At 60.0% G+C, this 115,343-nt stretch carries 86 protein-coding genes, 2 tRNA genes, 3 rRNA genes and 1 other RNA gene (2 of these 92 only partly in view); 57 read left to right on the top strand and 35 right to left on the bottom strand.

Features of this window, described 5'->3' with window-relative positions; genetic code table 11:
* Both lpdA and lipA read left to right on the top strand, forming a co-directional pair.
* Nucleotides 1-143, top strand: the 3' end of a protein-coding gene (lpdA, locus tag SFUM_RS13720; RefSeq protein WP_011699490.1) for a dihydrolipoyl dehydrogenase. 1,282 nt of this gene lie to the left of the window's left edge; only the last 143 of its 1,425 coding nucleotides appear in the window; its start codon lies beyond the left edge, outside the window; the stop codon is at nucleotides 141-143.
* 178 nt (nucleotides 144-321) lie between these two features.
* Nucleotides 322-1,224, top strand: coding sequence for a lipoyl synthase (gene lipA / locus SFUM_RS13715; protein WP_353743169.1), 903 nt, complete (start codon nucleotides 322-324; stop codon nucleotides 1,222-1,224).
* Between the two features lie 18 nt (nucleotides 1,225-1,242).
* On the opposite strand, the gene SFUM_RS13710 is transcribed toward lipA, so the two are convergent.
* From SFUM_RS13710 to SFUM_RS13700, 3 genes are all read right to left on the bottom strand, one after another.
* Nucleotides 1,243-2,844: a DEAD/DEAH box helicase gene (locus SFUM_RS13710; protein ID WP_011699488.1), complete on the bottom strand. Its 1,602-nt coding sequence runs from the start codon at nucleotides 2,842-2,844 to the stop codon at nucleotides 1,243-1,245.
* Between the two features lie 229 nt (nucleotides 2,845-3,073).
* On the bottom strand, nucleotides 3,074-4,660 hold the full coding sequence (locus tag SFUM_RS13705; protein ID WP_011699487.1) for a peptide chain release factor 3: 1,587 nt from the start codon (nucleotides 4,658-4,660) through the stop codon (nucleotides 3,074-3,076).
* Between the two features lie 360 nt (nucleotides 4,661-5,020).
* Nucleotides 5,021-5,608, bottom strand: a complete 588-nt coding sequence (locus SFUM_RS13700; protein ID WP_011699486.1) for a cysteine hydrolase family protein — start codon at nucleotides 5,606-5,608, stop codon at nucleotides 5,021-5,023.
* A 408-nt stretch (nucleotides 5,609-6,016) separates the two neighbouring features.
* Between SFUM_RS13700 and SFUM_RS13695 the strand changes: the two genes are divergently transcribed.
* Nucleotides 6,017-7,204 (top strand): hypothetical protein, encoded by a 1,188-nt coding sequence (locus SFUM_RS13695; protein ID WP_011699485.1) that lies wholly within the window; start codon nucleotides 6,017-6,019, stop codon nucleotides 7,202-7,204.
* Between the two features lie 25 nt (nucleotides 7,205-7,229).
* Here the strand turns inward: SFUM_RS13695 and SFUM_RS21885 are convergent, their stop codons facing one another.
* From SFUM_RS21885 to SFUM_RS13680, 3 genes are all read right to left on the bottom strand, one after another.
* Nucleotides 7,230-9,683 (bottom strand): response regulator, encoded by a 2,454-nt coding sequence (locus SFUM_RS21885; protein ID WP_011699484.1) that lies wholly within the window; start codon nucleotides 9,681-9,683, stop codon nucleotides 7,230-7,232.
* On the bottom strand, nucleotides 9,670-13,410 hold the full coding sequence (locus SFUM_RS13685) for a PAS domain S-box protein (RefSeq protein WP_011699483.1): 3,741 nt from the start codon (nucleotides 13,408-13,410) through the stop codon (nucleotides 9,670-9,672). Before SFUM_RS13685 ends, SFUM_RS21885 begins: the two co-directional genes overlap by 14 nt.
* Before the next feature lie 432 nt (nucleotides 13,411-13,842).
* Nucleotides 13,843-15,369, bottom strand: coding sequence for a YifB family Mg chelatase-like AAA ATPase (locus SFUM_RS13680; protein ID WP_011699482.1), 1,527 nt, complete (start codon nucleotides 15,367-15,369; stop codon nucleotides 13,843-13,845).
* A 1,367-nt stretch (nucleotides 15,370-16,736) separates the two neighbouring features.
* On the opposite strand from SFUM_RS13680, the gene SFUM_RS13665 reads away from it, so the two are divergent.
* The 3 genes from SFUM_RS13665 to SFUM_RS13655 all read left to right on the top strand — a co-directional run bounded on the left by SFUM_RS13665 (nucleotide 16,737) and on the right by SFUM_RS13655 (nucleotide 20,722).
* Nucleotides 16,737-17,570, top strand: coding sequence for a hypothetical protein (locus SFUM_RS13665; protein ID WP_011699480.1), 834 nt, complete (start codon nucleotides 16,737-16,739; stop codon nucleotides 17,568-17,570).
* Between the two features lie 546 nt (nucleotides 17,571-18,116).
* Complete coding sequence (locus tag SFUM_RS13660; protein WP_011699479.1) at nucleotides 18,117-19,184, top strand: hypothetical protein; 1,068 nt, start codon at nucleotides 18,117-18,119, stop codon at nucleotides 19,182-19,184.
* Nucleotides 19,185-19,228: 44 nt separating this feature from the next.
* On the top strand, nucleotides 19,229-20,722 hold the full coding sequence (locus SFUM_RS13655) for a benzoate-CoA ligase family protein (protein WP_041442696.1): 1,494 nt from the start codon (nucleotides 19,229-19,231) through the stop codon (nucleotides 20,720-20,722).
* A gap of 149 nt (nucleotides 20,723-20,871) precedes the next feature.
* Here SFUM_RS13655 and SFUM_RS13650 read toward each other — a convergent pair whose 3' ends face one another.
* The 6 genes from SFUM_RS13650 to SFUM_RS13625 form a co-directional block, all read right to left on the bottom strand.
* Nucleotides 20,872-21,114: a phosphopantetheine-binding protein gene (locus SFUM_RS13650; protein ID WP_011699477.1), complete on the bottom strand. Its 243-nt coding sequence runs from the start codon at nucleotides 21,112-21,114 to the stop codon at nucleotides 20,872-20,874.
* A gap of 340 nt (nucleotides 21,115-21,454) precedes the next feature.
* Nucleotides 21,455-22,738 (bottom strand): beta-ketoacyl-[acyl-carrier-protein] synthase family protein, encoded by a 1,284-nt coding sequence (locus SFUM_RS13645; protein WP_011699476.1) that lies wholly within the window; start codon nucleotides 22,736-22,738, stop codon nucleotides 21,455-21,457.
* Nucleotides 22,731-23,261, bottom strand: coding sequence for a 3-hydroxyacyl-ACP dehydratase FabZ family protein (locus tag SFUM_RS13640; RefSeq protein ID WP_011699475.1), 531 nt, complete (start codon nucleotides 23,259-23,261; stop codon nucleotides 22,731-22,733). The genes SFUM_RS13645 and SFUM_RS13640 overlap by 8 nt, the downstream gene beginning before the upstream one ends.
* A 121-nt stretch (nucleotides 23,262-23,382) precedes the next feature.
* Nucleotides 23,383-25,578, bottom strand: coding sequence for a sensor histidine kinase (locus tag SFUM_RS21880; RefSeq protein WP_167321352.1), 2,196 nt, complete (start codon nucleotides 25,576-25,578; stop codon nucleotides 23,383-23,385).
* 313 nt (nucleotides 25,579-25,891) lie between these two features.
* Nucleotides 25,892-26,896 (bottom strand): ABC transporter substrate-binding protein, encoded by a 1,005-nt coding sequence (locus tag SFUM_RS13630; protein ID WP_167321351.1) that lies wholly within the window; start codon nucleotides 26,894-26,896, stop codon nucleotides 25,892-25,894.
* A 335-nt stretch (nucleotides 26,897-27,231) separates the two neighbouring features.
* On the bottom strand, nucleotides 27,232-27,831 hold the full coding sequence (locus tag SFUM_RS13625; protein WP_011699472.1) for a DUF2087 domain-containing protein: 600 nt from the start codon (nucleotides 27,829-27,831) through the stop codon (nucleotides 27,232-27,234).
* Nucleotides 27,832-28,262: 431 nt separating this feature from the next.
* On the opposite strand from SFUM_RS13625, the gene SFUM_RS13620 reads away from it, so the two are divergent.
* Together SFUM_RS13620 and SFUM_RS13615 are read left to right on the top strand one after the other, a co-directional pair.
* Nucleotides 28,263-28,796: a PH domain-containing protein gene (locus tag SFUM_RS13620; RefSeq protein ID WP_011699471.1), complete on the top strand. Its 534-nt coding sequence runs from the start codon at nucleotides 28,263-28,265 to the stop codon at nucleotides 28,794-28,796.
* 414 nt (nucleotides 28,797-29,210) lie between these two features.
* A complete protein-coding gene (locus SFUM_RS13615; protein WP_011699470.1) occupies nucleotides 29,211-29,750 on the top strand; it encodes a C-GCAxxG-C-C family protein in 540 nt (179 codons plus the stop codon).
* A gap of 85 nt (nucleotides 29,751-29,835) precedes the next feature.
* Here SFUM_RS13615 and SFUM_RS13610 read toward each other — a convergent pair whose 3' ends face one another.
* Both SFUM_RS13610 and SFUM_RS13605 read right to left on the bottom strand, forming a co-directional pair.
* Nucleotides 29,836-30,684 (bottom strand): FkbM family methyltransferase, encoded by an 849-nt coding sequence (locus SFUM_RS13610; protein ID WP_011699469.1) that lies wholly within the window; start codon nucleotides 30,682-30,684, stop codon nucleotides 29,836-29,838.
* A 130-nt stretch (nucleotides 30,685-30,814) separates the two neighbouring features.
* Entirely contained in the window at nucleotides 30,815-31,543 is a 729-nt protein-coding gene (locus SFUM_RS13605; protein WP_011699468.1) for a DJ-1/PfpI family protein, read from the bottom strand.
* Between the two features lie 789 nt (nucleotides 31,544-32,332).
* On the opposite strand from SFUM_RS13605, the gene SFUM_RS13600 reads away from it, so the two are divergent.
* The 7 genes from SFUM_RS13600 (at nucleotide 32,333) to SFUM_RS13575 (ending at nucleotide 42,437) form a co-directional block, all read left to right on the top strand.
* Nucleotides 32,333-33,691: a sigma-54-dependent transcriptional regulator gene (locus tag SFUM_RS13600; protein ID WP_011699467.1), complete on the top strand. Its 1,359-nt coding sequence runs from the start codon at nucleotides 32,333-32,335 to the stop codon at nucleotides 33,689-33,691.
* Between the two features lie 177 nt (nucleotides 33,692-33,868).
* Nucleotides 33,869-35,701 carry a sensor histidine kinase gene (locus SFUM_RS13595; protein WP_011699466.1) on the top strand — a complete coding sequence of 611 codons (1,833 nt, stop codon included), beginning with the start codon at nucleotides 33,869-33,871 and terminating at the stop codon, nucleotides 35,699-35,701.
* 114 nt (nucleotides 35,702-35,815) lie between these two features.
* On the top strand, nucleotides 35,816-35,929 hold the full coding sequence (gene kdpF, locus SFUM_RS22580) for a K(+)-transporting ATPase subunit F (protein ID WP_208597064.1): 114 nt from the start codon (nucleotides 35,816-35,818) through the stop codon (nucleotides 35,927-35,929).
* A 45-nt stretch (nucleotides 35,930-35,974) separates the two neighbouring features.
* Complete coding sequence (kdpA, locus tag SFUM_RS13590) at nucleotides 35,975-37,804, top strand: potassium-transporting ATPase subunit KdpA (protein ID WP_011699465.1); 1,830 nt, start codon at nucleotides 35,975-35,977, stop codon at nucleotides 37,802-37,804.
* A gap of 88 nt (nucleotides 37,805-37,892) precedes the next feature.
* A complete protein-coding gene (kdpB, locus tag SFUM_RS13585; RefSeq protein ID WP_011699464.1) occupies nucleotides 37,893-40,055 on the top strand; it encodes a potassium-transporting ATPase subunit KdpB in 2,163 nt (720 codons plus the stop codon).
* 28 nt (nucleotides 40,056-40,083) lie between these two features.
* A complete protein-coding gene (locus tag SFUM_RS22575) occupies nucleotides 40,084-41,097 on the top strand; it encodes a potassium-transporting ATPase subunit C (protein WP_011699463.1) in 1,014 nt (337 codons plus the stop codon).
* Nucleotides 41,098-41,270: 173 nt separating this feature from the next.
* Nucleotides 41,271-42,437 (top strand): histidine kinase, encoded by a 1,167-nt coding sequence (locus tag SFUM_RS13575; RefSeq protein ID WP_011699462.1) that lies wholly within the window; start codon nucleotides 41,271-41,273, stop codon nucleotides 42,435-42,437.
* Between the two features lie 8 nt (nucleotides 42,438-42,445).
* On the opposite strand, the gene msbA is transcribed toward SFUM_RS13575, so the two are convergent.
* Nucleotides 42,446-44,179 carry a lipid A export permease/ATP-binding protein MsbA gene (msbA, locus tag SFUM_RS13570; protein ID WP_011699461.1) on the bottom strand — a complete coding sequence of 578 codons (1,734 nt, stop codon included), beginning with the start codon at nucleotides 44,177-44,179 and terminating at the stop codon, nucleotides 42,446-42,448.
* Nucleotides 44,180-44,679: 500 nt separating this feature from the next.
* Here msbA and SFUM_RS13565 point away from each other — a divergent pair, with 500 nt between their 5' ends.
* The 5 genes from SFUM_RS13565 to dksA all read left to right on the top strand — a co-directional run bounded on the left by SFUM_RS13565 (nucleotide 44,680) and on the right by dksA (nucleotide 50,031).
* On the top strand, nucleotides 44,680-46,221 hold the full coding sequence (locus SFUM_RS13565; RefSeq protein ID WP_011699460.1) for an SBBP repeat-containing protein: 1,542 nt from the start codon (nucleotides 44,680-44,682) through the stop codon (nucleotides 46,219-46,221).
* 95 nt (nucleotides 46,222-46,316) lie between these two features.
* On the top strand, nucleotides 46,317-47,759 hold the full coding sequence (locus SFUM_RS13560; RefSeq protein WP_011699459.1) for an NHL repeat-containing protein: 1,443 nt from the start codon (nucleotides 46,317-46,319) through the stop codon (nucleotides 47,757-47,759).
* A gap of 369 nt (nucleotides 47,760-48,128) precedes the next feature.
* A complete protein-coding gene (locus SFUM_RS13555) occupies nucleotides 48,129-48,785 on the top strand; it encodes a DnaJ domain-containing protein (RefSeq protein ID WP_011699458.1) in 657 nt (218 codons plus the stop codon).
* Nucleotides 48,786-49,092: 307 nt separating this feature from the next.
* Nucleotides 49,093-49,593 carry a cyclic pyranopterin monophosphate synthase MoaC gene (moaC, locus tag SFUM_RS13545; protein ID WP_011699457.1) on the top strand — a complete coding sequence of 167 codons (501 nt, stop codon included), beginning with the start codon at nucleotides 49,093-49,095 and terminating at the stop codon, nucleotides 49,591-49,593.
* Nucleotides 49,594-49,668: 75 nt separating this feature from the next.
* Nucleotides 49,669-50,031, top strand: a complete 363-nt coding sequence (gene dksA, locus SFUM_RS13540) for an RNA polymerase-binding protein DksA (RefSeq protein ID WP_011699456.1) — start codon at nucleotides 49,669-49,671, stop codon at nucleotides 50,029-50,031.
* Nucleotides 50,032-50,055: 24 nt separating this feature from the next.
* Here dksA and SFUM_RS13535 read toward each other — a convergent pair whose 3' ends face one another.
* The 7 genes from SFUM_RS13535 to SFUM_RS13505 all read right to left on the bottom strand — a co-directional run bounded on the left by SFUM_RS13535 (nucleotide 50,056) and on the right by SFUM_RS13505 (nucleotide 54,890).
* Entirely contained in the window at nucleotides 50,056-51,063 is a 1,008-nt protein-coding gene (locus SFUM_RS13535; RefSeq protein ID WP_011699455.1) for a biotin--[acetyl-CoA-carboxylase] ligase, read from the bottom strand.
* Between the two features lie 63 nt (nucleotides 51,064-51,126).
* Entirely contained in the window at nucleotides 51,127-51,873 is a 747-nt protein-coding gene (gene cobS / locus SFUM_RS13530) for an adenosylcobinamide-GDP ribazoletransferase (protein WP_011699454.1), read from the bottom strand.
* A gap of 7 nt (nucleotides 51,874-51,880) precedes the next feature.
* Complete coding sequence (gene cobU, locus SFUM_RS13525) at nucleotides 51,881-52,417, bottom strand: bifunctional adenosylcobinamide kinase/adenosylcobinamide-phosphate guanylyltransferase (protein ID WP_011699453.1); 537 nt, start codon at nucleotides 52,415-52,417, stop codon at nucleotides 51,881-51,883.
* Entirely contained in the window at nucleotides 52,414-52,848 is a 435-nt protein-coding gene (locus tag SFUM_RS13520) for a DUF3842 family protein (RefSeq protein WP_011699452.1), read from the bottom strand. Before SFUM_RS13520 ends, cobU begins: the two co-directional genes overlap by 4 nt.
* 21 nt (nucleotides 52,849-52,869) lie before the next feature.
* A complete protein-coding gene (locus SFUM_RS13515; RefSeq protein ID WP_011699451.1) occupies nucleotides 52,870-53,727 on the bottom strand; it encodes a ParB/RepB/Spo0J family partition protein in 858 nt (285 codons plus the stop codon).
* Between the two features lie 3 nt (nucleotides 53,728-53,730).
* A complete protein-coding gene (locus tag SFUM_RS13510; RefSeq protein WP_011699450.1) occupies nucleotides 53,731-54,501 on the bottom strand; it encodes a ParA family protein in 771 nt (256 codons plus the stop codon).
* 134 nt (nucleotides 54,502-54,635) lie between these two features.
* On the bottom strand, nucleotides 54,636-54,890 hold the full coding sequence (locus SFUM_RS13505) for a DUF6504 family protein (protein WP_011699449.1): 255 nt from the start codon (nucleotides 54,888-54,890) through the stop codon (nucleotides 54,636-54,638).
* A gap of 250 nt (nucleotides 54,891-55,140) precedes the next feature.
* On the opposite strand from SFUM_RS13505, the gene SFUM_RS13500 reads away from it, so the two are divergent.
* Entirely contained in the window at nucleotides 55,141-55,722 is a 582-nt protein-coding gene (locus SFUM_RS13500; RefSeq protein WP_011699448.1) for a cysteine hydrolase family protein, read from the top strand.
* A complete protein-coding gene (locus SFUM_RS13495; RefSeq protein WP_011699447.1) occupies nucleotides 55,719-57,104 on the top strand; it encodes a nicotinate phosphoribosyltransferase in 1,386 nt (461 codons plus the stop codon). The genes SFUM_RS13500 and SFUM_RS13495 overlap by 4 nt, the downstream gene beginning before the upstream one ends.
* Here SFUM_RS13495 and rsmG read toward each other — a convergent pair.
* A complete protein-coding gene (gene rsmG / locus SFUM_RS21870) occupies nucleotides 57,080-57,742 on the bottom strand; it encodes a 16S rRNA (guanine(527)-N(7))-methyltransferase RsmG (protein ID WP_011699446.1) in 663 nt (220 codons plus the stop codon). The two genes, SFUM_RS13495 and rsmG, sit on opposite strands and share 25 nt — an antisense overlap.
* A 318-nt stretch (nucleotides 57,743-58,060) precedes the next feature.
* Between rsmG and SFUM_RS13485 the strand changes: the two genes are divergently transcribed.
* A complete protein-coding gene (locus SFUM_RS13485; RefSeq protein ID WP_011697153.1) occupies nucleotides 58,061-59,143 on the top strand; it encodes an IS110 family RNA-guided transposase in 1,083 nt (360 codons plus the stop codon).
* Nucleotides 59,144-59,623: 480 nt separating this feature from the next.
* Here SFUM_RS13485 and mnmE read toward each other — a convergent pair whose 3' ends face one another.
* The 6 genes from mnmE to rpmH form a co-directional block, all read right to left on the bottom strand.
* The gene (mnmE, locus tag SFUM_RS13480) at nucleotides 59,624-61,036 is read right to left on the bottom strand and encodes a tRNA uridine-5-carboxymethylaminomethyl(34) synthesis GTPase MnmE (RefSeq protein ID WP_011699445.1); all 1,413 of its coding nucleotides are present in this window, start codon (nucleotides 61,034-61,036) and stop codon (nucleotides 59,624-59,626) included.
* Nucleotides 61,037-61,086: 50 nt separating this feature from the next.
* Nucleotides 61,087-61,767 carry an RNA-binding cell elongation regulator Jag/EloR gene (gene jag / locus SFUM_RS13475; RefSeq protein WP_011699444.1) on the bottom strand — a complete coding sequence of 227 codons (681 nt, stop codon included), beginning with the start codon at nucleotides 61,765-61,767 and terminating at the stop codon, nucleotides 61,087-61,089.
* 65 nt (nucleotides 61,768-61,832) lie between these two features.
* Entirely contained in the window at nucleotides 61,833-63,494 is a 1,662-nt protein-coding gene (gene yidC / locus SFUM_RS13470) for a membrane protein insertase YidC (protein WP_011699443.1), read from the bottom strand.
* Nucleotides 63,495-63,510: 16 nt separating this feature from the next.
* Nucleotides 63,511-63,753, bottom strand: coding sequence for a membrane protein insertion efficiency factor YidD (gene yidD, locus SFUM_RS13465; protein ID WP_011699442.1), 243 nt, complete (start codon nucleotides 63,751-63,753; stop codon nucleotides 63,511-63,513).
* Nucleotides 63,750-64,109: a ribonuclease P protein component gene (rnpA, locus tag SFUM_RS13460; RefSeq protein WP_011699441.1), complete on the bottom strand. Its 360-nt coding sequence runs from the start codon at nucleotides 64,107-64,109 to the stop codon at nucleotides 63,750-63,752. Before rnpA ends, yidD begins: the two co-directional genes overlap by 4 nt.
* A gap of 53 nt (nucleotides 64,110-64,162) precedes the next feature.
* Nucleotides 64,163-64,300 carry a 50S ribosomal protein L34 gene (rpmH, locus tag SFUM_RS13455; RefSeq protein WP_011699440.1) on the bottom strand — a complete coding sequence of 46 codons (138 nt, stop codon included), beginning with the start codon at nucleotides 64,298-64,300 and terminating at the stop codon, nucleotides 64,163-64,165.
* Between the two features lie 194 nt (nucleotides 64,301-64,494).
* Here rpmH and SFUM_RS13450 point away from each other — a divergent pair, with 194 nt between their 5' ends.
* From SFUM_RS13450 to SFUM_RS13335, 24 genes are all read left to right on the top strand, one after another.
* Nucleotides 64,495-64,809: a hypothetical protein gene (locus tag SFUM_RS13450; RefSeq protein ID WP_041440543.1), complete on the top strand. Its 315-nt coding sequence runs from the start codon at nucleotides 64,495-64,497 to the stop codon at nucleotides 64,807-64,809.
* 71 nt (nucleotides 64,810-64,880) lie between these two features.
* Entirely contained in the window at nucleotides 64,881-65,912 is a 1,032-nt protein-coding gene (locus SFUM_RS13445; RefSeq protein WP_011699438.1) for a rod shape-determining protein, read from the top strand.
* 127 nt (nucleotides 65,913-66,039) lie between these two features.
* On the top strand, nucleotides 66,040-66,885 hold the full coding sequence (gene mreC / locus SFUM_RS13440; RefSeq protein WP_011699437.1) for a rod shape-determining protein MreC: 846 nt from the start codon (nucleotides 66,040-66,042) through the stop codon (nucleotides 66,883-66,885).
* 223 nt (nucleotides 66,886-67,108) lie between these two features.
* Nucleotides 67,109-67,630, top strand: coding sequence for a hypothetical protein (locus SFUM_RS13435; protein ID WP_011699436.1), 522 nt, complete (start codon nucleotides 67,109-67,111; stop codon nucleotides 67,628-67,630).
* A 16-nt stretch (nucleotides 67,631-67,646) separates the two neighbouring features.
* A complete protein-coding gene (gene mrdA, locus SFUM_RS13430; protein WP_011699435.1) occupies nucleotides 67,647-69,587 on the top strand; it encodes a penicillin-binding protein 2 in 1,941 nt (646 codons plus the stop codon).
* Between the two features lie 52 nt (nucleotides 69,588-69,639).
* Entirely contained in the window at nucleotides 69,640-70,755 is a 1,116-nt protein-coding gene (rodA, locus tag SFUM_RS13425; RefSeq protein ID WP_011699434.1) for a rod shape-determining protein RodA, read from the top strand.
* A gap of 235 nt (nucleotides 70,756-70,990) precedes the next feature.
* A complete protein-coding gene (locus tag SFUM_RS13420) occupies nucleotides 70,991-71,416 on the top strand; it encodes a F0F1 ATP synthase subunit B (protein WP_011699433.1) in 426 nt (141 codons plus the stop codon).
* Entirely contained in the window at nucleotides 71,417-72,028 is a 612-nt protein-coding gene (locus SFUM_RS13415; protein ID WP_011699432.1) for a F0F1 ATP synthase subunit B, read from the top strand.
* Nucleotides 72,025-72,576, top strand: a complete 552-nt coding sequence (gene atpH / locus SFUM_RS13410; protein ID WP_011699431.1) for an ATP synthase F1 subunit delta — start codon at nucleotides 72,025-72,027, stop codon at nucleotides 72,574-72,576. Before SFUM_RS13415 ends, atpH begins: the two co-directional genes overlap by 4 nt.
* Complete coding sequence (gene atpA, locus SFUM_RS13405) at nucleotides 72,576-74,093, top strand: F0F1 ATP synthase subunit alpha (protein ID WP_011699430.1); 1,518 nt, start codon at nucleotides 72,576-72,578, stop codon at nucleotides 74,091-74,093. Before atpH ends, atpA begins: the two co-directional genes overlap by 1 nt.
* A 39-nt stretch (nucleotides 74,094-74,132) precedes the next feature.
* Entirely contained in the window at nucleotides 74,133-75,011 is an 879-nt protein-coding gene (gene atpG, locus SFUM_RS13400) for an ATP synthase F1 subunit gamma (RefSeq protein WP_011699429.1), read from the top strand.
* A gap of 43 nt (nucleotides 75,012-75,054) precedes the next feature.
* The gene (gene atpD, locus SFUM_RS13395; protein ID WP_011699428.1) at nucleotides 75,055-76,464 is read left to right on the top strand and encodes a F0F1 ATP synthase subunit beta; all 1,410 of its coding nucleotides are present in this window, start codon (nucleotides 75,055-75,057) and stop codon (nucleotides 76,462-76,464) included.
* Between the two features lie 20 nt (nucleotides 76,465-76,484).
* On the top strand, nucleotides 76,485-76,889 hold the full coding sequence (locus tag SFUM_RS13390) for a F0F1 ATP synthase subunit epsilon (RefSeq protein WP_011699427.1): 405 nt from the start codon (nucleotides 76,485-76,487) through the stop codon (nucleotides 76,887-76,889).
* A gap of 276 nt (nucleotides 76,890-77,165) precedes the next feature.
* Complete coding sequence (gene glmS, locus SFUM_RS13385; protein WP_011699426.1) at nucleotides 77,166-78,998, top strand: glutamine--fructose-6-phosphate transaminase (isomerizing); 1,833 nt, start codon at nucleotides 77,166-77,168, stop codon at nucleotides 78,996-78,998.
* Nucleotides 78,999-79,464: 466 nt separating this feature from the next.
* A non-coding RNA gene (ssrS, locus tag SFUM_RS22565) (6S RNA) lies at nucleotides 79,465-79,642 on the top strand.
* 290 nt (nucleotides 79,643-79,932) lie between these two features.
* Entirely contained in the window at nucleotides 79,933-81,495 is a 1,563-nt protein-coding gene (rny, locus tag SFUM_RS13375) for a ribonuclease Y (RefSeq protein ID WP_011699424.1), read from the top strand.
* A gap of 291 nt (nucleotides 81,496-81,786) precedes the next feature.
* Entirely contained in the window at nucleotides 81,787-83,064 is a 1,278-nt protein-coding gene (gene tyrS / locus SFUM_RS13370) for a tyrosine--tRNA ligase (protein ID WP_041440539.1), read from the top strand.
* Between the two features lie 377 nt (nucleotides 83,065-83,441).
* A 16S ribosomal RNA gene (locus SFUM_RS13365) occupies nucleotides 83,442-85,003 on the top strand.
* 58 nt (nucleotides 85,004-85,061) lie between these two features.
* Nucleotides 85,062-85,140, top strand: a tRNA-Ile gene (locus tag SFUM_RS13360).
* A 33-nt stretch (nucleotides 85,141-85,173) separates the two neighbouring features.
* Nucleotides 85,174-85,249 (top strand) — tRNA-Ala (locus SFUM_RS13355).
* 156 nt (nucleotides 85,250-85,405) lie between these two features.
* Nucleotides 85,406-88,408 (top strand): 23S ribosomal RNA (locus SFUM_RS13350).
* An 81-nt stretch (nucleotides 88,409-88,489) separates the two neighbouring features.
* A 5S ribosomal RNA gene (gene rrf, locus SFUM_RS13345) occupies nucleotides 88,490-88,606 on the top strand.
* The 16S, 23S and 5S rRNA genes sit together here with 2 tRNA genes alongside, the layout of an rRNA operon.
* Nucleotides 88,607-88,923: 317 nt before the next feature.
* A complete protein-coding gene (locus SFUM_RS23570; RefSeq protein WP_041440538.1) occupies nucleotides 88,924-89,172 on the top strand; it encodes an AbrB/MazE/SpoVT family DNA-binding domain-containing protein in 249 nt (82 codons plus the stop codon).
* Nucleotides 89,153-89,551, top strand: a complete 399-nt coding sequence (locus tag SFUM_RS13335; protein WP_041440536.1) for a type II toxin-antitoxin system VapC family toxin — start codon at nucleotides 89,153-89,155, stop codon at nucleotides 89,549-89,551. Before SFUM_RS23570 ends, SFUM_RS13335 begins: the two co-directional genes overlap by 20 nt.
* 352 nt (nucleotides 89,552-89,903) lie before the next feature.
* Here SFUM_RS13335 and SFUM_RS13330 read toward each other — a convergent pair whose 3' ends face one another.
* The 4 genes from SFUM_RS13330 to nhaA form a co-directional block, all read right to left on the bottom strand.
* Nucleotides 89,904-90,836 carry a cation diffusion facilitator family transporter gene (locus tag SFUM_RS13330; protein WP_011699420.1) on the bottom strand — a complete coding sequence of 311 codons (933 nt, stop codon included), beginning with the start codon at nucleotides 90,834-90,836 and terminating at the stop codon, nucleotides 89,904-89,906.
* A gap of 479 nt (nucleotides 90,837-91,315) precedes the next feature.
* Nucleotides 91,316-91,987, bottom strand: a complete 672-nt coding sequence (msrA, locus tag SFUM_RS13320; protein WP_011699418.1) for a peptide-methionine (S)-S-oxide reductase MsrA — start codon at nucleotides 91,985-91,987, stop codon at nucleotides 91,316-91,318.
* Nucleotides 91,988-92,131: 144 nt separating this feature from the next.
* A complete protein-coding gene (gene msrB / locus SFUM_RS13315) occupies nucleotides 92,132-92,683 on the bottom strand; it encodes a peptide-methionine (R)-S-oxide reductase MsrB (RefSeq protein ID WP_011699417.1) in 552 nt (183 codons plus the stop codon).
* A gap of 380 nt (nucleotides 92,684-93,063) precedes the next feature.
* Nucleotides 93,064-94,434 carry a Na+/H+ antiporter NhaA gene (nhaA, locus tag SFUM_RS13310; RefSeq protein WP_244148059.1) on the bottom strand — a complete coding sequence of 457 codons (1,371 nt, stop codon included), beginning with the start codon at nucleotides 94,432-94,434 and terminating at the stop codon, nucleotides 93,064-93,066.
* A gap of 210 nt (nucleotides 94,435-94,644) precedes the next feature.
* Between nhaA and SFUM_RS21865 the strand changes: the two genes are divergently transcribed.
* The 10 genes from SFUM_RS21865 to SFUM_RS13250 all read left to right on the top strand — a co-directional run bounded on the left by SFUM_RS21865 (nucleotide 94,645) and on the right by SFUM_RS13250 (nucleotide 111,789).
* Nucleotides 94,645-95,427: a tetratricopeptide repeat protein gene (locus SFUM_RS21865; protein ID WP_011699415.1), complete on the top strand. Its 783-nt coding sequence runs from the start codon at nucleotides 94,645-94,647 to the stop codon at nucleotides 95,425-95,427.
* Nucleotides 95,428-96,004: 577 nt separating this feature from the next.
* On the top strand, nucleotides 96,005-96,949 hold the full coding sequence (locus tag SFUM_RS13295) for an acetyl-CoA decarbonylase/synthase complex subunit delta (protein ID WP_011699413.1): 945 nt from the start codon (nucleotides 96,005-96,007) through the stop codon (nucleotides 96,947-96,949).
* Nucleotides 96,950-97,148: 199 nt separating this feature from the next.
* Nucleotides 97,149-99,140, top strand: coding sequence for an anaerobic carbon-monoxide dehydrogenase catalytic subunit (gene cooS, locus SFUM_RS13290; RefSeq protein WP_011699412.1), 1,992 nt, complete (start codon nucleotides 97,149-97,151; stop codon nucleotides 99,138-99,140).
* A gap of 90 nt (nucleotides 99,141-99,230) precedes the next feature.
* Nucleotides 99,231-101,444, top strand: a complete 2,214-nt coding sequence (acsB, locus tag SFUM_RS13285; protein ID WP_011699411.1) for an acetyl-CoA decarbonylase/synthase complex subunit alpha/beta — start codon at nucleotides 99,231-99,233, stop codon at nucleotides 101,442-101,444.
* Between the two features lie 142 nt (nucleotides 101,445-101,586).
* Complete coding sequence (gene acsC, locus SFUM_RS13280; protein WP_011699410.1) at nucleotides 101,587-102,939, top strand: acetyl-CoA decarbonylase/synthase complex subunit gamma; 1,353 nt, start codon at nucleotides 101,587-101,589, stop codon at nucleotides 102,937-102,939.
* 330 nt (nucleotides 102,940-103,269) lie between these two features.
* A complete protein-coding gene (locus SFUM_RS13270; RefSeq protein ID WP_011699409.1) occupies nucleotides 103,270-104,154 on the top strand; it encodes a dihydropteroate synthase in 885 nt (294 codons plus the stop codon).
* A gap of 967 nt (nucleotides 104,155-105,121) precedes the next feature.
* Entirely contained in the window at nucleotides 105,122-107,941 is a 2,820-nt protein-coding gene (ppdK, locus tag SFUM_RS13265) for a pyruvate, phosphate dikinase (RefSeq protein WP_011699408.1), read from the top strand.
* 113 nt (nucleotides 107,942-108,054) lie between these two features.
* Complete coding sequence (locus SFUM_RS13260) at nucleotides 108,055-108,990, top strand: HpcH/HpaI aldolase/citrate lyase family protein (protein ID WP_041440527.1); 936 nt, start codon at nucleotides 108,055-108,057, stop codon at nucleotides 108,988-108,990.
* Between the two features lie 276 nt (nucleotides 108,991-109,266).
* Complete coding sequence (locus tag SFUM_RS13255) at nucleotides 109,267-110,946, top strand: sensor histidine kinase (protein WP_150109519.1); 1,680 nt, start codon at nucleotides 109,267-109,269, stop codon at nucleotides 110,944-110,946.
* Between the two features lie 192 nt (nucleotides 110,947-111,138).
* Entirely contained in the window at nucleotides 111,139-111,789 is a 651-nt protein-coding gene (locus tag SFUM_RS13250) for an MORN repeat-containing protein (RefSeq protein ID WP_011699405.1), read from the top strand.
* 176 nt (nucleotides 111,790-111,965) lie between these two features.
* On the opposite strand, the gene SFUM_RS23955 is transcribed toward SFUM_RS13250, so the two are convergent.
* Together SFUM_RS23955 and SFUM_RS21855 are read right to left on the bottom strand one after the other, a co-directional pair.
* Nucleotides 111,966-112,400, bottom strand: coding sequence for a type IV pilin protein (locus SFUM_RS23955; RefSeq protein WP_153307217.1), 435 nt, complete (start codon nucleotides 112,398-112,400; stop codon nucleotides 111,966-111,968).
* A gap of 149 nt (nucleotides 112,401-112,549) precedes the next feature.
* A protein-coding gene (locus SFUM_RS21855) for a PA14 domain-containing protein (protein ID WP_011699403.1) crosses the window boundary here: on the bottom strand, nucleotides 112,550-115,343 show its end. 3,047 nt of this gene lie beyond the right edge of the window; 2,794 of the gene's 5,841 nt are visible here — the last part of the coding sequence; the start codon falls outside the window, past its right edge; its stop codon occupies nucleotides 112,550-112,552.

Genomic DNA, 115,343 nt, shown 5'->3' with positions numbered 1-115,343 from the left:
CGGTTCTTGCCCTGGAAATGGGAGCCCTTGCCGAAGACCTTGCCCTGAGCATGCATCCTCATCCGACGCTTTCGGAAAGCGAAGAGGAGGCAGCGGAGGCTTTCCTCGGGACCTCGACTCACATTCTGCCGCAGCGCAGATGATGGCGGCGGCTCGTTGCGGTCCGCGGAAACGAGGGCGGCAGCTTTCGCGCTTCGTTGTGAGCGTCCTGCTCACGTCCGTTTGCCGGAATAAAACATCGCGGCTTTCATTTTTTCAATGACCCGTTGGCCTATGCTTGGTCAAGGAGTGAACGTGAACGATCGGGACAGGGGCATTCCAATCCGGAAAACCGGATGCGCGCCGAACGGGCGGCCGGCGAAGCCCCCCCGCCCCTCCTGGCTGAGGGTCAGGATGCCGCACGGAAAGGCCTTCGAGGACCTCAAACGACTGATGCGCCTGAAAGCCCTCCACACCGTGTGCGAGGAGGCCGTTTGCCCGAACATGGCGGAGTGCTGGGGCGGCGGCACGGCCACGTTCCTGATACTGGGCAAAATCTGCACGCGAAGCTGCCGGTTCTGTGCGGTCCGGACGGGAAATCCGGCCCCTCTCTCCATGGATGACCGTGAACCCTTTGAAGTGGCGGAAGCGGCCGCTGCGATGCATTTGCGCCACGTGGTGATCACCTCGGTCTCCCGGGACGACCTCGATGACGGGGGCGCCGCCCGGTTCGCCGAAACCATCCGGAGTGTCCACGGGCGGGTTCGAGGGTGTACGGTCGAGGTGCTCGTTCCCGATTTCGGAGGAGACGTCGAAGCGTTGCGCAAGGTGGTCGACGCCCGCCCGGAAATCCTCGGGCACAACATCGAGACGGTTGAACGGCTGTACGGTTCGGTGCGGCCGCAGGCCGTGTACGGGAGATCCCTCGCGCTGCTGCGGAATGTGAAAAAGCTGTCTATGGAAGTGCTCACCAAGTCCGGGCTCATGGCGGGACTTGGCGAGACGCGGGACGAGCTCCTGGAGGCGATGGCGGACCTGCGCGAGGTCGGATGCGACATCCTGACCGTCGGCCAGTACCTGAGCCCATCCGCACGCCACTTTCCGGTGATTCGCTATTACACTCCCCGGGAGTTCCAGGAGCTCAAGGAATCCGCGCAAGCCATGGGGTTTGCCTGGGTGGAAAGCGGTCCCCTGGTGCGCAGCTCATACCATGCCGAACGGCAGGCGCGCACGCTGTGCCGCTGAACCGCAGGGCCGAGGGGCTCAGCCGGTTTTTCTCCGGCCGGTGCTTCTGGGGTTCCTGCCCCGGTAAGGCCCGGACCGCCTGGGGCGCTCCGCGGCAACGGGGGTGTGCGTCGGTTCGGGCAGAGTCTCCAGCATGTCCTCGTCCGGGTGTTCGCAGTGGATTTCGTGTCCGAGGTACTTCTCCAGGGCCGGGATCAGAAAAGAGTCGTCCTCGCTGGCGAAGCTCACGGATATACCGCTTGTTCCCGCGCGCCCGGTTCGACCGATCCTGTGCACGTAGTCCTCGGGATCCATGGGCATGTTGTAGTTGAACACGTGGCTCACGGCTTCCACGTGGAGCCCCCGGGCGGCCACGTCGGTCGCCACGAGCACCCGGATCTTTCCGTTCCGGAATTCCTCCAGGGTCTTGACCCGCTTTTTCTGGTCCACTTCCCCCGAGAGCAGGGCGCAGCTGATGCCGTAGCTCCCCAGGCGTTCCGTCAGCCTCCTGGCCTGGTCGCGACGGTTGGTGAAAACGATGACCCTGTCGAGATTCTGTCGCGTGATCATATTGAAGAGCAGGGTGAATTTCTCATCGATAGTGGTGATGAGCACGCGCTGGTTGACCGTGTCCACTGCGACTTGCTCGGGCTCGATCTCGACCGTCACGGGGTTCCGGGTCCACTGGGAGGCGAACCGGGTGACCTCGGCGGTCAGCGTGGCGCTGAACAGCATAGTCTGACGTTGCGCCTTGGGCGGCGTGTAGTGAATGATCCGCTGGACATCCGGGATGAAACCCATGTCGAGCATCCGGTCGGCCTCATCGATCACCAGGATTTCCACCTTACTGAGATGAAGATCGCCCTGCCGTTTGAAATCCAGCAACCGTCCGGGGGTAGCCACCACAATATCGATGACCTCACCGGTGAGGCGGCGCTTTTGCTTCTCGTAATCCATGCCGCCGAATATAGCCACGCTCTTGAACGGCGTGTGGCGGGACAGAAGGTGCGTTTCCTTCTCGATCTGCAGGGCAAGCTCTCGCGTCGGCGCCAGGACAAGGGCGCGGGGAGTTCCTTTCCGACGGCCTTCGGGCGCCGGGTTGCGCAGGAATTGGGTGAGCATGGTGATGATGAAGACCGCGGTTTTCCCGGTGCCCGTCTGAGCGCGGCCTGCCGCATCCAGCCCGTTGAGGGTGTGCGGCAGCAGGGCCGCCTGGATGGGCGTGCAGTAACGGAACTCGGCGTCGGCGATGCCGCGCAGGATCGGCGCGGGCAGATCGAGGTCGTGAAAGCGGGTCTTCCCTTCCTCGGGATCCACCTGAAATTGATCGATGTCCCAGGGCTCGGCCGCCTCCGGTTCGCGGCTTTCTTCAGGAGTTTCAACAGGGCCTGCTTCCAGTGGCGTTTCGGGAAGGGGTTTTCTCCCGGAGCGGCGGCCTTGCCTCCGGCGCGGGCGCCGCTTCTTCGGGCGCTCACCGGGTGCGGTGTCGTCGGCGACCGGTGCGGTTGCCGCAGTGTCGGATGAGGCGGCCGGTTCAGGCTCCGACACGGTCGGCGCGGTTTCCTCGCGTTCTTTGCGTTCTTCCTTGCTCCGCAGCCTGCGGGTGCAACCGAAGAGATTCGTAACCAGGGTGTATGCCAATAGCCGTTCCTTTTCCAGAAGATGTTTACCCCGCGAATATTTGCATCCGCGGGACTTTCGGAAGCGAACCAAAACCCACGATGAATTCTGGAACTAACTCCTATCTTTTACTAAATATATCTAATACTCGGTTTCGCCAACTTTTTTTATTATTCGTTTTGAGGGGCAGCATCCATGCGTCGGCACGAAAATCGGCCCGGGGAAAGAAACGCCGCGCCCTCACCCGGGGTCAATTGCATTCCATGCTTTTCCGGAATCTGATTCGGGGCCAGTCTTCCATGACGAATCCGAGCCGCCATTCGTTCGGCGCGAGGTAGGTCAGACGGTCCTCCCCATCCAAGGCCAGGCTGCCCCGGTTCTCCTTTTCAAATTCCTCCATGACGTTTCTGGAGTCAGATTCGACCCAGCGCGCCGCCGCGTATCCCGCCGGCTCATAGTCCGCATCGACGCCGTACTCGGTTCTCAGGCGGGCGACCGTGACATCGAACTGCAGAACGCCGACGGCGCCCAGGATGTAGTCCCTGGCCGCAAGAGGCCGGAACACCTGGACCGCACCTTCCTCCGTCAACTGAGCGAGTCCTTTCCGCAGTTGCTTGACCTTGAGGGGGTTCTTCAGAATGACCCGCCGGAAATGTTCCGGCGCGAAGCTGGGTATGCCCGTGAACCGCAGCGGCTCTTTTTCGGTGAAGGTATCGCCGATCTTGATGGTGCCGTGATTGTGGATGCCGATGATGTCACCGGGGTACGCCTCATCGATATTGGTGCGGTCCTGGGCGAGAAAGATGGTGGCGTTGGCGATGTTCATCTCCCTGCCGGCGCGATGGTGGATCACCTTCATCCCGCGCGTGTACTTTCCCGAGCAGATGCGCAGGAAGGCGATCCGGTCCCGGTGGGCGGGGTCCATGTTGGCTTGAATCTTGAACACGAATCCCGAAAACTGGTCTTCATAGGGGGACACTTCCCGGGAGACCGTCGGGCGGGCGTGAGGCGGGGGAGCCATCTGCACGAAAGCGTCCAGCAACTCGCGAACGCCGAAATTGTTGAGCGCGCTGCCGAAGAAAACCGGAGTCTGGTTGCCCCGCAGGTAATGCTCCTGTTCCAGGGGGTTCGCCGCTCCTTCGAGCAGCTCCACATCTTCCCTCAACTGGACGGCCTGGCGGCCGAGGAGCTCGTCCAGCGCCGCATCGGAGAGGTCGTCGAAGACCATGCCCCCATTGGTGCGGGTTTCCTGCCCGGGGGCGAAAAGATGGAGCTTCTTTCCGAGAAGATCGTAGACTCCTTTGAAGCTCTTCCCGGAACCGATCGGCCAGGACAGGGGAGTGCATTCGATCTGGAGCTTGTCCTCGATTTCTCCGAGCAGGGCGAGCGGCGATTGTCCTTCCCTGTCGAGCTTGTTGATGAAGGTGATGATGGGAGTGTTGCGCATGCGGCAGACTTCCATCAGTTTTTCGGTCTGAGGCTCCACGCCCTTGGCGCTGTCGATGACCATGAGGGCGCTGTCCACGGCGGTGAGCACCCGGTAGGTGTCTTCCGAAAAATCCTGGTGGCCGGGGGTGTCGAGCAAATTGATCTCGAAGTCCCGGTAATTGAACTTCATTACGGAAGTCGTCACGGATATGCCGCGCTCGCGTTCGATGGCCATCCAGTCGCTGGTGGCATGCCTGGAGGCCTTGCGCGCTTTGACCGCCCCCGCCAGTTGGATGGCTCCTCCGAACAGGAGCAGTTTTTCCGTAAGGGTCGTCTTTCCGGCATCGGGGTGGCTGATGATGCCGAAAGTCCGCCGCCGGTCGATTTCCTGTCTGTGCCGGTGATTCACTTCATAGACCTCGAATGGTCGCGATTGCGCCTGGTGCGCAATCGCATGTTCCCGGAAAGGGCACAATGAAAAGCCGGAATAACTGACCCTGGGAAGACGGGGATCAGCCGATTCCGGCTATTCCGAGCGACTGGGCTTCTTTCAAACCTGATAATATACTTTTTTCCTTCCATGGAATCAATAAATGCTTTTGAGGAAAACGCTCCACCAGGAAGAGACGCACGGGCAAAGCGCACGACCCCGCAATTCCCGCCCCCGCTTCCACCGGGATAAGGGTGCAAGGCAGTGTTCGATATCAACCGTGATGGCCCCGCACCCGCTCACGCCGGCATACCGGCACCGGGAATGTCCGGGAGCCGTCTAGCGCGGCGCCTGCGCTTTCACGAATTCCTCCACGGTGATGCACTCGACGTCGATGTTGCGCATGTCGGTGATGTTGGCGGCGGCGATTTCCGGCGTCCTGGCCGAAGTCGCATCGGTCAGCACGGTCACTGCGTAACCGTAGGCGACTCCATCGAACACCGTGGTTCGAATGCAGTTCGGGTACTGCGTTCCGCAGACCGCGATGCGGTCTAAGCCAAGCCTCCTCAACATGAAGTCCAGCTCGGTCAGCATGAACGCGCTGAACCGGTTCTTCACGATCCGATATTCGCCCGGCAGGGGGGTCAACTCGGCCACGATCTCGCATCCCCGGGTGCCGGGAACGCCGCACTTGTATTGTTCCATGAACCTCCCGTAGCGGAACGATTCGATGTCGCTGCCGTCTTCGCGGTATTCGCGCACGACGTGAAAGACGGGCCACTTGCGCTCTCTGAAGAACTCGAGCGCCCGAACGATTTCGGGGATGGTCGCGTAGGCTCCGTCGAGCGCGGTGGGGGAACCGGGCAGGACGAAGTCGTTTTGCATATCGACGATGATGAGTCCGAAACGCTGCGAATCCTTGTTCACGATGAGCTCCTTTCGGTGTGCCGATCATCCCGGCGTTCGGCGCGAACGGCGCCGGTGCTGCGGCGGCCGCGCTCGGGCACGATGAAGTGACGTCCTTGCACGCCACCGTATATCCTATCCGGCTGTCGGCTTCAATGCGTGATTGCGTGGCGACGGGACTCCCCGCAACGGGCCGGAATAAGGGAATATTGAGGCTGCCGGGCCAAAAGTGTGTTACACTCTAATCGGTGCTGAACAAGGTGACCGTTCCGGGCGGCGCTTGTCCTGCCTGCCCGCGGCATCCATGTCCGTGCGGGATGACCGCCCCGGGGAGATTTCCGGCGCAGGCGCGGATTCCTCTGCCGCCGAGTGCGACGGACGCGCGGGCGATGGTCGCCCCCGATTCCTGAAACCGCGGGGCCGTATTCCATGTACCTGACATCTTTCATTCACCGCCGAAACCTGCTCGACATCGCCGAGCGGTGGTTTTGCGGCAGGCCCGAGAAGACGGACGGCCTGGCCCTCACGGAAATCCTCATCTGCGACGGGTACGTTGCCGGGGTGACCCTGGAGGAACTGGCCCGGCGACTGATTGGAAAGATTTACCCCGAGCCGTTTGAAGCGAGGCGCATCCACCTCAAGGGGGAGCTCCGGGACGCCATTCTGAGGTGCCCGCGCGAGATGGGGCCGCGGGTGCAGGAGCTTTGCCGCGCGTACCGGAGCAATCCCGATTTCTACTATACCGATGCTCCCATCAACGGAGTCATGTGCCTGGACGGCAGTGGGCAGTTGGTGGGACTGTACCGGCTGAAACGACCCAAGAGAATCGCCGAGAAGGCCAACCGCCGGCTGGCCAACTGGATTTTCGAGTCGGTGCAGACCCGGGCGCGGCGGATGGCCGAGGAGCGGGCCGGAGAATATGGGATTCCCCTCGATCGTCTGCTCACGCCCGAGAGGGAAATGGTGCAGGAGTTCGTCCAGGCGGAGAGGGGCATTGCCAGGAGTTTCCAGGCAGGGGAAATCAAGTTCGACATGGACGCCCTGACCATCAACGACGTGGCCGGCATGAAGATCATTTGCGACGAGGAACGGTTGTCTCGCCTGCAGGCGGCCATTGCCGCGGAGAAGGACATCGAGGTTGTGGAGAGGGAGTATTTTCGAGGCAACTACAGGGCGGACAGCCTTATTCTGCGCGTCGGGTGGGACCGGGAACAGGTGGAGCGCCGATATCGGGATTCTCGCGCCTGGGAGAAATACCTGAACCGCGGGGTGCCCGAGGAAAGGCTGCGAGCCGGGATTGAACCCTTGTTCGAGGGCGGGGATCCGAGAATCAACGTGGAGCTGATTCTGACCACTTTTCCGGAAATGGTGGAATCGGAGCTCGGGCGCAGCATTCACGAGGAACGCATCATCGCGCAGAGGGACAACAAGGTGTACAAGGGATACATTCCCCTCAACGTCGAATTTTTGCTCGAGTATCTCTTTTCGGTGGGATTTTCGCCCGAAGTGAACATCGACCCGCCACCCATCAAGATGTGGGGAAGATACCTGCCGGATACGCTCACTTCTTACATTCGGCGGCTCTACCGCCTTCCCGAATACGATTTCTTCTTTTGATACCGGTCGCTCGAAGCCCGGGGCATCAGCCGTCGAGGATTTCTCTGAGCTTGCGGGACAATTCCGTCACGTTGAACGGCTTCTGAATAAACCCGTTGCAGCCGCGCGCCAGTATTGTCTCCGCCTGCCCGTTCAGGCTGTACCCGCTTGAAAGGACCACCTTCACGCCGGGCGACATCGCGCGCAGCTCGTCATAGGTGTCGCTTCCGCTCAATTCCGGCATGATCATGTCAAGAATCACCAGGTCGATGCAGCGGGCGGATTCCCGGAAGATGTCGAGCGCCTCCTCTCCGCTCATGGCGGTGAAAACCGTGTAGCCGAGCGTCTCGAGCATGCACTTGGTGGGCTCCAGGACGATATCCTGGTCGTCGACGAGGAGGATGGTCTCCGAGCCTTTCAGGGGGGCCTGCGCGGGTTGTGTCGTGCCCACGGGGGGCTTGGACGAAGCGGGGAGAAAGATCTTGAACGTCGTTCCGATGCCCGGTTCGCTGTGCACTTCCATGAAACCGCCGTGGTTCTTGATGATGGCATATGCGGAGGCGAGACCGAGACCGGTTCCCCTGCCCATTTCCTTCGTAGTGAAGAAGGGTTCGAAAACCCTTTCCCTGGTTTTAGGATCCATCCCGATCCCGGTGTCGGTCACCTCGATTTCCACGTACTCGCCCCGTTCCACGGCGTGAAGAGCCGCCGTGTCTTCATCGAGCTCCACGTTCCGGGATGCCGCGCGCAGCTCCCCTCCGCCGGGCATGGCGTGCCAGGCGTTCACATAGAGATTGAGCAGCACCTGTTCGATCTGCCCCCGGTCCACCTCCACCGCACGAAGATCCGCATCGAGATCCATGAGGATCGTGATTTCCTGCTTGGCCCGACCGAAGATGGTGGCGGTCGTTTCGAGGAGATCGTTCGCGTTGATGGGCTTGGTTTCATATTTCCCGCTGTAAGCGAAGCCGAGGAGTTGGCGGGTGAGCTCCGCGCCGCTTCGGACCTGGCTCTCTATGGCTTTGAGCTTGTCGTGGTAGGGATGGTTGCGGTCCATTTCAAAGAGCATGATGGAGGTGTAACCCTGGATGCCCATGAGGAGGTTGTTGAAGTCATGGGCGATTCCGCCCGCCAGCGTGCCGATGGCCTCCATCTTCTGGGATTGTCGCAGCCGTTCTTCAAGGGCCGCCCGCTCCTGCTCCTCCTGTTTGCGTTGCGAGACGTCGCGCGAGGACGAATGGAATTCGACCACGGCGCCTGTGGTTTGGTCGACGATCGGGCGGCCCCTGGCCTCAAGCCATGTGTACGCTCCGTCCTTGCGCCGGACTCGATACTCGACGTGGAAGGGCCGAAGGCTGGAAGCGGCGGCCTGAAATTCCCGCAAGACCCGGTCCAGATCCTCGGGATGAACGAAATCGAACGCGGAGAGTTCCTGCAGCTCCGCCGGTTCGTAACCCATCACGGAGCGGCAGGCTGGAGACACGTAAAGGGTGCGCCCGTCCGGCAAACGGCGGGAGATAATGTCCGTGGAGTTCTCGGCGAGCAGGCGGAAGCGGGCTTCGCTTTCGCGCAGGGCGTCTTCGGCGCGCTTGCGTTCCTCTTCTTCCTCGATGCTCCGCATCCCCAGGGCGAGGTCCCCTGCCACTTCGCGCAGGAGATCCAGCTCTTCGTCCGAAAAAGCGCCGGGGCAGTTGGCGTAGACGTTGAGCATTCCATAGAGTCGATCGCTGTTGATCATGGGCACCATGGCAAACGAAGCGTAGCCGCGGCGCAGGGCGTCGGCGCGGTAGGCGCCGCAGGCCGGATCCCGGGCGACGTCCTGGCACACCAGCGTCGGGCAGGTGCCGGGTGGGTGTGCCTTCGCCTTTTCCGGGGCACCCTCGGGGCTCCAGCCCATCGTGACCTGCTCAAGAGTGCCGGCTCCCTGTCCGGCATGGGCCACCGGAACCAGACTCAACCCGTCTTCCCCGGTCCGTCCGATCCAGACCATGACGTAACCTCGCGTTCGGACCAGGATTTGGCATGCTTCTTCCAAAAGCCGTTCTCGGTTGCGCTCCCGTGTGATGAGTTGATCCACGTCCCGGATCGCCCGCAGGACCTGGTTGATGTGCCGTATTTTCCGGTCGGTTTCATGTTTGTAGAGCGCCATTTCCAGGCCGGCGCACAACTCACGGTCCCGCACCGGCTTGGTAAGGTAGGCGTATGGCTGCGTGGCCCTGGCCTGCCGCAGGAGCTCATGGTCGGTGTAGGCGGTCAGGTAGATAACGGGGATGTCGAGCCTGGAGCGTATCTTGTCCGCGGCTTCGATGCCGTTCATATCGCCCATCAGCCGGATGTCCATGAGCACGATGGCGGGGCTGAGCACGGGGGCCCTTTCCACGGCGTCTTCACCGGTTGCGACCATTCCCACCACCGAGTAGCCCGACTGCACCAGGATCCGTTCCAAATGAGACGCCACAATGGCATCATCCTCGACGATCATTACCTTAGCCGCGTCCATTCAGAAACTCCCTCCTCTTCCTTTCCGTGAAGGTAACGGTAAAGGTCGTTCCCGGCGGGCCTTCCACTGAGATGGTTCCGCCGAGCTGGTGGGTGGCCCAGAGGTTGACGAGCCGCAGACCCAGGGAGCGGGCTTCGCGCCAGCGCAATTCCGGGGGGAGGCCCACGCCGTTGTCGCTGACCCTGAGCGTGTACCGGCCGTCTTCTTTATGGAGTGCGACACGAACTTCGCCTCGTTCGTGTTTTTCCGGCGGGAACGCATGTTTCAGGGCGTTCGTCACGAGCTCGTTCACGATCAGCCCGCACGGCATCCCGATCTCCACGTCGAGCCATATCTTCCCCGGCTCCACGGCGACCGGGATGTCGCGTCCGGCTCCGAAGGCCTGCACCAGGTTCGAACCGAGATCGCTCAGGTACTGCACCATCTCGATGTGAGCCAGGTTGTCCGACTGGTACAACTGTTCGTAGACGAGAGCCATGGTGCGCGCGCGTTCTTCCAGTTCTTTCAGAAACTGATAGACCTGCGGGTCCCGGGTCTGGTCGGTCTCGCTGTCGATGAGGTAGATGATGGCCTGCAGGTTGTTCTTGACCCGGTGATGCACCTCGCGAAGGAGAACCTCCTTCTCCTCCAGCGCGGCCTTGATCTGCTGTTCCGCCTGCTTGCTTTCGGTGATGTCGATGCCGGTTCCGAGGGTCGCGGGCCTTCCGCGGTATTCGATCAGGGTGGCGCTCACATCGACCCATTTTGCTTTACCGTCCTTCGTCAGGATGACGGCTTCGTAACGAGTGGGTTCGTTCTCCCCGCGCCAGCGGGCATAGCCCCGGTCTCTGATCGTCTGGCGCAGATCCGGATGGGCGATTTCCCAGAATTTCAGTCGGGTCAGATCTTCCTTGTCGTATCCGGACAGCCTTTGGAATGTCGCATTGGCGTAAACGAACAAATCGTCCTGGGTAATGAAAACGGCCGCGGCGGAATTTTCGCTGAGGGTCCTGAACTTGGTTTCCGACTCGAGGAGAGCCGCTTCCGCCTCCCGCCTCGCGGTCACGTCGCGGGTCGCGATCACGGCGAACAGCGGGTTCCCCTCCGAATCGTACACGAAATTGGCGGTGCTCCGGAGCCACAGGTACTGCCCGTTTGCATGTCTACTGCGGTATTCGGTTTCCCGCGCTTGGCCCATCTGGAAACCTTTCCTGAATCGTTCCATGATTTCCCGGCGGTCGTCGGGGTGGATCTGTTCGAACACGGACGTTCCGAGCAGGGCGTTCCCATCGTAGCCCAGGATGCGCTGGAACGACGGGCTGGTATAAAGGTACCTGCCCATGGGATCGGCCTGGCAGACGAGATCCCCCATGTTCTCGGTGATGAGGCGAAATCGTTCCTCGCTGCTGCGCAACGCTTCCTCGGCAGTTTTGTAGGCCGTCATGTCCCGCGAGGCGGACAGCCGCAGGCGGCGGCCCCCGATCAGGGTCGACCTGGCTCGAACCTCGACCGGGAAGGTGGAACCGTCCTTTCGCAACGCATTGAACTCGTAGGGTCCCGTTTCGTCCAATGCCTGCGCGCGCGCCACCCGATCCCGGGATTCCGGCGAGACGAATTCCAGGACATTTCTGCCGAGAAGCTCGTTGCGATCGCATGCGTGCATGTTCGCGAACTGCTCGGTGAGGTCCACAAGGATGCCGTTATCGGTCAGCGCGATCCCTTCGAAAGAGGCTTCGGCGAGGGTCTTGAACCGCTGTTCGCTCTCATGAAGCGCGGCTTCCGCGCGCTTGCGCTCGGTCGTGTCCTTGAAAACCGCCAGGATCGCGTCTTCCAGCAGCGTGTTCATGATCTCGACCGTTCGGACGGACCCGTCCTTGCAGGTCACGTTGCATTCAGTGGGGCGCATCTTAGTCCCATCGGACCTGGCGGCCGCGATCCGCGCTCTCCACCGCGCCTCCGCTTCCTTCCGGAAAGGTTCGTCGGGGTAGGCGCGGCGGAACCACTCCTCCGCAGTGGGGATATCTTCCATCCGGTAGCCGAAGAGATCGATGAACGCCTGGTTCACAAACTCCACGCGGCACTCTTTGTCCGCCCAGCATATGGGGATGGGCGAATCCTCGATGATCCTTTTCAGCTTGTTCTCGCTGCGGGCCAGCGCGGCTTCCGCTCTTTTGCGTTCCGTGATGTCGCGGGCGCTTCCCACCGTGCCCATCACTCGCCCCGATTTGTCGAAAACCGGGGTCTTGATCGTGTCGAACCACCTGGTCTCTCCGCCCGGCATTTCAAAGCTTTCTTCAAGGTGCCCGCGGACGCGGGATGCAATGACGTCCTCGTCGTTTGTCCTTATTCTGTCCGCAATGTTCGCCGGGAACAGGTCGTAGCCGGTCTTCCCCAAAACCGCTCCGGGTTCCCAGCGGAAGGCCAGGCGAAAGGACTCGTTATAGGCGAGAACCCGCCCTTGCAGGTCCTTCATCCAGACGAAGTCGGTGATGTTGTCGAAGAGGGCTTTTTGCCATCGCTGTCCTTCGATGAGGGATTTCTCCGCCTTCTTGCGGGCTGCGATGTTGACCGCGAGAAGCACGACGATACAAGCCAGGAGGAGAAACGCCGCGATTCCCGTGCGGAGGAAGGTCTTGTCGACCATGTAGAAGGGACTCGGCTTGTTGGTGATGACGCGGTCCAAGGGGAGCCTGTCCTCGGAGATCCGGAAGCGGGAGAGCTCGTTCAGATCGAAGATGTATTGATTGGCCGATGTGGAATGTACGACGGGAATCTTATCCGGGTCCTCGCCTTTCAGTATTCGCGCGGCCAAGCCTCCGGCAAGCCTGCCTTGCATGCGTCCCGTCACCATTTTGCCCCCGAGGGTCCCATGGTGGTATACGTCCCAGAGGGTGTAAAGGGGGACGGACGAACGGGCGTGGATGAAGCCGGTCGTTTCCCCAAATCCAAGCATTCGGCCGTCCGGTTCGGCGATGATCCCGTTGATGACCACGATGGTGTCCGGACCCAAAAGAGGCAGGCGCTTCGCCAGTTCGTCGGTGTCAACGGCGTCCCAGAAATCGAATTCCAACCGTTCGTAGCCGGTGCGGACCTGCTCGACGAAAGCTTCCCGGTTGGCCCTGTCCGCCGTTATGGTGGTGAGCCCGATGACGACGATCCGCTTCAGGCCGGGATGCAGTTCAAGGGCTATGTCGAGGGTCTCGCCAACCGAAACGTCCTCGGCGATTCCGGTCATCCCGGTGACACCGGCGAGCATGGACTGGGTGAAATTGTTGACGCCGCAGAAAACCACGGGCACGGTCGGGAAGAGCTGCGTTCTGTTTGCCCGGACAAAAGCGAAGGCATCGTTGTCCGACGTGAGCACGATGTCGAAACTCCGCCCCCGCAGCTTATAGGTGAGAAGGCTCTTCAACCTGTCGTGATAGTCGGCCCCGGAATAGTGTCTTGTGTCCATGAATTCCAGTTGGAAGCTGACGGGGCCGTACTGCTCGCTCAAGGCCTCCCTCATCCCTTTCTCGATTTCAGAGGTCCAGTTGGTGTTCGAATTGTAGGAATGGATCACCAGGATCCTGGGGGTGTCCACGGCGGCGAAGGCTGAAAAAAGCGGGACGGAGAAGGAAAGAAGCAGGGCGAACGCAATCCCGGCCGAAAAGGAGACGGCCCCTTGACCGACGGTGGACTTCGAGCGGGCTCTCAACGTACCAGAGTAAGGACGTCCACCAGGATGCAGGCAGCCAATCCAACTCAACAAAAAACCCCAATGTTGTGGTCGGTTAGGTCATTATAAAGTAGATTGTGAAGGTAAGAGCAATTCTTAAGCAATCCTGATGCTTTTGCAAGAAAAAAATTGAGTGTCACTAAAAGGCTCGAAGGGGAACAGGACGAGATTTCTCCTATGACGATGCCGGGGCGTCACCGCTCCCCGGCGATCCTGCCGGCGGTTGCGTCGCGCGGGTTGGCGTGCTTTCCGGCATCCGCGAGGGAACACCCGGTTTCCCGGGCCGCCTTTTCCCGACTGCGGCACGAGACATGAAAACCGCGTTGGAACCGGAAGCATCAGGCCGGAGGGCACGGAGCCCCGCTCCTGAAAATGTGCGGATCCGAGACGGGGCAGAGTTTACCCGGCCCGTCGCATCTTCCGCTGGTCCCTTCATCGGGCGGTCTTGAATCCGGATCGACATCAAATGAGCCTGCGGTCCAGCGACCGGTACTGGATGGCTTCAAGCAGGTGGGGCGAGGCGATCTCCGCCTGGCGCTCCAGGTCGGCGATGGTGCGGGCGACTTTCAGGATGCGATGGTAGGCGCGGGCCGAGAGCCCCAGCCGATGCACCGCCTGCTCGAGCAGCCTGTGTCCCGAGGCGTCGATCCGGCAGTACTTCTTGACGTGCTTTGGCTTCATCAGCGCATTGGAATAGATCGAATCCCCCGAGAAGCGCTCGACCTGGAGTGTCCTGGCCTCGGTCACGCGCCTGCGGATGCTCGACGACGCTTCGGCTTTCTGAGTGGAGCTCAGGTCCCGGTAACGCACCGCGGGAACTTCGATGTGCAGGTCGATCCGGTCAAGAATCGGGCCGGAGATCCTTCCCCGATAACGCTGCACGACCTGGGTCGAGCAAGTGCACGGGCGCGTCGAATCCCCGCTGTAGCCGCAGGGACATGGGTTCATGGCGGCGATCAGCATGAACCGGGCCGGATAGGTGAGCGAGATTGCGGCGCGGGCGATGGTGACGCGCCCGTCTTCGATGGGCTGCCGCAGGAGGTCCAGGATGTTGCGCCGAAATTCCGGGAATTCATCCAGGAACAGGACCCCGTTGTGAGCGAGGCTCACCTCGCCCGGCCGCGGAATGTGGCCGCCGCCGACCAGGCCGGCGTCGGAGATGCTGTGGTGAGGTGCCCGGAAAGGCCGCCGCACCATGAGCGGCTGATTCTCCAGCAAACCCGCCACGCTGAAAATCTTCGACGTTTCCAGGGCTTCCTCGAAGCCGAGCGGCGGGAGGATTCCCGAAACGCGCTGGGCGAGCATCGTCTTGCCCGATCCCGGAGGACCGATCAGCAGAACGTTGTGCCCGCCCGCCGCGGCGACTTCGAGGCCGCGCTTGGCGTGCTCCTGTCCCTTGACGTCCTCGAAGTCCGGCTCCTCGACGTCCTGAACGCCCAAGAGGTGTTCCCGGTCCACCCTGGTCGGCTCGATATCGTGCCTGCCGTTGAGATACTCCACCACTTCGGAAAGATGATTCACCGGCACAACGTGAAGCTCGTCCGTGACCGCGGCTTCAGGCGCGCTGTCCGAAGGCAGGATCAACTCGGTGTAGCCGCTCGCCCGCGCCTGGATCGCCATGGAAAGACCCCCCGCCACCGGCTTCACCCTGCCGTCCAGGGACAGTTCCCCGACCAGAACGGCTTTCTCGGCCCGGGACGGCGCGATGGCCCCCGTTGCGGCCAGGATGCCGACGGCAATGGGCAGATCGAATCCCGCCCCTTCCTTTTTGAGGTGGGCGGGAGCCAGGTTCACCGTGATCCGCTCGCGAGGGAACGAGTAACCGCTGTTCTGCAGGGCCGTCTTGACCCGGTCCTTGCTCTCGCGGACGATGTTGTCGGGAAGGCCCACGGTGGAGAAGCAGGGCAGTCCCGAGGACAAATCCACCTCCACCTCCACCAGGATCGCATCGATGCCCAGAAGACTGCACGTGTAGGTTTTCGCGATCATGGCCGGGAGCGGTTCCCTCCGTAGCGGGGTGCAAAGGGTGAATGCATGCCTGAAACCGGCCGGAAACGATAAATGGCCGGTTTCCGGCAAACGATGGGATCCCGTCGCCGCCCGCCTGGAAACGAAAAAGGACGGCAGGCGGACATGTTCTACGAGCTGGTAGCGGTAATTAGCGATATACACGCTGCCGTAATTGGATGCGCACCATCGAGAGCGGAAACGAGTCATCTGAGCCGATTTAGATCATCGATACACTCTCAATGCGAAAATGTCTACGACGCTATATATAATGACAACCCTTTCAAGTGCATCTATAAATCCAATGCTTCTTCGGAATCCTGTGCTTAATCGTGGAATAGGTTATGTAAAAACTTTGAAATTCGTACCTTTATATCTGTTGAGGATGGGCTTGGCCACCGAACCAAGCCCGCCCAGGCAAATCGTAAGTAAAGACCAATTCGTTCGTCTGGTGTTAACCCGGACAGCGAACAAAAGCGTATAGTCTTGGATGTGGAATTGCCTAGCCATCTTTGCGCCCACCATCCGGCAATCTTTTGTCAAAACCATGCTCGATGGAGCACTCCTGCAAAGCATTGCCGCCCACTTACAAGCGCACTCCCAAAATGTGTTTCAAGATGAACATTTCATTTCACCTCCTCGATGGACATTTTGGAGCGAATAAGATGATATATGAAATTTCCGTGGGCGCAAGTTCATTTCTTTCTTCAAAAGGATGAGATTTCAAGGATGCGAGGAGCCCGGACAACGAGCGAATTGTGCAGGTCTGAAAACAGTGGGGCAGCCTGGCCTGTCCCATCTCCTCCCGGTCTGCCGGGCTGTTCCGAGCTGGTTCTCGCCGTCGTGAGAAATACTGTCGGGAGGTCCTCGCCGCCTGTTGTTTCCCTTGCATTTTTTTTCGGGGTGTCGGAGAATTCGATGGGCGATGAGAGCGCCCCAACTCCCTTTTTGGACGGGATCCCGCCCCGGAAAGGGCCTCGGGATTCATCGGCAGTCCGGTCGGGACATCCGGCGGGCCTGCTGGAATCCTTCTGCTTGGCCGAGAATGCATTCAGAAACCCTATCCGGTCCCACGATCAATCGGTTTTTGAGCGAGCGGTCTGCAAATTCCGAACCTCGAGGCGGGCGGGGGACCTGAACATTCCTTCGTTTTCCAACACCGTGTGATTTCATACCGGCGGAGTTCCGTTATCCGCTGCCAGACGGGAAACAAGCCGTCTTTGAATGCGTCTGCGTTTTTATGATGCGGCACCGCCTGTCGCTGTCGAAGGCGGCCGCGTTCAATGGATGGAGAAGGTGTTGTCCGGGGTTGAAAGGGGAAGGCACTTGAAACGAAAGGAGAGGTCATCATGGTCGGGAGAAGATGGAGCCTGCTGCTGTCACTCGTGTTTGTTTTCAGTTTTGTCGATCAATCAATGGCGGCCTATACACTCGATTACTTTTTTGTTCAACACAGGGTCTACGAAGACGGAAGAAACCTTAACAGAATAGCGTTTGGCATAAAGAACGCAAGAGGTCAATACGTCGCGACGGATCAGCTCAAGTCGATTACACTCACCGATCCCCTGGGACATGCGGTGCCCTTGACAAAAGCTGATCTCAAGTTTGCCAAATACGGTGAGCTGGACGGCGAGTATGACGGAAAGAACGGCGTGTTCCTGTATGGAAAGTTGTATACGGCGAGCAACTATTGGGGCGAGGTGCCCGGAAAGCTCATCATCGGCACCTATCATCTGTCGGTAAGGTATGCGACCAGCGTGTGCAATATGGACTTCAATTTTGAAGGCGCGGTGAAATTGCCCGTTACTGAGGCATCTTCCATCAAGTCTTCGGTGGACGGGTACGGCAATCTGACCGCCACATGGGATGTTCCCATGGTCCTGTGCAGAACAAAGCCCACCCTGCAGACTTCCGTTCGAGCCTACATTGACGTCTATCAAGACGCCGCATGGAAGGGAGAGCTTTACGTCCGCATCCCCACCCACATGGGGCGTTTATTTGTTCCCAAAGCCCTGGTGGACCGGTTGAGGAGCACCGGCAACACGTACTACATGGCCATTCAATTGCGCACCAACAACAACTGCAATCGAACCTATTCCCTCTCGAAAAGGATTTCCCTGGCCGTTGGAGGGGAAGATTCGGGCATAGCCGGCGAGGAATTCGCGGAAGGGGGGGAAAGGTAAGGAACACGCATTTTGTGCCGTGCTTTCCGTGATACAATTTTGCGTGCAAGATGAGTGCATTGGGGGGAGGGCATAAAGCCTTCCCCTTGCTGTGTCTGACGGGCACATCGGTGCGTACAAGGAGGCGGGCTTTATCCCGCCCGCGTCACCTCCCGACGGGCAGGTGTTGCGTCATCTCGAACGCACCTCGTTATTATGATGTCCCGGGCCGGTTCCTTCCTCGGCGATCCTGTTCTCCGTTTATGACCAAGATCGCCGTGCCTTTCGGTGCCGTCCAAGGAAACGGGCGTCCTTGGAGAGCGCATTTGCCGGCGGCTCATCCTGCCCTTTTCTTTCATTCCGCCGTTCCCGCGGTGGTGCGCAACATCATTTCATGACCCACGGCCCGGCCGTGGCCCGCTCGACGATGAGGCCCGGCCTCCAATGATCCGAAGGCGGAGAATTGGCTTTATGACATAAGGCACTTCAAGTAATATGGCCTCCTGCACTTGCATGCATGCATGGAGGATCGACAACCCTTCTCCACCTGCAGGACGGCGGAGCCCGATGAACAAACAGGAAGCCATCTCGAAGCTGAAGTCGGAACCCCTGGCGGTGGAACCCGATCAGGAATTCGAAGTGCGCCGCATGCTACCGGAGGACGCCTGGGGGGTTGCCCGCTGTTTTTATGCCGTATACGGCGAGCACTATCCCTTCGATACCTACTACATTCCGGACAAGCTGATCCGGGAAAACGAGAACGGCAACGTCATCAGCGTCGTGGCTCGAGTGGGGGGCGGCGCCGTCATCGGCTACGGGGCGCTGTACAGGAGCTCGGCGTATTTCCCCGGGACTTATGAAATAGGTCAGGCCCTGGTCCTGCCCGAGTATCGACATACGTTCGCGGCCCTCTGCATGCAGGATCACCTCCTGGAACTTCTCGATTCGATAGAGGATGTCCACGAGCTTTTCGGAGAAGCCGTCTGCAACCACGTCATTTCCCAAAAGCTGATGGTCCTGGCCGGCCTGGAGGAAACGGGCCTGGAGCTCGGCCTGATGCCTGCGGAAGCTTTTAATGACCTCGAATTTCCGGGCTCTCGCGTCTCGACGCTGCTGGGTTTCAGGACCGTGCGCGACCGCGCGCATGACATTTACGTTCCAGGGGAGTATGCCGGTGCACTGGAGTTCATCGTGTCCGGGCTGGATGTGTCACGCAACCTGCTGGAATCGCGGGGATACATTCATGATTCGTCCACGGAGCTCGTGCCTCAGTATATCGATCACGCGCACGTGGCGCGGTTCAATCTCAACCGCGCCGGGGAGGATCTTCCACAGGTTCATGCGGGCACGGAAGAAGAAGCTCGAAACCGCAAGGCCCGGGTGATGCAGGTATTCGTGAACCTGGGCGATCCGGGGTCGGGCCGGGCCGTGGAGCTGCTGCGCGGCAGGGGATATTTCTTCGGCGGATTTCTTCCCCGCTGGTTCGACACGGACGGTCTGCTCATGCAGAAGCTGGACACGCTTCCGCATTTCGAATCCATCAAACTCACATCCGACCGCGCGCGCCGGATACTCGACCTCGTTCGGGAAGACATCGAGCGCAATCCTGCCTGCCGGTACCTGCTGGGGAAATGACGCGGTTCGTTCGGGATGCCGCCGCGCCGGGGAGAAACAACGCCGTGAAGAGCTTCTACAACGTCGCCTGCGAGCTGATTGACGGTCATGCCGATGCAAGGCCCGACAAGACGGCCATTTACCATGGAGCCGAGACCATATCCTACAGGCAGCTTCGGGTGCGCATCAACCGGTTCGGGAACGTGCTGCGGGGACTTGGCGTCTCACCGGGGGAAAGGATTCTGATAGCGCTTCCGGACTGTCCCGAATGCGTCATCGCTTTCCTGGGCGGCATCAAGTGCGGAGCGTGGCCCGTGCTGTTGAGCCCGCAGCTCTCCAGGGACGCCTACGAGTACATTCTGCACGATTCGCTGGCGGTGGCGGTTTTCTCGGCGGGGACTTCCGAAGCCTTGCGGGCCGACGCTCGAAACCTTCTGCACCGGGTTCGCGCCGACGATGATGACTTCGCCCGGATGCTTGAGGAGGCGTCTCCCGAGCTCGAGCCTCATCCGTCCCGAAAGGATGACATCGCCTTCATGCTCTATAGCTCCGGAAGCACCGGCAAACCCAAGGGGATTCCCCACAGGCACCGCGACATGGTTTACACGGCGCAGGCTTACGGCGGAGGAGTCCTGGGCCTGTCCGAAAACGACGTCTGCTATTCGGCGAGCAAGCTCTTTTTCGCCTACGGGCTTGGAAACAGCCTCTCATTTCCGCTGTTTCACGGAGCGAGCGTGGTGCTTTACCCGGATGCGGTCATGCCCGGCGATGTCATCGACATCTTCTCGCGATATGGTCCCACGATCTTTTTCGGCGTGCCCGCGCTCTACAACGTCTTGCTGCAGAGCCTGGACCAACCGGTCCGCTTTCCTTCCCTGCGCCTTTGCGTTTCGGCCGGAGAGGCGCTGCCCGCGACGGTCTGCTCGCGGTGGCGGGAGTTTACGGGCCTCGACGTACTCGACGGCATAGGGACCACGGAGGTCCTCCACATCTTTATCTCCAACCGGCCGGGCGAGGTGCGCCCGGGGACTTCCGGCTTCGTCGTGCCTCCCTACGAGGCGAGGATCGTCGATGACGGCGGAAACGACCTTGCCGCCGGTCAACCTGGGCGTCTGCTGATTCGAGGGCTGAGCACGGCGCCTTTCTACTGGAATCAGCCCGAAAAGACTTCGGAGACGATGCTCCGGGACGGGTGGCTCCACACCGGGGATATTTTCGTCGAGGAGGCGGGATGCTACACCTACCAGGGGCGGGCCGACGACATGTTCAAGGTTGGGGGAAACTGGGTGTCGACGTCCAGGGTGGAACAGGTGATTCGGGAACATCCGGCGGTGTCGGAGTGCGCCGTAACGTGGCGGGAATTCGAAGGGTTCGCCAGGCCGGTTGCCTTCGTGGCGCTCGCCCCCGGTGTTTCGGAGGAATCGAGATTGTCGGGGGAGATTCGTTCCCACGTCATGGAACGGCTGCCCGGGTACATGTGTCCCGCGCAGATCGAATTTCGCGCCACGCTGCCCAAGACGGAAACGGGAAAGATCCAGAGGTACAGGTTGAGGCGCTGATGGGAGCGCATGGCGGGCACACGCCGCGTGCCCGCCGATCGCGGTGACGGGATGAACGGGCGGATCAGCCGCCCCCCGGGGACCCTGTGATGAACGGGTCCCCCGGCATGCCCCAGTCGGACGTGCCCTCGGATGGGAGGCGGGCTTTTCTAACCGGACGCCTTGACGAACAAGTCCGCCAATCCGTTGAGAGTAGTGACCTCCGACAGCTGTGCGGTCGGAATCTTGGTCTTCAGCTCCTTCATGGCCACGGTCAGGATTTGCATCAGGTCCAGGCTGTTGATGCCCAGTTCCCGGTAGGTCTTGTTCGGGTCGATTTCACCGTTTCCCAGTTCGGGCACGGCCTCTTTGCAGATTTTCAACAGTCTGGGCAGGATTTCCTTTCGCGTCATTCTCTCCTCCTTCGCATTGCAGGGGTCTGCGTCGAGCGGGCTCGCGCGATCCGGTATCGAGCAGGCCGCTCCCGCTCGCTTCATACCGGCTTACCAAAGAATCGGACTCCGGGGTGAATCCGTTCACATTCTTCTCATGCCGAGGTGCGTTCAAGATGACGCAACACCTGCCCGTCGGGAGGTTACGCGGGCGGGGATAAACCCGCCCCTTGCTACGACCGATTTGCCCGTCAACATACAAAAGTGAGGAGGCGCCGAGTCCGGGCATTCTCATGCAAAGCGCGACCGGGCGGCGACCAGCCGCGTACCCTCGCCATCCAATGCGGATCGCCGGTCCGGATCAACCCGCATATCGGCGTATCAGGCTTGCCGAATTGACTCCCGCAAATCCGAAAGCATTGTTCAACATCAGGTTGATGGAATGCTTCACCTTACGGTTGGCGCAAACGTCGAGATCGATCTCAGGGTCGAGCCGGTCTATGTTTATCGAAGGATGAAGCCATCCGGCATGCATCTGGAGAACCGAGGCGACTGTTTCGACGACCGCCGCCGACCAGGTTGTATGCCCGAGCATCGACTTGGGCGCGTTGATCTTGAGGTTTGCGGCGTGCTTCCCGAAAACCCGCCGGATAGCCCGGATTTCGGCCAAATCCCCGAGCACGGTGGATGTGGCGTGCGCCGACACAAAGTCGATCTCCCGGAGATCGGTCCCCGTTTGATGGACCAGGCGCTCCATCACTCTTGCTTCGTGCTCTTCGGAGGGGGTGGGGGTCCGCGAACTCGCCGAACCGACCTCGACCCCCACCATCTCGGCGTAAATCCGAGCTCCCCGCGCAAGGGCGTGTTCCAATCCTTCCAACACAAGCCCGGCCCCGCCATGGGAAAAAACGAACCCGTCGCGGTCGGCATCGAAGGGACGGCTCGCCCTGGCCGGGTCATCCCGGTAGCGGTGGAAGGAGATGGCTCCCATTCGCACAAGAGAGTGCAGTGTGAAAGGCGTGTAGTCAAAGACGGGTCCCACCACCAGGGCCACATCGATGTCGTGGTGACGGATTTCGTCCAGGACGCACCGCAAGCCGACGTTTCCGGAGGCGCAGGCGCCTCCGACGAGGTAAACGGGTCCGCGGATGCCGATGACTTCAGAAACGCAACCCGCGTGGTCCGAATCCCACTTCTTGACAAACACCGTCAGGTCGATGCCCGCGTCCTCGGGATCGCGGGCAAACATCTCCCAGTTATGGTGTACATACAACTGGTTGATGTTGTGACCCGTGACGACGGATGCAATCCGCTCAGGATCGACGGAACCGGGGACAAGGCCGGCGTCCAGGAATGCGTCAAGCGCGAGCAGCACACTGAGCTTCGTCGACCAGGCGGAGTATCTGACCAGCTTGAGCAACCGGTTTGCCGCATCTGCGGGGATACGGTCCCGCAGCGCGGATGCCTTTGAAAGCGGGTCGTAGGGGGACAGGCTGCCCGCAACCCCGGCGACGAGCCCCGGCGCTTCGTAGAGTCCGATTGCCGAGCGCCCCTGGAGAAGGCCTTCAAGAAAGCCGTCCAGGGTGTCCCCCAAAGGCGTGTTGACGGACATTCCGGTGATCACGACTCTTTTCCTCTCAGGCATGACACAGCTCCATGACGGAAAGGGCGCAGTGGACATCGCCACGGGAGACCTGCCCGGCAAGAACATGGGTGAGTCCGTTGTCTTCCAGGCAAATGGATCGTATCGTCACCTCGTCGTCCCGCATTACCGGCGCCAGAAAAACCGCCGAATGTATCCGGATGAGGCGCGGCTCCGTTTGAGGAAGGCCGTCTTGCCTTGCCTGCCTCGCCTCGAGTCCGATCATGCAGAGGCCGAGCTGTCCCATCATCTCCAACAACAGCACCCCCGGATAGATTGGATTGGCGGGAAAATGGCCGGCGAGCACCGGGTCTTCGGGATCGATCCGGCGCACTCCTTCCGCGGCCCGCTGTTCATAATCCACCGCTGTAATGCCGTCAAGGAGAAGAAAGGGCCGGCGGTGAGGGATCAGCCGTTCGATTTCCGGTTGCCCCATGCTCACTTTCCGCGTGGAGAGGCCGTGGCGCCAGAGTGCCGTGCGGGCCGACCGGCGCAGGAATTGTTCCCTTGCTTCGGGATGCGGCATCGAAAAGCTCCTTGCCGGCGCCGGGGCTGCGACCGGGGGCCGGTCCTTTGGTGCGCGCGAAGCGTCAAGACCGATTCAGCCGGGAATCCACTTTCAAGGCAAGTCGGCCTGAGGTGCGGCGCTAGCAAGGGCCATTTTGGCCCGCCCGGCCCCTCCTCGCCGGGAAGGTGACGACAAAGGCGGTTCCCGGCGGGCCCTCCACGGCGATGGTCCCTCCCAGCTGGTGCGTCGCCCAGAGGTTCACGAGCCGGAGGCCGAGGGACCGGGCTTCGCGCCAGGGCAGCCCCGGAGGAAGACCCACCCCGTTGTCGCTCACCCTGAGGACGTACCGTTCGTGTTCCTTGCGGAGCGCCACGCTTATCCTGCCCCGTTCCTGTGCGCCCGGCGGGAAGGCATGCTTCAGCGCGTTCGTCACGAGCTCGTTCACAATCAGCCCGCAGGGCATTCCGATTTCCACGTCGAGCCAGATTTTCCCGGGCTCGACCGCGATCGGGATATCCCGATCGGCCCCGAATGCCTGCGCCAGGTTGGCGGCCAAGTCGCTCAGGTACTGCACCATTTCGATGCGGGCCAGATTTTCCGACTGGTACAACTGTTCGTAGACGAGCGCCATGGTCCGCGCGCGCTCTTCCAGCTCTCCCAGGAATCGGGAGCCCCGCTTGTCCTCGCACTGGTCGGCCTCGGATCTGATCAGGTAGATGATGGCCTGGAGGTTGTTCTTGACCCTGTGATGGACCTCTCGAAGCAGCACTTCCTTTTCCTCGAGAGCGGCCCTGGTTTGCTGCTCCGCCAGCTTGCGCTCCGTTATGTCACTGTGAAAGCCGGCCATGCGGGTTGTGTTCCCGTCGGCGTCCCATCCGGCGGCTTTGCCGCGGCCGCAAACCCATCGCCATTCTCCGTTCTTTGTCTTGAACCTGAACTCGATGACGAAGGATGAGCTTTCCGCAATCGCCCGTTGCGCAAGCCTGACGGCCTCCTCCACGTCGTCGGGGTGGACGCGTTGCAGCCAGTTTTGGTAGTTGGCGGGAAATTCGTCCGGTTCATATCCCACCATGGTGTAATAGCTCGGGCTGAAATAAGTTTGTCCCGTCCGGACATCCCAGTCCCAGATGCCGTCCGAAGTTCCCTCCACGGCCAGGCGAAGTCGTTCTTCACTGCGACGGTAGGCATCCTCCGTCCGCTTGAGCTCATCGAATTGTTTCTGCAGATCCTGCAGGCTCTGTCGCAGCTGCGCGGTCATGCTGTTGAAAGCCGTGGCCAGGTGCGCCACCTCCCGGGGACCGGCGACCTCCGCCTGCAAATCCCTTTCTCCCCCGGCGATGCGGGAGGCGGTTTCAGTCAGGTCAATCAATGGAGAAGCAAACCGCCTGGCTGCAAAAACCCCGAAAAAGCCGGCGAGAACGGCCATCGCCAATGTGATCCCCATGGAGGTGACAATGCCGAGAAGCAGTTCCCGGTATGCTTCTTCCCATGGCAGTTCGGCAATGACCGCCCAGTCCGGAGTCGTCAGCGGTGCGTAGGTCCCCACTACGGTGGAACCCAGAATGCCGCGGTAGGTGGTGGCCAAAACCGGCCCGGCGGACGTTCCCTTGCGAATGAACTCGGCAACCGCCTCGAGCTGTTCCACGCTCTCGCCTTTCAATACCCTGCCGGAGTCACTGAAAGCGAGCAGATTGCCCTTTCTGTCGGCAACGTAGACGTAGCCGGTCTCACCCACTTTCAGCCGATCGACGATATCCCACATGAATTTCAGGTTGAGCTCGACGATCAAAGTCCCTTGGACGTCTCCCAGGACGTTTTTGACCGGAAGAGCCATGATCGCCATGGGTTCGCTCGTCGCGGGATTCACATGCACCGGACCGATCGTCCGCTCCACCGGGGGATTCTTTCCGGGCAGACTCTCCTTGAGCCTGTCGATGAATGCTTTCGATGCATACGAGGAAAGCCGGGAGGCCTGAGCGACGACTTCGTTTCGATCATCGAACAGCACCAGGTGCCTGAAGGCGGGCCGGAGCCCGACCAGGGTCTGCAGGACCTGCTTTTGCTCAGTGCCGGACATCCTGTCGAAGGGGCTCAACCCTATCGCTGTTTCCAGTACGCTGAAGTTCTCGTTGATGAAGTTGCTCACCGTCTTGGCCGCATTCTGTGCCGCAAGCTGTTGCTTGTTGAAAATGTCCGACTCCTGGGCTCTGAAATCACGCACAGCGTCCAATCCGCTGTAGAGAAGAAGCACCGCCACGCTCAGCGAAAAAAAGGCCAGCGCCATGGCCATGCTCAATCCAAGTGTCGTCACCGCGGATTTCCTCGGACTTGTCATTGCCTCTTCCCCAGTTTGCAGCGCCCTCGAGCAGGCTCCTGACGGTGTCGAAACGTTTGATGCCACGGTGAAAGCCCGGACCTGCAAATCCCCATGGAATCCCGATTCCTGCTCACACGGATAAGAGGTTCGGGCAGTCTTGATGCACACAGCCGCCGGGCCGGTCTTCATCGTTAAGTGGTGACCCCGGGGAGGGACGGATTGCGAAAGAACGCCCCGGCCCGGCACATTTTCATTATTCTTTGCGCTTCCTGCTCACGGCGATTCGTCGGAACGGATTCTCCGCGAATTCCGGTCCTTCTTCAGTAAACGGCTAGCGAAGGATCTCGTCCGCCTGCTTCAACAACCCTTCGGGAACGTCTAGTCCGAGCTCCCGGGCGACTTTGTAGTTCAGCTGGAAGAAACTTTCGGCCGAGATGACCGGGATGCTGCCGGCCGGCATTCCTTTCAGGATCTTGTGCGCCTGCACTGCCGCCAGTCTCCCCGAGACAAGGCTTTTTGCGGCCACACCGAACAAGGTCGAGTGCTCTTTTGAGGAAATGATCGTCCCTCCTATGGGTATGTGATGATCGAAAGCAAACTTCCCCATGGCTTCGAAAACCGCGGGTATGCGTGTCAAAGGCTCGGATATCAACAACACGGCGTCAATGCCGATATCCCCCGCTTTGTCCCGTTCCTCCATGAACTGAAAGAGATCCTCAGGGCTTTCGAAGGGAGATTCAACCAGGGTGATGCCTGCTTGCTCGGCAACGGGGCGAAGCACCGCCAGCTGGGGTGGGACGATCGGGACATCCCTGGCATAGGGCACCCAGAAGACCTTGGCTTGCGGCAGCAGCTCGTGAAGGATCTCGAAACGCTTGAGAGCGAGGTCCGGTCCGGGGAACCGTACCCCCGTGATGTTCCCCCCCGGTTCCGGCACGCTCTTGATCAAATTGGTCCCCTCCGTATAGGTCTGGCAGAACACGACGGGAATTGGCGTGCCTTGGGTGACTTCCTTTGCCGTGATGGCCGGTTCGGAGGGAAAGACGAGTATCATGTCGACCCGGTCCGCAACAAATCTGCGAAGGATGCGTTCTTCAGTCTCCGGGTCGAAATTTGTCCTCTTCACGTCGTAGGCGATGTCGACCCCTTCGACATACCCCATTTCCTGCATCCCTCCCTTGAAGCCTTCCACGGTGGGGAAAAGGACATCGAGGCCGCAAAGGATCCCCACGCGCTTCATTCCGGGCTTCCGATCGGCGCAGCCGCTGAAGAGCAGCCCGACCGCAATGGCCAGGAAGCAGACCCACAAGCTCAGGGATCGGCGAGCCGTACTCATGCATCCCCGCCGGCCGGCGTGCCGGTCCGCCGGCCGGTTTCCCCGTCCCGGGCTTGGCGGTCTTTCGGAAATCCTTTCCATGCCGGTCTTCGAGGGTAAGGGACACCTGCGCGGAAAGCCCGCCCTATCGAGGTTTTCCATCCGGACCTCCTGACCTCTCGCTGGATGTCGTTTCGCCTGGCGCGACCTCCAGTTCGGCAATTGCTCCGTGATATTCGAGCGTTGTCTCTCCCTGGCGGTTCTGCGGACATTCGATCGACGAATGCCGGCTTGTCTTGCGATTTGCGCGAAGAAACGGCCGCGCCCCGCATGCCCTTTCTTCAAGACCGCGACGTCTACCTTTTCGTCGTTCCGTGCAGCGCAGGACCTTGCCCGCCGGAATGCTTTCCGGCTTGAACACGGCCGAGTCGACGGATCAACTCGATCGCTTCGGCGGGTGGAACCTTTTCGACCCGACGGTATTCACGGCCGTCCCTGGTCCTGGTCATCATGCCGTAATCGCAGAGCCACCTCCTCAACAGGGCATGGTCTCCGAAAAGGTGACAGTCGTTCAGCAGCAGGTTGATCTCTTTTTCAGCGAAAACCTGCCGGGCAGGCAATTTAGACCATATGACCCAAAGACACAGCTCCTGGCGACTGCGTTTTGAAGGCCAGTGAGCGAGCTTGCCTCCCGGGTCGAACATCCGAAGCAGGAGCCTTATCCGGGCGAGGTCCACGGGCTCCGGCTCCGGAGCGGGCGGGTGACCCTCGAGGAGAGCCTCGGCGGGGAGACTGGCCCGATAATGTTGAAAATTCCGGTAGCCGTTCGCCCGCGCCAGCATGTTCAAAAGTTCCAGATGGCTCGGCTGAGACTCGCAATTGGCGAGTTGGCCCTTTAGAGACCGTGCCAGGGCGGAAATGTCATCCGAATGAAAGGGCAATAGTGTTCTGGACATCGCCTATCCTCGTAGAGCGTGCCGATCCGGGCGGAATGATGTCGGTGGTCGCCGTCTTCCGACCCGGCACGGGATAAGGTGTCCGGTCGAATGGGATATAGAGGCAGGTTTAGCACCCCTTAAGGGGGCGGCGACGCCTGGGTGAACTGGCGACCGGCGTTGACTATAGTACACGCTTCGCGAAGCTGTCAATGCGCGGAATCAGGGTCCGGCCCCGCAACGGAACCCTTCAATTCCGTGTTCACGGTCACCGCCGTCGATTTTTTCTGATCATGGAAATAGAGTCTTTCGTTTTTCGGCAAGTTCCCCTAACATTGCAGGATATTCCCCCCCCAGCATCATATGCACGGTTGCCGATGCCGGAAGGCGCTGGGGCTGATGCGCCGCCGTCCGGCGCAAATGCAGGGCCTCGTTGAAAGAGGTATGGAACCATGCAAAGATTTGCGACCGCCCCGTGGCCCGTGTCCTTGAAGCTGACTTCCTTCTTTGGATCGCTGTTGATCGCGGGAGTGGCGTACGGTGCATGGAGCGGGATTCCACCGACCGGGTTCGCGCACCTGTTCGGGTACGTGATCGCCTGTGTGATTCTGGCGATTCCGTTGGGGGCGGCCTTGTTCGTCGTCGCGGGCTACGAAGTCGATGGTTCACGGCTTTATGTCCAGCGTCTTTTTTGGGCGACGGAGATCGGACTGGATGGGTTGAGCCGGATTCGGCGGGATCCGGGCGCGATCAGACGCTGCCTGAGGGTCTTCGGCAACGGCGGCCTGTATTCATTCACGGGAATCTATCAAAACCGTGAGTTGGGCCGTTTCCGGATGTACGCCACCGATCCCAAACGCCCCGTGATCTTGAGTCTCCCCGATCGGGTGGTGGTTGTGACGCCGGCCGATCCCGAGGCATTCATCCGGCACCTTCTGATGTACTTCCCGGGCGTCGAAGTGGACGCCGACAAAGATGGCCCCTGATATCCGGGCCTTCAAAACGCGGGGGGGCCGCGGCGCGCATCCGGGCACGGGAATGACCGCCGTCGTGTCGGCGGATGCCGGAACCCGGGGAAACGTCCGGCACGTCGGCCTCCTTTGAACGACCACGGCTGGAAGGATGCGACGCCGCGGCCGCTGCCGATCCGCATGCGTTTTTCGCCCGGGAGCCCGATGTGAGAGGATTGTGGAATCGCCTCTTGAAATCCCCCCTCGAAAAATCTCATAATATTCGTGTACGAGGGCGTATCGGCTTCCTGCTCTTCCAACCGTGAATCTCGGGTCTGTCGTGCCCGCGCGCAGTATCATGCCTTTGGCGAACGTCGCGAGGCGGACGGAAAGACGGAGGGGTTTGACCGTGCCGTGGTTTGAAAGTTCTATCACCGGGAGGCATTGTAAATGACCAGAGAAGAAAAGATTGAAGCCATAAGACAGCGTGCCAGGAAGAACTTTTCCCTCGGGTACAATTGCGCCGAATGCGTCGCCGAGGCAGTATTGTCGCTCGTGGACACCGGGTTGCCCCCCGAGGTCAAGAAGCTTGCCACCGGATTCGGCGGAGGTGTCGGGCTTTACGGGGACACGTGCGGAGCGCTTGTGGGAGCCGTTATGGCGGTGAGCGCGGTTCACGGGAGAAGCACGCTTCCCGAGGGCGAAGGCAAGGAAGGGCTGATGAAATCCAAAGAGCAGCTCTACGGCAAACCCGGTCTCTACAGGTTGTTCAACCAGCTCCCGAACCAGGTCAAGGCGAAGTACGGCCAGACCCTGTGCCGGGAACTGGCGGCCAAATGGCGGGACAATTGGCTTTGCCGCGATCACGCCCTGTTTTGCCGGGATCTCATCACCGACGTGGCCGGCATGGCGGCTGAAATGATTTTTTCCGACAGGGACGAGGCGGCGTCGCGGCCGTTGGGTGAAAACGTGGAGAATCTCAAGGAGTAACCCGCCGAGGGAAAAGAGCCGACAGTGCGCCTCCGCTCGCCGGTGTGCAAACCGGATGGCGGGTGGAGGAGGACGCGGCGGGAATTCAGAGCGGCCTGAGAAGCAGATCGACGCTGCCGCCGCCCGGGCACATGGCTTCGACGCTTTCAGGGATCAAGGGGACGTCGCGTCCCTCCCTCTTCGTTTCCGCCCGGTAGCCTAGATCGCGCAACAGGCCCAGGAGCGCGGGGAAACCGTCCGTGCCGTGCCGGTGGTGGAGGTGGGGGCAGAACTCCATGATGATGGTCGGACGAAAGCGAGCCAGGGTCTCCCGTGCCCCCTCGAGCACCATCGACTCGTTCCCGTCGACGTCCAGTTTGATGAAGTCCAGGCGCCGCAATTGAGCGACTTGCACCACGTGTTCCAGGGTGGCGGCCGCGGCGCCCTCCGTGCTCATCAGTCGGCCGCGGAGAACGGGATGAACATCGACCGTGTCGGTCAGCGGCCAACTGGAGTAGATGGGCTGCAGAGGAGCTGTGGGCGGTTTGTCGACCAGCACGGTCTGGTGGCAGTCGATGCGCTCGGCCAACGCGGCATTGAGTGAAATGTTCGTCCTCAGCTTTTCGAAGGCATAACTTGTCGGCTCGAATGCCAGGACCCGCCCGCCCGGACCGATCCGGTCGGCGATGGGCAGAGTGTGCGCGCCGATATTCGCTCCGATGTCCAGCACGACCCAGCCCTCACGAATTTCCCTTGCGATGGTTTGAGCGGTCTCGTTTTCATAGACTCCAAGGTAGAGGGCAAGATCGATTCCCTCCCGGAGATCGAGGCGCCATTTCACGCCTCTGCGGACGGCCTGGACATCGGGGCCTTTTCCGGCAAGCCTGCGAACGGCCAGGAGGCCCCTCGCGAGCTGGGCCGCGATAAAAACTTTCTGACGGGTCGACAAACGCAAGCGGTTTCTCCTCTTTGCATGAGGTTCATGGCTGATTCCCCGCCATGAAACCCGGTATACGCTTTCGGCCTGGGGGCCGATGATAACGCGGCGATGCCGCCGCGGCTCACGGAGCCATGCCTCCCGGGGCTCAGCGGCGCTGGGGGGACAGGCTTTTCAAGTCCAGTGTCTGAGCGATGCGCTTGGCCGTCTCGAGCCGTGTTTCGGTGATTTCCCGGGCCCCCGCGAGAACGGTCTGCAGCACTTTTGGGGGAGCGGTCGAAGGCGTGCCGCTGTTGAACGGAGGATCTGGAGCATACTGGATCTTCAGTTGAACCTCCTGGGCGAGGCGCTCCCCGCGCAGCAGCGCCAGGACCCGAAACGCACCGTCGATTCCCGCGGACACCCCCGCGGTGGAAATGAACCTCCCGTCGACGACAACCCGCGCATCGACGGGAATCGCTCCAAAATACTGAAGCAGGTGGAATGAAGCCCAGTGCGTGGTGGCCCGGACTCCTTTGAGCAATCCGGCGGCCCCGCAGGTCAGCGCTCCCGTGCACACGGAGAGAACGAATTTCGCTTCGGCCGCGCTCCCGCGAATGAAAGAGAGAACCGCATCATCGTCCATCAGGGCCTCCTGACCGTATCCGCCCGGCACCACGAGCACGTCCAGCCGCGGTGCTTCCGCAAACGTCATGTCGGGCGTCAGAACCAATCCCCGTACGTCCCTTACCGGAGTTCGCTCTTTCCAGAGAACATGGAACGAGGAATCGGGCATGCGCGAGAGCACTTCGAACGGACCCGTGAAATCGAGCTGATCGATGTGCGGGAAGATGATGGCTCCAACGTGCAGATGCCTGTCTTCGTGGAATTTCGGCATGAGCGTCCTCCTGTGTCTGCCGGTGTTCGGGAGGGCTTGGGCGCGGACCCTCACCCGGGCGGACGGGTCCGCGCGGGTTCCCCCCGGTTTCTTCGACCCAATGGTAACCTTGAGGAGCTTTTCGGGCAATGGAGCGTATTCGTAGGGCATTCGAGGCTACTCAGCCTGATGCACTCGAAACCGCGGCCACGGTCGTGAAGGCGATAAGCCCTCGCCCGGATTCGTTTCGCGGCCTGGGGCGAAATTCGTCCCTCTCCGCCCCGCCGCACACGAAGATGCCGTTTTGCCTGTTTGCACGCGGTAGTTTTCTTCGGGCCGTTTTCCCCTTGTGGCTTCCGGTCGCTCGCACGGCTCACGGGATAGATCGGCCTCCCGTGCGCCGCACTTCAATACACTCAATCGGATATTCCTCCATGAAATGTTACCGTAAGAGTCCGCAATCGAGATAATTTAATAATCGAACTCAACCGATGAACAAAGGGACGAACAGCCGTCGGTGATGAACGAGGCATTGCTTTTACCATGGATTATGACGATCATAGTCTCCGCAAGTATGGCGGAAGGGAAGTGTGCTTCCTCGCACCGGCTTGCGTTCAAGACGGCAAGGTATGACGCGAAGGTACAAGACCCCGCCTCACAATCGCCCGGGTCTTCGGGGCGCGATTCATCCCGCCCGCCTCACCTTCCGCTGATTCCTCAACCCGCGATCTCCAACGCGAATCGGCATCAGGACTGCTGTCGGAAGTGCACTGATCTGGCCTGAGCTCGACGCAGTGACCGGAGGCATAAATGGACGAAACCGGAAGCGAGCAAACGAGTCTTTTGATCCTGGTCGTCGATGACGAACCAAACATTCGCAAGACGCTGACCATCTCACTGGAGGCGGAAGGGCACCGGGTCGCGGCCGTGAGCAATTCCAGGGATGCTTTGATGGAAGCTCGCCGCCGCCATTTCGACCTGGCCCTCATCGATCTTCGTCTCGGCGCCGAGTCCGGGATGGAGTTGATCACGGCATTGCATGCCTCCTGCCCGTGGATGAAGTCGGCGGTCATCACCGCTTATGCGTCCATCGACAGCGCCGTCGAGGCGATGCGTCGCGGGGCCTTCGATTATCTGCCCAAGCCGTTCACGCACGACCAGGTTGCGCTCCTGGTCCGCAAGGTTGTTGAAGTCCGGACACTGGAGCAGAAAATCGAAGCGCTGCAGGAGGTGTTGAGGCAGGCGGCTCCGGAGGCGGATTTCACCAGCGGCAGCCCTTCCATGCAGCACACGCTCGCCATGGCCCGGCAAGTGGCGGCGAGCGAGGCCACGATCCTCTTGCGCGGAGAGAGCGGCACGGGAAAAACCATACTCGCCCGCGCCATCCACACCTGGAGTCCCCGCGCCTCCAAACCCTTCGGCACCGTGTCCTGTCCTTCCCTGTCCGCGGAGTTGCTCGAGAGCGAGCTCTTCGGACACGTGAAGGGCGCCTTCACCGGGGCGGTACGCGACACTCCCGGGCGCATCGCCGCCTGCGAGGGCGGCACGCTGTTGCTGGACGAAATCGGCGACCTGCCCCTTTCGGTTCAGGCAAAACTCTTGCGGGTCCTTCAGGAGAAGACCTACGAGCGAGTCGGGGGCCTCGAAACCCGCAAGGCCGACCTGCGGATCATCGCCGCGACAAACATGGACCTGGAGAGTGCCATGAAGGCCGGACGATTTCGCGAAGACCTCTTCTACCGGCTGGACGTGGTGGAGATCAACATTCCCCCGTTACGCGAGCGTCGCGAGGATATCCTTCCCCTTGCGGAACGACTGCTCGCCTTCTTCGCCGGCCAGAATCACCGGCGCGTCCTGGGGTTCACGGAGGAGGCCGGCGAGGTCCTGCTCCGCTATCGCTGGCCCGGAAACGTGCGGGAACTGCGCAATGCCGTCGAGCGGGCGGTCCTGCTCTGCAACGGAGAGCGCGTCGGCGTGGAATGCCTTCAGCTCAGGCTCGGGCCGGGCGAGCCATCCCTGAGCCTGGGAGATCTGGTCTCTCTGGAACGGATCGAAGAAGCCCACATCCGCCGGGTACTGGCGGTCACCAAATCCATCGAGGAAGCCTGCCGGGTGCTGGACATGGACTCCGTCACGCTGTGGCGGAGGCGGAAGAAATACGGTATCTGAGGTCCGTTTCATTTTGAAATGTCGAAGAACGACTTTCCTGCAATTTGAAATCCCCTGTCCCGCACCCTTCAGTGTATCACTGCCCAAGTATCCGTGATCAAATGAAATAATTTCTTCCCTCGCCGAACGTGCCGGGCACGACAATTGCTCCTTCAGATGGCTGAAGGAGATTCCGTGATGAGCCTCAAGCTGAAACTGGCCATTGCCTTTTGCGGTCCGCTGGTGATCCTGGTCATCGTAGGGGTGATGAGCGTTCGGACGGTCACGCAGTCCAGCAGGGCCGTGGAGCGGATTTTTCGCGAGAACTACGATTCGGTCGATGCCAGTCTGAAAATGAAAGGGGCCGTCGAACGCCTGGACCGGGCCGCCGAGTTCTCCCTGTGGGGGGAAGGGGCTGAAGCCGGGCACGAAAGCGGGGCTCTAACGGCCGAATTCGAGCGGAACCTTCGATTCCAGCAGGGGAACATCACCCTGGCCGGGGAACACGAGCTCACCGAGCGCCTGACCCGGCTCTGGGAGACGTATCGCAAGGATTACGAGGACTTTCGACGGCTGCCGGAAACCGACGGGGAGCGGCGGGACTTCTACCGCAACCGGCTTGTGCCCGGGTCCCGGGAAATCCGCGACACGGTGCAGCGCATCGCCGACATCAATCTTGAAAACATGCTTTCCGTGGATGGCCAGGCACGCCGACAAGCCGATGAAGCCAACCGCACCATGTTCGCCCTGGTGGTTTCGGGGGTGGGCTTGGCGTTGCTCTTCATCGCATTGATCGCCCCTTTTGTCGTGCGCCCCATTACCGGTCTCACCCGCTCGGTTCGAGAAATCCAGCGGGGCAATCTCGATCTGCTCGTCAAGCCCCGCTCCAAGGACGAAATCGGGCGCCTGGCCGCCGCTTTCAACGAGATGGCTTCGAGCCTTCGAGAATACAGAAGGACGGACCGTGCCCGGCTTCTGCGCACGCAGCGGGCCACGCAGTCGGCGCTCGATACGCTCTCGGACGCCGTTGCCGTCTGCAGTCCGGCCGGCGAGGTGGAACTCGCCAACGATACGGCCCGGCGGGTGTTCAACCTGAGTCCGGAATCCACCATCGAATCGGCGGGCAACGAGAAAATCGGGGAACTCTTCGCCCGGGTTCGCAGGGAGATGAGAGCCGTCCGGCACCAGGGCTACGATTCGGCGATCCAGGTTTTCAGGGAGGGCGAGGAGCGGTTTTACCTGCCCGGGGGCATCCCCATCCTCGACGAAGACCACCAACTGGCCGGCATCACCCTGGTGCTGACCGACGTCACGGGAGTGCGCCGGCTCGACGAGGTCAAGAGCGGGCTCATCTCCACCGTTTCGCACGAGCTCAAAACCCCGCTCACCTCCGTTCGGCTCGCGGCCCACGTGCTCCTCAGCGAGAAGCTCGGCCCGCTGAACCCCAAACAGGTGGAGATCCTTGTCGCGGCGCGTGAGGACAGCGACCGGTTGTACCAGATCATAGAGAATCTGCTCGATATCAGCCGCATTGAAACGGACCGTTCCAAAATCAGGCTTTCCCCGGTGGACACTGAACAAATGGTTTTGCAGGCAACGGATGAGATGCGCTCGGCCTACATGGACCGGAAGGTCACCCTCGTGCTCGATCTGCCGGAGGACGTTCCCCCCGTTTTGGCCGAAGCGTTTTACCTCGAGAGCGTTTTTGCGAATCTCTTGAGCAATGCCCTCCGGCACACTCCCGCCGGCGGGCGGGTGACGGTATCGGCACGGCGCAAAGGCGACGCCGTGCAGTTCTCCGTAGAGGACACCGGCTCGGGAATACCCGCGGAGAGCCTTCCGCACGTGTTCGAGAAGTTTTACCGGGGGCCGGGCAGGGAAGAACGCAGGGACTCCGGGTTGGGGCTTGCCATCGCCAGGGAAATCGTCGAGGCGCACGGCGGGACCATCGGCGTCGTGAGTGAACCGGGGAAAGGGGCCAGGTTCACATTTACGCTGAGCGTGGCGGATTCTCCCACGCAAGGCATTTGAGTTGAGGTTCGAACCATCGGGAGGATTCATCGATGGAACTTGCAGTCGAATTGCCCGCAATGCTTTTCCTGGGCCTGGCGATGATGGCGTTGTGCGCCCTGTTCATGAAGGCCTGTGAAAAGATCTGAAAGTCGAGGTGCGCCGATGATTGTCTATTTTGCGGCGGTTGTGGCCGTTTTCCTGGCGATCTACCTTTTCGTGGCCCTGATCCGGCCGGAATGGTTTTGAACGGGCGGAACGGCAGGCATTGAAAAACTGAAAGGACCCAAAACGATGTTTCTGCAAACGTGGTCGCTTCCCTTCCTGCTCCTGGCGACGGCGACCCTGGCGGCGTTTCCGTTGAGCCGTTACCTGGCGTGGATCATGGACGGAAAATACCGGCCCGCCCCGTTCTTTCGCTGGTTCGAAGAACGTTTGGACAGCGGTCCGCAGAACTGGAAGCAGTATGCAGGTTCGCTGCTCGCGTTCAACACCCTGCTGTTCGCGTTCGGATTCCTTGTGCTGGCGCTTCAACCGTGGATGCCGTTGAATCCTGACGGCAAGGGCATGCTCGCCCCGAGCACCATCTTTCACAGCGTGGCGTCGTTCATGACGAACACGGACCTGCAGCACTACGCCGGCGAGCGGCATCTCTCGAATTTCAGCCAGATCTTTTTCGGCATGATCAATCTCTTCCTCTCCGCGGCCATCGGGTTGTGCGCCCTCACTGCGATCATCCGGGCATTGCGCGGCGACCCCTCGCTGGGCAACTTCTTTGTGGACATGTGGCGGGTGGTGGTCTACCTGTTCGTTCCGGCGGCCTTCCTGGTCGGTTTCATTTTTCTGACCCAGGGGAGTCCGATGACCTTCCGATCCTCGTATCAGGTCTCGATCCTCGAGACTGCGGACATGGGGATCGCCGACCGGAGTGAGGCGAAGCCGCAGACGATTGTGGTCGGCCCCGTGGCGGCGTTCGAATCCATCAAGATGCTCGGCACCAACGGCGGCGGATTTTACGGCATGAACTCCGCCCATCCCTTCGAAAACCCCAACGCGCTCACGAATTTCCTGGCCACCCTGTCCATGATGCTTTTTCCATTCTCGCTCGTGCTCGTGTACGGCCGGATGCTCCAACGCGTGCGCCACTCGATTGTCATCTTTTCGGTCCTGCTGTTGATGATGGCAGGTACCATCGCGTGGACCGTCGTTTTCGACACGCTGCGGCCGAACCCGGGATTGACCGCTTCTCCCGTTCCTCGAACTTACGAAATTCCGAGCGCGACGGCGCCGGGCGGAAAGTGGACCGTTACCGTGCCGGCAATCCCGGGTCTGCCGGTGGACCAGCACCTGGGCAACCTCGAAGGCAAGGAGTTGAGGTTCGGGACCGCCGCAGGCGCCACCTTTGCGGCGATCACGACGGACGTCACGTGCGGGGCCGTGAACGCCGAAGCCGACAGTCTCAACCCGCTGGCCGCGCTCTCGCCCATGATCGGTATGTGGCTGAATTGCATCTTCGGCGGCAAAGGGGTGGGGATGATCAACGTGCTGCTCTACATAATTGTCGCGATATTCATCGCCGGCATGATGGTGGGGCGGACGCCCGAATACCTCGGCAAGAAGATCGGGGCGCGCGAAATGAAGCTCGCGACGCTCGCCCTGCTCGTTCATCCCCTGATGATTCTTCTGCCCACCGGGCTTTTCGCGGCGACCGACTGGGGACTCCTGGCCGTCAGCAATCCCGGGGCGCATGGTTTCTCCCAGATGCTCTACCAGTTCTCTTCGGCGTCTGCCAATAACGGCTCGGCGTTCGACGGTCTGGGCGTCGTCTACGGTTTCCACCACAATCCCACTCCTGCTCCCACCGCCGTCGCATGGGACATCGCGACGGCCCTGGTGATTATTGTCGGCCGCTTTCTGCCGATCCTTGCCCCGATGGCCATGGCGGCGTCCCTGGGAGCGAAGCGATCGAGTCCGTTCGGTCTGGGGACCTTGCGCGATGACGGCATCACCTTCGGGGTCCTTCTCCTCGGGACTGTTCTCATCATCGGGGCGCTGCTCTTTCTGCCGGTAGCCGCCCTGGGGCCCTTTGCGGAACATCTGGGACCCGTCCCGTTCGGCGGGTGACCGGAAACCTTCGACGCTCGCCGGCGGCAATGCGATGAAGTCACGGCGGGAATCAACGATGTGAATGAAGCAGTCAAGGGAGCGTAAAATGAACGGAGTATCCGATCCCTCCGAGACCGTTCGGGAGTTGCGTTCGCTTTCGGAACAGTCGCGGCCGCTGCGTCGCGTGAAACCCAAGCGGCTGCTCGAAAAGCAGACTGCCTTTGCGGCCCTGAGACAGGCCTTTGTGATGCTTCGGCCCGACATCCAGTGGAATAATCCGGTGATGTTCGTGGTCGAGGTCGGCGCCATCCTGACTTTGTTGTTCATCATCGATGCGTGGTGGGGCGGCCGGGCCGGCGAGGTGCCCATCGGCTACTTTGTCGCGGTGGACGCATGGCTTTTCCTGACGGTGCTCTTCGCCAACTTCGCCACGGCTCTGGCCGAGGCCCGCGGCAAGGCCCAGGCCGAATCGCTCCGACGGGCGCGTCACGACACGGTGGCCTTCCGCCTGAACGCGGCGGGGGAGGTCGAGGAGGTTTCGTCGGCGGATCTGAAGCCGGGGGACAGGGTCGTGGTGCGGTCGGGGCAGACGATCCCGGGCGACGGGGAGATCATCGAGGGAGTGGCTTCCGTCGACGAGTCGGCGATCACGGGCGAATCGGCTCCCGTCATTCGCGCCGCGGGCGGCGACCGGTCCGGCGTGACGGGAGGCACCGTGGTGCTCTCCGACCGGATCGTGGTCCGAATCACCAGCGGGTCCGGCGAATCGTTCCTGGACAGGATGATCGGCCTGGTGGAAGGGGCCATACGGCAGCGAAGCCCCAACGAGATCGCGCTCACCCTCGTGCTCTCGGCATTCACGCTCGTCTTCCTGATCGTGGTGATCCCGCTCTGGCCCATGTCCCGGAACGCCGAAATGTACATGGCGGCCTACCTGGGAGTCAAAGAACCCGTCAAAGGTCTCGGCACCGATATCCCGACCCTCATCGCGCTCCTGGTCTGCCTGATTCCCACCACCATCGGCGCCTTGCTCGCCGCAATCGGCATCGCGGGGATGGACCGCGCCCTGCAGGCCAACATCGTCGCCAAGAGCGGCAAGGCCGTGGAACTGGCTGGTGATGTCGACGTCGTGCTGCTCGACAAAACCGGCACGATCACCATCGGAAACCGGAACGCGACCACCTTTCTGCCGCTCGACGCGTACTCCGCCGCTGACGTCGGCAGGCTGGCCGCCCTGGCATCCGCCGCCGACGAGACACCCGAGGGGAGGAGCATCGTAAAGCTCTTCGAGACCCGATTCAACACGCCGGTCGGCGTTCCGGAGGGCGCCCGGTTCGTGCCTTTTACGGCACAAACGCGCATGAGCGGCGTCGATCTCCCCGGAGGAAGGCGAATACGCAAGGGGGCGCCGGACGCCGTCGTCAGGTTCGTCGAAGGCAACCGGCTCGAGGTTCCCGGCGAGCTCGGGCCGCTGGTGGATGGCGTTGCGACCAAGGGCGCCACGCCGCTGGTCGTTGCCGATGAAACCGGCGTCGCGGGCGTGGTGGTGCTCGAAGACATTCTGAAGCCGCACATGCAGGAGCGCTTCGAGCGCCTGAGAAAGATGGGGTTGAGGACCGTCATGATCACCGGAGACAATCCTCTGACCGCCGCCGCCATCGCCAGGCAGGCAGGTGTGGACGATTTTCTCGCCCAGGCCACGCCCGAGGTCAAGCTTGCCTATATCCGAAAAGAGCAGGCTGCCGGAAAGCTGGTGGCAATGATGGGCGACGGCACCAACGACGCCCCGGCGCTGGCCCAGGCCGACGTGGCCCTGGCCATGAACGCGGGCACCCAGGCCGCCAGGGAAGCGGCCAACATGGTGGATCTGGACAGCGACCCCACCAAGCTGATCGAAGTCGTGGAGGTCGGAAAACAGCTCCTGATCACACGAGGCTCCCTGACGACCTTCTCCATTGCCAACGACATGGCCAAATACTTCGCCATCATCCCGGCGCTTTTCGCGGGGACTCTCCCGTGGCTGAAAGCGCTCGACGTCATGCATCTGCATTCGCCGACTTCGGCGATCCTCTCGGCCGTGATTTTCAACGCGCTCATCATCCCCGCGCTCATTCCGATCGCGCTCAAGGGAGTCCGGTACCGGGCGCTCGGCGCCGACGCCCTGCTGCGAAGGAACCTCTTGATCTGGGGCCTGGGGGGCCTCATTTTGCCCTTTCTAGGCATCAAGCTCATCGATCTCGCCATGGTGGGCCTCCACCTGGTGGGTTGATCGAAGAGCGCATCGAGGAGCTGCCAACATGTCGCCATATCTTTCGAAAAGCCTGTTGCTCCTGTCCCTTGCACTGGTCATCTGCGGCCTCGTCTACCCGCTGTCCCTCTGGGTAGTCGGGCAGGCCTTCTTTCCATTCCAGGCCAATGGCAGCCTGCTGACGGGACCGGACGGCAACCCGGTGGGCTCGCGGCTGATCGCCCAGCCTTTTAGCAGGGAAGAATACTTTCAGCCCCGTCCTTCCGCGGCGTCATATGATGCTTCCGCGTCAGCTTCTTCAAGCCTGGCCGCTTCCAACTATGCGCTGCGCGACCGTGTCGCCCGGATGCTCGGTCCCATGGCGAAATATCGAACGGGTCCCCGGGCCGGACAGCTCGCGGCTCCGGATATCGAACGCTGGTTCCGGCAGGATGCGTTCCAGGGCAAGCCGCATATCGTGGCTCAATGGGCCGGCCTTCATAACTCCCCGGCAATAGCCTGGGTCAGGGCCGACCCGGCTCACGAAGTGTACGTCGAGGTCTGGGCGAAGTCTCATCCCGCCGTGGTGGCCCGGTTCATCGAGGACAATCCCGACATCCCCGAGCCGAAGGCGGCCGATCTCGCCGTTGTGTTCTTCGAGACGTTCTCCAGGGAGAACCCCGGGAGGTTTCCTGCCGCGGTGCGCGGCGTGGGAGCCGACGGCCGGTCCGAAACCCGAATCGAGCCTGTGGGGGAAGGGCCGGAAGTTCGGTCGATCTTCTTCGACATGTGGCTCCAGGACCATCCCGGGGCGGATCTTGAAGGCGTTCCGGGCGACATGGTCACCGCTTCGGCATCCGGGCTGGATCCCGACATCACGCTCCGCAACGCCGAGTTCCAACTCGACCGGGTTGCGGCCGAATGGGCCGCAGGCCTGAAACGCGATCCAGCGGCGGTTCGAAAAGAAATCGGGCAGCTTTTGGAGGAAAAGGCCCGGGCGCCGGCCAGAGGACTTTTCGGGGAGAAAATGCTAAACGTTCTCGAGCTCAATCTCGAACTCCGGCGACGGTACGGCGCTTTGTAGCCGTGCCGGTGTGGACGCTCCCGGGGGGCGCCGGCTGCCGGACGGGCGGGCGCAAAGAGACGTTGGTCAGGTCTTCGCTGTACCAGAGGGGTAAGCGGGCATGCGGTGCGCGGCGTGCCGGTGAAATGGTCCGCGGCTCGAGCCGGCGCACGTTGTGCTGAAAGGCAAAAACCATGTCCACCGACAAGGCGCTCAGCTTTTTGCATCTCATCCGCCGTTCGCAACGGGGAAGGCTGAAGGTCTATCTCGGCTACGGACCGGGTGTCGGCAAGACTTGGCAGATGCTCCTGGAGGGCCATCGCCTCAAACAGGAGGGGATCGACGTGGTGGCCGGTCTCGTGGAAACCCACGGGCGCGCCGACACGGCCAGGCTCGCCGAAGGCCTGGAAATCATTCCCCGCAGGCAGGTCCGTTATCATGGCATCGCCATCGAGGAAATGGACCTCGAAGCCCTGCTGGCGCGCAAACCCGGAGTGGCTCTGGTGGACGAGCTCGCTCACAGCAACGTTCCCGGGAGCCCCAACGCCAAGCGCTACCAGGATGTGCTGGATATTCTCGCGGCAGGCATCCACGTGATCACCACCCTCAACGTCCAGCACCTGGAAAGCCTCTACAACACGGTTGAAACGCTGGTGGGCGTCAAGGTACACGAGCGTCTGCCCGATTCGATGCTGGCGGAAGCCGATGAAATCGTCAACGTGGACCTGGCGCCGGAAGACCTCCAGCAGCGGCTCCGGGAAGGCAAGGTCTATCCGACAGAGCGTATGGCGGTTGCCCTGGAGAATTTCTTCAGGCGCTCGAACCTGGATGAACTTCGGGAGCTGACGCTTCGCGAACTCGCTTCCCAGATCGACCTCAAACGCCGCAGCGCGCCTGATGAACCGTGCACCACGGCCCCTGATCAGGTGATGGTGTGCCTGAGTTCCCGGGGGCCCAACAGCCCGGCCCTGCTGCGCTACGGGTCGAGGCTCGCCGGGCGTCTCAATCGCAATTGGTATGCCGTCTACGTTCAGACCCCGCGGGAAGCGCCGGCGATCATCGATTCGGCCACCCAGCGCCTCGTCTCCGATACCCTCACTCTGGCGAACGTGCTGGGAGCCATCGTCTTCACCTACAAGGGCGAAGACATCGTGGACACCATTCTTCATTTTGCCCGGGAATACCGCGTCGGCCACATCGTCATAGGGCGTCCCGGCCCCTTGCCCCTCTGGAAGCGTCTGCTGGGCGGGAAAACCCTTGCCGAACGCCTGATTGTCAAGGCCCGGGGCCTGACCGTGGTGGTGGTGGACGCCAAGGCCGAGGCTCGGGAAGATGATCGGGAATCGATTTCTCCCGCATAGCGGCAGGTCTATTTCTGAAACTGGATGTCGTACAACCGTCGGTATTCGCCCGATCGGGCCATGAGGTCAGCGTGCGTGCCCTCTTCCACGATCTTCCCGTCCGCGACGACCAGGATGCGGTCGGCCGACTGGATGGTCGAAAACCGGTGGGCGATGACGAAGGTCGTGCGCCCCCGCAGCAGGTTGTCGAGAGCCTGCTGCACTTCGAGCTCCGACTCGCTGTCGAGCGATGAGGTGGCTTCATCCAGGATGAGAATGGGGGCATTCTTGAGGAGCGCTCGGGCGATGCAGATGCGCTGACGCTGCCCCCCCGAGAGCATGACTCCCTGTTCCCCGATGATCGTGTCGAAGCCTTGGGGCAGTTCCCGGATGAAATCGTAGGCATGGGCCGCCCGGGCCGCATCGACGATGTCCCGCTCGGGCCTGCCGATGTCCCCGTAAGCGATGTTGTTGCGCACGGTGTCGTTGAACAGAAAGCTCTGCTGCGTGACGATGGCGATCTGGCCGCGCAGGGACCTGATGCGCACGTCGCGAATATCCATGCCGTCAACCAGTATCGCCCCCGCGGACACGTCGTAGAAGCGGGGCACAAGATTTGCCAGCGTGGTCTTTCCCCCGCCGCTGCTGCCCACCAGGGCGATGACTTCTCCGGCCCGAACCTTCAAATCGATGTCATGGAGCACCGGTTTTTCGTCATAGGCGAAAGAGACGCGGCGAAATTCGATTTCCCGGCTGATGGGAGGGAGGTCCGGGGCGTCCGGCTTTTCCACCAGGGAATTGCGCTCGTTGAGGATGGCATAAACCCTCGTGGTCGATGCCACGCCCCGTTGCAGCACGCTGTTGATCCTGCTCAAATCCTTGATCGGGCGGTAGAGCATCAGCACAGCGGCCATGAAGGAAAAAAAGGTGCCCGGCGTCGAGAGCCCCTGCACCACCTGGTACCCGCCGTAGGCGATCACCGCGGCCACGCCGATGGACCCGATGAACTCCATGAGGGGAGTGGAGAGCGCGTCGATCCATTCCGACTTCAGTTGATAGTGCAGGAACCTGCGGTTCTGTTCGGCGAATCGCTTCTTCTCATGATTCTCCATGCCGAACGCCTTCACGATGCGCGCTCCACTGAAGCTTTCGTGGAGAACGACGTTGAGACTGCCCATGGTCTCCTGCCGCCTGACGGCGAACCTGCGGAGCCGGGAGCCGAACAGGAAAACGGGATAGAATGCCACGGGCAAAACCAGGATGGCGATCAGGGCCAGTTTCCAGTCCTGGTAAAAGACCACGCAGGCGAGCGCGATCACGCTGCAGCCGTCCAGGATGAGCCCCGTGAAAACCGTGGTGACGGTATGCTCGATCTCGTTGACGTCGCTGGTGATGCGGCTCATGAGAACGCCCGTCGAGGCTCGGTCGAAAAAGGAAAGGGGCAGTTCCTGGATGTGATTGTAGAGCTTCTCGCGCAGGTTTGCGATGACCGAAAGTCCCACGGACTTGAGGAAATAGTCGTTGCCCCACTTCGACAGTGCGTTCACCAGGGATACCGCCAGGAATGCCGGGGGGATGATCCAGAGCATGGCGATGTCCTTGCGCACGAAGATCTCGTCCATGGCCGGCTTGATCAGGTAGGCGGTCAGAGCCGTGGAACCCGAACACACGATCATGCACAGCACGGCAAAGACCAGTTTTCGCCGATGCGGTCGGATCAAAGGAAGAAGATTCTTGAGGACCTGTCTGTCCTGCAGATTCATCAGATTGTCTCTCACAAGAAAGAATGCGCCGCCCGTTTCCCTTGCATGCAAAAAAGACGGGTCGAGTCGACCCGTTACTCTATTCAAATTCGGACGTCTTGTAAACCGGCAAGTCCGCGGGACACAGCCTCGCCGGCGACGAGGCCGCCCCGTTCCCGAAAGGCGCCGTGAGCCGGCAGTCCGTTAGCAGCATGAGCGCGTCGTTTGCAGGAAACAGGCGCGTAAGGATTGGTCGATCCTATTCGTGCCTCTGTGCCTGGTTTGCCATGATAAGATTAAAGAGCGTTTAAGGTTTTCTTTGCGAACCACTCTTATACAGTAATACTGGAAAATCAAAGGGTTCAAATATATGTTCAAAGCGAATCAGGAAATTATTCTTGTGCTATTCTTAAAGAGATGGTAGTTTTTATCGCTAAATGTGGCAGTCAGTAGTTGCAATCGCTTCCGACAATAGAGTCGCAAGGCGCATTTTTCTTATCCAAAGCCGAAAGGAAAGCTGAATGAAAGCAAAGACGCTCCTGTCGCTTTTCGCACTGCTCCTGAGTTGGATGCCGGCGTCCGCTTTCGCCGAACTGGCCGGCTGGACGCGGGGGAACGTCGCGATCGCCGATGGTCGGGGGATGGGGGGTGCGGGCACCGATCGCCTTTCGGCCGAGACGTTCTCGGGCGCGCCTGTGGCCGGCGTGATGGCCGATCCGTCGATGGAAAGTGAGGGCGTCGGTGCCGATCCGGTCCTGTCCGCTGAGGGATCGACTGTGCCGCAGGCCGCCGACCCCGGCGGCTGGGTGAGAAAATATCCTCCCCAACCACGGGATGTTTCCGCCGGGGCGAGCGACGTTGCCGTGGACGGGGCGGGAAACGTTTACATCACGGGGTGGATCGGGACCGGCGTCCTGACCGTCAAGTACGACAACGCCGGCAAACTCCAGTGGGCGAGAAGGTTCGCGGGGGAAGGGGGCGCGGCGGGTCGCTGCATCGCCGTGGACGCATCGGGGAACGTCTATGTCGCGGGATGCATTGGATCGACTCCCGCAGTCGATATCGTCGCGATCAAGTACAGCCCGGATGGAGTCCATCAATGGGCCAGATACTACAACGGCCCGACGAACCAGGTCGACTGGGCCGCCGCCATGGCGGTGGACGGGTCGGGCAACGTCTATGTCACGGGGGTTGCCGACCAGGTCGCGCCGGGCAACAGTTACGTCGTGACCCTCAAGTACTCCGGGAACGGCGAGCTGTACTGGGCCAGTCGCCACAAGGGATATATAAGCGGTGGTGATGCAAGCCGTCGCAGCATGGCGTTGGACGCGGCGGGGAACGTGTACGTGGTGGCCGGACATACCTTGGGTGAAAATCCCTCCTTTTTTCTTCTCAAATACGGCACCGACGGCCGGCTCCGGTGGAAGAGACGTTACGGCGGCGTGCCTGAAATCAAGTGGTGCGTTGGTTTTGCCGTGGCCGTGGACGACGCGGGAAATGCCTATGTATGCGGACTGACCGTCAGATGGGACGACGAAACCAAGTATCTCATTCACAAGTATCGTGCCAACGGCACAAGGCAATGGGAGAGGACACCTCGTTTTGAACCGTGCACCGGCACTTGTTGGGCCTCCATTGCCGTCGACGGTTCCGGGAATGTCTATGTTGTCGATATTTCGAGGGGGAATGACTTACTCTGTGGCTTCTCGACTTCGAAATACGATTCGAACGGCGACAGGCAATGGAAAAGACGGATTCACGAATCTACCGAAGACCACAGTACCAGTGACTGGCCTGCCATTGCCGTTGACGGGCCGGGGGCTGTGTACGTCACTGGAGGATTGAGCGGGCAGAGCATCGGGAGCGACATTGCGGCTGCAAAATACGATGCGGACGGCCACCTTCAATGGTCCAAACGATACGACGGGACGGGAAGACACGATACTCCCAGCGGAATTGCTTTCGACGCGGCCGGAAATGCCTTTGTGACGGGAATATCCTACCGAACTGACGCCATTTTCGAAGCCGTGACCATCAAGATCCCCACGGATGGGGGCAACTGAGACGATCCGTTGCGGGGTTTCGCATCACGATCGATCGGGACGCGCGTTGCGGATGCTGCTGTTTCAAATCTCAAGTGGGAGAAGGAGATAGGCAAATGAAGCCGCAAAATCTCTGTACGGTTGTGGTCCTGAGCCTGTGCTGGCTCCTGGTGTTCCCGGGCATGTCGTTGGGCGACGATGCGCCTGTGGCCGGCGTGATGGCCGATCCGTCGATGGAAAGTGAGGGCGTCGGTGCCGATCCGGTCCTGTCCGCTGAGGGGTCGACTGTGCCGCAGGCCGCCGACCCCGGCGGCTGGGTGAGAAAATATCCTCCCCAACCACGGGATGTTTCCGCCGGGGCGAGCGACGTTGCCGTGGACGGGGCGGGAAACGTTCATATCACGGGAATAATGGAGACCGGTATCCTGACCGTCAAGTACGACAATGCCGGCAAGCTGCGGTGGGCGAGAAGAATCGGGAGGGAAAAAGGGGCTGCAAGCTCCTGCATTACCGTTGACGGTTCGGGGAACGTCTATGTCGCGGGGAAAATCAAATCGTCCTCCGGGTTTTCCGATTTCATCACGATCAAGTACAACTCCAGCGGAGTCTATCAATGGTCCAAAACTTTCAGGGGGCCGGCCGACCGCGACGGCTACGCCATGGCCGTTGCCGTTGACGGTTCGGGAAACGTCTACGTGGCGGGTTGTTCCACAAATGCCGATCCGATTCCTTTTTTCGCGGATCTGGTGGTCATTAAGTACGCGCCCGACGGCAAGCGCCAATGGGTCAGGCGTCACAAGAACGGATACCTGGTCCGCGGCTGCCGCTGCATGGCATTGGACGGGGCGGGGAACGTTTACGTCACGGCTTCGACGACGGATGGCGACGACGGGATTCTGACGGTGAAATACGACAAGACCGGCGAGTTGCGGTGGGAGACCCTGTACAAGGGGTATGGCAGTTGTGCCATTGCCGTGGACAGGGCGGGAAATGCCCATGTTGTCGGCGCATCCCAGGGCACGGCAAACGACCGGTACGCCGTTCTCAAGTACGATGCCGGCGGAAATCTGCAATGGAGCGAAACGTTTCCATATGGACCAGCCTCGTTTTATTGGGCCGATATAGCCCTTGACGGTTCCGGGGGCGTTTATGTTTCCGGCATTGCGAAGGGAAGCGATTCCTGCTACGGCTATTTGACCTGGAAATACGATTCGAACGGTGTCCGTCAATGGACCAGGCGGTATCGAGGCGTTTCCGAGAATGACATCTCTTCTCCCGCCATGGCGGTTGACGGATCGGGGAGCGTGCATGTCACGGGAGGGCTGGCAGGAAAGAACTCCTCGCTCGATTTCGCGACCGTGAAATACGACACCGACGGCATCAGGCAGTGGACCAGGCGATACAACGGGACGGGAAACCTGGACGATCGTGCCACTTCCATCGCTCTCGACGCGGCCGGAAATGCCTTTGTGACGGGAATATCCTACCGAACTGACGCCATTTTCGAAGCCGTGACCATCAAGATCCCGGCGACCACCGGCCGGGCGGCGGGCAAATAGCGCGGAGGCGGAACGTTCCCGGAGTCGTTGGTACCGGCGGGAAACGAGTCCCTGCCGCGGCGGGGGTGTGGCCCGAATACCCCGCTGCGGCGATGAAATCGCCCGGCAAGGGGGCTTCCCTGCCCCGAGCGTCGACCGGCCGCGTTGGCGGTCGCCGGTCGCAACCAGCCCGGGCGAACCGGCGCGTCCCGGCCCCTTTCCGCGGATCCCCCGCCGATAGATGTCTGTCTTGTCTTGCAGTCCCAATCTTTTTACAATACTAACCTGCATGAGGAGGAACTGCCGGGAGGAAGTAACACCCGGCACTCCTGCGCCCGGTCGCATGGTCGACGGGAGAGCGATGTTACCGGTGGGGTGAAATGTGTTGTCATGCGCCGCGTGAGGACCTGTCATTATAAAGTGCTGGGCATCTCGATCCGCGCAAGCGCGGAAGAGATCAGGAAGGCCTTCCGGTCGTTGGCTCTGCGCTGGCATCCGGACCGCAATCCATCGGAACCGGACGCGGCCGACCGGTTCCGGGAAATTCTGAACGCTTACGAAACACTCATCGACCCGGGCATGCGCGGGCGCTACGACCGTGCGCGCGGATATGAGAAGCGCAAGAGATCGGGTTCCGGCCGTTCGTTCCAGACCGATGACGACGGCGGTTCTTCGTTCAATGACGTTTTCCACGAGTTTTTCGGAATCAGTCACCGGCGCGTGCGCGAGAGACGGGGAACCGACCTGCGGTTCGACCTGCAGCTTCCGAAGACCGTGGCCGCCGAAGGGACGTTCGAAGAGATCACTTACTCGCGCATGGTATTTTGCCGGGACTGCGTCGGCAAGGGGCGGAAGAAACCGGTGCGCACCTGTGAGCGGTGCCATGGCCTGGGGGAGTTGGAAGACCCCCATACCGTCCGGGTTTGGATTCCCCCGGGCAGCAAGGAGGGTACCCGCTTGCGCGTCCAGGGCGGCGGGGACTGTCTCTCCCCGGGAATTCCGCCGGGGGACCTGGTCATTCTTCTGCACATCGTCGACGGTCAATGAGCGGACAGCGGGGGGCCGCACGGCTTCGTTCGGCGGATGCGGGCACGGACGGGATTCTACCTCTTGTGAGAAGAAGGGTCCGGGCCGAAACGTTTATACGATTCGTTGTGAACCCTTGGTTCATGGGGGGCTCGGCAATGACGCTCATGAGGTTCACGATTCGTTGTGAGCCCCGGAGCATGGATTTCCGCGAAGATGACGAAAAGGATTCCCCCGGGTCGGAGTCTTCGCGCAGGCTGTTTATCAAGGACGTGAAACGGTTGAATCGGCACGACCGGGTTCCGCGACGACCGTTTCCAGGGAAGAAATGGAAGGCGCCATGACCGAACCAGGCAAGGAAATGACCCACCTCGATGCGCGGGGACGGCTGCGCATGGTGGATGTGAGCGGGAAGGAGCGGACGGCAAGAGAGGCGAGGGCCGAGGCGACGGTCGAGGTCTCTCCGGAGACGCTCACGCGCATCAGCGAAGGCACCATCGCCAAGGGGAACGTCTACGAGGCCGCGAGAATTGCGGGGATCATGGCGGCCAAGCGCACCTGGGAGCTGATACCCCTGTGCCACCCTCTGCAGGTCACCGGGGTCGAGATCGAGTTTTCCGCGGATCCGGCAAGAAACGAGATCCGGATTCTGTCCCGGGTAAAAACCCTGGACCGGACCGGGGTGGAGATGGAAGCCCTGGTTGCCGCCGCCCACGCCGGCCTGACCATTTACGACATGTGCAAAGCCGTCGATCGGGGCATTGTGATCCGGGACATCCGGCTGCTCTATAAAAGCGGAGGCAAAAGCGGCACATTCGAGCGGGCTTGAGACGAATTTCGCTTTACTCTTCGGCGCGAGTATGATAGCGAAAATCGTTTAAATATATCATGAAGAGAGGCAGGTATGGATAAGGAGACTCAAGCCAAGTTCAAAGAAATCCTACTGGCACGACTTGACGAACTTTACGTTGAAGCTGAAAGAACCGTCGCCGGCATGACCGATACGGAGGAGACGTTTCCTGATCCAACGGACCGCGCCACGCTCGAGTCGGACAGGAACTTCATGCTGAGGATCAGGGACCGCGAGCGCAAGCTGATCCTGAAAATCCGTGAAGCTCTCCAGCGCATTGAAGACGGATCGTTCGGCCTCTGCGAAATGTGCGGCGACGACATCGGCATCGAGCGATTGAACGCTCGCCCTGTCACCACTCTGTGCATCGACTGCAAGAGGAAACAGGAAGCGAACGAGAAGGCGAGAGGCACCTAAGCCGCGCCAGTCGTACGGAAAGCATCAGTCGTCTTGGAGTGATCCTTCCACCCGGGTGACGTCACCCGCCCAGATGGATTGTTTCCTGCCCTCCCGGGTGAGGAGGACCAGGGCGCCTTCGGGGGTAAACCCGAGTGCCCTGCCTTCGATTTCTTCCTTGCCGCACAGAACGGAAACGTTCTTTCCCAGAATGTCCGAGAATTCCTCAAGTTCGGGGAGAATAGCCCCGAAGCCTTCATCGAGAAACCGGTCGTACTCCATTTCGAAACGCTCCAGAAAAGACTTCATCAGCTCCTGCCGCCGGATGGGCCGGCCCAGCTCGACGGCCACCGATGTGGCCGGGTAGCGGAACGGCCCCGCAAGCTCCTCTTGCGTATGGTTCACGTTGATCCCGATGCCGATCACCAGAAAACGGGTCTGCTCCTGGTCGGACTGCATTTCGGTGAGAATCCCGGCCACTTTCTTGTGACGGACGAGAACGTCGTTGGGCCACTTGATGGAGGACGGGAGGCGGAACGTCGAGTGGAGCGTCTTGGCGAGGGCGAGCGCGGCGATGTACACGGACTGTGAAGCTTCGCGCACGGGCAGCGGGGTCCTCAGAAGGATGGTCATGTAGATGCCTCGCCGGGGCGAGGAAAGCCAGTCCCGGCGCAACCGGCCGCGTCCCCTGGTCTGTTCTTCGGCCGAAACCACCGTGCCGTGGGGCGCTCCCTCCAAAGCCAGTTGCAAGGCGACGTCGTTGGTCGAACCGACGGTCGCCAAGTAGTGGTAGTTCCCGGCCAGCCACGATGTGCGGAGGTCGTGGGCAACCTCCTCCGGAATGAGCGTGTCCGGAACTTCGACCAGCTTGTATCCTTCGCGCGGATGACTGACGATTCCGTACCCGAGGGACTTCAGATTGCGTATGTGCTTCCAGATTCCCGTTCGGCTCAAGCCAAGGCGGTCGGCAAGCATCGTTCCCGAGACATAAGCGCCGGGGTTCTTGCGCAGCTCCCTCAGAACCTGGCGGGAAGTGGCTTCCGGTGCATCCATCGATGGTGCGTCCTTTCCGGCTGAAATCGGGCGATGGTTTCACTCCGGGCAATCAACCCGGTTTCAGTACATGCAGGCCGCTGCCGAGAGCAGCAGGACCTCCACGATCTCGTTGAGCGCCCCCAGGGCGTCCCCGGTCATGCCGCCCAGCCACCGGCGGCACAACAGCCTGAACGCCGGGACGGTCCCGGCTGCCAGCACAAGGGCGCAAAGCCCGAACACCGGTTGGACGAGGAATGCGGAAACGGCGGTGAGCCCCAGGGCCGTCAGAAGATGGCGCCGGGCGATGTGTTCGAGGAACGGCTTGCCCAGGCCGCCTTCCTTCCTGGCGTAAGGGCTCCGATAGGCCGCCAGGACCATCGCAAGGCGGCTCACCACGGGCACCAGCAGCAGCGGAAGGAAAGACCCCGCGCGGATGACGGCATCCAGAGCGGCCACCTTGAAGGCGACGGCCAGGGCGATCGCCAGCGCCCCGAAGGCCCCGGTGCGGCTGTCTTTCATGATCTCCAGGCGACGTTCCGGGTCGTACCCCCCTCCCACGCCGTCGGCCAGGTCGGCCAACCCGTCCAGGTGCAGAGCGCGGGTGAGAACGGCTGTCAGGGCGGTGATCGCCACCGCCAAAAGAAGCGACGGCACGACCCCGGAGAGCACGCGGGCCGGAAGGGCGTAGCAGAATCCAAGGATCAACCCGACCAGCGGGAAAAAGGAGAAGCTCTCCGCCAACTCTTGCGGAGTAAGTGTTCGCGGCGAAGTGAAGGGCAAGCGGAAGAGGGTCAGGAAGGACAGCGCCGTTCCAAAATGGCTCCACATGGAAGCTCTATCCTTTCAAGGGAAGCGGAATCCCCGCAACCACCAGGGTGACCGCGGCGCATTCGGCGGCAACGCGTTGATTCGCCAGCCCGGCCAGGTCTCTGAACCGCCTCGCGAGCGGGTTGTCGGGGACGATTCCGAAACCCACTTCATTGGCGACCAGAACCAGAGGATAGTTCGCTCCCCTGAGGAATTCGCACAGTTCCTCGATGCTCTGCTCGGATGCTTCCTGCGAGCTCCCGAGGATGAGGTTCGTCAGCCAGAGCGTGAGGCAATCGACCAGGACGGGCCGGTTCCGTTCACGAAGGAGCTTCAGGGTCGCCGTGAGATCGCAGGGACATTCGATCGTCTCCCAGGCGGGACCTCTCCGCTCCCGGTGCTTTCCGACCCTTTCGCTCATCTCGGCATCGAGAACCCGGGCCGTGGCCACGTAAACATAGGGCGAGGCGAACCCGGCAATCTGGCTCTCGGCGTAGAAGCTCTTCCCGCTGCGAGCGCCGCCGAGGACGAGATGCGGGCTTGGCCGGAGGGAATGAGCGTTCATGCGGGTTCGGCTCCCGGTGGAACATGACGGGCGAGGTGCTCGACCACCAGCTTATCCACCAGGTGAGGCAACGGTTCGCGTCCCGCGCCCACCACCGTCAGCGGCTCCTGGGTCAGGGGCAGAATGAGCTTGTGCGCCTTTGACGCCCCCACGGCGTTGACCATGGCCGGAGTCACTTCCCCCATCATGGAATGGGCCAGAAGGATGGAGACCGCGCCCACGATCACGTCCACCCGGCCGGCGCAATGGCAGACGGCATTTTCCCCGGTCGCTCCCCGGTTCGCCCTGGCCTTCATCATCTGGGAAGTGGCGATCGCGTTGGTTCCCAGCGCCCAGACCTCCACCCTTTCGCCATACACTTCTTTGATTCGCTTGATGACGGTGGCGCCGATTCCGCCTCCCTGGCCGTCGATTACGGCAATCCGGATCAAAGGAAATCCCTCCTGAATCGGTCACTGTGAGTTCAGTCCCAGGCGATCGAGCAGTGCCTGAAACTCTTGCTCCGAACGGAACGACAGGGTGATGCTGCCGCGCTCTCCTTTCCGTTTCAGCCGGACCTTGACGCCCAGACGGTCCTGGAGTGCCCTGCTCAGCCCCGCAAGGCCGGGGTCTTCGGCTTCCTTCGGAGGAGGCGGGGCCTGGCCCCGGGCAGCCAACTGCTCCGTCTCCCGCACGGAGAGGCCGCGCGAAATGATCAGGCCGCACAATCTTCGTTGCGCCTCCGCGTCGGGGAGGCTCAAGAGCGCTCGGGCGTGCCCCATGGTGATTGCGTCGTTGAGGACCTTCTCCTGGATGTCCCCGGGAAGCTGGAGGATTCTGAGCAGGTTCGCGACCGTGGAACGGTCCCTTCCCACCCGGTCGGCGATGTCCTGCTGGGTGAGATGGAATTCCTCCTGGAGCTTCCGGATGGCAAGCGCCTCTTCGATGCAATTGAGGTCCTTGCGCTGTATGTTCTCGATCAGGGCAAACTCCAGGGCCTCCGAGGAAGTGGCCTCGCGCAGCAGCACCGGCACCTCGCCGAGCCCCGCCAGGCCCGCGGCCCTCCAGCGGCGCTCGCCGGCAATGATCTGGTAGCGGTCCCTGTCCGCGGTCCGGGTCACCAGGATCGGCTGCAGGATGCCCTTGGATCGCACGGACTCGACCAGTTCGTCCAGTTCCCCGTCCCGGATGTTCTGCCGGGGCTGGTACGGGTTCGGCTGGAGCCGGTCGATGGGACAGTAAAAAAGCTGAATGTCGGTCCCTTTCAGCCAGTTCGCGGGGGAGAGGAGTTCGTTGAGCCCGCGGCCCAGGCCGCGCTTTTTCTCAGCCATGGTTCAGTGCCCTCCCTCGTTGAGGATTTCATCGGCCAGTTCCAGGTAGGCCTTCGCCCCCGGACAACCGGCATCGTAGAGCAGCGCGGGCAGCCCGAAACTCGGAGATTCGCTCAACCGGACGTTGCGGGGGATGAAAGTACGGAACATGCGGAATCGGAAGTGCTTGCGAATCTCGTTGGCCACCTGGTGCGCCAGGTTGTTGCGCCGGTCGAACATGGTGAGCACGACCCCTTCGATCCGCAGATCGGGGTTGAAGCGCAGCTTGATTCGATGAAAGGTGTCGAGGAGCAGGGTCAGCCCTTCCATGGCGTAGTATTCGCACTGCAGCGGGATGAGCAGACTGTGAGCTGCGGTCAGCGCATTGATGGTCAGAAGCCCCAGGGACGGAGGGCAATCGAGCAGCACGTAGTCGTAATCGTCGCTGATGGAGGCCAGCCGTCGGCCCAGAAGGTGTTCGGCACGATCGACGGAGACGATTTCCCATTCCGCCGCGCTCAGCTCCGGATGCGCCGGGAGCAGGGCAAGATCGAGTGAGGGAGCCAGGGGGTGTCGAATGGGAGCCGGGCTGGAATTTCCCACCAGAAACGAGTAGAACGAAGGGGCGCCGGGTTCCAGTCGGACTCCCAGGCCGCTCGATGCGTTTCCCTGGGGATCGCAGTCGACGAGCAGGACCTTCTGCCCTTTCCCGGCAAGGCTCGCCGCGGTATTGACGGCGGTGGTGGTTTTTCCCACTCCCCCCTTCTGATTGGCAATGGCGATGATCCTGGACATGAACCTCCTCGTGGGACCCAATCCTCGAGCCGGGCCGTCATGCACGAAACGCTGCCCCTGTCCGCACTTTCCACGCAAATCGCCGGGTCATCCAGGGCACTCGCCGCCGGTACCGCTCCCGCGCGGCATGCCGCTCACCCTGATTCGCGCGGGACCCTGATCCCCCAGGCTCTGAAGAATTCGTGGTAGCGCAGAATATGCAACTCCCCTTCCCCGGTCCTCACCTTGAAATAGCTCAATGGAAACCGGGTCGAATCCAGACGGCCTTCATACCACCGGTCAAGGATCTCCGCAACTTCATAACGGCGGCCCCGCCACACGAAAGCAACCGGCTCCTGTGCCCCCTTGTATTCGTCGCGGGTGTATACCTTGACCTTTTCAAATTCCATGCGCTCAGGGTCCGTCCCGGCCGGCTGTTTTTTGTCTTCGATCGGGCAAAAAACTTATACAATGATGGTAACTCAAAGCCAAACATTTCTGCTATGATTATAATGAGACCCGTCCGGAAGTCCGGCTGTGCCGGGTTTCCGGGCATTCAGCCCGCAGCGGTTCTCTGAAAATCGCGGCGGCATTGCGGCCCCCTTTCGCCGGTCGTTCAATCTCTACCGGCGTCGGCCGGATGCGGGCAGGGAGGAACCCATGCGCAGAGCATTGCTGGTGATCGACATGCTGAACGATTTCATGGATCCCGCAGGGGCCCTCTACTGCGGGGATGAGGCCCGGCGAATCATCCCCGTTGTGAAGGCGCTCATCACCCGTTTCGTCGCCGAAAATCAGCCGGTCATCTACCTGCGGGACGCTCACGCCGAGGACGACAGGGAATTCAAGCTGTTTGCGCGGCACGCCGTCAAGGACAGCTGGGGCTCGCGGATCATTCCGGAACTGCAGCCCACGGCGGAAGCCCTGGTGGTGGACAAGGCCAGGTTCTCGGGCTTCTACGGGAACCGGCTTGCCGAGATCCTCGAAGCCGCCCGCACGGAGGAAGTATGGATATCCGGCGTGTGCACTTCCATTTGCGTCATGGATACGGCGGGCGATTCGAGGAACCGGGACTACGCCGTGGTGATCCCGGTTGACGCCGTGGCCGACTTTGATCCTCAGGCGCATGAAATGGCGCTGAAGCGCATGCTCCGGGTATACGGCGCGAAGCTCGCCACCGCCCGGGAACTCCTCGGAGGTGAGGCTCCGTCGGCACCCTCCTCAACGAAAGGCTATACATGAACCTCTGGAACAGATACGCTCCCGAATTGGTCACCGATCTCTACGAGCTCACCATGGCCGCGAGCTACTACCGGGAAAGCATGTTCGGAGAGGCGACGTTCAGCCTGTTCGTCAGGGACTACCCGTCTCACCGGGCGTATTTTATCGCGGCCGGGATCGAACACCTGCTCGAATCGGTGGCTCAATTCCGGTTCAGCGAGTCCTCCCTGGAATACATTGCCTCCACGGGGAAATTCGCCTCCGATTTCATCGATTACCTCGGGCGGTTCCGTTTTACGGGCTCGATCCGCGCCCTTTCGGAGGGGCGTATCTTCTTTTGCAATGAACCGATCCTGGAGGTGACCGCCCCGATCATCGAGGGACAGATCATCGAGACGCTGGTGCTCAACGTCATCCAACTGGAGACCATGATCGCCGGTAAGGCCGCGCGTTGCGTCCACGCCGCGGGAGGAAGAGGTCTGATCGATTTTTCCCTGCGCCGTACGCAGGGCGTGGATGCCGGCGTGAAAGCCGCCCGGGCGAGCTACCTGGTCGGTTTCGAGGGAACGAGCAATCTGCTGGCCGGGCAGATCTACGGGATTCCGGTGTTCGGGACGATGGCGCATTCCTACGTCACGAGCTTTCACAGCGAAATGGATTCCTTCCTGGCCTTTGCCCGGGCTTTTCCGGACAACACCGTGCTGCTCATCGATACCTACGACACGCTGAGCGGGGCGGCGAAAGCGGTCGAGATCGCGCGCATGCTGCGGGCGCAGGGCCGGGAGCTCAAGGGCGTGAGGCTGGACAGCGGAGACCTCGTGAGCTTGAGCAAAGGCGTCAGGAAGATCCTTGACGAGGCCGGCTTTCCGGATGTGAAGATCATGGCCAGCGGCAGCCTCGACGAGTACGGGCTCAAGGAACTGCTCGATGCGGGGGCGCAGATCGACACGTTCGCCGTGGGGACCAAGATGGGCGTCTCCGCCGACTCCCCGTACCTCGACATCGCCTACAAACTGGTCGAATACGACCACCGACCGGTGCTGAAGCTGAGCAGCGGGAAGAAAACCTGGGTGGGAAGAAAGCAGATCTATCGCCGTTATGACGACCGGGGCATGATGTGCGAGGATCTGCTGACCCTCGCGTCGGACGATCGGGCAACCGGCGAGCCGCTCCTCGAGGTCCTGGTGGAAGATGGGCGACCCGCGCGGGCCCCGGAGTCCGTCGAGACGATCCGGTCCAGGTTCCGCCGGGAATGGGAAACGCTGCCGTTGCCTCTGCGTGAAATCATTCCGACGGAGCGCTATGTCGTCCGCATCAGTCCTGCATTGATGGCCATGGACGAGCAGGTCACCGACCGGGTCATGATTGAAGAGGTGCGTCAGCCTTCCATACGCCAAAGATAGAGCCGCCGGGGAGCGGACATGCCCGGGAGCTCGTAGGACCGCGTTTCCGCGGGGGCCGGATACGCGTGCGTCCGCCGGTTCTCAAGGGCTGTTTCCGTACCGCTTCCCGCCCACGAGGCAAAGACCCCTCCCGGTCGCAATACCCGCGGGGCCAGCCGGGTGAGATGCCCGGGTTCAACCCTCACGGCGCGCATGATCACCGCCGTGAAGCGCTCGTCTTCTTCCGTGAACCAGCCCTCCGGCTCCTCCCACCTGCCGTGCAGAACGTGAATCCCCGGCAACGAAAGGCCTGCCAGGAGCACCTTCAGAAAACTCACCTTCTTGCGGTTGGATTCCAGGAGATACATCTGCGTCTCCGGGTGCAGAATTTTCAGGGGAACCCCCGGAAAACCTGCCCCGGTGCCGACATCGAGCGTCTTCCCGGTGAGCGGGAGCCAGCGGGCGGGCAGGAGCGAATCAAGAAGGTGAGCGGTGAGGATCCGGTCGAATTCGGTGATGCGGGTCAGGTTGGACCTGAGGTTCCATTCCAGCATCAGCCGAACGTGTTCGAACAGCATCTCCGCCTGCTGGGGGGACACGGCAATGCCGTGACCGTTCAGGAATGCTCTCAGCGTCTGCGGTGATGGTGTCTCTCGCATCGAGGATCAACCCGCCTTCCGTGGGAAACACTCGCGGGGCCGATGCCCTGCGTCGGGATCGATGCCGTTCGTGGAAAGTGGAATCATGCGGTCTCGGAGCCGGTTTCTATCGTTCAAGGGTGCCCGGGGAGAATGCCCATTTGCGAGAGCATCCCATCGACCCGAGGGTTTGTTGCTTCGTCGCGAGTCTACGGCGCATGGAAATTTGTGAAAAGTGTAGGTTTGATAATCATATAAAAGGCACCTCCCTCCATAGCAGGGAAAGATGCTATCCTGTTATGGCGCTAAAGCTGACGACTTTAAACGGGGAGGTGCCCTATGGGATTGTATGCGGGGATAGACCTACATGCAAGCAGCAATTATCTGGCAATTGTCGACGAAAGCGGGAAGAGGACTCTGAGGTGCAAGCTCCCCAATGACGGGGAGGAGGTGGTGTCGGCACTTGAGCCTTATCGGGATCAAATGATGGGCGTGGCGGTGGAGTCGACCTTCAACTGGTACTGGCTTGTGGACACGCTCAATGAAAGCGGCCTGAGAGTGCATCTGGCCAACCCCGCAGCCATCCAAAAGTACTCGGGGCTCAAGCATTGCGATGACAAGTACGATGCATTCTGGCTGGCCGAGATGCTGCGACTCGGGATACTGCCCGAGGGGTACATCTACCCGAAAGAGGAAAGACCCTTACGGGATCTGCTAAGGAAGAGAGGGCACCTGGTCAAGCTCAGAACCTCGCTCATCCTGAGCTTGCAGAACATAGTGGCCAGAAACCGCGGTTTGCGGGTAAATGCAAATGAGGTCAAGAGGCTTAAGAAGAACCGCATCCCCCCGTTGCTCGAAGAAAACGAGGATCTGGCCATGGCCGGCAGGGTCAGCAAGGAGACCATTGATTTTCTCACCCGGATGATCCGGGATATCGAGATTGCGGTTGCCAGGAAGACGAGCCTTAAAGATTCCTACCGGAATCTTCTTACAATCCCTGGAATCGGAAGGATTCTGGCGCTGACCATCATGCTGGAGACCGGGCCGATCGGCCGCTTCCCCAAGGTGGGCAATTATGTCTCCTATTGCCGTAAAGTCGGTTCCAGATGGACCAGCAATGAGAAAGCAAAGGGAAAGGGCAACAAGAAGAACGGCAACAAGTATCTGGCTTGGGCCTTCTCGGAAGCCGCCGAATTGGCAAGACGATTTGATCCGGAATGCAGAAGCTATTACAATCGCAAGATGCATCGGAGCAACTTCCTGGTGGCCCACCAGGCCCTTGCCCACAAACTGGCCAGGGCGGCTTATTATCTCATGAAGGACAACGTTGTTTTCATGCCTGAAAAGCTATTCGGGCGATCACCCCCGGCACAGGAGCCGGGCAGAGCGCATGTGCCATGTCGGGAAAGGGGCACGCGTTAAACAATCGGCTGGGACGGCAAACCTGCAATGGGGTTGGCAAAACCACGAGGTTTGATTGGAAAGCCGTTCCACCCGGCCCGATAAAGTCATTGACATCTTTGCCGCCCATGCCGTGAGCCACTAAGGGGTGGTTAACAACCATGAGGTTTGAAAAATCGTTTGGACATGGCATGGAACCGAAGATTTTCTGGTCCGCCTCGGGCGGAAAGGGTCGAGAACACAGGAATTCTTTCCGAAACGACCCTAATCCTGATGGGTGACTGGTGCGGCAGAAACTGACCGCGAAAACCCAAGGAAACTGCGGGAGCTGCGAGGATGTAGGTGACGATTGCACATAGCAGGAAAACAGTGAGCGAAACGCGATCCGCCCCGGGAGGCAAACTCGGCCTGGATCGTTTTTCGCAAAAAGGTGTCTTCCTTGCGTTGGGGGAGGTTTTTTCTCTTGACCCCAGCCTTTTAAATGGGTGACCCCGTATTTTTTCACTTCCCGATGCAAAAATCGGAGAAAATTCGATCCAGCAGCGCATCGTCGCCGTTCCAGCCCAGCACCGAGTCCAGTTCATTGCGCGCGGTCCGGAGCTCCGTGCTCGCCAGTTCCCAGAAGCCCCCCCCGGAGATGAGGTCTCTCGCGCGGATCATTGCCTGAAGGGCTTTTTCGATGCAGCCCCGTTGCCTCAAATTTGGAACGATCGCCGAGCCCGACTGTTCAAGCGGAAGACGCAGGAAGCGCTGATTCAGAAAATCCCGGAGCCGCTCGACGTCCGGCGGGCGCAGTGCGGAAATGGCCATGATCGGCACGTTTTCTCCGTATCGCTCCCGGATTTTCCCGGTTGAGATCGCCGGCGGGAGATCTTCCTTGTTCAAAACGATGACGAAGGGCCGCGAAGCCACCGCTTCAACCACCGCGTCATCCTCCGCCGACAGGGGGCGGCTTCGATCCATGACGCACAAGACGATATCCGCTTCCTCCAGCGACTGAATCGTCCTGGCGATGCCGAAGGATTCAATTTCGTCGGGATCGTGCCGGAGCCCCGCGGTGTCAAGCACCCTGACGAGAATTCCGGAAAGCAGGAAGGTGTCTTCCACCACGTCGCGGGTCGTTCCCGGAAACGGGGTCACGATGGCTCTGTCCCTGCCGACCAGAGCGTTGAGGAGGGAAGACTTGCCGACGTTGGGCTTGCCCGCGAGCACCAGGCTCACCCCTTCCCGAAGCGCCCGGCTGCGCTCGGCGGACTCGAGAGCTGCGGACAGCGCGGGGATGAGCTCCCCGTCCAGCCGTGTCACGAAACGAGCCCGATCCGACACGGCGCATAGCGCATCCTCGTCGAGGTCGTCCTCGAAGTCGATCGTGGCTTCAATGCGCGACTGCAACTCGAGAAGCCCTTCCCTCCACGACCGGACCTTTTCTCCCAAAGCCCCCCGCAAGAGTCTGTTGGCGAGCAGCAGCCCCTGCTCCGACCGGGAACGGATCACCTCGATGACCGCTTCGGCCTGGGACAGATCGATGCGGCCGTTGAGGAACGCGCGCCGGGTGAACTCCCCGGGGTCGGCCAGGCGCGCACCCTCCCTCAGAACCAGTTCGAGGATACGGTTCAGTACCGCGAATCCGCTATGGCAGTTGATCTCGACTACATCTTCCCGGGTGTAGGTGTGCGGTGCGGCCATGGTGCCGACCAGGACCTCGTCGAGGGATTGGCCGGTGACGGGATCCTTGATCCAGCCGTGATAGAGCCGGTGGGATTCGAGCCCGGAGCCGGACCCGGAGCGCATGAACAGCCTGCGGGCGATGGCCGTCGCTTCCGGTCCGCTGATCTTGATGATCCCGATGCCCCCTTCACCGACGGGAGTGGCAATGGCGCATATCGTATCGTGCGTGCCTTTCAATTCCACCATATAAAATCGGGACCAATCAAAACAACCGCGCCACTGAAGCAGGCGCCCGTCTATTGCTGACCGGTGTCGTCGGCAATCGTTCTGGAGGGTTTCCGGCCTTTCTTGACCGGATAGATGACCACCCTGCGCAACGTCCCTTCACCCTTGCTCTTGGTGCGGACTTCCTGGTCTTCCTTCAGGGCGAGGTGAATGATCCGCCGGTCCTGGGCGTTCATGGGACCGGTCGTGAGCGGGCGGTGAGACTTCTTGACTTTTTCACTCAGTTGCTGGGCCAGTTCGGTGAGGCTTCCTTCCCGCTTGGTCCGGTAGTTCTCCGTGTCCACGATCACGGAATAGTTTTCCCCGATTTCCTTCTGAAGGATCTTGGACACGAGGTACTGGAGGGCGTTCAGAGTCTTGCCGCGCTTGCCGATCAGCAAGCCGGAGCCGTTGCTGATGATGTTCAGGTAGAAATGGTCATCCCTTGATTCCCACTCGATCACCGTGGGCAGGTCAACATGCCGCAGAATATTGGAGAGAATCTCCTTGGCCCGTTCCGCCGCCGCCTCGACGGCGGGAACCTTGGTGGTCACCCTGATTCTTGCCTTCCTTGTGCCGACAATACCGAAGATACCCGAAGAACCTTTCGAAAGGATCTCGATATCGAGCTTTTCGCGAGGCAATCTGAGCTTTTCACACGCCGCGGCGATGGCCTCCTCGACGGATTTTTCCTCGAATTCAAGGACTGACATGATTTCCTCCGTTCAATCTCCGAACCGATCCGACTCTAGGTGCATGCAAGGGGGGGAGACGACGGTCATGCATGGCGATTGACCCAGTATTGCTGCGCAATCGAGAGAACATTATTCACAAGCCAGTATAACACAAGACCAGAGGGAAAGTTGACAAAGAAAACCGTGAACATGACCGGCATGATCATCATGATCTGGTCCTGCCTGGGATCTCCGGCGGACGGGGTCATTTTCTGCTGGATGAACATGGTGATTCCCATGAGCAGCGTCAGTACCGGAAGGCCTCCAAGGTACGGTATGTCGAAACCGATGGGCAGGCGGTCCGGCGCGGTGAGGTCGTCGATCCAGAGCATGAACGGTTCGTGCCGGAGCTCGACGGCCCCGTTGAGCATTCTGTACAAGGCGAAAAACACCGGGATTTGGAGAAGCATGGGCAGGCAACCGCCCATGGGATTGACTTTGTAGGTGCGATAAAGGCCCATCAGCTCCTGGTTCATCTTCTCTCGGTCGCCCTTGTACTTTTCGCGGATCTGGGTCATCTTCGGCTGGATCTTCTTCATCTTCTGCATGGACTGGTAGCTTTTCTGAGTGAGCGGCCAGAAGAGAATCTTGATGACGATCGTCAGCAAAATGATGGCCACTCCCCAGTTGTGCGTGTACCGGTAGAACCAGTCCAGGACGTACACCAGCGGCTTGGCGATGAAGGTGAACCAGCCGTAGTCGACCGCGCTTGCGAGCTGGTGTTCCGCGCGGGCAAGGGTGCTGAGCTCCTTGGGGCCGATGTAGAAACGCAGTTTGAAGGACTTCGTTTCGTTGCCCTCGAGCTGGAACGGATCCGTGAGGTACACGAGCTGAAGGAGCCCCTTGGTCGCGTCGAGAATGCGCGGCACGAACTGGTATCCGCCTTCCGCCACCGGAATGATGGCGTTGATGAAAAAGTTGTTCTCGTAGGCCACCCAGGTCATGGGCGGCTTCAGGACCAGGTCCGACTTGGAAAGATCCTTGGTCGTGAAGTTCTTCAGCGATCCTTTCTCGAGGGTCGTCAACTGTGATGGGTTGTAAGAGCTCTCTTCTTCGGGCGGGCTGAAAGGCAGAAAGTAGAAACTGATGCCCATCTGATCGACCAGCCGTTCGGAGGAGAGGTTCCCGATCTGCACCTCCAGGTCGAGGAGGTACGATTCGGGCGAGCAGGTGAAGGACTTGGTGACCCGCACCTTGCCGGGCACTTCGGTGGAGAAGGAGAGCACCCTCGGTTTCTTGTCCTCGAGAACGGTTTTCGGACCGGCCTCACTGAAGAACGGCCGCGTGGACAGCTGCCAGTCTTGGTGGTGGAGGAGATCTATGGCCATGGGCAGGTAGCCGCCGGTCTGGGACGTCACCATCTGCATGGGGGGCGAGTCCGGCTGGACCGCCTTGCGGTGCTTCTTCAGCTCGAAAGAGCTCAAGCGCGCGCCGGGGGCGATGATATTCATCCGGTACAGGGGATCCTCTATGGCCCAGGACTGGAACTGCTGATCGGGCCGAAACACGTGATCCTGGGGCAGGGCCTGCGGCGTCGCGGCCTGGGGCGGCACGGTTTGAGGGGTTGCCGGCTGAGTGGTCGTCGGTGCCGCCTGCTCGGTCTTATTGGGGGGAGGTGCGGGCATGCGGAAAAGACCGAAGTACATCTCCCAGAAAACGAGTACCAACAGAGAGAGAACCAAAGCGATCAAGGCCCTTTTTTCCATTCGGGAATTCTCCGTGTTATCGGGACGGGTGGTTGTTCGCGGACGGCCTCGGGACCGGGTCGTAGCCGCCGGCATGGAACGGGTGGCATCGCAGAAGCCGCTTCCCTCCAAGGAACAGGCCCCTCCAAATGCCGTAGCGCTCGATGGCTTCATAAGCATATTGGGAACATGTCGGCAGGAACCTGCAACGGGGGCCTTTGAGGGGTGATAGAACGATTTGGTAGAAACGGATCAAGCCCAGAAAAATCGATCGGATCATCGAATCCGGCCATCCTTGTGCAAAAAGATTGCGAGGAGTTCCTTCGTCACGTCCAGCGAAGAAAGCTTCTCCGCTCCGGGCCGGGCAACCACCACGATGTCCCGGTACGGAGCGGGAATGCGCGTCTTGTTGAGGCGAAACCATTCACGAATGCGTCTTTTGATGCGATTTCTGCCCACGGCGTTCCAGTAACGTTTCTGTACGACCAGCCCGAGGCGGTGGTGAGGAAGATCGTTGGCCGCGAAGTTCACGCCGAAATGGGCCGTGCGAACCCTGCGGCCGGATCGCTTCACTCGCTGGTAATCATCGGAGGCCCTGAGCTTTTCGTGCGGCCGGAAACGACTGGAGCCCCTCAAGATGCTTCCTCACCCTAATCGTTTTTCCGAATGAGTATTGCCCCGGGGGAATGCTAAACCGACAGGCGTTTACGGCCCCTGGCCCGGCGCCTCCTCACGATTTCGCGGCCGGCCCTGGTCGACATCCTTTCGAGAAAGCCGTGAGTGCGTTTTCTTTTGACATTGCTGGGCTGAAAAGTTTTCTTGCTCATAAAAAAATCCTTTGCCAATCCTCGACGGAGGACGATCCTTGTTGTACACGTGCAAAATGCGGCGCCCGGCCATGCCTTCCGGAAACATCCGGTGGCGGTTTCGAGCCCTCAAGGACGCGCTTGAACGCAAAAGTAAATGAATAATGCAATACTTTTGCTTTTGTCAAGAACCAAAAGGGCGCCGGGGGACGTCGATGTTCCCGCATCCCATGGGAGGATCGGGCGACCGGGCTCCTGCGGGCGGCATGAAAGCCTTTGGCATGGCGGAACCGCTCGATCATGAAAAGCGGGATGCTTTCGGGCGGTCGTTGGTGATGGGCGGCTGGGAAAAGCCTCGGGACATCCTTTCCTTCTTTCTCGCGAACCCACCGTGGGCAATAGGCCTGCGGCGAAGCATGAAAGCCGTCGTCATTGCTGATCCGGGCGGCCGGCCCTTCCCGAACCCTGCGATTCCGGAAATCTCACAGGGTGAGTGCACCTCGATTGGCCGGTTCGCTCTTAATGATTGAAGATAATGCGATCACGTGCTATGAGATGGAACCTTTGATCGAATTTTCACTCGAAAGGAGAAGGGGCGCCAATGTTTGTGAACCGTATACTGGGCTGGTTTTCCAACGATCTGGCCATAGACCTCGGAACGGCCAATACCCTCGTGTATGTGCGAGGGAAGGGGATTGTGCTCACGGAACCCTCGGTGGTTGCAGTTCGAAAGGACGAAAGAGGCGCCAATCGCGTGGTGGCTGTCGGAAAAGATGCCAAGATGATGCTCGGAAAGACTCCTGGAAATATCGTCGCCATCAGGCCCATGAAAGACGGAGTCATTGCGGACTTCGAAGTCGCCGAGGCGATGCTCAGATATTTTATTAGAAAAGTGCACAATCGTCGCAACCTGGTCAGGCCCCGGATCATCGTCTGCATTCCTTCCGGAGTGACCCAGGTGGAGAAACGGGCCGTCAGGGAGTCGGCGGAATCGGCGGGGGCCCGGGACGTCTACCTGATCGAGGAACCCATGGCGGCGGCCATCGGCGCCGGACTGCCGATCACCGAACCGGTGTGCAACATGGTCGTGGACATCGGCGGCGGCACCACCGAGGTCGCCGTGATCTCCCTGGCCGGAATCGTCTACAGCCGCTCCGTGCGGGTGGGCGGGGACAAGATGGACCTGGCCATCCTCCAGCACATCAAGCGCAAGTACAACCTCTTGATCGGGGAACGCACCGCGGAGATCATCAAGACGACCATCGGCAACGCTTACCCGCTCGGCCAGACCGAGACCATGACCATCAAAGGGCGGGACCTGGTCAGCGGTATCCCCAAGACGGTTGAAATCAATTCCGACGAGGTTCGTGAATCTGTCCAGGAGCAGATCGATTCCATCCTGGAAACCATAAAAATCGCGCTCGAGCAGACTCCCCCCGAACTGGCCGCAGACATCGTGGACCGGGGGATCGTTCTGACGGGGGGCGGTGCTCTGCTCAAGAACCTGGATCATTTGTTGAGACTGGAGACCGGTCTCCCGATCATCATCAGCGAGGATCCCCTTTCCACGGTCGTGCTGGGTTCCGGCAAGGCCCTGGAGGAAATCGACGTTCTCAAGGACGTTTTTGCCTAGAACCGGCTGATCCGGCGGTTTTTCGTACAGCCTGAAACACACTCTCGCATCGTTCCGGTACAACGTGGCCGGTTCAGGCATCGTGTGCATCCCGCGGGCGCTTACTGTTTGCTGAGGCCTTGGCATCATGACCGAGTGGTTGCGCCGGTTGCGAGGCGCATTATTGATTCTTGTGTTTCTGAGTGTCTTCCTCTACATTTTCTCTCTGAACTTTCGCCCGCCCGAGAAAATGGACGTTCTGCAGCGCTTTGTGGTTGAGACGCTCGTTCCGCCTATAAAATCCGTGGGCAGGATCGCTTCCTTCTTCGAAGATCTGGTCAAGGAATATGTGTGGCTGAGGAATCTTCGTTCCGAAAACGCGCTCCTGCGACGGCAGTTGGCCGCCACCGAACAGAAACTGACCGACTACCAGGAAGCCTACATCGAAAACCTTCGCCTCAGGCGCCTGCTCGATTTCAAGAGCAGCATCCATGTCGACACCGTTGCCGCGAGGGTGGCCCTGCACGATCTGACCGGATGGTTTCAGACCGTGATGGTGGACAAGGGTTTCAGGGACAGGATCACGTCCGACATGCCCGTGGTGAATGATGAAGGCGTTGTCGGTCGCATACTGGACGTGTCGGACAGGTATTCGCGCATATTGCTCATCACGGACCCGGGAAGCTCGGTGGATGCGGTCATTCAGCGCAACCGGGTACGGGGGGTTTTGAGCGGGAAGGATGCCAACAGCTGCATCCTGAAATACGTGCGCGGCAATGTGGACGTGCAGGTGGGGGACCTGATCATCACGTCGGGCAAGGACGGGGTTTACCCGAAGGGGCTCCGCCTGGGCGTTGTCCAGGGAATTTTCAAGGATCCCGTGGACTTGTTTCAGAAAATCGAGGTCAAGCCGCTGGTGCGCCTGAATGCGCTCGAGGAAGTACTGATCATGAAGCGCGAGGCGAATGCACCTGACGACGTCATGGGCAATTGAGGCCGCGCGGGGAGGTCCGCATTCCCGAAGATGATCGGAGCGCGTTGCGCGCTCGGTGCGGCTTCGGCTGCGCGGCGCTCCGGTCGGACGCGGGCCTTTTTGCCGGTGGAACCGATGGGGAAAACGACCGGCGCTTTCCCCCGCATCGCCAGGGGATTCTCCGTGAAAACCGGGGCGTGTGCGTGCCGGATTATCGTATAACCGGAAAGAGATCGATCCCGCAATGAATGCTCCCGTGCGTTCCAGAAACAGCATCCAGTATGTTTACATCCTCGAGATGTTCATCTACACGTTGTTCCTGCTGCTCCTCCAGGCCGGCTTCTTTGCGCGGCTGCCCTACCCCGCGCTGCGGGCGGATGTTCTCCTGCCGCTGATGTTCGGTGTGGCGGCGGAATGGCCGCCGGTGCCGAGCCTGCTCTGGGCGTGCTTTTGGGGTTTTGCGGTGGACGTGCTCTCGGGAGGGTTCTGGGGTCTGCACGTGGGCTCATACGCAGTGGCCATCTGCATGGTCAATATCGCGGCGGACAGAATCGGTTTCGAAAATCCGATCTACCAGATGTCCATGGCGGGATTATGCGCTCTGGGACAGTCGGCGGCGCTGGGGCTGTACATGTCTTTCGAACCGCTCACCTTCCTTGCCTCGGCCTCGGTTTGGACAAGCCTGTTGATTCGCTCGGCGCTGATGACCGTATTGACGCCGTTTGTGATTTACCCCGTATGGAGCCTCAAGAAGATGCTGCGTTGAGCCCGGGGAGGGCGGCATGCGTTTCTCCCGGGACGGGCACAACGTGACGAAAATAGAACCATGGTATCGTCGTCTCATGAATGTGAAAAAGAAGAAAGCCGATAACCTGCAGCTGCTGAACTGGGAGATGGCCGAAACGGCTTCCTTTCAGAAGCAGTACATCATTGTGGCCGGCGTGATGTTCCTCATTCTGCTGGTCTACATGGCGCGCATGTGGAGCCTCCAGGTTCTGCAGGGCGCCACCTATCGCTACCAGTCGGAGAATAACCGTATTCGGCTGGAGGACATCTCGGCGCCGCGTGGGATCATTTTCGACAAGAACGGCGTGCCGTTGGTGGAGAACCGCCCCGCCTATCACGTGCTGCTCATCAGGGAAGACGTCCAGGACCTGGATGGGACCGTCAGGGAACTGGCCCGCCTCCTCGGTCGCACCCCGGACGAGCTGTTCGCCGTTCTGGAGGCCAACCGCACCACGCCGAAATTTCTGCCGATCCGGTTGGCCGCGGATCTGGACCGTGATGCCCTGGCGCGGGTGGAGGCCCAGCGGATCAGGCTTCCCGGGGTCGTGATCCAGCTCGAGCCCAAGCGCGAGTACCGATGGAACGGTACGGCGGCGCACCTTATCGGGTATCTGAGCGAGATCACGGAGAGCGATTTGAAGCAGGAGAGCTACCAGGGTTACGTGCAGGGCGAAGATGTCGGCAAGTTCGGAGTGGAGAGCGCATTCGAGAGATTCCTGCACGGGAAGAGAGGCGGCCGCCAGATGGAGGTGGACGCCATCGGCAGAAGAATTCGGCTTTTGGACGAGTTGCTGCCGATCCCCGGAAGAAACCTGTGGCTGACGGTTGACATCGAATTGCAGAGGCTGGCGGAGAGCCTCCTGGAGGGTAAGGCGGGGGCCATCGTCGCGGTGGATCCGACTTCCGGCGCGATCCTGGCGTTTGCCTGCAGTCCCACGTTCGACCAGGAGAAGTTCGTTCGGGGTTTGAGAAAAGAGGAATGGCAGGCACTGAGCAAGAATCCCAACCACCCCCTGCTCAACCGAGGCAGCGGCGCGGCCTACCCGCCCGGTTCGACCTACAAGGCGTTCATGGCTCTTGCCGGGTTGCAGGAAGGTGTGATCACGCCCGAGACCAGCTTCAACTGTCCCGGATATTACGAGTTCGCCGGCCGCAGATACCGGTGCTGGCGGGATCGCGGTCATGGGGGAATGGCGGTCGAGCGGGCTCTCATCCAATCGTGCGACGTGTTCTTCTACCAGACCGGCATGCGCCTGGGGGTCGACCGCATCGCGCAGTATGTCTCCATGTTCGGCCTGGGGGAACGTACGGGAATCGGCCTGCACGGCGAACATCCGGGCCTCGTTCCGACGTCGTGGTGGAAGCGGCAGGCGATCGGGGTTCCCTGGCAGAAGGGGGAGACTCTGTCCATCTCGATCGGGCAGGGCTACGACCTGGCCACCCCGCTCCAGATGGCTGTCGGATATGCCGCCGTCGCCAACGGAGGGAACCTCTGGCAGCCATACGTGGTCATGCGCGTTGAGGGGAGCACCCCCGTGGAGACGGATGAGATCAAGGGAAAACTGCGGCGGACGATTCCCATCGCCAAGAAACACTTCGACCTGGTCCGCAAGGGACTGCTCGGGGTCGTGGAGGATGATCGGGGGACGGCCCACGCGGTACGGGACAAGTCTTTCCTTATGGCGGGCAAGACCGGCACCGCTCAGGTAGTGGGCGTGGCCGACGGCGCCAACCGCAAGCTGCTCGAAAGGATGGCCAAGGGCAAGACCCGGGACCACGCCTGGTTCGTGGGCTATGCGCCGGCGAACGACCCCAGGATTTCAGTGGCCGCGATCATAGAGCACGGCGGCCACGGTTCCTCCGCGGCGGCTCCCGTCGTTCAAAAGGTCATCGCCGCTTACCTGAAATCCGAATCCGCCGCGGCCCCGAGTCAATGATGCCGAGCAGGGGCTCCCGGCGCTGCGGCTTCACTGAGGATATCGCGTTTCCATGATGGACAGACGTCTGATTGAAAACTTCGACTGGTCGATCATCTGGGTGTTGCTGGGGATCATCTGCATCGGCCTGCTGAGCGTTTACAGCGCACTCTACCCGCAAATCCGGGCCAACCCCACCCACAACCTGTTCATCAAGCAGATCATGTGGCTGTCGCTCGGGTTCGGGGTCATGTTCTTCACGCTCTTCCTGGATTACCAGAAACTGAAAGCGGTGAGCTTCTGGCTCTACCTCGCAACGGTGGTGCTGCTTGCGGCCGTCCTGGTGGTGGGCAAGGAAGTCAACGGGTCGAAGCGCTGGCTGGAACTGGCCGGATTCCAGTTCCAGCCGTCGGAGCTCATGAAGATCGTGATCGTCATCCAGCTGGCCAGCTACTTCTCCACCCAGGAGATGACGTCGTATCCGCCACTGAAGAAGCTCCTGACGCCCTTGGCGTTTGTCGCCGCCCCGGTGCTGCTGATCCTTGCGGAACCCGATCTCGGCACGGCCATCTGCATCCTGGCCATTTCCGGCACGGTCATCTTCTTCATGGGGATTCGCTGGAAGTATATCCTGGCCATGATGATCGGCGTGATTCCGCTGCTGATGCCCATCTGGATGACCGTTTTGAAACCCTATCAGAAGCGGCGGATCGAAATTCTGCTTCGGCCGGACCTCGATCCGCTGGGGGCAGGCTATCACATTCGACAGTCGAAAATCGCCATCGGGTCGGGGATGCTCTGGGGAAAGGGGTTTCTGAACGGAACCCAGAACAAGCTGCATTTTCTTCCGGAGAAACATACGGACTTCATTTTTTCGGTCTGGGCCGAGGAATGGGGATTCGTGGGGTGCCTTGTTCTGTTGGTGCTGTTCGGGCTCCTGGTATTCCTGTCGCTGCGCGTGGCGCGCAGGTCCAAGGACCGCTACGGAGCCCTGCTGGTGGTGGGAATGACCGCGCTCATTCTCTGGCAGGCGCTCATCAATATCGGCATGGTCATCGGGCTTCTCCCCGTGGTTGGAATCACGCTTCCCTTCGTCAGTTACGGAGGGTCCTCCCTCATCACTCTGTGCTTCGCCATAGGCATCATCGAGAGCGTCAGCATGCGCCGTTACGTGTTTCAAACCCGTTGAAAATGCTCCTGAAAACGGGCAGGAACAATTTGTGATATTTTTAGCTTTTTTCTTGCCAAGGCTCCAAACTTGTGCTAACAGGTCGGCCATGTCACGCTTCCATACTGAGGCCATGCTTGGGTTTGTGCATTTTTTGGCTGGAAAATGCCCAATTGCCCAACATGTGCAGCAGGTCACATAAAGTTTTGGTTTTGAACACAGTGGTGTACTGCATGGAATCTAGGGAAGGGGAAAAATGATCAGCATCAATGTAACACTCATCATTCAGCTGGTGACTTTCTTGATCTTTGTTTTCCTGATGAATCTCGTCCTCTATCGTCCCATCCGCCGGATTGTCGCCCAGAGGAAGCAGTTCGTCGACGACCGGCAGACCGGTATTGATCGGCTGGAGGCGGATGCGCAGAAGTCGGTTCAGGAATTCAACGCCAGGCTTCTGGATGCCCGCAAGGAGGGACGGCAAAAGATTCAGGATCTGAAAGCGGCGGCCTATGAGCGGGAGAAGGAACTCCTGCAGCAGGCGACCGAGCAGGCCGCCGGTCGGATGCAGACGATGCGTGCCAAGGTGCAGAGTGACATCGGGCAGGCTCGCGAGCAGCTGATGACTCAGGTCCGATCCTTTTCGGTTGAGTTGGCTCAAAAGATTTTGGGAAGGAGTATCTAGATGCACGCAGGTGTGAGGGGGAAGAAGGAGAGAGCGAAGTTCGTATGGCCGCTCCTCGGTGCCGGGTTGCTCCTTGCAGCGGAGGGGGTTGCCTGGGCGAGCGGGGGGGGCGGTGAGCATGGAGGAGGCCACCTGAACTGGTCTGATTTTCTTGCCAGGACGCTTGTTTTCGTGATCACGTTTTCCATCCTGTTCAAGTTGCTCAAGAAGCCGATCGCCGGTTTTTTTTCTTCCCGGAAGGCGGAAATCCAGCGGTTGCTGTCCGAGCTGGAGCTGAAGCAGAAGGAAGCCGAGCAGAACCACGCCGAGTGCAAGGCGAAACTGGCTGCGCTCGAGGTTGAGACGAAGAAGATCGTCGACGAGTTGATTGCGGAAGGGGAAGTCGAGCGGCAGAAGATCATCGAGGCGGCCGAGAAGCAGGCCGATTACCTCCGGCAGCAGGCCGACGTCGCCATACAGCAGGAGATCAAGGCCGCCCGGGAGAAGCTCAAACTGGAGATCAGCGAACTCTCGGTGGCCGCGGCCGAGGAGATACTGCGCAAGAACATGAAAGCTAAGGATCAAGATCGCCTGGTTCGTGACTTCATGAAAAGGGTGGTGGAGGCGAAGTGAAAAACCTAATCATTGCGAAACGTTATTCCAAGGCGTTGTTCAATCTGGCCGAAGAAGGGCGGATGATTGAGCAATACGGAGAGGAGCTGGACAACTTCGTTCGGCTCCTGGGGAAGCTTCCAGAGCTGGCGGACGCCCTTCGCAATCCTTTGTTTCCGGAAGCGACCAGAAAAGCGATTTTTGCCGCGGTGGCGGAACAACTCGCGCTGACTCCCATCGTGCGCAGCTTCATCAATTTGCTGATCGTGAAGAAGCGGGTGGAGCACCTGGAGTCAATAGCGCAATACTATCACAGACTTATCGATGAATACTCCAACGTCGCCCGCGCTCAGGTCAAAGCGGCCATCGATCTGGACGAGAAGGTCATCCAGGAGATCGCCAAGACCCTGGAAAAAATGACAGGTAAGAAAATCGTCGTCGAGTTTCAGAAGGATCCGAGCCTGATAGGGGGGGTCCTGGCGCAGATTGGCGATTTTGTATTGGATGGCAGTGTGAAGCGACAGCTACTCAATTTTAAGGAAACTTTGAAGAGGGGTGCGTTAGGTTAATGGAAATCAGAGCAGAAGAAATCAGCCAGATCATCAGAGAGCAGATCAAGGATTACGAGAAGCAGGTTGAACTCAGCGAGACCGGGCGCGTGCTTTCCGTAGGTGACGGAATTGCCCGCGTCTACGGCGTCGAGAAATGCATGTCGATGGAATTGCTTGAGTTCCCTACGGAACATGGCGTGGTTTACGGCCTGGCCCTCAACCTGGAAGAGGACAACGTGGGTGTCGCCATCATGGGCGAAGACATTCACATCAAGGAGGGGTCGGAGGTCAAGCGGACGGGGCGGATCGCTTCGGTGCCCGTGGGTGACGCGGTGCTGGGGCGAATCATCGACTCCGTGGGCAACCCGGTCGACGGCAAGGGGCCGATCGAGGCCAAGGAATTTTCCCGTGTCGAGGTCATCGCTCCAGGCGTCATCGCCCGGCAGTCGGTCAACGAACCGATGTACACGGGTCTGAAAGCCATCGATGCGATGACGCCCGTCGGCCGCGGTCAGCGGGAGCTGATCATCGGCGACCGGCAGATCGGCAAGACGGCCATCGCGGTGGACACCATCATCAACCAGAAGGACAGCGGCATCATCTGCATTTATGTCGCGGTCGGGCAGAAGAAGTCCACGGTGGCCCAGGTGGTTGAAACGCTGCGCAAGCACGGAGCCATGGATTACACCATCGTGGTTGCGGCCAACGCCAGCGACCCGGCGGCTCTCCAGTACATCGCGCCTTACGCCGGCTGCGCCATGGGCGAGTACTATCGGGATAAGGGCCGGCATGCCCTCATCATCTACGACGATCTTTCCAAGCAGGCCGCCGCCTACCGGCAGGTGTCCCTGCTGCTGCGCCGTCCACCCGCGCGTGAAGCGTATCCGGGCGACATTTTCTACAACCATTCGCGGCTCCTGGAACGCGCGGCGAAGCTCAACGCCGAGCTGGGCGGCGGTTCCCTGACGGCCCTGCCCATCATCGAAACCCAGGCCGGCGACGTCTCGGCATACATTCCCACCAACGTCATTTCCATCACCGACGGGCAGATTTACCTCGAACCCAACCTGTTCTTTGCCGGTGTTCGTCCCGCCATCAACGTTGGTCTTTCCGTGTCGCGCGTCGGCGGCGCCGCTCAGACCAAGGCCATGAAGCAGGTTGCCGGTCGTCTGCGCCTCGATCTGGCCCAGTACCGTGAACTGGAAGCATTCGCCAAGTTCGGAAGCGACCTCGACAAGGCCACGCAGGCCCAGCTCAACCGCGGCATGCGCATGACTGAGCTGCTCAAGCAGCCGCAGTATCAGCCGATGCCGGCCGAGAGGGAGGTCATGTCGCTCTACGCCGGTACCCGGGGACACCTCGACAACATCCCCGTGGAGAAGGTGCTGGAATTCGAGAAAGAGATGCTTTCTTTCGTTGATCGTAAGTATCCGGAAATTCTCAGCGAGATCAAAGAGAAGAAGATCATCAGCGAAGAGCTTGACGGTAAGATGAAGAAGGCTCTGGAAGAATTTGCCGGGGTTTTTCAGGCTTAACGGCGTCACAGTCAACCGTCTAGGACAAGAGAGTGCATTATGGCAACCCTGCGGGATATCAAGAGAAAGATCGACGCCGTAAAGAAGACCTCGCAAATCACGAAGGCCATGAACATGGTGGCCGCTGCCAAGTTGCGCGGCGCTCAGCAGAACATGGAACGGTTTCATCCTTACGCCGAGAAGTTCAACGAGGTGATCGAACGGCTGGCGGAAGGGGTGGAGGATGCCGGCCAGTACGTTCTGCTCACACCGAGGGAGGAAGTCAAGAAGATCGAGCTTGTCCTCGTGACCGCGGATCGAGGTCTTTGCGGCAGCTTCAACAACAACCTGATCGTGATGGCGGAACGGTTTCTCAAGGCCAAGCAGGCCGAGGGATGCCAGGTTCGCCTCACGGCTGTCGGGCGGAAAGGCGGCGACTATTTCAGACGGCGCACTTTCGAGGTCCGGAAACGCATGACCGGCCTGCTGAACAAGCCGAGTTATGAAGATGCGGCCGTTCTGGGCCGTGAACTGATAGAACAATTCGAAATCGGGGAATGTGACGAGGTGTACGTCATCTACAGTCGTTTTCTGAGCATGGTGAGGCAGCAGGCGACGTTGATGAAGCTGCTCCCCATCGCCCCGGCCAAGAAAACGGAAGCGGAAGAAAAGGGACGTCTCGAATACTTGTTCGAACCTTCTCACGAGGCGTTGCTGACCGATCTTCTTCCCAATTACGTGTTCATTGAGATTCTGGAGAGTCTGTACCAGACGGCGGTGGGCGAGCACGCGGCGCGCATGGCGGCCATGGAGAACGCCACCAGCAACTGCAAGGAACTGGTGAAGACTCTGACCCTCACGTACAACAAGGCAAGGCAGGCGGGCATCACCAAGGAGCTCATGGACATCGTTGGCGGTGCGGAAGCCTTGAAGAAATAGGCACAGGTAACGGCTCTCAGGGCCGTAAGGAGGAAATAAGCCCATGAATTTGGGGAAAATCGTACAGGTAATCGGAAACGTTGTGGACGTCGAGTTCGGCGAGGGCAAGCTCCCTCCCCTTCTGACCGCACTGTTCGTGAGCAATCCGGGGCTCAATGACCAGGAAGACAACCTGGTGCTCGAGGTGGCTCAGCATCTGGGTGACAATGTCGTGCGCACCATCGGCATGGACCTGACGGACGGCCTGGTGCGCGGGATGCCCGTCAAAGACACCGGAAACCCGATCATGATGCCGGTCGGCGCGGCCGTTCTGGGCCGGGTGATCAACGTCGTCGGTCGGACCGTGGACGGTCTGGGACCGGTCAACACGGACACCTATATGCCCATCCATCGTACCGCTCCCGCGTTCACGGAGCAGGACACCTCGGTCAAGGTGCTCGAAACCGGCGTAAAGGTCATCGACCTGCTGGTGCCCTTCCCCCGCGGCGGGAAAATGGGCATGTTCGGCGGTGCCGGCGTCGGCAAGACCGTCGTCATGATGGAGATGATCCACAATATCGCCATGCAGCACGGCGGTATTTCGGTGTTTGCCGGCGTGGGCGAGCGAACCCGCGAGGGCAACGACCTTTATCACGAAATGAAGGATTCGGGCGTTCTGCCCCGTGCCGGCCTGGTATACGGCCAGATGACGGAGCCTCCCGGAGCCCGCGCCCGCGTGGCCCTTTCCGCGCTGACCGTGGCGGAATACTTCCGGGATGTGGAAGGCCAGGACGTGCTGTTGTTCGTCGACAACATCTTCCGTTTCACCCAGGCAGGCGCCGAAGTCTCGGCTCTGCTGGGTCGTATGCCGTCCGCCGTCGGTTATCAGCCCACCCTGGGAACCGACCTTGGCGAGCTGCAGGAACGGATCACCTCGACCACCAAGGGTTCGATCACTTCGGTGCAGTGCGTGTACGTGCCCGCCGACGACTTGACCGACCCCGCTCCGGCAACGACCTTTGCCCACCTCGACGGAACCGTCGTGCTCTCCCGGCAGATCGCCGAGCTCGGGATTTACCCGGCCGTGGACCCGCTGGATTCGACGTCCCGGATCCTCGACCCGAACGTACTCGGTGAAGATCATTACTACACGGCGCGCGAAGTCCAGCAGATTCTGCAGAAGTACAAGGATCTCCAGGACATCATCGCGATTCTGGGCATGGACGAGTTGTCGGATGAAGACAAACTGACCGTGGCACGCGCCCGGAAAATCCAGCGTTTCCTGTCCCAGCCGTTCCATGTGGCTGAGACTTTCACAGGCGTTGCCGGCAAGTACGTGAAAGTTGAGGACACGGTCAGGGGATTCAAGGAAATTTGCGAGGGCAAGCACGACGACATCCCCGAGCAGGCCTTCTTTATGGCGGGGGGCATTGAGGAAGTGCTCGAGAAAGCCAAGCAGATGTCCGCCGCGTAGGCGCGAGGAATGGTGAGCATATGGCCGAGAAAATCAAACTAGAGATTGTGACGCCGGAAAAGAAGGTCCTGAGCGAGATGGTGGACATCGTGGTTGCGCCGGGCCAGGAAGGCGAGTTCGGTGTGCTTCCGCACCACATTCCGTTTCTTTCGAAACTGAAGGTGGGCGAGCTGCGGTACCGCATTGGCCAGACCCTGCGGTGCGTGGCCATCATGGGAGGATATGCCGAAGTGCTGCCCGACCAGGTGACGATCCTCGCACCCGCCGCCGAAGAGGCCGGTGAAATCGATGTCATTCGGGCCAAGGCCGCTCGGGAGAGAGCCGAGCGCCGTCTTGCCGAAACCAAGGATCGGCTCGAATTCACCCGCGCTCAGGCCGCTCTGCAAAGAGCGGTCGCCCGCTTGAAAGTCGCCGAAAAAACCTGACGGCAATCGTTCCCCAGGTGACGCAAAAGCCCTCCCCCTCCAAGGGAGGGCTTTTCGTTTTTCTTTACTCTTTTTCCGAGGTGGTGAATAATGAGTGACTTCTAAACCGCCGAGGTGTGCGGCAAAGCCGGGACTGTCTCGAACTGCCGGCTTTGATCGTCCCTCCGGGCGAAGGGGGAGGTCCAGGGTGTATTGGAGCAACCGGATTTTCGCTTTCGCGCGATCGACCGGGACACGTTTTCGCGGCCCTTGCAGTACGCTCCAGGAGGCTCGACCATGTGTGGGATAGTTGGATATGTGGGTGCGATGGACGGAAGGGACATTCTCATCGAAGGTCTCAAGCGTCTCGAATATCGGGGCTACGACAGCTCGGGGATAGCCATGGTAGGGGACTCCGGAACCGTGGAGATCGTGCGGAGCCGCGGGAAAATAGCGGTCCTCGAGGGGAGGCTCAGGGAACGGCCCATCGCCGGAAGCATCGGCATCGCTCATACCCGCTGGGCGACACACGGCAAGCCGTCCGATGAGAACGCGCATCCGCACCGATCGGGTCCCTTTGTGGTCGTCCACAACGGGATCATCGAAAATTACGCGGAAATCAAGTCCCGGCTGCAACTCGAGGGGTTCGGGTTTTCGTCGGAAACGGATACCGAGGTCATCGTCAAACTGGTCGAGCGGGAATGGCGCTCGGGCAAGGATCACAAGCAGGCCATCGTGGATTCCCTGCGCCAGCTGCGGGGCAGTTATGCCGTGGTTTTCCTCAACGAGGCAGCCCCGGATCAGCTCATAGCCGCCCGCAAGGAAAGCCCTCTGATCCTGGGACTGGGTGAAAACGAGTATTACCTGGCGTCCGATGTGCCGGCTATTCTGCCGTATACCAGGAAAATCATTTACCTTGAGGACGGTGACGTCGTTTCGGTGTCCAGGAGCGGCTACAGCATCGAGTCCTTTGAAGGGGAGAGGCTGGAGCGGGTTCCCAGGACCATCGAGTGGAATCCGATCATGGCCGAGAAGGCCGGATACAAGCACTTCATGCTCAAGGAAATCCATGAACAGTCCCAGGCGATCATCGACACCTTTCGCAGCGCGGTGGACCTGAACCGGGGGGAGATTCGGCTGGACGACCTGAATCTTGACGGGAAAGGCGTGGCGGGGATCCGCAAGATCTGCCTCATCGCCTGCGGGACGTCCTATCACGCCTGCATGGTCGGGAAATATATGATCGAGAACATGTGCCGAATCCCGGTCGAAGTCGATCTGGGGTCGGAATTCAGGTACAGGGGACCGCTGCTCGGACAGGACACCCTGCTCGTGGTGATCAGCCAGTCGGGAGAGACGGCGGACACGCGGGCGGCGTTGCAGGAAGGCCTGGAGAAGGGCGCGGTCTGCCGGGCCATTGTCAACGTGGTCGGCAGCAGCCTGGTGCGGATGGCGGGCGGCGTGATCTATACCCATGCGGGACCGGAAATCGGTGTGGCCTCGACGAAGGCTTTCACGGCGCAGCTGGTGGCCCTCTACCTCTTCGGTCTCTACTTTGCCGTCGCTTCCGGCCGCCTCGATCGGCAGGAACTGTCCGCCTACATACAGGAGCTTATCGAGCTGCCGCGGAAAGTCTCAGACATTCTCGCGAGAAGCGAAGAGCTTTCCGGGCTGGCGCGGCGTTTCATGAATTGCCGGGATTTCCTCTACCTCGGCCGCGGCATCCTCTACCCCATAGCGCTCGAAGGCGCGCTGAAACTCAAGGAAATCTCATATATCCATGCGGAAGGCTACGCGGCGGGAGAAATGAAACACGGGCCGATCGCCCTGATCGACGAACAGATGCCCGTGGTCGTCTTGATGCAGAAGGGGCCGCTTTTCGAAAAGATGTTGAGCAATGTCCAGGAAGTGAAGGCAAGAGGGGGACAGGTGATCGCCCTGGTGGAGGGGAAAGCCGACGAACGGATTGGCCCGCCGGAAAACCGTTTCCTGATCCCGGAAAGCTCACCCTGGCTTGCTCCGGTGCTTTTCACCGTCCCCCTGCAGTTGCTGGCCTACCAGATCGCGGTTCTACGGGGCACGGACGTGGATCAGCCGCGCAACCTGGCCAAGAGCGTCACGGTGGAATAGGGTCTGGAAGCGCTGGAGATTCGGCTTGACTTGTTTTTGCTTTTCTAGCTACAATATGATTGAAATCGCGGGCTTCGATATGATCGTGATTTTTCGTTGAGGAGCCCGGGGTGCGCGACCGCAGGGCCATGGAAGCATGGCATGCGCTTTTGTGTGGAAGCGTTCAATGTTTTGTACAGACAGCGGGAAAGGCTCATTGGCACAGATCAACGCGAGCAATGGACTCGGAGAGAGGACTGACGGGAATTGGTTCTTTGCTCGAAGGCTTGGGGGCAGGCCTCGATAATTTCGCAAGATCAATGCCGCGAGGGGGAAAAACGGGTAGACGGCGGACAGGCATCAGGCAGTTGATTACGAAGAGCACCTGAGAGGTATGGAAACGGATGACGCCTGCCGGCGCGTGAAGCCGGCGAAAGAAGAAGGTCCCGGCGGTTGAGGTCCGGGGCATTGACCATATGATTTCGAACAGCCCCTGCTGTGTTTGTGATTGGGTGTACTTCCTGAGCCAACATACAAAAAACGGGAACTCCCTCTGGCTCCGGTGTGCAGGTCAGGAAACTGAAAGCCTAAAGGAGCCACGGAGTGCCCACCTTAGAACAGCGGTTCAAGGCCGGCTGTCCAACACGGCACAATGCGGGGGCGTTGTTTTATCAATCTCTCTCCGAAAAAATCCATCTCGAAAAGACCCCGGTGGAACCGGGGCTCCGGTCCTTCGGACCGGTGACCCGGGGATATCCTGCATCTTGAGCTTTTCTTCCTGACGAATGCCTGTTTCGACGGATCATGCGTGCGGCGAGCCCGACGATTGGCGAGCGCGCCGGTTGAGTGAAGGTTTTCGGGCATTCCGGCCGCGTGATTGCGCGCGTTTACCCGCCTGATCAAATTGACCGCATTGATATCTCCGGATCAATTGCGATGAAAGGAATCATATACTATGGGCTATGTGTCCGGCATACTACTTGTCCTGATCGGTCTGCTGGCGGGAGTCGGGCTCGGAGTGCTGCTCCGTCAGTACTGGTTGGAGAAACGAAATCGGCAACTCCAGGAACAGGCACGCAATATACTCACCGATGCACGCAAGGAAGCGGAGACCATCAAGAAGGAGGCGATTCTCCAGGCCAAGGACAGCCTCTTTCAAATGAAGGCCGAGTTTGAAAGGGAGACCAAGGAGAGTCGAAAGGAATTTCAGAACCTGGAAAAACGCATTCTCCAGAAGGAGGAAAATCTGGACAAGAAGTCCGAAGCCCTCGACAAGCGTGAGGGGGTGATCGGCAAACGGGAGAAAGTCCTGCAGCAGCAGGAGAAGGAATTGGAGGAAAACACGCGCGAGCTCCATATGCTGATCGAAGAACAGCGGAAGAAGCTCGAGAGTCTCTCCGGGATTTCCGCCCAGCAGGCCAAGGAAATGCTGGCACGCGCCATCGAAAACGAGGCGCGGCATGACGCGGCCCTGATGGTGAAGAAGATCGAAACCGAAGCACGCGAAACCGCGGATCGCAAGGCCAAGAACATCATTTCGCTGGCGATTCAGCGGTATGCGGGCGACTATGTGGCTGAGAAGACGGTTTCCGTCGTCAATTTGCCCAATGAAGAAATGAAGGGCCGGATCATCGGGCGGGAAGGCCGCAACATCCGGGCCATCGAGGCGTCCACCGGGGTCGACCTCATCATAGACGACACGCCGGAGGCCGTCATCCTTTCGGGGTTCAACCCCGTGCGCAGGGAGGTGGCCAGGGTCTCGCTGGAGCGTCTTATTTCCGATGGGCGCATTCACCCCGCGAGGATCGAAGAGATCGTCGAGAAAGTGAACATCGAAATCGAGAATGCGATCAAGGAATCCGGGGAGCAGGCCGCTTTCGACGTGGGAGTGCACGGAATCCATCCCGAACTGATCAAGCTGCTCGGAAAGCTCAAATACCGGACCAGTTACGCGCAGAACGTCCTGCAGCACTCCCGGGAGGTGGCTTTCCTGTGCGGCATCATGGCGGCGGAACTGGGGATCAACGAGAAACAGGCGAAGCGTGCGGGGTTGCTGCACGACATCGGCAAGGCCATCGACCACGAAATGGAGGGGCCTCACGCCACCCTGGGCGCCGATCTGACCAGGCGCTACGGCGAGGCGCCCCCGATCATCCACGCCATTGCGGCTCACCATGAAGACGTGCCCGCGGAAGATGTGCTCGCCATCCTCGTCCAGGCGGCCGACGCTCTTTCCGGTGCACGGCCGGGTGCCCGCAAGGAACTGCTCGAAACCTACGTGAAACGGCTTGAGGACCTGGAGAGAATCGCCGGTTCCTTCCCGGGAATCAACAAGGCCTATGCGATTCAGGCGGGACGGGAACTGCGGATCATCGTCGAAAGCGGACAGGTCAACGATGCCGACGTGGTGCTGTTGAGCCGGGATATCGCCAAGAAGATCGAGGGCGAACTGACGTATCCGGGCCAGATCAAGGTGACGGTGATACGGGAGACCCGCGCCGTCGAATATGCCAAGTAGAGCCCGCGCGGGGTACGCCATTCCAGTGGAGTCATTTTAAGGGGGCACGGCTGCTTGCCGTGCCCATTTTCGTAAAGGTGGCCGGCGGTCCGGTACAAAGGTCGCAAACAACAGTCTGATACGAGGTTGCGTTCAAGATGACGGTATTGAGAGGAGTGCATAAAGCCCTTCCCTGCGTCTGACCGGCACAATCGGCCCGCAGCAAGGGGCGGGGTTTACCCCCGCCCGCGTCGCCTCCCGCTGGGCAGGTGTTGTGCAATCTTGAGCGCACCTCGATATGAGGTGTCGGGAGTGGAAAACGTTTTTGATGTTCTGAACGAAAGAGGGTTCGTGGCTCAGGCGTCGGACGTCGAGGCGCTGAGGGAGCGTCTGGGGCGGCCCACGAGTTGCTACATCGGTTTCGATCCCACAGCGGACAGTTTGCACATCGGGAGTATGGTGCCGATCATGGCCCTGGCCCACATGCAGCGGTGCGGGCATCGTCCCCTGGTATTGGTTGGGGGGGGCACGGGACTGGTGGGAGATCCGAGCGGAAAGACCGAAATGCGCCGAATGCTCACCGCGGAGCAAATCAGGGGCAATGTGGATGCGTTGAAGGCTCAGCTTTCCCGATTCTTGGAATTCGGTGACGGCAAGGCGCTCATGCTCAACAATGCGGACTGGCTTTTGGACTTGCGCTACATCGAATTTCTGAGGGACATCGGCCGACATTTCAGCGTCAATCGCATGCTTGCCGCCGAGAGCTACAAAATGCGGCTGGAAACCGGACTGAACTTCATCGAATTCAACTACATGCTGCTGCAGGCCTATGATTTTTACCACCTGGCCGAGGAATACGACTGCGTTCTGCAGATGGGCGGCAATGATCAGTGGGGCAACATCGTGGCGGGAATCGAGCTGATTCGGCGCAAGAGCGGCCGGGAGGCCCACGCGATCACCTTCCCGCTGCTCACCACGGCCTCCGGCGCGAAAATGGGCAAGACGGCGGCGGGTGCCGTGTGGCTGAGCGCTTCGAGGACTTCGCCCTTCGACTACTACCAGTACTGGATCAACACTGACGATCGCGACGTGGTGAGGTTTCTGAAGCTGTACACGTTCCTGCCCCTGTTGGAAATCGCGGCGGTTGAGGGTTTGCAGGGGCAGGAGCTGAATGCGGCGAAAACCGTTCTCGCCTACGAGGCCACTTTGCTGACTCATGGCAGGGAGAATGCCTTGGCTGCCTGCGAGGCGGCAAGCGGCGTATTCGGCAGGCGCCGGCTGGCTCCCGATCTGCTGCCGTCCAGCGGAATCCCGAGGGATGTCCGGGACGAAACGCAGGCGGTGCCCACGACGGATGTGGAGAGGCATCGGCTGGAGGAAGGCATTCCGGCGTTTGAATTGTTCGCCGAAACGGGGCTTTGCGAATCGCGGAGCGCTGCCCGGCGCTTGATTCAGCAGGGCGGCGCCTATGTCAACGACATGCGTCTGCGGGAATTTGATCTGCGCATCGGAGTCAGCCACCTGAGGCACGATGGGATCCTGCTGAAGGCGGGCAAGAAGAAAATTCATCGCGTTCGTGCGATGAACTAGCCGTTTTGTGATTGACACCCTCGGGTGGCTTTGGTATATATCGCGGGCTTTCGCGGAACGCGCGGTGAATGTGAGCCGCGCGGGAGCGGGGTGGCTGGCCGGTTTGGGAAGTTGGAACCGGGGGTCGACTGAGCAGTCCGGAGTGATTATTTTACTAAAGGTGGGAAAGATTTGCTCCGGAAAGCGCGCGTGAGCTTGGTGTTTCGAGCCGCGAGAAGGAATCCGGCGTGTAGATTTGCACGTTGGGTTCTTCAAAAAGTCGCTTGACAATGCAAGTTGAACGGTGTAGATTGAAAAGTCCCTGAGCGGGAACGAGTCTGTTCTTTGGAAACTAAATAGTGGGTAAGGTGCTGGGCCTAGAGAGAGATTTAAGGGATAAACTGGAGAGTTTGATCCTGGCTCAGAATAAACGCTGGCGGCGTGCCTAACACATGCAAGTCGAACGAGAAAGCCTTAATCTTCGGATGGGCGAGTAAAGTGGCGCACGGGTGAGTAACGCGTAGGTAACCTACCCCCGGGACCGGGATAACAGTGCGAAAGTGCTGCTAATACCGGATACGATTGTGGAGCGGGAGCTCTACGATGAAAGTCGGCCTCTCAGAGAAGCCGATGTTCGGGGATGGGCCTGCGTCCTATCAGCTGGTTGGTAGGGTAACGGCCTACCAAGGCGACGACGGGTAGCTGGTCTGAGAGGATGATCAGCCACACTGGCACTGGAACACGGGCCAGACTCCTACGGGAGGCAGCAGTGAGGAATTTTGCGCAATGGCCGCAAGGCTGACGCAGCAACGCCGCGTGGGTGAAGAAGGCCTTCGGGTCGTAAAGCCCTGTCAGGTGGGAAGAACACCATGGGGACGAATAAGCTTCATGGCTGACGGTACCACCAGAGGAAGCACCGGCTAACTCCGTGCCAGCAGCCGCGGTAATACGGAGGGTGCGAGCGTTATTCGGAATTACTGGGCGTAAAGCGCGTGCAGGCGGTTTGGCAAGTCTGATGTGAAAGCCCCGGGCTTAACCTGGGAAGTGCATTGGAAACTGCCGGACTTGAGTACTGGAGAGGAAGGGGGAATTCCCGGTGTAGAGGTGAAATTCGTAGAGATCGGGAGGAATACCAGTGGCGAAGGCGCCCTTCTGGACGGTTACTGACGCTGAGACGCGAAAGCGTGGGGAGCAAACAGGATTAGATACCCTGGTAGTCCACGCTGTAAACGATGAGCACTAGGTGTAGCGGGTACTCATTCCTGCTGTGCCGCAGCTAACGCGTTAAGTGCTCCGCCTGGGGATTACGGTCGCAAGACTAAAACTCAAAGGAATTGACGGGGGCCCGCACAAGCGGTGGAGTATGTGGTTTAATTCGACGCAACGCGAAGAACCTTACCTGGGCTTGACATCCCCGGACGGCCCTGGAAACAGGGATTTCCCCTTCGGGGGACCGGGAGACAGGTGCTGCATGGCTGTCGTCAGCTCGTGTCGTGAGATGTTGGGTTAAGTCCCGCAACGAGCGCAACCCTTGCCTTTAGTTGCCATCATTGAGTTGGGCACTCTAAAGGGACTGCCGGTGTGAAACCGGAGGAAGGTGGGGATGACGTCAAGTCCTCATGGCCTTTATGCCCAGGGCTACACACGTACTACAATGGGCGGTACAAAGGGAAGCGAGCCCGCGAGGAGGAGCCAACCCCAAAAAGCCGTTCACAGTTCGGATCGGAGTCTGCAACTCGACTCCGTGAAGTTGGAATCGCTAGTAATCGCGGATCAGCATGCCGCGGTGAATACGTTCCCGGGCCTTGTACACACCGCCCGTCACACCACGAAAGTCGGCTGTACCAGAAGTGCGTGGGCTAACTTTTCGGAGAGGCAGCGTACCAAGGTGTGGTCGGTAATTGGGGTGAAGTCGTAACAAGGTAGCCGTAGGGGAACCTGCGGCTGGATCACCTCCTTTCTAAGGACGAGAAAGGTTTGGCACCGAACCCGCTGTTTAGTTTCGAGGGAGCAGGCGTGGGCCTATAGCTCAGATGCGGTTAGAGCGCACGCCTGATAAGCGTGAGGTCGGAAGTTCAACTCTTCCTAGGCCCACCAGGACAGCCCCCGGAGGGGGGAATTTGGATTGAAGGGGGTGTAGCTCAGCTGGGAGAGCGCCTGCCTTGCACGCAGGAGGTCATCGGTTCGAGCCCGTTCACCTCCACCATTGAGGATTGGATTGCGGGCTGGAGGATTCCAGCCCGGAATTCAGGTCTCAAGGAAGCAAGGGATACTGAAGGGTCTTTGACAACCGAATAGGGGTTTTTGACGAAAAGCGTTGTAGGCCTGGTTTTGACCGGTTGCCTCGAGGGATCGGGGGAATGGTCAAGCTAGGAAGGGCAGACGGTGGATGCCTTGGCGCTGAGAGGCGAAGAAGGACGCGGTCAGCTGCGAAAAGCTTCGGGGAGCCGCTAAACAGGCTTTGATCCGGAGGTGTCCGAATGGGGAAACCCGGTCCCGGTAATACGGGATCACCCGGCACTCGATTGTGGGCTCAAAAAGGGAGGACTTTGAGCCCAGAGTCGAGTGTCGGGGGCGAACCCGGGGAACTGAAACATCTCAGTACCCGGAGGAGAAGAAATCAAGCAGAGATTCCGCAAGTAGCGGCGAGCGAACGCGGAGGAGCCCAAACCCGGGTCAAATTGATCCGGGGGTTGTAGGGCCCCGATATGGGATGTGAGAGGGTAGCGGAAGGATCTGGAAAGGTCTTCCACAGAGGGTGAGAGGCCCGTACGCGAAACTCCGACACACCCTAGGGGAACCCTGAGTACCGCGGGGCACGAGGAATCCCGCGGGAAGCCGGGAGGACCATCTTCCAAGGCTAAATACTCCTCAGCGACCGATAGTGAACGAGTACCGTGAGGGAAAGGTGAAAAGCACCCCGGGAGGGGAGTGAAAGAGTACCTGAAACCGTTTGCCTACAAGCAGTGGGAGGACGATGAATTCGCTTCGGCGGGTTCAGTCTGACCGCGTGCCTTTTGCATAATGAGTCAGCGAGTTACTTTCTGCAGCGAGGTTAAGCCGAGCGAGGTGGAGCCGGAGCGAAAGCGAGTCCGAACAGGGCGGTTGAGTTGCAGGGAGTAGACCCGAAACCAGGTGATCTATCCATGGCCAGGGTGAAGTCCCGGTAACGCGGGATGGAGGCCCGAACCGAAGAAGGTTGAAAACTTCTCGGATGAGCTGTGGATAGGAGTGAAAGGCTAATCAAACCTGGAAATAGCTGGTTCTCCCCGAAATGCATTGAGGTGCAGCCTCGAAGTGAGAATAACGGAGGTAGAGCGCTGGATGGGCTAGGGGTCTTACCGGATTACCAAACCCAACCAAACTGCGAATGCCGTTATGTCGTCTTCGGGAGTGAGACTGCGGGAGATAAGTTCCGTGGTCGAGAGGGAAAGAGCCCAGACCGTCAGCTAAGGTCCCGAAATAGATGCTAAGTGGGAAAGGATGTGGGGACGCACAGACAACCAGGAGGTTGGCTTAGAAGCAGCCATCCTTTAAAGAAAGCGTAACAGCTCACTGGTCTAGTGTGCCTGCGCCGAAAATGTAACGGGTCTTAAGCATCTTACCGAAGCTGCGGCTTGATTCCTTAAGGGATCAGGGGTAGGGGAGCATTGCGGCATCCGTTGAAGGCGTACCGAGAGGAGCGCTGGAGGTCCCGCAAGAGATTATGCTGACATGAGTAACGATAAAGCGGGTGAGAATCCCGCTCGCCGTAAGCCTAAGGTTTCCTGGGTAAAGGTCGTCTGCCCAGGGTTAGTCGGTCCCTAAGCCGAGGCCGAAAGGCGTAGGTGATGGGAAACAGGTTAATATTCCTGTACCACCGAGCCGGCGTTTGAGTGATGGGGGGACGCAGAAGGGTAGGCCATCCGGGTGACGGAAGTCCCGGTATAAGCCCGTAGGCGGAGGTTCCAGGCAAATCCGGAGCCTTTTTAACGCCGAGAGGTGATGTGGAGGGAGCAATCCCGCAAACTGGTTGATCCCAAGCTGCCAAGAAAAGCCTCTAGCGAGTTGGCCAGGTGACCGTACCGCAAACCGACACAGGTAGGCGAGGAGAGAATCCTCAGGCGCGTGAGAGAACCCTGTTTAAGGAACTCGGCAAAATGACACCGTAACTTCGGGAGAAGGTGTGCCCTCATCAGGTGAAAAGACTTGCTTTTGGAGCCGAAGGGGGTTGCAGAGAAGAGGCGGTAGCGACTGTTTACTAAAAACACAGGACTCTGCTAAATCGCAAGATGACGTATAGGGTCTGACGCCTGCCCGGTGCTGGAAGGTTAAGGGGAGATGTTATCGCAAGAGAAGCGTTGAACCGAAGCCCCAGTAAACGGCGGCCGTAACTATAACGGTCCTAAGGTAGCGAAATTCCTTGTCGGGTAAGTTCCGACCTGCACGAATGGCGTAACGACTTCCGCGCTGTCTCAAACAGGGACTCAGTGAAATTGCAGTCTCGGTGCAGATACCGAGTACCCGCGGCTAGACGGAAAGACCCCGTGCACCTTTACTACAGCTTGGCATTGGATTTTGGGCGTGTATGTGTAGGATAGGTGGGAGGCGGTGAAGTGGGGGCGCCAGCTCTCATGGAGCCAACCTTGAAATACCACCCTTATGCGTTTAGAGTTCTAACCCGGGTCCGTAAACCGGATCGGGGACAGTGCCTGGTGGGTAGTTTGACTGGGGCGGTCGCCTCCAAAAGAGTAACGGAGGCGCGCGAAGGTTCCCTCAGGCTGATTGGAAACCAGCCGTAGAGTGTAAAGGCATAAGGGAGCCTGACTGTGAGAGAGACATCTCGATCAGGGACGAAAGTCGGTCTTAGTGATCCGGCGGTTCCACATGGAAGGGCCGTCGCTCAACGGATAAAAGGTACGCCGGGGATAACAGGCTGATCTCCCCCAAGAGTTCACATCGACGGGGAGGTTTGGCACCTCGATGTCGGCTCATCGCATCCTGGGGCTGGAGCAGGTCCCAAGGGTTCGGCTGTTCGCCGATTAAAGCGGTACGTGAGCTGGGTTTAAAACGTCGTGAGACAGTTTGGTCCCTATCTACCGTGGGCGGAGGAATTTTGAGGGGATCTGTCCCTAGTACGAGAGGACCGGGATGGACGAACCTCTGGTGTACCAGTTGTCCCGCCAGGGGCAGCGCTGGGTAGCTACGTTCGGAAGGGATAACCGCTGAAAGCATCTAAGCGGGAAACCCACCCCAAGATGAGAATTCCCCTCCGGAGCGATCCGGACTGAAGGCTCCTCGTAGACTACGAGGTTGATAGGTCGGGTGTGTAAGCGCAGCAATGCGTTGAGCTAACCGATACTAATGGGCCGTGAGGCTTGACCATACCTCCCTCTCGGGACAACGGATCAAGACCGGGCCGCACGCGAATCAAAACCCCTGTTCGGTCACCCCCATAACCATTTGGGGCGGCGGTAAGAGCGAGGAGGAAACACCCGTTCCCATCCCGAACACGGTCGTTAAGCTCCTCTGCGCCGATGGTACTGCGCGGGAAGCTGCGTGGGAGAGTAGGGCATCGCCGCCCCAATCCTTTTTTAACCCCCCCTCTACAATTCCCCCTGCAAAACGTTCCCCTGCCCCGCGGCTTCTCCCCCGCGTATCGCCCGACAGGCTGTTTTCGCCGCATTCCCCCAGCACTGCTTCGTCGTATAGGTGCCATGTCCATGCGTGTGAGGTCAGAGGATTATGGGACCGCGTGTGCGGAATTCCAACCGCGATGCAACCGGGAGAATTCTTGGCCGGCGTTTTTCAAGCGGGATTGGAACGGTGGTTTACTGCCATACCCTTTTCTGTTATACTTGGCGTGAGAATGTAAGTCAAAATCAAGGAGGTAAGACAAGAGTGCCGGTGGTAAAAACATCGTCCAAGGGTCAGATCGTGATTCCCAAGGAGCTTCGCGAAAAACTGGGAATAGGGGCAGGCAGGAAGCTGCTGCTTCGCCTCGTGGGGAATCACATGGAGATCGTTCCGCTGCCTGATGAGCCTGTGAAGGCTTTGCGAGGAATACTAAAGGCTGAAACCTCGCTGGCTGCGGAGTTGCTGGAGGAAAGAAGGAGGGATGACGCCATTGATGAAAAGCGTCACGTTTGATTCCCACGCCATTATGAAGTTTGCTCAGGACGAAGCGGGGGCGGACCGGGTGGAAGAACTCCTGCGCGCGGCCGAAGAGGGACGGGTGCGCGCCTGCGTGAACGAGATCAACCTGGGAGAAGTCTACTACATCACCATGAGGAGACTGGGCACCGAGTCAGCCAGGCGTTTTCTGGAGCAGTTTTCCACCCTGGCGGTGGAAAGGGTGGCGGCCTCGTGGGAAATCATCGAGTCCGCTGCTGAGTTGAAGGCGCGTCATGCTCTTTCCTACGCGGATTGCTTCGTCGCCGCCACTGCACTCAGGCGCCAGGCTTCCGTAGTGACTGGAGACCCTGAATTCAAGAAGGTTGAGCACCTGGTCCAAATTGAATGGATATGAGCCAAACGGGTCAATTTTTTCGGCTGGGTCGGCCCCTTCAAACCGACTTTCTTGCCAAGTAAACACATTTGGCCCCGATTTCTGTAAGTGCCCCTGGATTTCATACGGGTTTCCAGCCCCGCAACCTCTCAAAAACTCAAAAAGCTTGAAGAAGAGCTCAAAAGCCGGCCCGGCCGGCGACTGCCGGATGGGCTATCGACCTTCTGGCCTCCGGCAGGTACAAGCGCCACCTTACGATTGACAAACAGGGGCGCATCCGGCCTCGAAAGCCCTCTTGAACGCGGTTCTGCCGGCTTTACCCGCTTGACTTCCCATTGGTGGGCCAGGGGGAGCGGGCAGAGCCCGCCCTGTGTCATTCCCTCTCGGGCGAGCCGCTTCCGCGGCGTGAGCCGTGAGGTTTCCATGGCTCGATGTGGATGGTGACGATCACTCCTTGGTATCGCTCCTGAATGGCCTGTGTGATGACGTCGGCGATGCAGTGCGATTCCCCCACCGTCATTTCGGAGTCGACGAGGATCGTCAGCTCCACGAACCGGGTGGAACCCGCCTTGCGGGTTCGAAGACGGCGCACCCCCCTGATATTTGGGGCGTGCTCGGAGATTTGCCGCCGGATGATCGATTCCTCTTCCGAAGGGAGGCTGACGTCCAGGAGGTCCCGGGCTGATTTGAGGGTCAGATCGAGAGCTGCCTTGATGATGAGCACGGCCACGCCGATAGCGGCCACGGGGTCCACCCAGCCCAGTTCCACAGTGGGAAAATAGATGCCCCCGATCCAGATGATTCCAAGTCCGGCCATGACACCCACCGAGGTGTAGACATCCGTGCGCAGATGCCACGCGTCGGCTTCCAACGCCACGGAATCCGTTTCCCTCGCCACTCTGAAGAGCATCCTGGACACAATGACGTTCACCGCTGCGGAGAGCAGCATGATGCCCACGCCCAATGCCGCGACGCCAATGGGTTCGGGATGCCGCAGTTTCTGGACGGATTCACGGACGATCCATGCCGCGGCCAGAAAAATGAGCAACGCTTCCACGGTACCGGAGATGTTCTCGAATTTGCCGTGCCCGAAAGGGTGCTTCCGGTCGGGAGGCCTTCCGGAGGTTCGTACGGCAAGATAGGCGATCGCGGCGGCCAGCAGATCGACACCCGAATGGATGGCTTCGGAGATCACGGAAACCGATCCGATGTAAACGCCGACCACGATCTTCAGCGCCACGAGGGTGGCGTTGGATAAGACGGAAATCATGGCGGCTCTGGATTTTTTCCTGTGCGTGCTCTTCATCCTACGCCTTTGGGCCACGAGTCGTGCAGGGGGATGATACCTCCCCGGGACCGCTTCCTCGATAAATCGTCAGGCGCGGAGCGTGTCCGCGGCATCGCGCGGCGGCCGGCGGCAGATTCCCGGTCGCCTTTCGAGCGTCAGGCCTTTCCAAGGCCGCATTCCGTGTTGTGTTTCTCGAATCCGCAGAATCCGGCTGGAGGTGCCTGAAAAGAAACCATTCAAGACTATATCGGACAGGGCGCCGTGCCAAGCTTTAATGATATGGAACGCGGAAAGATCGAAGACCCCTCGCGGAGGCGGCCGGCGCATCCCGCGAGCGCACAGGAGCGGCGGGAAAAAGTCGTGACGTCTGGCGGAGACCGCCGTTCCCGCCGGGCACCCCCATGACGGCGTCGCTTTCCGACCGGCGTGAATGGAGCCCGATTTGCACGAAAGGCCTCGCCCCGCCGTTCTCCGGGAGGTTTGCCTGGCGCCGCCGATCATTTCTCCGCGGCTTTGCCGCTGCGGGCCGGTTTCTCCCGCCCCCATTTCTCGGCAATGTGCCGGTCTCTGCCCGACATGCGGCGGTAGTATTCGTACCGTAGCGGGTTTTTCCTGTAGTACGCCTGATGGTATTCTTCCGCCTCGTAGAACGGCGTGGCGGGAAGGATTTCGGTCGTTATCCCCCGGTCGTACCTCCCGGACTGTTCCAGCTTCCGCCGGGAAGCCTCGGCCAGAAGCCGCTGTTCGTCATCGTGTGTGAAAATGACCGTCCGGTACTGAGGGCCTGTGTCGGCGAACTGTCCGTCGGGCTGCGTCGGGTCGATATTCTGCCAGAAGACGTCGAGGAGTTGCTCGTATGAAATCCTGCTCGGGTCGTACACGATCCGCACGGCCTCGACATGTCCGGTTGCACCGGCGGACACCTGTTCGTAGGTTGGGTCCTTTTCCCTGCCCCCCGTGTACCCCGCCGTCGTCGAAACGACACCTTCCAGTTTGTCGAAGGGCGGCTGCATGCACCAGAAGCAGCCACCTGCGAAGGTCGCTTCCGCCAGTTTTGCATTGCCGGCGGGGTATTTCCCTTCGGAACCCGGTCCGCTAGCCGTAAAGACGAGCAAGGCGGCAGCCGATCCCAGAAGAAGCAGCGCAATCACAAGCACGGAAATCTTCATTGCGACATCCTTGTGCCTCATCGAGGAGGCGATTGCGTCAGCAGTTGGCGGGAGGAGGGCGGGCACGCGCCTTCCGCTTGACCGGCCGCGCGATCGCGACTGCTCACGGCGGTGGGAGAGGCGGGAAGCGTTACCGGTCCTCCCTCAGTCCGCAACAAAATCCAGCGCCGCCGAGTTTATGCAATAGCGGAGCCCGGTGGGGGCCGGGCCGTCGTTGAACACGTGCCCGAGATGGCCGCCGCATCGCGCACAAAGGACCTCCGTCCGAGTCATCAGGAAGCTCCGGTCCGTGGCCGTGCTGATGTTCTTATCGGAAATGGGCGCCCGGAAGCTCGGCCAGCCGGTTCCCGAATCGAACTTGGTGTCGGAGCTGAACAAGGGATTGCCGCACCCGGCGCAGACGTAGGTCCCCTTCCCCTTGAAGTCGTGATACTTTCCGGTAAAGGGCCGCTCCGTGCCTTTTTGCCGCAGGATTGCGTACTGTTCCTCGGTGAGTGACGCACGCCACTCGGCATCCGTCTTGACCACCGCGTCCGGGGCCGCACCGGTCTCCCGGGTTCCGGTATCCGGATGATTTGCACTCGACATGGCTTCCAACCGCCTTTCCGCCCGGGCCGTCAGGGCTCCGGGTTTGCCAAAAGCGACAGCGCCGATTCCCAGAAGCAGCAGGAGAGACGCTGACCGTCTGTTCATCATGTGGTCTCCTCGTTGCAAGATCTCCCGGGGCCGCTACCCCCTCGGCTTCCGTCCGAAACCGTCACAATACCGAGTCGCGTTCAAGTTCGCGGAATATGGAGCAGCGAAAAGCGAGGCCGGGCGGGAACCGTTCCCGCCTTTGCGTTCCGCGCGACTCTGAGGCGGGGCTGTGTTCCCTCCCCCCAATGTCGCCTTTCTGAACGCACTGTAAGTGCCTCGCGCCGCGCCCCCGGAATGAACCGGTCGAAACCGGTCTTTCAACAAAGGTTAAAATTCACTGAACGAGTCCGCAAGGGGGCAAGACCACGCAAAAGGACGAAGGCGTCGGCCCGTCCGGGCGGATGCGAATCGCCGGCGATGAGCCGAGGGGCGGACGGGCGTCATTCCGGATTCGGCCGCGCCCTGGTTCCGCCGAAGTATAACCAGGTCATTCCGATCATCGCCGAAAGCAGCGAAGCGGTGAGGATTCCCAACTTGGCCTGTTCCTGCAGGAGCCGGTCGTCGAATGCGAGTTGGCTGATGAAAAGGGACATGGTGAATCCGATGCCGCCGAGCCAGGCCACTCCGAGCAGGTGACGCCACCGGACCTCGGAAGGAAGCCGCCCGATGCCGAGTCTCACGGCGATCCAGCTGAAAACGGATATGCCCGTGAACTTCCCGAAAACAAGCCCCAGGCAGACTCCCATGGTCACCGGTTCGCAAAGCCCTTGCAGCAGCGCGATTTTCTCGAAGTCGATGCCCACATTGTTCAGAGCGAAAAGCGGGATGACTATGAACGTGACCCAGGGGCCGAGCCTGTGTTCCATGCGTTGGAGCGGAGACTGAACGGCACGCGAATTTCTCTCCAGGGTCTCGGCAATGGTCGCCATGCGCGGGTTGCTCAACGGCTGATCGACAAAATCGGGTGCGGCGGCTTCGGCATGAAAGGCGTTTTGAAGCTCGACCAGGCGTTGTTCGAATTCCGCGGGTGCACGCGCCGGTCGTGCCGGGATGGTGAAGGCGAGCAGAACGCCGGCGAGGGTGGAATGAACCCCGGAATGATGCAGGGCCATCCAAAGCAGCACGCCCAGAACGCCGTATGGAATAGCGTGCCTGATTCCGCCGCGGTTCAGGAGGAGCAGCAGAAAAAGGACGGCGGAGGCGAAGCCGATGGCGCCCAGGCTGATCTCGTGGGTGTAGAAGAGGGCGATCACGAGAACGGCGCCCAGGTCGTCGGCGATGGCCAGGGCGGTCAGAAAGATGATCAGGCCGGGTGGAATGCGCCAGGAAAGCAGCACGAGTATGCCTACCGCGAAGGCGATGTCCGTCGCCATGGGAATCCCCCAGCCCGCCGCGGCGGTTCCGTGGGGATTGACGGCGAAATAGACGAGCGCCGGCACGACCATGCCTCCGGCCGCGGCGAATACGGGTAGAGCCGCGTCCCGCCACGATGAAAGCTCCCCGACCTTCATTTCCCGCTTCAGTTCGAGACCGACCACCAGGAAGAAAAGGCTCATGAGGCCGTCATTGATCAGGTCATGCAGGCTCATTTCGAGTTGCAGGGAACCGATTCCAAAGCGAACCCGCTGTTCCCAGAAGCGCAGAAAGGCGTCGCCCCATGCCGAGTTTGCCGCGATCAACGTCAGCACGGTGGTTCCCATCAGAACGATGCCTCCCGCGGTCGTCCGTTTGAGGAAGGCTTCAAACGGGCTCAGAATGCGCCCGAAAAGGCGCTCCAGGGCGTATTCGTTCTTTCGCTTCTTTTTATCCATGATATCCCTCAATGGCATTTGCCCGTCACGGGCCGAAGAACGACCCATTCCATCCGACACCGATGGTGGAGAGTTTTCCGCCAGTGGAATATAATGATGAACTTGCGGTGTCGGGTTGCCGAATGTAACATAATCGTCGTTACATTGCGGTATTTTGAGCGTTCCGTTCAGGCCCGTTCACATGAGCGATGAACGGCAAGGAGTCTCCTGATGCTTGAGTGTCGCGGCCGCAGGTTCATCGCTGCCCTTCTTTTCCTGATCTGTGTTCCGGTCCTGCTCATTGAACCGGGACAAGGGCTTTCCATGCCGGATTCGGGCGAAAATGACGCGGAGCGCGTCAAAGCCGTCGAGGCGCGGGCCGAGAAAGGGGAGCCTTCAGCCCAGTTTCGCCTGGGTGAGATGTACGAGTACGGCGAGGGAGTTCCCGAAAATGCGGCCTTGGCCTTCCAATGGTACTCGGTGAGCGCGGAACAGGGGTATGCCGAGGCCCAATACGCCTTGGGCGCCTGCTACGAACTCGGCGAAGGGACCGACAAGAATGAAATGCTGGCGTTTCAGTGGTACGGGAAGGCCGCGGAGCAGGGACACGCGCAAGCCCAGTTCGAGGTGGGATCGAGGTATTACGCGGGCGAGGGGGTGCGGAAGGATTATGCGGAAGCCCTCAAGTGGTTTGAGCGTGCATCGTCGAAGGGGGTCCGCAGGGCGGCACACCGGATGGCATCTCTGCTTGCCACGTGTCCCGACGGACAATCGCGCGACGGCAAGCGGGCGGTGGCCATTATGGTCGATCTGACCTGGACCGATCCGGACTCCCCCGCTTATCTGGACACGCTGGCGGAGGCGCACGCCGAGACGGGCCGGTTCGACGAGGCGGTCTACGTGATGGACAGGTTGATCGAAGACTACTGCAGGTGCATGACGGAAGCGAAGCGAAAGGAGTACGAACGGAAGCGCGGGAGCTACCGGGAATCCAAGCCGTGGAGAAAGGATTGAATTCGTTCCGAACGGTTCGGGCCGTGGCGCGGGCGACCGGAAGCACCGGCAGTCGGTGGACCGAAGGGTTCTGAAGCTCCATTTCCATTCCAATCTTTTGTAATTGCTTGTGAAGTCCGCCTGCCCTCAGGAAATTTGTTGACATTTCCCCGCGATCTCTTTATTTACATATAACCCCCATGAATGGTGCGGGGTTGTCGTGTTGTTTGACATCAGTCGATCTGGACAGTCCATCCGGCGACATTGAATCATCCAGGTTCCCCGGCGAATCTTGTCGGCTGTTTTTCCCTGTGCGGCAGCTCTTCCAGTTCTTTTCTCACCAGAAAATCTTCATCAATACCCGTAACGGTTCCGTAACGATGCGTGCGGAAGAGTTCGAAGCGTGGACCCTTGTTTTCTTTTGGAAGAAGATCGTCTTTCCCTGGAGAAGTCGATGGCTTGAGTGATTTGCGGGATTTCGGGCGGTGCGCCTTTCTGCTATGATCGAGCCGCTTTTTTCGGACGGAAGGACGAAATAATGGTGTCTCCCTGTGAGACCTTGGTGTGTTTGGATACAACTGCGAAAGGAGGTTAGGCTTTGGCTTTCCAACCTGCAAAACAAGTGTATACCGGAGCAATCAGAGAGGTGACTCTGGGGAGCGGTGACAAGGCTGTCACCGTCGGAGGCAAAAAGGTATTTCCTTTTCACTCCTTCGAGGGAACGATTCCTCATCCGCCCAGGGTGGCAATGGAGGTGTGGGACAAAGACCCGAGCGCGGAATGGGCGGAAGCCGCAAAAGCGCCTTTCCTCGATGTTCTGGCGGACTCCGCTGCGTGGGCCAGGAAGTGCGTGGACCAGTATGGAGCGGAGATGATCGTGGTTCAGACCAAGAGTGCGGACCCGAACGGGGACAACAAACCGGCGGAAGAAGTTGCGGAAGTGGTGAGCAAAGTGATCAATGCCGTGGATGTGCCCGTCGTGATCTGGGGAGTGGCCAACCACGAAAAGGATACGGAGGTGATGCGCCTGACGGCGGAAAAATGCAGCGACAAGAGGCTGGCGCTGTCCCCCGTGGAAGAAGGAGACTACAAGCAGGTCGGCGCGGCCTGCCTCGCCTACAAGCATGTGGTCGTGGCGTCTTCGCCGATTGACGTGAATCTTGCCAAGCAGCTCAATATTCTGCTCGGCAACCTGGGCGTCGCCGGTCAGGACATCGTCATCGATCCGACGACGGGCGGCCTCGGGTACGGGCTGGAATACAGCTATTCCGTAATGGAGCGGATCGTCCAGGCGGCCCTGACCCAAGAAGACGAAAAGCTCCAACAGCCGATCATCGCCAACGTGGGCAATGAAGTTTGGAAGTGCAAGGAAGCCAACCTGTCCGCGGAGGACGCCCCCGCGCTGGGGGATCCCGCTCGAAGGGGCATCCTGATGGAAGCCGTCACCGCCGTCGGTCTGCTCCTGGCCGGTGCCGACATCGTGGTGATGCGTCATCCCGATGCCATCAAGCTGGTCAAGCAATTCATTGCTAAAATGACCTAGCGCGGTTGGATTTGGGGCCGTCCGGCAACTCTCCTGCGTTCTCCTGGAAATCCCATCATCTCTCCAGTCGGCGCTACGAACATGGAATGCCTGCCGCGACAGATGACTCTCGGACTGCCGGATTCCCCCTGGTCCCCGATTTTTATTGGGTCGAATCAATTATCGAATCATCCCGAATCCCAGGGAAACGAGGTGGATTATGTCACAAGAGGAGAAGAAGGAAAAACAACTCTCTGAGGTGAAAAAAAGCAAACCGCTCGATCCGAAAGCAGCGACCACGTGCGAGTCGACGATCCAGATGCTGCGGAGGGCGGCTGCAGACGGCGCGGAAACGGCGTTCAACCGTGCCGCCGAGATGAAGCCCTGCCCCATCGGCGCTGAATCGTCGTGCTGTAAGCACTGTTTCATGGGGCCGTGCCGCCTGAACCCGAGAGACCCCTACTCGAGGGTCGGTGTTTGCGGGGCTACCATCGACACCATCGCCGCCCGGAATTTCTCCCGGATGGTGGCCAGCGGCGGCGCCGCTCACACGGACCACGGAATGGGCATGCTGGACGTTTTTCGTGAGGTGGTGAGAGGCAACATCAAGGGCTACAAGATCAAGAACGAGAAGAAGCTGTTCGAGGTAGCCAAGAGCATCGATATCAAGGTGGACGGCCGGAGCGTCAAGGATGTGGCCACTGACCTGTACACCGAATTGGAACGGACCTATACCCAGGTCGAAGGTGAAATCCCGTTCATGAAACGAGTTCCGCCCAAGACCCTGGAGCTCTGGCGAAAAGCCGGCATCGTGCCTCGCGGGGCCATGCGCGAAATCATGGAAATCATGCACCGGTCTCACATGGGCGTCGACCAGGATTATGAAAACATCGTCAAGCAGTGCTCGCGCACCGCGCTCGCCGACGGCTGGGGCGGCTCGATGGTGGCCACGGAGCTCGGCGACATCATGTTCGGCTCGCCCGAACCCAAGAAAGCGGGCGTGAACATGGGCTTTCTCAAGGAAGACCAGGTGAACATCATCGTGCACGGCCACGAACCGCTGCTCTTCGAAGCCATGATTGTGGCGTCCAGCGACCCGGAAAACCTCAAAAAGGCGGAAGCCGCGGGGGCCAAGGGGATCAACCTGCTGGGCATGTGCTGTTCCGGGGCCGAGGTTCTGGGACGTCACGGGGTGCCTCACGCCGGGAATTTCCTGAGCACGGAGCCGGTACTGGCGACCGGGGCGGTGGATGCCATGGCGGTGGACGTTCAGTGCATCATGACGGGGCTCAATACGATGTCCAAATGCTACGGCACCCGGTTTTTCACCACCAATCGCAAAGCCATGATCGAAGGCGCGGAGCACGTCGAATTCGACGAACACGATACGGAAAAGTGCACCAACCAGATCATCGACATGGCCATCGAGCGGTTTCGGAACCGGCCCGTCCAGGTCGAAATACCGCAGCGGCAGGACTGGGGAATCCACGGTTTTTCGATGGAGTACATCAGCTACATGCTGGGTGGGACTTTCCGGAGCTCATACGTGCCGTTGAACGACAACATCATCAACGGGCGCATCCGCGGAGTCGCCGGAGTCGTCGGGTGTACCAATCCTCGAGTGAAACAGGATTACATCCATGTCGAACTGGTGAAGGAACTGATCAAGAACAACGTCCTGGTGGTTCAGACGGGGTGTTCGCAGATCGCCCTGGCCAAGGCGGGTCTGATGAAGCCGGATGCCGCCGTGCTGGCAGGCGACGGGTTGCAGGAAGTGTGCGAAACGGTCGGAATGCCCCCCGTCATCAGCCTCGGGTCCTGCGTGGACAACAGCCGCATCCTGACGGCCTGCGCGGAAATGGTGCGCACGGGCGGGCTGGGCGACAAACTGTCCGATTTGCCGGTGGCCGGGTGCGCTCCCGAGTACATGAGCGAGAAGGCGATCTGCATCGGCCAGTATTTTGTAGCTTCCGGAGTCTACACCGTCTTCGGGGTCACCTTCCCAAGCGTCGAGGGGACCAAGTTCCACAAGCTGCTCTTCGAAGGTCTGGAGGAACAGGGCTTCGGGAAGTGGGGCTTCGCCACCGATCCCTACGACATCGCTCACCTGATGATCGAGCACATCGACAAGAAGCGGGCCGCGCTCGGCATCAAGGGAGAACGCGAGCGCAAGCTCTTCAGCATGGAAGATCGGAGAGCGGCGGAAGGTTAACCGTTTGAAGCCGGCATGCGAAGGCGGAAACACTGCCGTGGGCACGGGCTTCCGCCGAGCCGGAAAATGTTTCCAGGAAGGAGACCAGACATGTCCAGGTTAGTCGCTTTTGCGGCGATTCAAGGCGCCTATAATATAGTGTCCAAAGCGGAAGGCAAGTTCAAGACGGCGATGGATAAGTACGGAGCCAATCAGCCTTTGGCCTTCCCCAACACGGCATATTATCTGCCGGTCATTTATTCGGTCCTCGGGATCAAGGTCGAGAAGCTCGCGGATGCGGAGCAGGTGTTGAACCGGTGCAAATCGCTGCTGCCTCCGCACATCAAGGACAAGATCTACGTTCCGTATCTCGGGCACACACTCGATGCGGGCATGGCCGCCATTTTGGCCGAGGAGGTGGCGGAGGCGATCCGTTACGTGGAAGACCCCGATTTCTATCTGCCCAGCGAAGATTGCGACGTGGAAAGAGGCCGCATTTGGCTGGGCGCCGCGGACGACACCGTCCTGCGCAAACGTGGGATCGAATTCGTGGACGGCCGCGCACCGGGTTTTGCGGCCATTGTCGGCGCGGCCCCGAATCCGCAGATCGCCAAAGAGATCGCGGAAGACTATCAGAAAAAGAACCTCTATGTGTTCATGTGCGCCAATCAATCCGGGACCACGTTCTCCGAGCAGTTGATCGAGGCCGGAGTCCAGATCGGATGGAGCACGCGCCTGGTACCGTTCGGCCCGGACATCTCCGCGGCGGTTTTCGCCCTCGGGTTCGCCAACCGCGCCGCCATGGCGTTCGGCGGCGTGCAGCCGGGGGACTACGCCACCGTGCTGAAATACAACAAGGACAGGGTGTTCGCATTCGTCAACGCGCTGGGTGAAGTCAACGCGGAATGGGCGGCCAATGCCGCGGGAGCCATCAACTGGGGTTTCCCGACCATCGCCGATACGGACATCCCGGAAATCCTTCCCACCGGCGTTTGCACGTATGAGCACGTCGTATCCAGCGTTCCCTACGACAAAATGACCGCCAGATCCATCGAAGTGCGCGGCCTGAAGCTCACCGTTGCGGAAATTCCGGTGCCCGTAGCGTACGGACCGGCTTTCGAAGGGGAGCGGGTGCGCAGGGACGACGTCTACCTGGAGTGCGGGGGAGGCAAGACCCCGTGCTGTGAGCTCGTGCAGATTGCGGACATGAACACCATCGAGGACGGCAGGGTCGAGGTGATCGGTCCGGACATCAAGGACGTGAAGCCGGGCAGCCGCCTGCCGTTGGCCGTTACCGTGCAGATCGGCGGACGCAAAATGCAGGAAGACTATGAACCCATCCTGGAGCGTCAGATTCATCACCTGGTGAACTATGCGCAGGGGTTGATGCACATCGGCCAAAGGGACATTGCCTGGTATCGCATCAGCAAACAGGCGGTGGACAAGGGCTTCACCCTGGAACACATCGGAAAGATCCTGCACGCCAAGTTCCACCAGGACTTCGGGGCCATTTTCGACAAATGCCAGGTGAAGATCTACACGGACGAAGCAAAGGTGAATGAGATCATTCCCAAGGCCCAGGCCGCATACCGGGTTCGAGACGAGCGCATCGAAGGCATGACGGACGAAGGCACCGAGACCTACTACTCATGCACGCTCTGCCAGTCCTTCGCGCCCACGCACGTCTGCGTGATCAGCCCCGAACGGACGGGGTTGTGCGGCGCCTACAACTGGCTCGACTGCAAGGCCTCCTTCGAGATCAATCCCACCGGCCCGAACCAGCCCGTTCAGAAAGGCGAGACCCTCGATGAAACGCTTGGAAACTGGAAAGGCGTCAATGATTTCGTCTACAAGGCTTCCCGACAGAGCATCTCGAGCTACAACTTCTACAGCCTGGTCTTTGATCCCATGACCACCTGCGGGTGCTGCGAATGCATCGCCGCGGTTCTTCCCCTCTGCAACGGGATCATGACGGTCAACCGCGATTACACGGGGATGACCCCCACCGGGATGAAATTCACCACGCTGGCAGGCGTCATCGGCGGCGGCAACGTGACGCCGGGTTTTGTGGGACACAGTAAGTTCAATGTGACTCAGCGCAAGTTCGTTTCAGGCGACGGCGGCATCCATCGGCTCGTCTGGATGCCCAAGATCCTGAAGGAAGAGATCAGGGATCGCCTGGAGAAGAGAGGCCAGGATATCGGCATTCCCAACTTTGTGGACATGATCGCCACGGAGGAAAACGGGGTCACCGAGGAAGAAATCCTTGCTTTTCTGGAGAAAATGGGACATCCGGCCGTGACCATGGACCCGATTCTGGGGTAGAGTCTGTCCGGACGGTCCTTCAGCGGCGTGAGAAGATTTCCCTGTCCCCCTTCGGCACAGGAGGGGGGACAGGGCTTGTTTTCGCCCTTTTCATTTCACCGTTCACTCAAATTTGGAGTAAGCCTTAAGAGGAGACGTTCCTATGGCTTTGACAGGTATTCAAATCTTTAAACTGCTCCCCAAGACCAACTGCGGCGAGTGTGGAGTACCGACATGCCTGGCGTTTGCGATGAACCTGGCTTCAGGCAAGGCGGAGTTGGAAAAATGCCCTTACGTTTCCGAGGAAGCCAAGGAGACTTTGGCTTCCGAGTCCGCTCCCCCCATACGTCCTCTGACCATCGGCACCGGGGATTACGCTGTGAAGCTGGGCGGCGAGACGGTCATGTTCCGCCATGAGAAGACCTTCGTGAATCCTCCCGGGTTTGCGGCCGTGGTCGGCACGGACGAGGATGACGCATCGGTTTCCGGGAAGATCGAGCGGTTCCGGCAGTGTCAGTTCGATCGAGTGGGGCTGAAGCTGAGGCCCGAGCTTTTTGCGGTCAGAGATGCAGGCGGGGACGCCGGGAAGTTCCAGGGCCTGGCGAAAAAGATTTCCGACGAGACCGGCGGCAGCCTCATTCTGATGTCCGGGAATGTCGATGCCCTCAAAGCCGCCGCCGGCGCGTTGAAGGAAAAGAAACCGCTGATCTACGCGGCCGATGCTTCCAATGTTGATGCGCTGGGGGCCCTGGCCAAGGAGGTTGCCTGCCCCCTGGCGGTCAAGGGAGACGGAAGTCTCGAGAGCGTGATCGCGCTCACGGAGAAGCTTTCCGGTATGGGCATCAAAGACCTCGTGATCGATACGGGCAGCCGCGAGTTGAAGAAGGTTTTCGAGGAGCAGATCCTGATTCGCCGTTCGGCGTTGAAGAATCGTTTCCGTCCTCTGGGTTATCCGACCATGATCGTGGCCAACGAGATGGCCGGGGATCTGATGGAAGAGACGGTGATCGCGGCCGCTTTCGTGGCCAAGTACGGGGCGCTCATGGTGATGAGCGATTTCCAGCCGCACAGCGTCTTCCCGCTGCTGCTTGAAAGGCTCAATATCTACACCGATCCGCAGCGGCCCATGACGGCCGAGCAGGGAATCTACCCGATCAACAACCCGGACGAAAACTCTCCGGTCCTGGTCACGTGCAATTTCTCCCTGACCTACTTCATCGTCTCCGGAGAAATCGAATCCAGCCGGGTGCCTTCCTGGCTGTGCGTGCAGGACACCGAGGGACTGTCGGTCATGACCGCGTGGGCGGCGGGCAAGTTCTCGGGTGAGAGTGTCGGGACGTTCATCAACAAGTGCGGCATAAAGGACAAGGTCAAGCACAAGAGTATCATCATCCCGGGCTACGCGGCGGGTATCAGCGGGGAGCTCGAAGAGGAGCTCGGCGGCTGGAACGTTGTGGTGGGGCCGCGGGAAGCGAGCCAGATCTCCAAGTTCCTGAGGGCCTTCAAGCCCCAGTAGGACCGGATTTCTCCGGTTCCGGGAGGGGCGCGGGCGTCCCGGTGGTCTTCACCGAGCCGGCATTCGCCGGACTGCCGCTTCATGTGGCTGTTTGCGATGAAGATCGGGAGGCGCCCCGGAGTCTGCGCGAGAAATCACGCATGCGGAGCCGCCTTCGGGCCTTCCGCCCTGTGAGGTGCCGGAGTTTTAAAGGCCGCTCGGCCTCGAAGGAAAAGATGCTCACCGGATGTGGCCGATCGGACGGATCGACCGTTTCCATGCGTGCCCCGTTCAAGAGGGGGGCCGTCTCATGCATTGAAAAGCAAGCGAAGTGATGCCGGAGGAAAAAATATGAAGCTCATCGGTGAAAACCTGAACATTATGAGCGCGGTATACGGAAAGGCGTTGAAGGAGAAGAATGCCAAGCCTCTTCAGGAACTGGCGATACAGCAGGCCGAGCTGGGAATGGACTGGATCGACCTCAACATCGGCCCCGCCGGAAAAACCGGAGAAGAACTGATGGCCTGGCTCGTTCCGGTGATCCATGAGGTGGTGGACCTTCCGCTGGCCCTGGACACGTCGAACATCAAGGCCATCGCGGCCGGCCTGAAAGCACACAAGAAAGGCCGCCCTTTGATCAATTCCATCATGGTGAGGCCGGAACGCATGGAAGCGTTGCTCCCGCTGGCCGCGGAATACGACGCCGAATTCGTGGGACTGCTCTGGGGTCCCGAGGGCATGCCCAGGGACGAGAATGAAAGGGGTGCCCTGTGCGCGGAAATCGTGTTCAAGGCGACCGGTGAGTTCGGCATCAATCCCGAGCGCATCTACGTCGATCCGATTCAGACGCCGGTCAACGTGCAGCAGCAGCAGATCCTGAGCGTGCTGGAGTTCATGAAGATGTTCCCGGAAATCGCGCCGGGATGCCGCAGCACGATCGGTCTGTCCAACGTGTCCAACGGCCCTCCGGATCACCTGCGCCCCATTTTGAACCAGGTCATGGTGATTCTGCTCAAACGCTACGGATTGTATTCGGCCATTGTGGACTGCTTTGACACAAAGCTGCACGAGGTCGCGCGCGGCAAGCGCCCGGACCTGGAAGCGCTGGTTCACAAGGTGGAAGACGGCCAGCCGATCGACACGAAGGCGCTCACGCCTGAAGAAGTCGAGTACGTCAAGACCGCCAAAGTCATTCTGGGCCACCAGCTCTATTCCGACTCCTGGCTGGAGGTCTGATGCATGCCCTGAAGTGACGTCGAATCCCGGGCCGTCGCATCTCCCGACGATCGGGAGGGCCGAGCGGCCGGATTCGGAGCTCGTCGTCGCAGGCTTTCGAACGGGGATGCTCACGGCCCGAAACGCGTGACGGAATCGTCGCGTCCATAAAATCCCCCTTTACAATAGGGGGATTTTATGTCTTTATTTCACCGCTTACGGTGTTTGCCCCCCAACGCCGCCGATGAAGACGTCATTTTGCCGGTTCGGTCCCAGTCCGGTGCCGCAGGCTGCCGGAAGAATGGTGTGACCCATCTCGATGCTGTTGCTTCTCCATCCGTTGTCGGGAAGGACCTTAACCCCCAGGGCGTCTTATACCGAGTTGCGTTCAAGACTTTACAACAGCTTTCCGGCGGGAGGTGACGCGGGTGGGGATGAACCCTGCCCCCACGGACCAATATGCCGGTCAGACAGTCAAAGGTGTTGAGTTTCATTTCCATTGCGGGATGGGAATGAAACTCAACACCAACATACAACGAGAGGGCTTTATGCCCTCCCGCCCAATGCCATCATCCTGAATGCAACACGGTATTATACGATCCACTCCGAAGCGCGCCCCGGTGAAGGCCGGGGTCCTGAAAGCCCGGGAAACCCGGCATCCCGCCGTTGCGGGAATGACGATGACGACTCTCGGGCGTCATCGTTGAGGATCCCCGTTTCGTGAGGGTTCGCGAGAATGACAAAAGAGGTTTTCGCGGACTTCTTCAACAGGCTGCGTGTTTTCTTTTGATGGTCCCGTCAGCCGCGATTCCATTCCGTGATGTGCCGGGGGCGGACACCCTGAAAAGGCTCCTTCCATGTGATTTGTATCTCGGATTGTATCGTTGTCACTTGCAGCGTTCCGAGAGTTGTGGATAATGATAGAAAAACAAAACCCGTCGCAACCGTTCGTTTGATGGTCAAAGTCCAGCATCAGAGGGAGAACGCAATGGCATCGAAATATGTCTACCTGTTCGGGGGAGGGAAAGCGGACGGAAACGCTCAAATGAAGCATCTGCTGGGAGGCAAGGGCGCCAACCTGGCTGAAATGGCCAACCTCGGGATCCCGGTGCCGCCCGGTTTCACCATTACCACTGAGGTGTGTACGTACTACTACGAGCATGGGGCGGTCTACCCCCCCGATCTGACTTCTCAGGTCGAAGAAGCGCTCCACTGGCTGGAACAGAACATGGGCCGGAAATTCGGCGATCCTGAAAGGCCGCTCCTCGTGTCCGTGCGATCCGGCGCCGCGATCAGCATGCCCGGAATGATGGATACCGTGCTGAACCTGGGGCTCAACGATCAGACCGTCCAGGGTTTGATCCTTGAAACCCAGGACGAGCGTTTCGCCTATGACTGCTATCGTCGTTTCATCGCCATGTACGGTGACGTCATCCTTGGGCTCAAGCCCGAACATAAAGATGAACGCGACCCGTTCGAAGAAATCATCGATGAGTTGAAGGAGAAGAGGAAAGTCGAGTTCGACAGCGAGCTCCCCGCCTCCGATCTGAAGGAACTGGTGGAGCGGTACAAGGGGCTGATTCGAGTGCGCAAGAAAGTCGAGTTCCGCCAGAACCCGATGGATCAGCTCTGGGGAGCGATCAGCGCCGTCTTCAATTCCTGGAACAACCCTCGGGCCGTTGCCTACCGGGAGCTCAACGAGATTCCGGCGGACATGGGAACGGCGGTTACGGTCCAGGCAATGGTGTTCGGCAACATGGGGGAAGACTGCGGTACCGGAGTGGCGTTCACCCGGAACCCGGCAACCGGCGAGAACGTGTTTTATGGAGAATACCTGATCAACGCGCAGGGCGAGGATGTCGTTGCCGGCATCAGGACGCCTCTGCCCATCAACAAGCAGCAGAAAACGGACCCCAACAGCCTGTCCCTCGAGGAGACGATGTCGGAAGTCTACGGGGAACTGGAGCGCGTCCGTTCCACCCTCGACCGGCACTACCGGGACATGCAGGACATCGAGTTCACCATCCAGAAGGACAAGCTCTGGATGCTGCAGACCCGGTCCGGCAAACGCACCGGTTTTGCTTCCTTCAAAATCGCGGTGGACATGGTCCGTGAAGGAATCCTCAGCAAGGAAGAGGCGCTCATGCGCGTGACCGCGGACCATCTGAACCAGTTGCTGCGGCCCACTTTCGATCCCAAGGCCAAGGCCGAGGCGGTGAGGGACGGAACGCTCCTCGCCAAGGGATTGAATGCGGGACCGGGAGCGGCCACGGGGCGGGTGGTTTTCAGCGCTCAGGATGCCGAAAAGTGGGCGAGACAGGGAGAAGTGGTCATCCTGGTGCGGATCGAGACCTCTCCCGAGGACATTCGGGGGATGAACGCCTCGCGGGGCATACTCACCGCGCGGGGCGGCATGACGTCGCACGCGGCCCTGGTCGCCAGGCAGATGGGCAAGGTGTGCGTGGTCGGCTGCAGCGACCTCGAAGTCGACTACCAGAAGCGCAGAATGATTGTAGGCGACCGGGTCATCCGCGAGGGGAACTATGTGTCCCTGGACGGGACGACGGGGGAGGTGTATCTCGGCCAGATACCGACCAGGCCGTCGGAAATCCTGCGGGTCATCATCGACAAGAGTCTGTCGCCAAAGAAATCGGAGATTTACCAGGACTACATGGCGCTGCTGGGCTGGGCGGACGAATACCGTCGGCTCGGGGTTTACGCCAACGCGGATCAGGCGAACCAGGCCGAGGAGGCGGTTGCCTTCGGGGCCGAGGGGATCGGACTGACCCGGACCGAGCACATGTTTTTCGAGGGCGAGCGAATCGATGCCGTCCGCGAAATGATCCTCGCGCAGGATCTGGCGGGCCGGGAGCAAGCGCTGGCCAAGCTTCTGCCCATGCAGAAGGAGGATTTCAAAGGCTTGTTCAGGATCATGCGGGAAAAACCGGTCACGATTCGGACTCTGGATCCTCCGTTGCACGAATTCCTGCCGCACACGGAAAGGGAGATCCACTCTCTGGCCGCCAAGCTTGGGATGGGTGAGGACTTGCTGAAAGCCAAGGTCGACACCCTCGAGGAGGTCAATCCGATGCTCGGCCACAGGGGCTGCAGGCTCGGCATTGTGTATCCGGAGATTACGGCCATGCAGGCCAGGGCGATCATCGAAGCGGCATGCGAGGTCAAGCAGGAGGGGATTGACGTCCATCCGGAAATCATGATTCCGCTGGTTGGGCACGTGGCGGAACTGGAGAATCAGCGAAGAGTGGTTGAAAGGACCGCCGAGGAGGTCATGAGCCGGTACGGCGTGAAGGTCAACTACCGCGTGGGGACCATGATCGAAGTTCCCCGCGGTGCCCTGACGGCGGACCAGATCGCTGAAGTGGCCGACTTTTTCTCCTTCGGCACCAACGATCTCACCCAGATGGTGTTCGGCATCAGCCGGGACGATTCCGGCAAATTCCTTCCGGCCTATGTGGAAGCCAAGGTCTGGGAGCACGATCCTTTCCATCGCCTGGACCAGGTGGGGGTTGGAGGGTTGATGGACATTGCGGTCAAGAAGGGCCGTTCCACCAAGCCGGATCTCAAGATCGGCATCTGCGGAGAACACGGCGGAGAGGCCACTTCGATCGACTTCTGTCACCGGGTCGGCCTGGACTACGTGAGTTGCTCGCCCTATCGGGTGGCCGCGGCAAGGCTCTCCGCCGCGCAGGCCGCCATCAGGGAAACCCGGGCCAAGGCCAGGACCGATGAAAAGGAGGTCCGGAATTCCAGGAAGGGAAGTGCTTCGGCGTCGACCCGAAAACGATAGGCAGTGACTGACGGGGCGGGTGCCAGGGGGCCCCGCCCTCGATTCCGGGCTCAATGTTCCTGCATCCGAACGGACTGAACACTCAATCGATGAGAGCATCAAAGGAGGTTGCAGTGGAAGAGTCGATCCGCCTGCGTCGTTCGATCATTTCGGTTCCGGCAAATCGTGAAAAAATGGTGGTCAAAGCGTTTTCCCTTCCCGTGGACGTCATCATGCTGGACCTTGAGGACAGCGTGCCGTTCCAGGAGAAGGACGAAGCCAGGAAAAGGGTGGTCGCCGCCTTTCGGGAACAGGACTGGAAGGGCAAAGTCCGCTCCTACCGCATCAACGGAATGGACACTCCCTTTGCCTACCGGGACATCATCGACGTCGTCGAAGAAGCGGGGGACTTCATCGACGTCATCGTGGTGCCCAAAGTCAACGATGCAAGCGAAATCAAGGCGATTGACTATCTTTTGACCCAGATCGAGATGCGGATGGGACGGACGCGGCGCATCGGCCTCGAAGCCTCCATCGAAACCGCCGAGGGGATGCTCCGGGCGGGTGAAATCGCCTTCAGCTCAACACGGCTCGAGACGCTCGTTTTCGGCGTTGCCGATTACAGCGCCTCTCTGACCATGATGAGCAAGGGGATCAGCGGGCACGGGGACAAGGAGGAATTTTACCCCGGGCACCGGTATCACTTTCCTCTGAGCATGATGGCCATGGCCGCGAAAGCGGCGGGACTGGCCGCCATCGACGCGCCTTACGGCGACTACCGCGATCCGGAAGGCCTGCGGCGCTCATGTATCCTCAGCGCCGCGCTCGGCTACGACGGAAAGTGGGTCATTCACCCGGACCAGGTTGAAATCATCAATCAAGTCTACACGCCTTCCCAGGAAGATGTCGAGCGTTCCCGGCGCATTTGTGAGGCCCATGAAGAGGCGAAACGGGCGGGATGCGGCTCTCTGGCCATAGACGGTAAGATGGTGGACGCAGCTTCCATAAGGGTCGCCAAGGGGATCAGCGTGCAATGGGAGCGGATCAAGAGCAGGTCGGAAGGCTCTTGATCGCGGGATAATCCTTCTGCGGACCTCGGCGTTTGCCGACGAGGCCCCGAGTTCGTTGTTTGCGGCGCGAGGTGACCCTCATTTCGCGGCGGGGTGTGAAATCCGGAGGGGATCGCTCCATTTCCGGTCGCCCCGGTGAAAGACACCGCACCGATTGGATCAAGGAGACTTCATCGCGTGCCGATATCCTGTTAGAATGAAAAGGTGGGTCGGCTGCGCGTTATTGTTGCGCAGTCGAAACGGCAGCGCCTGCTTTTCGGAAAATTGAAAAGGAAAATGAGAAAAGAAAAGACCGAAGCACTTCCCGGGCCGGATTACGCCCGGAGAGAACATTTGCGCCAGCATCACGAACTCCAGATCCTCTTCGACATCTCTTCCGCACTTCACTATTCACCGCACCTGCAGGACGTACTGCAGCGGGCACTCATGAGCATCCTCGGCACGCTGAAGTTCAAGATGGGGGCGATCTACCTTGCGCGGGAAACCTCCGACGAGCAATGGCTGCTCGAATTGGCCGCCCATCACGGTTTCTCAGCCACTCTGTTGAATTGCATCCAGTTTCTGTCGATACCCACCAACCTGATGGACAAATACCACCATCAGCAGCCGGTCCGCTGGTTCCCGGCCACCAAGATCACTTTCACCGCGCTGCGGGAGCGCATGGAAGAGGAGGGAATCGAGGAAATCATCTGCATTTCGCTGATGTCTCAAAAGAAGGTGCTCGGCCTGCTGTACGTGACCAATGACGGTGCCCTTCAGCTCAAGCCGGACCGGAGCGAATTTCTGACGACCATCGGCCAGCAGCTCGGCGTGTCCATTCAGAACGCCCAGTTGTTCGATTCGGTGGAGCGGGCCAAGAGCGAGCTCGAGATCAGCTTTGACGCCATCCAGCACAGCATCTTCCTGGTGGACCGGCGCATGAGAATATACCGGGTCAACAGGACGAGCGAGATGGTTTACGGCAAGGTGGAAGACCTTCTGGGGAAGAAGTACACGCAGATCCTTTACGGCAAGGACCAGCCCCACCTGGAATGCCCGATCTGGGCCTGCCTCTGGGGCGGGCAGCCGGTGCAGCGCGAAGGGCCGCATCCTCGCTGGGGAGGCTACTATCACTACTACGCGTTTCCGGTCTTCAATCCGACGGGTTCCCTCGAGCGAGTTGTCTACTACGAAAAAGACGCGACGGAAGCCCGCAAGCTGGAGCAACGGCTGCAGCAGACGGAACGGCTGAAGGCGCTGGGGACGCTGGCCGCCGGCATCGCCCACGAGATCCGCAACCCGTTGGCGACCATCAATTTCAACACCCAGATGCTGCAAAGGGAACTGCATCTCGACGCCGCGCAGCAGCAGATGTTCGATGACGTGTTGAAGGAAATCCGGAAGATGGACCGGATTGTTCAGCAGGTGCTGCATTTTGCACGGCCCAGGGAACCCCAGTTCCAGCCCAACCAGCTCAACGAAGTGGTCCGCTACTGCATGGACATGGCCAAGGCCTATCTTGTGAAGGCCAATGTGGTGGTCTGCCTCGACACGAGCGACGGTCTCCCGTCCGTGGTCATGGATTTCAGCCAGATATGCCAGGTGGTGATGAATGTGATCATCAACGCCATCGAGTCCATGCCCAATGGAGGAAACCTCACCGTCGCCACCGAACGCCAGGCTGACCCGCCTTCCCTGGTGCTGCAGGTGACCGATACGGGAACGGGCATCCTTGAAGAAGACAAAGACCGGATTTTTGATCCATTCTTCACTCGAAAACCCGAGGGGACGGGGATGGGGCTGAGCATTTCACGGCAGATCCTGGAGAAACACGGCGCCTTTGTCGACGTCGAGACCGAACCGGGAAAAGGCACGACCTTTCGAATCATCTTCCCCCTCAAACCCGTGGTCCCCCAGATAGAACCCGCCCCTGAGCCGGGCGACGCCATTATGGAGAGCAAGCCTGCGATCCAGTGAGCCCAAACGGGTTCCATTCGACGGAATCCCCTTCGGGACCACGCGCTCAATTGCCCTCAGAGGCGCCGGACCATTTAAGAAAAACCCCGGATCCTGCCGAACATACTGATGAGGCGGCAAACGGCGGAGTCTTTTCCTGCTCCGCGGGTGGAGCGCAGTGTTGGCTATAGACATTTTCAGGCGAGGTGGTTGATGAGGTATTGTCTTGCATTTCTTGTGGCTGTTTTCCTGCTTTTCCCCCCGACGTTGCGCGCGCAGTGCCTGGAGGGTGACTGCTCGGATGGGCGAGGTACGTTCAGAAGCCCCGACGGCGGAACGTATACGGGGCAGTTCAGAAACGAGTTGCCGCATGGACGAGGAAATTACGTCTCCCAAAATGGCGGCTATTACGAAGGAGAATTCCAGTTCGGTGAATTCATAAGCGGAACGGCAAGGTTCGTCACGAAAAACGGCGATCGATATGAAGGGGAATACAGCAACGGCAACATGAACGGCAAGGGAATTCTGTATGTCAAGAACGGTGACGTCTACCGCGGCGATTTTAAGAACGGGAGCCCCGAGGGAGACGGGAGTTACTCGTTTCAGGACGGGACCTATTCCCAGGGCAGGTTCAGCGGCGGCAAACTGAACGGCCCCGGGGTCTTCTTTCTGAAAGAAGGCACGCTCGATGCGGAGTTCAAGGACAACGACCCGGTCCGGGGCAAGTTCAAGTTCAAGGACGGCGCCGAATATGTGGGGGGATTCAAGAACGGCAAATTCGACGGCCACGGAACCATCACCCTTCCGGATGGAACGCAAATGGAAGGGGAGTTCAAGGAAGGCACCCTGGTGGAAAAGAAATAGAAACGATCCGCGGGCTGCATGAGTGGGCCGGGGGGGAAACCGCGGTCGGTGAGGTGGAACGCGGAGCACGGCGACAGGACAGAGGACAGGGGTATGGCATTCCATACCCCTGCTTTTCGTTCAGACATCCGGCACCCCATCCTTCCCCTCGCGGAAGAACGGGACGCTCGCGGCGACTATTTGAACAGCCAGGTGAACAGGGAAAATTTCGTGGCTGCCGGGTTGCTCACCGTCGGGTACCTCTCGGTGCCGGCAACCGTCAAGGTGAGAACGTCGCTCGCCCCGGTTGTCGGAATCGTTCGTCGCGCCGTAACCAGAATGGTGGTTGTGGTGACGACATAGCCTTTGCCGGCGTCGCTCGTGTACCAGGCGGTCTTGGATGGAGTGGCGCCGAAAGAATACAGACAACCGATGGTATTTGCGTAATGGTTGTTTTCGGCCCAGAAGGATTCCTGGTCCATCCTGGCGCGCAGCAGCGCTTCAACCGCCTCGGTCTGCCTCGCCCGGTTTTGATGGTTGATGTATGCCGGAGTCGCCACGGCGGCAAGTATGGCCACGATGGCGGTGACCACCATCAGCTCTACAAGAGTGAACCCAGGTTTTCCGTTCATCCCCATCCCTCTCCTCATTGGCTCTACGTGAAGTGATTCCCGTACTTCGGAACTATGTGTACACCGCCGGGGCGCCCTGCCCTCATCCCGAAGCGAACGCCTGCCGCTCCGGGACGAGGGCGCGGATCGACCCCGATCCATGCGGGGGCTTAGTACTGTGTCATCCATTCCTCCCACCCGGCCTTGCCGCTCTTCACCATGCCGGGGTTTGCCTCCTTGAGCTGGAGGATCGTGCCGGTACTCGTCTGGACGTAGACGTTCGAACCGTCTTCCCTCCCGGTATGGATGTTCGGCGTCAGGGTCAGGCCTTGTCCCAGGGAGACCTTCCTCAACACCTCAAACTTGTTGGTGCCGCCTTCGACGACAAAGTTGGTGCCGAGCCCGATGACGGATTCCGGATAGGCCGTGCCCGTGCCGTAATAACAGGCGTACAATACACTGGTTCCCTCGAACTTGCAGACGTTCGTCGAAGGCGTGTAGGTGGTGAACGTGAGAATGTCGCCCAGCAGGGTGGCCTGACCGAGGTTCCGTTCCCCGGTGAGAAAGGGCGACGTCGGGTTGACGAAATCGATCAACCAGCCCGATTTCGTGGCAACGAGGGACCTGAGCGCGTCGAAATTTGTCGCGCCCGTAACGCCCTGGACCGTGGAGCCTCCCTCGAAAACCTGCGCCTGGGTCACATCGAGCAAATCCCTGCGATCCACCGTGGCCCAGGTGAGAACGGGAGGATTGGTGCCGGTCGCCGGCTCCTTGATACCGTAGTAGGACATCATATTGTTGCTCGTGGCATCGGTGGCGTCCAACCGGTTGTAGAACCTGCCCGTTCCGAAGAACACCCAGCAGTTCTTGCTCGCGTCCTTGCCGATCGCGGGGGCGGCGACAATGGGCTGACCGTAACGATAGTCCTTCACCACCGCGCCGCCGCCATCGTACGTGATGATGTTGGACAGGTCGATAAGGACGCTGTTCTTGATCCAGGTGGCAGGATCCGGATCGTCGGCCGTTACGAGCCGTCGCAGCTTCCCGCCCCACGGAGGAGGCGAGGTCGGGATGGGGCCGGCTACCGGAGCCGTGACGAAGCCTCCCATTACGGTGCCGTAATAGATTGAATCCGCCTTGTAGTCGAGGTCGTAGTCCACGGCGATGGGATCGGAAATGAAGGAATACGTATCGAGGCTGGAGAACGGCTTCACCTGGCCGGCCAACGACAAGGCGTCGGTGGTTCCGTCGAGGGTCTGCATGGCCGTGGTCCCTTGCGCCAGGTTGTTGAGGCTCACCAGCACGATTTTGCCCGGCTGGTCGCTCGTGCCGTACGTGAGCGCCGTGTTGTCGGCGCCGGGGTTGCCGTCGGGCCCGCCGGCCCCGTGCGGTCCCGACCCGAGCACCAGGTACCAGTCGTTCAAAGTGGCCGTGGGGTTCTTGTCTTTCATTGTGAGCACGGCGGGATAACACGTCGTGAACCCGAGGGAATCATCCGAAATCTCCGCCAGGAGCTTCGGGGGAACCTCCGGATTCGTGATGTCCATGACGAAGAAGGACGATCTCATGATCCGGTCCGCGGGCGTGCTCGAGGTGCTGTAAGTGTTGTCGTGGTTCAGATCGGCCCGGATCTTGCCTCCCCCGAATCTCATTCCGACCACCATCACCGTTCCCCATCCGTTGGGATGGTCGGTATCCGCCGCGAAGATCTTGGCGTCGAAGATTCTTGGTTTCAAATCCACGTAGTTGACATGATATTCGGAAGTGTACGCCGCATCGGTCAGCCAGTAGAGATGCGGCAGCAGGTTATACGGAACATATGCCCACAGCTCGGTGCCCAGATCCCGGCCCGCATCGAGGCAAGGATCGGTAAGGCTCGAATTCCAGTCCAGGCAGAACTTCTTGTGTCTCGAGCTGTAGAAACCCGCGTTGAAGGCATGCAGCATGCCGTCGTTTCCTCCCGCGTAGATGACGATCCGCCTGTTCCGGTACTTGCGGTAGAAATCGATGTAGCTGGTGTCCTTGTAGAGAAGATCGAAATCTTCGGAGGGCGCCGCCACCACGGTCGGGGTGGAATACACGATGTCCCCGAGCCTCCAGGTTTCGGCGGTCCCGCTTTCGTCATAGTTGGATTGCCTGGGCCGCATCGCCGGGATGGTGTAGGCCGGAGACGTGGAGGACGTGTAGGCTGCCTGATCCTGGCCGCGGATGTAATTGATGATCCGCTTCGCCTGCTTCGACAGGAAATCCTGGTACGGGGTGCCGGCGGTCATGCTCACCGTCGGAACCCAGCCGGGCAAGGTCCCGAAAATCGGCTTGTACATGTGCAGGTAAGGTTTGATGATTTCCGAGTTGGCTTCGGTAAAATCGACGATTTCCGTGCTTTGCGGAATCATGTCGATGTTCCCGATGCTGTCCTTCCCGTCGATGAAGGTGAAGACGTACCGCTTGTTGCTGGTGTCGTCGTAGGAGCTGCGCTGGGTGATGATGTCGGAATCCGCGATGGCGTTCATCGTGGCGCTCGTCGACCACAGGTACGCGATGCACTGGCGCGATGCGATCGGCAGCGCCATTTCATCGGCCCGGCAGCCTCGCATGGTGCCGATGGTGATGGGACTGACGGTTTCGTCGGTGTCGAGCTGGCTGTTCCCATTGGCGTCGTTGTACTTGTAAACTATGTTGATGAATTCCGAGCTGAACTGCAGAATGTAGTCGCACAGGGGGTTGCCGCTCACGTCGTCGGGGCAGTTCGTCACGTCGAGCACGTGATTTCCGTTGGTGTCCTCCCTCATATTCCCATAGGAATCCACCATCATCGAGTGGATCTCGCCCACCCAGTTCACGGTGTTTCCGAGGTCGTCCTTGAATTCGGGATAAAAGAGCGCTTGGTAGATGGCGCCTTCACCGGAACGCGTGCTGGAGATGACCGACGCCGCAGTTCCCGCGGCGGCACGCCGCAGAATG

Origin of the sequence: Syntrophobacter fumaroxidans MPOB, assembly GCF_000014965.1 — a bacterium.
GTDB lineage: Bacteria > Desulfobacterota > Syntrophobacteria > Syntrophobacterales > Syntrophobacteraceae > Syntrophobacter > Syntrophobacter fumaroxidans.
The sequence above is the reverse complement of the archived record's forward strand: the minus strand, read 5'-3'. Positions and strand labels throughout refer to the sequence as shown.

Bases quoted from the DNA above. Each gene is read 5' to 3' on its own strand.
- SFUM_RS13335 (WP_041440536.1), top strand. From the start codon at position 89,153: ATGAAAAGCGTCACGTTTGATTCCCACGCCATTATGAAGTTTGCTCAG.
- SFUM_RS13415 (WP_011699432.1), top strand. From the start codon at position 71,417: ATGCACGCAGGTGTGAGGGGGAAGAAGGAGAGAGCGAAGTTCGTATGG.
- SFUM_RS13435 (WP_011699436.1), top strand. From the start codon at position 67,109: ATGAATGCTCCCGTGCGTTCCAGAAACAGCATCCAGTATGTTTACATC.
- cobS (WP_011699454.1), bottom strand. From the start codon at position 51,873: ATGTGGAGCCATTTTGGAACGGCGCTGTCCTTCCTGACCCTCTTCCGC.
- SFUM_RS13500 (WP_011699448.1), top strand. From the start codon at position 55,141: ATGCGCAGAGCATTGCTGGTGATCGACATGCTGAACGATTTCATGGAT.
- mrdA (WP_011699435.1), top strand. From the start codon at position 67,647: ATGCGTTTCTCCCGGGACGGGCACAACGTGACGAAAATAGAACCATGG.
- msrA (WP_011699418.1), bottom strand. From the start codon at position 91,987: ATGAAGATTTCCGTGCTTGTGATTGCGCTGCTTCTTCTGGGATCGGCT.
- mnmE (WP_011699445.1), bottom strand. From the start codon at position 61,036: ATGGTGGAATTGAAAGGCACGCACGATACGATATGCGCCATTGCCACT.
- SFUM_RS23955 (WP_153307217.1), bottom strand. From the start codon at position 112,400: ATGAACGGAAAACCTGGGTTCACTCTTGTAGAGCTGATGGTGGTCACC.
- SFUM_RS13650 (WP_011699477.1), bottom strand. From the start codon at position 21,114: ATGACGCGAAAGGAAATCCTGCCCAGACTGTTGAAAATCTGCAAAGAG.
- mreC (WP_011699437.1), top strand. From the start codon at position 66,040: ATGACCGAGTGGTTGCGCCGGTTGCGAGGCGCATTATTGATTCTTGTG.
- SFUM_RS13600 (WP_011699467.1), top strand. From the start codon at position 32,333: ATGGACGAAACCGGAAGCGAGCAAACGAGTCTTTTGATCCTGGTCGTC.
- glmS (WP_011699426.1), top strand. From the start codon at position 77,166: ATGTGTGGGATAGTTGGATATGTGGGTGCGATGGACGGAAGGGACATT.
- SFUM_RS13615 (WP_011699470.1), top strand. From the start codon at position 29,211: ATGACCAGAGAAGAAAAGATTGAAGCCATAAGACAGCGTGCCAGGAAG.
- rsmG (WP_011699446.1), bottom strand. From the start codon at position 57,742: ATGCGAGAGACACCATCACCGCAGACGCTGAGAGCATTCCTGAACGGT.
- acsC (WP_011699410.1), top strand. From the start codon at position 101,587: ATGGCTTTGACAGGTATTCAAATCTTTAAACTGCTCCCCAAGACCAAC.
- SFUM_RS13510 (WP_011699450.1), bottom strand. From the start codon at position 54,501: ATGTCCAGGATCATCGCCATTGCCAATCAGAAGGGGGGAGTGGGAAAA.
- SFUM_RS13695 (WP_011699485.1), top strand. From the start codon at position 6,017: ATGTACCTGACATCTTTCATTCACCGCCGAAACCTGCTCGACATCGCC.
- SFUM_RS13625 (WP_011699472.1), bottom strand. From the start codon at position 27,831: ATGTCCAGAACACTATTGCCCTTTCATTCGGATGACATTTCCGCCCTG.
- SFUM_RS13680 (WP_011699482.1), bottom strand. From the start codon at position 15,369: ATGATCGCGAAAACCTACACGTGCAGTCTTCTGGGCATCGATGCGATC.
- SFUM_RS13645 (WP_011699476.1), bottom strand. From the start codon at position 22,738: ATGCCTGAGAGGAAAAGAGTCGTGATCACCGGAATGTCCGTCAACACG.
- cooS (WP_011699412.1), top strand. From the start codon at position 97,149: ATGTCACAAGAGGAGAAGAAGGAAAAACAACTCTCTGAGGTGAAAAAA.
- SFUM_RS13660 (WP_011699479.1), top strand. From the start codon at position 18,117: ATGAACAAACAGGAAGCCATCTCGAAGCTGAAGTCGGAACCCCTGGCG.
- SFUM_RS13250 (WP_011699405.1), top strand. From the start codon at position 111,139: ATGAGGTATTGTCTTGCATTTCTTGTGGCTGTTTTCCTGCTTTTCCCC.
- jag (WP_011699444.1), bottom strand. From the start codon at position 61,767: ATGTCAGTCCTTGAATTCGAGGAAAAATCCGTCGAGGAGGCCATCGCC.
- ppdK (WP_011699408.1), top strand. From the start codon at position 105,122: ATGGCATCGAAATATGTCTACCTGTTCGGGGGAGGGAAAGCGGACGGA.
- SFUM_RS13420 (WP_011699433.1), top strand. From the start codon at position 70,991: ATGATCAGCATCAATGTAACACTCATCATTCAGCTGGTGACTTTCTTG.
- rny (WP_011699424.1), top strand. From the start codon at position 79,933: ATGGGCTATGTGTCCGGCATACTACTTGTCCTGATCGGTCTGCTGGCG.
- SFUM_RS13640 (WP_011699475.1), bottom strand. From the start codon at position 23,261: ATGCCGCATCCCGAAGCAAGGGAACAATTCCTGCGCCGGTCGGCCCGC.
- SFUM_RS21865 (WP_011699415.1), top strand. From the start codon at position 94,645: ATGCTTGAGTGTCGCGGCCGCAGGTTCATCGCTGCCCTTCTTTTCCTG.
- SFUM_RS13330 (WP_011699420.1), bottom strand. From the start codon at position 90,836: ATGAAGAGCACGCACAGGAAAAAATCCAGAGCCGCCATGATTTCCGTC.
- SFUM_RS13560 (WP_011699459.1), top strand. From the start codon at position 46,317: ATGAAGCCGCAAAATCTCTGTACGGTTGTGGTCCTGAGCCTGTGCTGG.
- SFUM_RS13445 (WP_011699438.1), top strand. From the start codon at position 64,881: ATGTTTGTGAACCGTATACTGGGCTGGTTTTCCAACGATCTGGCCATA.
- moaC (WP_011699457.1), top strand. From the start codon at position 49,093: ATGGAAGGCGCCATGACCGAACCAGGCAAGGAAATGACCCACCTCGAT.
- acsB (WP_011699411.1), top strand. From the start codon at position 99,231: ATGTCCAGGTTAGTCGCTTTTGCGGCGATTCAAGGCGCCTATAATATA.
- SFUM_RS13555 (WP_011699458.1), top strand. From the start codon at position 48,129: ATGCGCCGCGTGAGGACCTGTCATTATAAAGTGCTGGGCATCTCGATC.
- SFUM_RS22575 (WP_011699463.1), top strand. From the start codon at position 40,084: ATGTCGCCATATCTTTCGAAAAGCCTGTTGCTCCTGTCCCTTGCACTG.
- yidD (WP_011699442.1), bottom strand. From the start codon at position 63,753: ATGATCCGATCGATTTTTCTGGGCTTGATCCGTTTCTACCAAATCGTT.
- yidC (WP_011699443.1), bottom strand. From the start codon at position 63,494: ATGGAAAAAAGGGCCTTGATCGCTTTGGTTCTCTCTCTGTTGGTACTC.
- SFUM_RS13515 (WP_011699451.1), bottom strand. From the start codon at position 53,727: ATGGCTGAGAAAAAGCGCGGCCTGGGCCGCGGGCTCAACGAACTCCTC.
- kdpA (WP_011699465.1), top strand. From the start codon at position 35,975: ATGTTTCTGCAAACGTGGTCGCTTCCCTTCCTGCTCCTGGCGACGGCG.
- dksA (WP_011699456.1), top strand. From the start codon at position 49,669: ATGGATAAGGAGACTCAAGCCAAGTTCAAAGAAATCCTACTGGCACGA.
- SFUM_RS13505 (WP_011699449.1), bottom strand. From the start codon at position 54,890: ATGGAATTTGAAAAGGTCAAGGTATACACCCGCGACGAATACAAGGGG.
- SFUM_RS13620 (WP_011699471.1), top strand. From the start codon at position 28,263: ATGCAAAGATTTGCGACCGCCCCGTGGCCCGTGTCCTTGAAGCTGACT.
- msrB (WP_011699417.1), bottom strand. From the start codon at position 92,683: ATGATGAACAGACGGTCAGCGTCTCTCCTGCTGCTTCTGGGAATCGGC.
- SFUM_RS13390 (WP_011699427.1), top strand. From the start codon at position 76,485: ATGGCCGAGAAAATCAAACTAGAGATTGTGACGCCGGAAAAGAAGGTC.
- SFUM_RS13605 (WP_011699468.1), bottom strand. From the start codon at position 31,543: ATGCCGAAATTCCACGAAGACAGGCATCTGCACGTTGGAGCCATCATC.
- nhaA (WP_244148059.1), bottom strand. From the start codon at position 94,434: ATGGATAAAAAGAAGCGAAAGAACGAATACGCCCTGGAGCGCCTTTTC.
- msbA (WP_011699461.1), bottom strand. From the start codon at position 44,179: ATGAATCTGCAGGACAGACAGGTCCTCAAGAATCTTCTTCCTTTGATC.
- SFUM_RS13630 (WP_167321351.1), bottom strand. From the start codon at position 26,896: ATGAGTACGGCTCGCCGATCCCTGAGCTTGTGGGTCTGCTTCCTGGCC.
- SFUM_RS21880 (WP_167321352.1), bottom strand. From the start codon at position 25,578: ATGACAAGTCCGAGGAAATCCGCGGTGACGACACTTGGATTGAGCATG.
- atpG (WP_011699429.1), top strand. From the start codon at position 74,133: ATGGCAACCCTGCGGGATATCAAGAGAAAGATCGACGCCGTAAAGAAG.
- SFUM_RS13450 (WP_041440543.1), top strand. From the start codon at position 64,495: ATGTTCCCGCATCCCATGGGAGGATCGGGCGACCGGGCTCCTGCGGGC.
- atpA (WP_011699430.1), top strand. From the start codon at position 72,576: ATGGAAATCAGAGCAGAAGAAATCAGCCAGATCATCAGAGAGCAGATC.
- SFUM_RS13595 (WP_011699466.1), top strand. From the start codon at position 33,869: ATGAGCCTCAAGCTGAAACTGGCCATTGCCTTTTGCGGTCCGCTGGTG.
- atpD (WP_011699428.1), top strand. From the start codon at position 75,055: ATGAATTTGGGGAAAATCGTACAGGTAATCGGAAACGTTGTGGACGTC.
- SFUM_RS13255 (WP_150109519.1), top strand. From the start codon at position 109,267: ATGAGAAAAGAAAAGACCGAAGCACTTCCCGGGCCGGATTACGCCCGG.
- SFUM_RS13270 (WP_011699409.1), top strand. From the start codon at position 103,270: ATGAAGCTCATCGGTGAAAACCTGAACATTATGAGCGCGGTATACGGA.
- rodA (WP_011699434.1), top strand. From the start codon at position 69,640: ATGATGGACAGACGTCTGATTGAAAACTTCGACTGGTCGATCATCTGG.
- SFUM_RS13485 (WP_011697153.1), top strand. From the start codon at position 58,061: ATGGGATTGTATGCGGGGATAGACCTACATGCAAGCAGCAATTATCTG.
- SFUM_RS13665 (WP_011699480.1), top strand. From the start codon at position 16,737: ATGGTCGGGAGAAGATGGAGCCTGCTGCTGTCACTCGTGTTTGTTTTC.
- SFUM_RS21885 (WP_011699484.1), bottom strand. From the start codon at position 9,683: ATGGACGCGGCTAAGGTAATGATCGTCGAGGATGATGCCATTGTGGCG.
- SFUM_RS13565 (WP_011699460.1), top strand. From the start codon at position 44,680: ATGAAAGCAAAGACGCTCCTGTCGCTTTTCGCACTGCTCCTGAGTTGG.
- cobU (WP_011699453.1), bottom strand. From the start codon at position 52,417: ATGAACGCTCATTCCCTCCGGCCAAGCCCGCATCTCGTCCTCGGCGGC.
- SFUM_RS13495 (WP_011699447.1), top strand. From the start codon at position 55,719: ATGAACCTCTGGAACAGATACGCTCCCGAATTGGTCACCGATCTCTAC.
- SFUM_RS13575 (WP_011699462.1), top strand. From the start codon at position 41,271: ATGTCCACCGACAAGGCGCTCAGCTTTTTGCATCTCATCCGCCGTTCG.
- SFUM_RS13535 (WP_011699455.1), bottom strand. From the start codon at position 51,063: ATGGATGCACCGGAAGCCACTTCCCGCCAGGTTCTGAGGGAGCTGCGC.
- kdpB (WP_011699464.1), top strand. From the start codon at position 37,893: ATGAACGGAGTATCCGATCCCTCCGAGACCGTTCGGGAGTTGCGTTCG.
- rpmH (WP_011699440.1), bottom strand. From the start codon at position 64,300: ATGAGCAAGAAAACTTTTCAGCCCAGCAATGTCAAAAGAAAACGCACT.